A 115343-nucleotide genomic window follows, 5' to 3' on the forward strand; every position below is an offset into this window, starting at 1 on the left:
GTTTATTAATTTATTTAATTTAATCAGTTAGGTTATATTCATTGGTTTGTTTGAGTTGGTTAGATTGAATCTAAGTTTAATTAGTTTGGGTTGATTTAATTTGTAGTTTTATATTTAAATTGATTGGTTGGGTTGTCAGCTTAGCTATGGTTGTTGATTGGCTTGGGTTGATTTAATGGTTGTTTGAGTTATTTAGTTTATATGTTTTTATATCTCAATTATTCTTTTTATTTATTGAATCTTTTGTATCAATAATTAATCTTTATGTTTACTTGTATAGGTTTATTTATTCAATCTATTTTTATGTGTCAATTGTTCTTTATATGTCTAGTTTATATTTTATTATGTAGCTTGGGTTTGTTCAATAATTGGGTTGGATTTTTAATCACTCAAGTTTATTTTATAGTGTTTATTGAGGTTTTATGGTTGGGGGTATACACTTCTTGGTTGGGTTAGGGGTTAATGTTGGGTTAGGGTGGATAGACTATGATTGTTTATTCTTGTTGGCGAGAATGAATGTTATACTTGAGATAAATTTTTATCAAGGTATGTTGTTTAATAAATGAATTTTAATTCTAAGCCGAATACGAGTCGTTTTAAATTAGTGTTTGATAAAAATTAATATGTGATGGGGGGGGGGTGAATTAAATTTTACCTACACATTCTTTAAATTTTTCTCCACGTTGAGCATAAGAGCTGAATTGATCTAAGCTTGCACAAGCAGGGCTTAATAAAGCTACTTCATTGTTTTTTAGTGTTTTGGAAATTTCTTGTACAGCATTTTCTAAAAATTCACACTTATGAGCTTTTAAATTTGCTTTTAAAGCATAATCAAGCATTTTTTGAGTGCTAAGTCCTATAGCATAGAGTTCTATGTTGAAATTTTTCATAAAATTAAATAAAGCGCTTAAATCCACACCCTTATCATCGCCGCCCACAATAAGATGAATTTTTTTATTTTTATAGCGGTTAAGAGCGGCCATTACAGCGTTTTCATTGGTCGCTTTAGTATCATTGACCCAAAGTCTACCTTGACTATCTTGTAATTCTTCGAGTTTATTTTTTTCCATGATAAATTGATTTAAAAGTTCATAGCTTAGACTATCAAGTAGAATTTTTTCTATACTTAAAGCCATGACAGCATCAAGCAAAAAAGGGCTTTTAAAAGATATTTTTTCTATATCGATACCCATTTTTTGAGCAAGATCAAATTCATCTTTGTAAGAGATAATATAAGCTTTTGTAGGTGTTTTTGCGTAAATTTCAGGCAAGATTGCAATATCACACTCATTCATTCTTTCTAAAACGCTCAATTTATCTTTTGCATAATTTTCAAAGCTTCCATGCCATGAAAGATGATCCGTACTTATAGGTAGAAGTGCATAAATTTCGGGTTTTGCAGTATGGGTATAGTGAAGTGTAAAAGATGAAGTTTCAAGTATCCAAATTTTGGCATTTAAATCAAGCTCAGCCAGAGGAAAACCGACATTTGCTCCCATTACTGCTCCAACATGTGAAAGTAGATGTGTAGCCATTTGTGTGGTTGTGGTTTTACCATTTGTACCACTGATCCAAACAGATTTTGGCATAGCATCATAAAAAAAATCATATTCGCTTTGTAAATTTTTTGCTTTTTTTATAAGGTTATGGTTAGGTGGAAAGCCAGGGCTTGGAATTTCAAGCTCGCTTACTTTTTCATCAAATTCTTTAGGATTTAAAAGATGATTACCCGATTCATCCTTGCTTTTTTCTTGAAAATGATCATCGTAGATATCAAAAGGGCCGAATTGATTGGCTAAATTTTTAGCTATTGCCTGTGTGGTTTTACCATATCCAAAAAGTGAAATTCTCATTATCTTAACTTTATCGATGCAAGCGCAAGTAAATTAGATAGCAAGGATATCATCCAAAAACGCACTATGATTTTATTTTCTACCCAGCCTATTTTTTCAAAATGATGGTGTATAGGCGCCATTTTAAATACTCTTTTATTGAAAATTTTAAAGCTTCCTACTTGTAAAATGACAGAAATGGTTTCAAGCACAAAGACAAAGCCTACAAGTAAAAGCAAGATTTCATTTTTGCTTATGATGGCTAAAAAACCTATAAATCCACCCAAGGCTAAGCTTCCACTATCTCCCATAAAAACTTGCGCAGGATAGCAGTTATACCATAAAAATCCCATAAGAGCTCCAATCAATGCAGCACAGATAATCACTACCTCGCCCAAGCCTTGAATTTTAGGTAAAAGCAAATATTCACTATAATTTAAATTTCCACTCAAATATAAAAATATACCTAAGGTAGATAAAGAAAAAATGCTAGGAACTGTTGCAAGTCCGTCAAGTCCATCGGTTAAATTGACAGCATTAGAGCTGGAGATTAAGACCAAAATCCAAAAAGCAAGAGCAAAAATTTTCATATCAAAAAGCGGATATTTGTAAAAAGGAAGATAAAATTCTGTATTAAATTCAGGGCTAAAATATAAAGGTAAAATACAGATTAATCCTACGCTTATTTGTGCTAAAAGTTTCATTTTTGGGCTAAGTCCTGAGTGGTTGTCTTTTTTTAAAATTTTACCCAAATCATCCACAAGTCCAATAAGGCAAAAAAGCACAAGACAAAGCAAGGCGGTGATTGTAAATACATTATCCAATTTAGCACAAAGAAGACTTGTAAAGACTGCACAACTTATAAAGATAAGCCCACCCATTGTAGGCGTTTGAGATTTTACCTTGTGAGTTTGGGGTGCTAGTTCATAAATGGGTTGATTTGCATTTTTGTTTTTAGCCCAAGCAATAAATTTAGGCATGATAAATAAAGACAAGCATAAAGCAATGAAAAATGCAAAGCCCGCGCGTACACTGATATAAGTAAAAAAAGCATAATCACTAAAATAAGAAAGATAATACAAAAGCTAGCCTTCTTTTTGGTTTTTAAAAGCTTAATTTTAGTAAAATCTAGCCAAAAAATTTCTTATAAAAGAGTAAAAAATGAGACAAAAATGTATTTTAGTTATTACAGATGGAATAGGTTTTAACAAAGAAAAAGATTTTAATGCTTTTGAGGCTGCTAAAAAGCCAAATTATGAGAGGCTTTTTAGAGAAGTACCAAATTCTTTAATTAAAACTAGTGGTTTAGCAGTAGGTTTGCCTGAAGGGCAAATGGGAAATAGCGAAGTGGGCCATATGTGTATAGGTAGTGGGCAAATTATCTATCAAAATTTAGTGCGTATTAATAAAGCTATAGAGAGTTGCGAACTTGAAAAAAACGCAAATTTAAAAAAACTTCTACAAAAATGCAAAAGAGTGCATGTTATTGGTTTATATAGCGATGGTGGGGTTCATTCTATGGATACACATTTTAATGCCTTGCTTGAAATTTGTGCCAAAAATGGAAATGAAGTTTTTGCACATGCAATTACTGATGGACGCGATGTAAGTCCTACAAGTGGATTAGAATTTATAAGAAAGCTAAAAAATCATTGTGAGGAAATAGGCGTGCATTTTGCTACGCTTTGCGGGCGTTTTTACGCTATGGATAGAGATAAGCGTTGGGATAGGGTGAAAGAATATTATGAGTGTTTATTGGGTAAGAGCAAGGGTGTGTCAAATTGGGTTGATTATATAGAAGAATGTTATCAAAATGAAACAACTGATGAATTTATTCAAGCGGCTAAAAACGAGAATTATAAAGGCATGCAAGAAGATGATGGATTGATTTTTGTTAATTTTAGAAATGATAGAATGAAACAACTCGTTGAAGTGTTAAATTCTAAGGATTTTAAAGAGTTTGAACGCGAAAAAATCTTTGAAAATTTACTTACTATGAGTGTTTATGATGATAAATTTAAACTCCCTGTGCTTTTTGAAAAAGAAAAAATTGAAAATACTTTAGCGCAAGTGATTTCTAAAGCAGGGCTTAGTCAGCTTCATACCGCAGAAACCGAAAAATATGCCCATGTAACTTTCTTTTTTAATGGCGGAAAAGAAGAGCTTTTAGAAAATGAAACAAGGGTTTTAATCCCAAGCCCCAAGGTAAAAACTTATGATGAAAAACCCCAAATGAGTGCTTTTGAAGTATGCGATGCGGTTAAAAAAGGGATAGAAAAGGGCGAAGATTTTATAGTGGTGAACTTTGCAAATGGTGATATGGTAGGTCATACAGGAGATTTTAATGCTGCTATAAAGGCTGTTGAGGCGGTGGATACTTGTTTGGGCGAGATTGTAGAATGTGCAAAAAAGCATGATTATGCTTTTATCATTACAAGCGATCATGGAAATTGCGAAGCTATGCAAGATGAAAAAGGAAATTTGCTTACCAATCACACTACTTTTGATGTTTTTGTTTTTGTGCAAGCAAGGGGAGTTTCAAAGATTAAAGTCAATATGGGGCTGAGTAATATAGCTGCAAGCGTGCTTAAAATTTTAGACTTAGAAATTCCAAAAGAGATGAATGAGGCTTTATTTTGATCTGTTTGCCTTTTGATATAGATTTTTGTTAAAATTTAATTTTATATTTTTTTTAAGGATAGATAATGAAATTTAGTGGAAAAAATGTTTTGATTACAGGTGCGAGTAAGGGTATTGGTGCTTCTATTGCAAAAACTTTGGCAAGTTTTGGATTAAAAGTTTGGATTAATTATCGCTCAAAACCAGAACTTGCAGATGCTTTAAAAGATGAAATTATTGCAAGTGGTGGTGTTGCTGCTGTGATTAAATTTGATGCAAGCAAAGAAGATGAGTTTGAAAACGGCGTAAAAACTATAGTTGAGAGTGATGGAGAGTTAAGTTATCTTGTAAATAACGCAGGCGTTACAAATGATAAACTTGCTTTAAGAATGAAATTAGAGGACTTTAGTGGCGTTGTGGATACGAATTTAAGTTCAGCTTTTTTAGGTTGTAGAGAAGCTTTGAAAACCATGAGTAAAAAACGCTTTGGTGCTGTTGTAAATATCGCTTCTATTGTCGGAGAAATGGGTAATGTTGGGCAAGTAAATTATTCTGCTAGTAAGGGTGGAATGATAGCTATGACTAAATCTTTTGCTAAAGAAGGAGCAAGTAGAAATTTACGCTTTAATTGCGTAACTCCAGGTTTCATAAAAAGCGATATGACTGAAGTTTTAAGCAATGAAATCAAACAAACCTATCAAGATAATATCCCTTTAAAACGCTTTGCAGAACCTGAAGAAGTAGCTAATTGTGTAGCATTTTTACTTAGTGATTATGCCTCTTATGTGACAGGCGATGTGCTTAAGATCAATGGCGGTTTATATATGTAAGGAAAAATGATGGATTTAAAAGAAATAGCGCAATTTTTAGATGATAATGCACCGGCATTTTTAGCCACTTTAGGAACTTGTGGAAATCCTAGGGTTCGTCCTATGCAGAGCCCTTTACTTGTAGGAGATAGAATTTATTTTTGTACTTCTAATAATAAAGGACTTTTTAAGCATATACAAAATTATAATGGTATTGAATTTTGTTCTTGTTCTAGAGAGGGCGTTTTTTTAAGACTTAGAGCAAATGCAGTTTTTGAACCTAACGCAAAAGTTAAAGAGCTGATGTTTGAAAAATATCCTTATCTTGTAAGCCTTTATGAGAATCCACAAAATTCTAGATTTGAAGTTTTTTATCTTGATAATTTAAGTGCTAAAATGCAGTTTCCAAACGGAGATTTTAAACTTTATAAAGCTTAAAGCAAGGATTTTCCTTGCTTTAAATATCCATTTTCATTTGTAAAGCATGTTCCCAAAAAGCATTTTCTAAACGCACTACATTATAAAAAATTTCGCTAAGATTTTCAAATTTTTCTTGAGATATTTGTTGAGTATAAGAATTTAAAAAGTCTTCAAATTCTTTAATTTCATTTTGAAATTCATCCGAGCTGTAGGTTAAAATCCACTCTTTATAAGGGTGATTTTGAAGTTTTTCCTTACCAAGTCTTTGATAAATTTCAGCTCCTATATAGCCATAACCTATAGCACAAGCACTTAAAGCTACTAGCATGTCTAAAAAATCTCCACTTTCACCTACACTTAACATATAGCGCGTATAAGCTATATTGGTTAGACTTTCATCTTTTACGCTTAATTTATCAGCATTTATACCAAGTTTTAAAATACTTTTATGAAGTTCAATCTCTCCTTCTATAATGTAGTTTTGAAATTTCATTGCAAAGCGTAATTCTTCTGCATTTTTTGCATTTAAAGCAAGTCGTGCGTAGCATTTAGCATAATGGATGAGATAGATATAATCTTGCTTGAGATAAAAAAGAAAATTCTCTTCTTTTAAACTTCCATTTTCCAATTTTTTTACAAATTCATGATGTAAATATTCATCCCAAATTTGTGAATTTGCTTCAATAAGTAGTGAAAAAAGCATTTCTTACTCCTAAAATTCAATGGTTTTTATAAAGTATAGTTAAAAACTATAAATATTTTAAGTTTTTTATTGTAAAATACGCTTTATTTTAATTTTTATCAAGGAGATATATAAATGGCAACATTTGATGATGTAAAAGCAGTGGTAGTAGAGCAATTGAGTATTGATGCAGATGCTGTTAAAATGGAATCAAAAATTATTGAAGATTTAGGTGCGGATTCTTTGGATGTTGTAGAGCTTATTATGGCATTAGAAGAAAAATTCGAAGTAGAAATCCCAGATAGTGATGCTGAAAAACTAATTAAAATTGAGGATGTTGTAAATTATATCGAAAATCTTAAAAAATAATTTAAAAAAATTCACTTTACAAGGAGCTTGTTCTTGAAAAGAGTTGTAGTAACAGGTATTGGTATGATCAATGCCTTGGGTTTAGATAAAGAAAGTTCTTTTAAGGCGATTTGTGAAGGTAAGAGTGGTGTGAAAAAAATCACTCTTTTTGATACTACAGACTTTCCGGTTCAAATTGCAGCAGAAATTGAAAATTTCGATCCTCTAGAAGTAGTTGACGGTAAAGAGGTTAAAAAAATTGATCGTTTTATTCAATTGGGCATTAAAGCTGCTCGCGAAGCAATGCAAGATGCTAATTTTGATCAAAATTTAGATAAAGAAGAATTTGGCATTGTTTCGGCTTCTGGTATTGGAGGTTTGCCTAACATAGAAAAAAATTCCATTATTTGTTCCGAGCGAGGTCCGCGTAAAATTTCCCCTTTTTTCATACCTTCAGCACTTGTAAATATGTTAGGAGGTTTGATTTCTATAGAGCATGGACTTAAAGGGCCAAATATTTCTTGTGTTACAGCTTGTGCAGCAGGAACTCATGCTATAGGAGAAGCTTATAAAAGTATAGCTTTGGGGAATGCTAAAAAGATGTTAGTCATAGGTGCAGAAGCTGCGATTTGTCCTGTGGGTATAGGTGGTTTTGCTTCAATGAAAGCTTTATCAACTAGAAATGAAGATCCACAGCATGCTTCAAGACCATTTGACAAAGAAAGAGATGGTTTTGTCATGGGAGAAGGTGCTGGAGCTTTAGTTTTTGAGGAATATGAAGAGGCTAAAAAACGCGGTGCTACGATTTATGCTGAATTAATTGGATTTGGAGAAAGTGCAGATGCGCATCATATTACTTCACCAACTTTAGATGGGCCTTTAAGAGCTATGAAAAAAGCTTTAAATATGGCAGGGAATCCAAAGGTAGATTATATCAATGCACATGGAACTTCAACCCCTGTAAATGACAAAAATGAAACAGCAGCAATTAAAGAGCTTTTTGGCAATAATATCCCGCCTATAAGTTCCACCAAAGGACAAACAGGTCATTGCTTGGGTGCTGCAGGTGCAATTGAAGCAGTTGTTAGTGTTATGGCTTTAAGAGATGGGGTAGTTCCACCTACAATCAATCAGCTTGTAAAAGATGATGAATGTGATCTTGATTATATTCCAAATATATCAAGAAAAGTAGATTTAAAAGTGGTGATGAGTAATTCTTTTGGTTTTGGTGGCACAAATGGCTGTGTTGTATTTAAAAAAGTAGATTAATATGGCTTCTTATTTAGATTTTGAAAAAAATATTCAGCAAATTGATGAGGATATCATCAATGCTCAAATTAAGGGTGATACAGAGGCTGTTGCTATACTTAAAAAAAATCTTGAAAAAGAAATTTCTAAAACCTATAAAAATTTAAGCGATTTTGGACGCTTGCAACTTGCTCGTCATCCAGATCGCCCTTATGCACTTGATTATATAGATCTAATTTTAAATGATGCCTATGAAATTCATGGAGATCGTGCTTTTAGAGATGATCCTGCTATTGTTTGTTTTATGGGATATTTAGGAGAAAAGAAACTTATAGTTATAGGAGAGCAAAAAGGGCGCGGCACAAAAGAGAAAATTGCTAGAAATTTTGGTATGCCTCATCCTGAAGGTTATAGAAAAGCTTTAAGAGTGGCAAGACTTGCAGAGAAATTTCAAATTCCTATTTTGTTTTTGATAGACACTCCAGGGGCTTATCCAGGTTTGGGTGCAGAAGAGCGCGGTCAAAGTGAGGCGATTGCTACAAATTTGTATGAACTCAGTGATTTAAAAACTCCTACTATAGCTGTAGTTATAGGAGAAGGAGGAAGTGGTGGAGCTTTGGCTATAGGCGTGGCGGATAAGCTTGCTATGATGAAAAATTCAGTTTTTTCTGTCATTTCTCCTGAAGGTTGTGCAGCTATACTTTGGAATGACCCTTCTAAAAGTGAAGCAGCAACAAAAGCCATGAAAGTGACTGCAGATGATTTAAAAAGTCAAGGCTTGATCGATGATGTGATTGAAGAGCCTATTAATGGAGCCCATCGCAATAAAGAAGCTGCTGCTGTTGCGATAGCTGATTATGTTAAAAAAGCTTTGGATGAATTAGAAAAAATAGATCCACGAGAACTGGTTTCAAATCGTATGCAAAAAATTCTTCAACTTGGAGCTTTTAGCGAAAGCTAAAAACTCTACCCCATAAAAATATTCTTTAAAATTTTCAAATTAATCCAAAAAACTCAATTTTTAATAATAAACAAAATTCATAGAAGAAAATATCAATAAAATTCCGAGTAAAGAGTGAGATATTTAATACTTGTGTATTACAAATAAAATAATACAGAAGCGCACAAAAGAAGTATTTATCTTTTTTAGTGGATAAAAATAATTTAATAAATGAGTAATATTGTAACAAAAATTTATCAATATTTAAAATATCACTTTTATATTAAAAGTATATAAAAGTGAAATACTTACTTTTTTTAAATTTGAAAAATTAAGTAACAATTTTTTAGATTATGAGAATATTAGTAACATTATTAAATAAAATTTTTATTTATCAAAGATTTATTGATAAATTTAAGTATTTTTTATTGGAAGTTAGTGGAAAATTATTTTAAAATTACTCAAAAATAAGGAGTTAACTGATGGATATTATTAATATTATTATTTTATTTTCCCTCATAATATCAATTGCTTTGGGCTATGTTTTTAAAGCGAATATTGGAGTCTTCGCAATGCTTTCAGCCTTTATTGGAGCATACCTTTATGGTATAACACCAGAAAAAGTGATTAATCTTTGGAATGGAAGTTTAAGTTTGTTTTTTATACTTCTTTCAATTACTTATTTTTATGGTTTTGCGATTGCAAATGGTACGCTAAACAATCTCGCGTTAAAAGCTGTGTATTCTGTTAGGAATAGACCTTGGAGTATTCCTATTGCACTTTATATTACAGTTATGGTATTTGTAGGAATTGGACCAGGACATTATGCAGGCTTTGCTTTTATGAGTCCTTTGGTTCTTTATATTGCTAGCAAAATCAAAATGAATAAGATTTTAGCAGCTATTATTATTTATTCTGGTTCCTGTGCAGGTGGATTTAATCCCTTTACCCTTGGTGGCAGAGTAACTTTTGATCTTATCGAAAAACTTGGTTATTCAGCAGAAGCTTCTGCAATAATGCAATTAAATTTAGGTAAAAATATGTTTATTGCACATACTTTGATTTTTATAATCGGATATTTTTTGCTAAAAGGTTATAAGGTGAAAATTACTTCGCAAATTACAAAACCAAAAAGACTCAATGCTGCACAATGGAAGACGATTTTTATTGTGTGTTTTGTTTTTGCGGTTATTATGATCCCATCTTTTTTCCTTGCTTTAAATCCTCATGATGAAACACTAAAAAAAGTAACTTCCATTTTTAACCCTGTTTTTGTTTCATTTCTTGGAATCGTTTTGGCAGTAATATTTGGAATTGGTAGTGAAAAAGAAGCATTTAAGAATGTGCCTTGGGATTTGATTTTCATGATTGGATCACTTTCTATGCTTATTGAGCTCAGTAAAACAACGGGTATAATGGAAAATATCGCAACATTTATGAGTGCGCACGGTTCAAGTAGTAGTAATTGGCTTTATTATTTGCTTGGAATTTTATCTTCTTGTATGAGTGCGTTTGCCTCAAGTATGGGGGTAGTTATGCCGACATTTTTCTCTATCGTACCATCAATCAAAGCGCTTGAGCCATCACTTGCATTTTCTATAATTGCTGTATTTGCAACATTTACTGGATATTCAAGTTTTTCAACAGGTGGAGCTTTGGTTTTGGCTGGTGCACAAGATGAAAATGAAAAACGCTATCTTTTTATAAGATTGATAATATTGCCTTTAATTTTGGTAGTATTTGGTTTTGTATTATTATTTTTAGGTATTTTAAATTAAGGAGAAAAAAATGAGTTATGAAAATTTTATTGGAAAACAAGAAAAATTTACAGAAAACATCAATGAAAAACAGGTGCAAAAAATTGTTGCAACACTACAATCTAAGCAATTAAAAAATGGTGATGCTCTTCCATATCTTTGGCAATGGTGCTTTTTTAACGAAGCACTCACTCCGGATAAATTAGGTAGAGATGGCCATCCTAAATTAGGACTAGACAAAAACAGCTTTTTGCCAAGTTTTGGTGAGGTCAATCGTATGTGGGCAGGGGGTAGATTTAACTTTATTGCTCCTTTGATTATTGGAGAAGATGCAACAAAAATCACCACAATAAAAAAGATTCAAGAAAAACAAGGAAAAAGCGGAAAGCTTACTTTTGTTACCTTAGAGCACTGCTATTATCAAAAAGAACAGTTAAAAATCGAAGAAGAACAAGATATTGTTTACAAACAACCAGCACCTCCAAAACTTACGAGTGATGTAGTTGCTATGAATGCAGATTATTCTGAAAAAATGCAACCTGATTCCACGCTTTTGTTTCGCTATTCCGCTTTAACCTTTAATGGCCATAAGATCCACTATGATTTTCCTTATGCAACGCAAGTTGAGGGTTATCATGGTTTAGTTATACATGGTCCTTTATTGGCAACTTATATGATTAATTGTTTTGTAAAAAACCATCCTGATAAACAAATTATTAATTATAGTTATAGAGGCATGCATGCGCTTTGTGTTCCTGATAGTTTTGCTGTGGAGTCAAAAATTATTGACAACAATACTGCTGAAGTATGGATGAATAAAAATGGATTTGTGGCACATTCTGGCACTATTCATTTTAAATAAAAAGGAGAAGAGATGTTACCTTTGGAAGGAAAACTAGTTTTAAGCATAGAACAAGCAATAGCAGCACCTTTTTGTACAAGGCAATTGGCAGATTTGGGAGCTAGAGTTATTAAAATCGAAAGACCTGAAGTGGGAGATTTAGCAAGAGGATATGATAAAAGAGTGGATGGCATAGCTAGTCATTTTGTATGGGTAAATCGTAGCAAAGAAAGTTTGGCTATTGATTTAAAAGATCCTGATGGGCTTGAATTTATCAAGACGATTTTACCAAAAGTAGATATTTTTGTACAAAATTTAGCATTTGGGGCATCTAAAAGATTGGGATTAGATTATGAAAATCTAAAAAAATATAACCCAAAGATTATAGTTTGCGATATTTCTGGATATGGCGAAGGTGGAAATTATGGGCATAAAAAGGCTTATGATCTTTTGATACAATCAGAAAGCGGCTTAGTTTCTATAACGGGTACGCAAGATGAATGTGTAAAAGTTCCAATTAGTATCGCAGATATTTCAGCAGGAATGTATGCTTATAGCGGTATTTTACAGGCATTATTATACTTAGAAAAAACGGGAAAGGGTTCTAGGGTAGAAATTTCCATGCTAGAATGTATGGCTGAATGGATGAATTATCCTCTTTATTACACCTATAAAAATGCGACTCCTCCAGAGAGAAAAGGTGCATTTCATGCAAGCATTACTCCATATGGGCCTTATAAGGCAAAAGATGGAGTTGTAATGTTTGGCTTGCAAAATCCAAGAGAATGGGAAAGTTTTTGTAAAATTGTATTGCAAGATGAATCATTGATCGAGCATGAAGATTTTAAAAATAATACATTAAGAACCAAAAATGCATCAAAAGTAAAAGAAATAATCGAAGATGCTTTCAAAAACCTTAGTGCAAAAGAAGTTGTAGATCGTCTTGATGAAGCAAAAATTGCAAATGGAAATGTTAACGAACTTAATCAAGTATGGGAGCATCCACAACTAAAAGCTAGAAATCGTTGGAGGGAAGTTGATAGTGAAGTTGGAAAAATTCCTGCACTTTTGCCACCTGCGACAAATAACAATTATGAAGCTAGAATGGATAAAATCCCAGCTCTTGGAGAACATACAGAATCAATTCTTAAAGAATTTGGCTTTTCTGATAAGATAAATTTATTCAAAGAAAAAAAGATTATCTAAGGATTTTATATGAAAGCCAAAAGTTTTTTATTTGTTCCATCAATTTTTCCAGAAAGATTTACAAAAGCTTTGCAAAGTGGTGCCAGTCAAATTATTATTGATTTAGAGGATTCTGTTGAAGTGGCAAAAAAAGAAGTTGGAAGAAAAAATATTGTAGATTTTTCAAGCCAATGTGCTAAAAATAATGATAAATTTCTTATAAGAATCAATGAAACAAAAAGCAAGGAATTTCAAAAAGATTTGTCTTTAATTTCAACTATTAAAGAATCTAACGGCATTATTGGCGTTGTATTGCCAAAAGCGCAAAGTTATGAGGATATAGATATACTTAGCAAATTTGAACTTCCTATAATACCTATTATTGAAAGTGCGTTAGGAGTGGAAAATTTAGATGATATTGCTAGGCATCCGAGTGTTTTAGCATTAAGTTTTGGAAGTTTAGATATGACTTTGGATTTAAATTTGCAAGAGGGTGAGGGTAAGAATTTTATTTTAAATAGCATTAGAACACAGATTGTTCTAAAAAGCACAAAATACAATCTTTTATCGCCAATAAATGGAGTTTATCCTGATATAAAAAATATTGATGGATTAAAAGAGGATTTAATATTTGCAAAATCAATGGGGTTTGGGGGGTCTTTGTGCATTCATCCAAACCAAGTTACACCAATTAATGAAGTTTTTAGCCCATCGGCCAAGCAAATTGCATGGGCAAAAGAAATTTTATCACTTAGGCAAAATAGCAATGATATTATTTTTAACTACAATGGAATGATGGTGGATCTACCCGTTATCAAAAAAGCAGAACAAATTCTGTTGGATAGCAATTCAAATCTCTCATAAGGAGATTTGAATAAATTATTTGTGGATAAATATAATACTTTTTTTAAGATATTTTTATCCTCTTACTTGTCTTTTAAAATAACTTATAATATTTCTAAAAAGCTATGTTTTGTGCAAATTTTAAGCTTTAAAATTGTTTTTATAATTATTATCAAAGTTAAGTAAGTTTAAAGTCGTTTTTATTTATACTTCAAAATTGATTTTAACTATCATAATAGCCTAATACAAGAAAGGAAAAAGGATAATGAATGCTAAAAAGCTTAAATTAAGCATTTTATGTTTTTGTTTGATGGGATTAGGTGAAATCAAAGCAGAAGAACAATACCAACTTGATGATGTGGTAGTGAGTGCAAGTGGTTTTGAGCAAGACTTAGTGGATGCGCCTGCTAGTATTTCTGTTATTACCAAGGAAGAACTTAGTAAAAACCCATTAAGGATATAGGAGAGGCAATTTCAGATATTCCAGGTGTTGATGTTACTATGAATAAAACCGGTACTTATGATTTTAGCATACGAGGTTTTGGGAGTTCTTATACTTTGGTTTTGATTGACGGAAAGCGTCAAAGTGTTGCTAATGGTTTTTATGATAATGGTTTTAGTGGCAGTGAGTCGGGATATCTGTCACCTTTGTCTATGATAGAGCGTATTGAGGTTATACGTGGTCCAGCTTCTACACTTTATGGCAGTGATGCTGTAGGCGGTGTGATAAATATTATCACTAAGAAAAATCCTGATAAAATCGAAGCAAATATAGAATTTAATACTCTTTTACAAGCACTCTAATCACTATGGTAATGCTGGAGGATTTAATGCTTATGTAGCAACTCCTTTGATTGAAGATATATTATCAATTTCTGCAAGGTTGAAGCATTATGATAAGGCAGCTTCTGATTTAAAATGGCCTACACCGGTTTGGAATAATAACAATCAAAGACCTGATAATTACCAAATTGCTAGTCATAGTCCAGGTGCTTTTACTAGTTTAGGTTTTGGTTCTAGGCTTAATTGGACAGTAGATGATAAAAATAATATATATTTTGATATAGAGCGATATATTAATGAAATTTCAGTGAATTCTACAAGTAGTAGGGCTATTAAAAGTGAAAGACAACTTTTTAAGGATAATATTGTTTTAAATCATGATGGTAACTATGATTTTGGTTCAACTAACTCATATTTACAATATGGTAGCACTAAGGATAAGGAGTTGCATAGCCAAATTTGGGTAGGAGAAGGCAAGGTTGTTTTACCTTGGAATTTAGGTCAATACGGTAATTTAGTAAATATCTTTGGTGCAAGGATTGATTATGAGATGTTAAAAAATGATCAAGCAAGCGCAGGTAGTCAAATAAGAGGTAAAAATCTTGATCAAACCACGGTTGCGCTTTATGGGGAAAATGAGTATTTTATAACAGATGATTTGATTTTTACTACAGGTTTGCGTTATATTTATAGCGATTTGTTTGATTCTGAATTTACGCCTAGGGTTTATTTGGTTTATCACTTAAATGATAATATAGCCTTGAAAGGAGGTGTTTCAAAAGGCTATAAAACTCCTGTTGCTAAGGAGTTGACAAATGGATATTATAATTATGCCAATGGTAATGCTTATTTTGGAAACCCTGACTTAAAACCAGAGGAAAGTATAAATTATGAATTGGGCGTTGATTTTAGGATATTTGATTTTGCACATTATTCTATCACAGGATTTATTACTGATTTTACAAATCAAATCAGTAGTGAAGATTTAACAGGTACGCAAAATGGTATTAGTTGTAGCAATGGCACTGTTTGTACGCGTCCTATTAATCTTGGAAAAACACAGACTAAAGGTATAGAATTTGCATTAATACCAAAACTTACAATGGTTTTAGTCTAAATTCAAGTTATACTTTTATGGATAATCGCTACAAAGATGGTCAAAAAAATTGGTTTGGTGGAGATAGAATAGAAAATTTACCAAGACATATAGCAATGTTAAAATTAAACTATGAGCGAGGTAAATTTAGTTCCTATATAAAAACACGAGCAAGACTTGATACTATAGCTAAAGCAAAAGGTGGCGGTAATGGTAGTCTGCCATGGCAAAAATATAAGCCTTTTTATATAGTAGATTTAGGGATAAATTATAAAATCAATAAGCAATCTAGCTTAAGTTTTGCAGTGCAAAATCTTTTTGATAAAAATTTCTTCGATCCGCAAGTTACTAAATGGGATGGGGCTAATCCTGCTGGATATGCAAATCGTTATTAAGACTATACAGAAGGAAGGAGTTTTTGGTTGAGTTATAAATATGATTTTTAAATTAAAAAAAAGAGTGTCTTAACTTAAAACAAGTAAAAACAAAGTATAATGAAGAAAAAATAAAGGCTTTGTTTTATGATATTTAAAAATTTAAAAGAGCTTCCTTTTTGTGAGTCTAATTATATCAAACCCAAAAGATTTAGTTATGAGAGCAATGGAAAGCTTTGTACTTGGGATTTTATAGAATCCAAAGATAGCGTTTCAATTCTTTTATATCATAAAGAATTGAAAAGCTTTATTTTTGTTCGTCAATTTCGCATACCGCTTTGGTATCATCAAAAGCAAGATAAAAACTATCATAAAGATGAAAATATGGGCTATACCATAGAACTTTGTTCAGGGCTTGTAGATAAAGATTTACCCTTAGAGCAAATAGCCAAAGAAGAATGCATCGAAGAATTAGGCTATGCCCCTAAAGAATTTGAAAAAGTAGGCGACTTTTATACAGGTTTTGGTTCGGGGGTTAGTAAGCAAAGTTTTTATTTTGCAATTGTAGATGAGAATGACAAAATTTGTGATGGTGGCGGGGTTGATGACGAGCAAATAGAGGCTGTTTTTGTAAAGATCAATGAATATGAAGAATTTTCTAAAAAGATAATCCATACACCTTTGCTTGATTTTGCTTATTTGTGGTTTTTAAAAGAAAAGAAAGAACTTTGCCTTAAATAAATAAGGCAAAGAATTTTGGATTAATTTGCTTCATTAAGCATTTCTTTAAATACATCAAATAAATGCAAAGACGCATTTTCAGCATTCTCACATTTTTTGATAATTGCATCTTGAGTATTGCTTAAGCTTACATCTTCTGTGTTTGCAATGCGGATAGCGCTATTCATATTTTCATGTACTTTTTGATGTGGCTCATTGATTTTTATAAAGCTTTTGCTATCGCCAAATCTTTCTTTTCCGGTACTTGCTACCCATTTACCTAAACGACAACTTGTATGATCGGCTAATTCTTGTCCAGATTTTGCAAAAATTTCTTTATATCCATTAAGTTTAAATGCTATATGATCAAGTTTTGCCAAAGATACAAATGCTTCTGAGGCAATACCTACAGCATTCGAATTTGTAGAGTGTGCTTCGTTGACTAAGTGGGTAAATTTTTCTGAAAAACTCATAATGTGTGCGTTAGAATTAATAGAAATTTTTTCCACTTGCTCACTTTGAGTATACATTTCATTTGCATTTTGTTTTAGAAGATTAATATTCATTTCTACTTCTGTTGTAGCTTTTTGAGTTTTTTCAGCTAACTTTCTAACTTCATCCGCAACAACAGCAAAACCCCTACCATGTTCTCCTGCTCTAGCAGCCTCTATAGCAGCATTTAATGCTAAAAGATTGGTTTGATCGGATACATCTTTAATAAGGTTAATTACATTTGTAATCTCATCAACACTACGATGTAAAGTTCCTGCAACATCGCGTGTTTTATTAGCTGATTCTGTGATATCACCCAAAGAAGCGTTTATAGAATTGGCTATATGGTTTAATTCATCCATTTCAGCTAGTGAAGTTTTGGAATAATTAGAAATAATTTCAGCTTTATTAACATTTTCAAGCATATCGCTTTGGACTATGGTAATATTTTTTAAGACACCGCCTAATAATACATTTAAAAGATCGGTTTTTAACTTTGACTCTAAAGCTTCTTGCTCTAAGAGTGAAATTTTATCTTTTAACTCTAAATTTTCAGCCTTGATTTTCTCAAGCTGCTGGGTAAGATTTTGGTTTTCATTCTTGATATCTTGAAGCTCTGTATGATTTATTTTACTTCCAAACATATTTTTTTACCCTATTTTTTATAGTTTGCTAGATATTGGTTTAACTGATCTTTAATATGTAATTTTTCTTTTTTAAGATTTGAAATTTCAATATCACTTAATAAATTTCTTCCTTCTTCTGCATCTTTAATTTGATCGTCAAGTTCATTATGGCGCTCAAATAATTTATCAAAATGCGCATCTTTTCCTTTTAACTCTGACATAAGTTCACGATATTCATGTAACATAAAATTCTCCTTAAAAATTGATACAATTTAAAAAATATTAAACGATATGTTACATTGTAACTAATTAAATGATATTTTTGGCTTAAAAAATGCTAAATAATTCAATAAATCTTAAATATGTTACAAATTAGCGATTTGTTAAATTAAATAATTATAATGAAGATTTCTAAGTCATTGAGGACGAATCCTCAAGAGTTTATTTAGAGTTTTGTTTTTTTAAAGTTCTTAAAGTAGAGGCAGCAATTCTCATTTTTCTTGTAGTGCCATCTTCTAGGGTTACACGAACTGTTCTAAGATTAGGTAAAAAGCGTCTTTTTGTTTTATTGTTAGCATGGCTGACATTATTACCCACCATTGGTCCCTTACCTGTGATTTGACATATTCTTGCCATATTTGCATCCTTTGGAAATTTTAAATCAAGATTTTATCAAATTTAAGCTTAAAATATTCAAATATTTATACTATTTTTAATTTATAAATAGATAAAATGTTTTTCTTTAAAATTTTTTACTTTACGAGGCTAAGCTTATGTATGTAGCTCCGAGTTTATTATCGGCCAATTTTTTAAAACTAGAAGAAGAGATTAAGGCAATTGATGAAGCAGGAGCTGATCTTTTGCACATTGATGTTATGGACGGGCATTTTGTTCCAAATTTAACCTTTGGACCCTGTGTAATAGAAAAAATTTCAACCATTACCGAAATACCTTTAGATGTCCATTTAATGGTAAAAGATGTGGGTAAATTTGTAGATCTTTTTATCCCTATCAAGCCTAAATTTATTTCTTTTCATATAGAAAGTGAAGCCCACCCTATACGACTTTGCGAGTATATAAGAAGTCAAGGAATCCATCCTGCTATTGTTTTAAATCCACATACTCCTATAAATTCCATAAAACATATGATAGACTTTGTAGATATGGTGCTTTTAATGAGTGTTAATCCTGGCTTTGGTGGACAAAAATTTTTACCTTTAGTATATGAAAAAATCAAAGAATTAAGAAGACTGATCGATGAAAAAAATGCTAAGCTTTTTATAGAGGTCGATGGCGGGGTTAATGGTTTAAATGCAAGTGATTTAGAAGCTGCGGGAGCAGATATTTTAGTCGCTGGAAGTTATATTTTTTCTTCAAATGATTATAAAACTTCAATTTCATCTTTAAAGCTTGAATTTTGAGTTTGCAGCAAGTTGATCAGATTATTTCTATCTTAAGTAAGCAAAGTAAGCCCTATGAGTGGGTAATTAAAGAATTTAAAAAGATTGAAGAATTAAAAGATTATGAACTTGATTTAGAAACTTTTGAGCTTTTGGGTTTGGGTTTGACTTTGGATAAAAATAATATTTTTACCTTGCAAACGCGTACAAAAAAGATCAAAGAAGAAATTTTTTGCATTGTAGATATAGAAAGTACAGGCGGGATTAAAAACGGACAAATTTTAGAAATAGGTGCAGTTAAGATAAAAAATTTGCAAGAAATTGATCGTTTTAGCTCCTTAATACAGGTAAAAGAAATTCCTGAAAATATTACAGAACTTACAGGAATTGATTTAGACATGGTAAAAGATGCACCGAGTTTGACTAAGGTTTTAAATGATTTTAGACTTTTTTTAAAAGACAGTATTTTTGTCGCACATAATGTGCGTTTTGATTATGGTTTTATTTCCAAGGCTTTAAATGAGTGTGGTTTTGGAATTTTGCTTAATCGTCGTATTTGCACCATAGAATTTGCGCAATGCTGTATAGAAAGTCCAAGATATAAATTAGATGTTTTAAAAGAGCTTTTAGGGATAAAAAATGCCCACCATAGAGCTTTAAACGACGCTTTGGCTGCGGCTGAAATTTTTAAACATTGTTTTGGCAAACTCCCTTATCATATCAAAACCACTGAAGAACTTATAAATTTTACCAAGACTTCTCGCATAAAGCAAAAATAAAATATTTAAAGAGTATAATTAAAACATAAATGACGGGAGCTTGTGATACAGGCTGAGAGTAAGCTAAAAGCTTAGACCGAACCGGAACTAGATAATGCTAGCGTCGGAAAGATTTATACTTTCTACAATTTACTTGTACCCTCATTTATCCAAATTTTTCAAAGGATAAATATGAAAACTCAAATGCTTTATGCTAAAGAAGGTATTTTTACCAAAGAAATGGAGATTGTTGCTCAAAAAGAAGAGGTAAGCAAAGATTTTTTGCTTGAAAATATAGCTTGTGGCAAGATTATTATCCCAGCTAATATCAATCACAAAAGCCTTGATCCAAATGGTATAGGACTTGGACTGCGTACTAAGGTTAATGTAAATTTAGGAGTTTCAAATGATTGCGTTGATTATAGCGAGGAAATGAAAAAAGTAGAGCTTGCTCATAAATTTGGAATCGAAGCCATTATGGATTTAAGCAATTATGGCAAAACAAGTCGTTTTAGAGATGAACTTATCGCGGTTTCAAAAGCTATGATAGGAACAGTTCCAGTTTATGATGCGGTAGGATTTTTAGAAAAAGATCTAAAACAAATCAGTGCTAAAGATTTTTTAGATGTGGTTTATCACCATGCAAAAAGTGGAGTTGATTTTATGACTATACATGCGGGTATAAATTCGCGTGCAGCTAGAGTTTTTAAGGAAAGCAAAAGACTTACCAATATAGTTTCTAGGGGAGGATCGGTGCTTTATGCTTGGATGGCTATGAAAGAAGCTGAAAATCCTTTTTTTGAATATTATGATGATTTGCTTGAAATTTGTTTAAAATATGATGTAACCCTATCTTTAGGCGATGCTTTGCGTCCAGGATCTACACATGATGCAAGTGATGCAGCACAAATTGCCGAGCTTATCGAATTATCTTTGCTCACTCAAAGAGCATGGGAAGCAGGAGTTCAAGTGATGATAGAAGGACCTGGACATATGGCAATTAATGAGATAGAAGCTAATATGCAAATTGAAAAACGCATTTGCAAGGGCGCTCCTTTTTATGTTTTAGGGCCTTTAGTTACGGATATTGGTGCTGGATATGATCATATAAGTGGAGCTATTGGTGGTGCTGTGGCTGCTGCTGCGGGCGCTGATATACTTTGTTATGTAACTCCTGCAGAGCATTTAAGATTGCCTGATTTAAATGATGTTAGAGATGGTATAGTGGCCACTAAGATTGCAGCTCATGCAGGGGATTTAGCCAAACTTCCAAAAGAAAGAAAAAGAGATGATGAAATGAGTAAGGCAAGACAGGATATTGACTGGGAGAAAATGTTTAAGCTTGCTATTGACGGTGAAAAAGCTAAAAAAATGTTTAACGAAAGGCGCCCTGATGATTTAAATTCTTGCTCTATGTGTGGAAAAATGTGCGCTATGAATACTATGAATCAGGTTTTAAAAGGTGAAAATGTAAGTTTAGTTTGAGTAAATTTGCACATTAAGATTTACCATTATCCCGTGATCACTAGCCTTTAAAGTCATGGGATAATCAATCTTTATAAGATTGTTATATTGAGCTAAGGCATCTATGAAATCATATAAGCGTCTAGGATTATTAATCAATGCTCGGATGTTGATTCTATGGGTAAGATATTTTTCTTTTTTATCTAGTTTAAGTTCTGTTATTTGGATATTTTCAAAGTATTTTTCTAAAAAATTTTGAAAGTGCGTGAGATTGAATTGTTGTTCAAATTGCTCTAGACTTTTATTATTTTCTGTTCTTAAGGCGCTTATTTTATTTTCACTAGCATCTAGCTTAGCTTTTGCTGCATTAAATATAGCTGCTTGCGAATTTTTTCTTAAATGGGTTTGTTTGTAATCTTTCAGCGCAGGCAATAATAAAAATAAAATCAAAGCAGTACATACAGTAATAAAGCTTAAAACATAAATAACAATCTTTAAAATATTTAATTCTTCAAGACTTTTATCTTTCATTGTAAAACTCCTGAATTTTGTTTACTTATGCTAATAAAGCGATACCAGCCATTGTTTAAACGATAATAAGTTGTAAAGCTTTGATCAAAAATACTTTTTAGCGGTGTTTCTAAAAGTAGGGCAAACATTTCTTTTGTTGGCGTAATTCCTATAAGTTTTAGAGAATTTTCTTCTTGTTCTACACTTTCAAGAGTGATTCCATCGGTTTTAACTATTATATCAAAAAGATTTTTTAAGCTATTTTTGAAAGCTTGATTTTGAGTGTGAAAGGTATTTGCAATTTTACTTTGTTCTAGAAGAATATCATATAATTTTCCGTTTTCTTGTGTTTTATTTTGAAATTGCAAAACTTGTTCTTTTTGTTCTTCTATAAAATTATGCGTTAATGCGATTTGAGTAAGATATAGAAAATATACCGCAAAAATAAAAACTATACCAAAACTAAAAAGCCCAAACCATATTTTGTCAAAGAGTGTAAAGATAGGTTTTTTTCTAGGTTGTATGAAGCTATAGCTTTTCACTGAAGCTCCTTTTGCATAAGTTCTATGATTGAATCTAAGGTATTGATTGGCTTAGATTCAATTTCCAGTAAAGTTTCTTCTTCTAAAAATTCAATAGCACTTTGATCAAGCTCTTTGGTGCTAAGGATTAAAGCCTTATCGATAAACACACTTGGATATTTGTCATCTTTATAAAATTTTTCAATACTTGTAACAATATGACGACAAAGTTCTATGTCATTTCCAAATTGATCCATTTCTTCAAGATCAAATTTATCTTTGCCATCCAAAAACTCTGAATCATTCTCATTATTTCCTAAAATATTATCAAATTGATCAAGAGCATTAAGCTTATCTTCTAGGGTTTCATTAAAATTATCAAGCGTTACTTCGGTATCATTTAATGTATCTTCGCCTAAGTTGTCTAAATTCTCTTCTTGATGTCCAAATTCTAGATCCAATTCTTCTTCAAAGAAAATGATATCTCCATATAAAATTTCAATACCTCGGCAAATTATAAGAGTTAGAATATGCTCATGCTTATAGGCGTAAAGAGTTGTTTTATCGCTGTTTGGTTTTTCTTTTAAAATATTATGATAAAGTATAGCAAAAGGAGAGTATAAAAAATCTAAACCACCATAATCTTCAAACCATTCATTAAAGTATTCTATGTGTTCTGTTGCTGTGTATATCAAAGCATTATTTAAAGCGATGGATTTTAAACTCATTTTACCTACATTAAAACGCTCAAAATCCTCGTCGTTTTTACTAGGAATCAAACCTTGCTCTTTGACATTTAAAAATAATGCTGTGTGATAAAATAAAAATTTGCTATTGAGTGTTTTTACATATTCTAATAATTTTTCACTCTTATCAAAGGTTTTTTCATTACTACTTATAAGTTTGTGATTTTTATATATAGAAGTTTTAAGGATGTTTTTTTTATCTTCTAAAATAATACTTGTGAAAAGTTGTGGTAATATTTTTTTAAGTAAAAATAACATTTTATTCCTTAAAATTTATCCATTTGTTCAATTTTTTTAAAATGTTCAAGTAAAAAAAATTTAGCTTGATCTTTATCTAAACTTGAAATATCCAAGGGTTCGCTAAGCCTATAGACTAAATGAGTAAAAGGCTTAGGTAAAATCATTTTATCCCAACTTTTAAATTCCCAAAAATTTCTTGCCTCATAGTTTAAAATTCTTATTTTAACATTTTTTTTCTGTGCAAGCAATACCGCTCCATCTGAAATGCTATGATAAGGTCCGCGTGGCCCATCAGGAGTAATGACTACATCATGATTTTCATCTAAAATTTTAAAAGCACTTCGAAGAGCTGTACTAGCTCCTTTTGAAGTGCTTCCACGCACGGTATCTAATCCAAACAATTTGATAATTCTAGCAATTTGCTCCCCATCTCTATGATGAGAGATCATAACATAAGCTTTTTTTCCTTTTTTGCCAAAATGCCTAAATGCGAAAGGCATAAGGGCAAGACGCCCATGCCAAAAAAGTATCACATTAGAAATTTGATCAACTTTATCACCTTTGTAGGTTTTTTTACAAGTAAGAAAAATCAACCATTGTAGAATGAAAACTAAGCGTGCTATAAAAGCTATTTTAAATGATTTCCCCATATAAAACCATACGCTTTGCATTAGTAATTTTTACTTCTTTAAAAGTTCCTAAGAGCTCTTCGCTGCCTTCAACTTGCACTAGAAAATTATTATCTGTTCTACCCGCGATAGCATTGCCTGCTCTTAATTCTTCAAAAAGAACTTTAAAAGTTTTATTTTCTTGTTTTTTAACAATATCGTCTAAAATTTCATTATGACGAGCCTGTAGAGTACTAAGTCGATTTGAGGCTATCTCTTCATCGATTTGATTTGGCATGGTAGCAGCTTTGGTTAAAGGGCGTTTAGAGTATTTAAAAGAAAACATTTGTTCAAAGCGTACTTTTTCTAAAACTTCCATGGTTTCTTCAAAGTCTTTATCGCTTTCTCCTGGAAATGCAACAATAATATCTGTGGATATGCTAACATTTGGGCAAAGTTCTCTTAATTTTAATGCTCTATCTAGATACCATTCTTTGGTGTAACCACGCTTCATAGCTTTTAAAATTTGACTTGAGCCACTTTGCAAAGGCATATGCATTGATTTACAAACTTTTGGATTTTTGGCAAATACTTCTAAAAATTTATCGTCCATATGTAGAGGATGAGGACTTGTAAAACGGATGCGCTCTAATCCTTCTATGGTGCTAAGTTCTTCTAAAAGATCTGAAAAATCCATTTTTTTGTGTTCATTTCTAAATCTTTTACCATAATTATTGACATTTTGTCCTAATAGGAAAATTTCCTTAGCTCCTTTATCTACTGCTTTTTGTGCTTCTTTATAGATGATATTTAAAGGAATGGAAATTTCATCTCCCCTTGTATGGGGAACTATACAATAAGTACAATGCTTATCACAACCTATAGAGATATTAATATATGATTTATAAATGCTATTTCTAAAATCCCCAAAAGCGAATTCACTCTCATCATAATCTATATCAACGCTCATAAATTTAGGAGTGTTAACAGCTTGGGTAATTTTAGAAATATTCCTAGCTCCTAGTACAAAATCCACATAAGGAGCACGACGAAAGATTTCACTCCCTAAATGAGAAGCTGTACATCCACAAACTCCTATTTTTGCGCCTGATTTTTTAACCTTTTCAAAGCCACCCACTTCTGAAAAAAGCTTATGCACAGGCTTTTCACGCACAGAGCAGGTATTGATAAGTATCAAATCTGCTTCTTTAATATCTTCTGTTAAAGTATAATTATCTTTTTGCGTCAGTTCTGCTATCATATGTTCAGAATCTCTGACATTCATTGCACAGCCTAAGGTTTGAATAAAAAGTTTTTTCGAGCTCAAAGAATATGAACCTCATACATAAAATCATTACTATCTAAACCATATCTGATAGTTCTATGATAAACACTTAAGCCTTTTTTTTCAAAGTGTTCAACCAAGGCAATAAGATCTTTGTGTGAATTTTCTTTATCAAAATAAAAAAACTTTTGTCCTTCTTGATTTACAGCCTCTTCAATTTTAGCTAGACTAATATTTTTAGGCTCTTCATTGATTAAATTTCTTGCCAATTTTAAATCCATATTATATCCTTAGCGTCTTTTAAATCTATAATTTTATCAAATTTTACTTTTAATTAAACTTATTAAAGATATACTTTTAATCTACTTTCTTAAAAAAATCCCAAAAGAAAAGGTATCGATAATTATGGAAAGAATCGCAGACATTATAGAAAGCATTGCGAATGAGAAAAATTTAGATATAGAAAGCGTGAAAGAAAAAGTTATTATAGCTTTGATAAATACAGCAAAAAGAATTTATGGGCAAGAATATGACTTTTTTGTAGATAGAAAAAATTTAAATCTTTATCAAAAAATTACAGTTGTGGCTGATAATGACGAAAGATTGAATGAAAATAAAGAAAGTTATATTGAATTTAGCAAGGCTAAAAAAGAAGCGCCTGATGTTGAAATTGGTGATGAGCTTACCTATGAATGTTCTTTAGAAAATTTAGGAAGAACAGCTGTAAATATTTTACACAAAGAATTAGAATACCATATACAAAAACTACTTGAGCAAACCATTTTTGAAAAATATAAAAATAAAGTTGGTCAAATGGTTTTTGGAAATGTTGTGCGAATTGATAATGAGGAAAATACCTATATAGAAATCGATGAGCTAAGAGCTTTTTTACCTAGAAAAAATCGCATCAAGGGTGAAAAATTTAAAGTGGGCGATGTTGTTAAAGCTGTGATACGCTGTGTTTATACGGATAAGGGTATTAAAATGGAGCTAAGTCGCACAAGCCCTAAATTTTTAGAATGTTTACTTGAAGCAGAGGTGCCTGAAATTAAAGATGGATATGTAAGCGTAGTTAAATGCGCCAGAATTCCTGGAGAAAGAGCGAAAATTATACTTCAAGCAAATGGGGCAAATATTGATCCTGTGGGAGCTACTGTAGGTGTAAAAGGGGTTAGAATCAACGCTGTGAGTAAAGAATTGCATAATGAAAATATAGATTGTATTGAATTTAGCAATGAACCTGAAATTTTAATCGCAAGAGCTTTAGCACCTGCTATAGTGAGTTCTGTAAAAATTGAAAATGAAAAAGCAATTGTAACTTTAAACAGCGAGCAAAAGAGTAAGGCCATTGGAAAAAGCGGTATTAATATTCGTCTTGCGGGTATGCTTAGTGGATATGAAATCGAACTTAATGAAGTGAATGCTCGCACCACAAGCAATACTTTAAGTAATGAAGAAGCCTTGAAAAACTTGCAAGATTTATTTAAAATTTAATCTTTTAATTTGTGAATTTGTAAAATTCACAAATATTTCTTATCAAACCATCTCCAATAAAAAGCCACAAATATAAACACCATTCCAAGTAAAGCCGTGATTGTAGCAAGCTTAAAACCTTGTTCAAACAATAAGCCCATGAGTTGAGAAATAAGAGCGCTAAAGCTAAGATAAACCATATCTGTATAAGCAATCACTCTGCCATAGTAAGTTTTATCACAATTTTTCTGAATCATAGTATAAGTATAAGCCCAAAGGGATGAGGTACAAAATCCCGCAGCAATAAGGCCTATAAATGAAATATAAAAATTAAACTGGGTTAAAGCCCAAAGTATAATTCCTAAACCTTGACCTAAGTATAGAAAAAATACATTTTTATTGTTTGTGATTTTACTTAGAAAAATAGGACCAAAAGCTAAAGCTAAAGCCCTTATTGCATTTAAAAACCCTATAACCAAAGCAGCGGATAAAACTTCTTTGTATTCGTGTTGGGCTAATAAAGTTACTAATGTTTCATAAGCGGTAAGTCCTATAAAAGCGTGCAATATAATAAGATGAAGGATAATTTTATTTTGTAAAACATATAAAAAACCTTCTTTAATCAGAATAAAAAATTTATTTTGAATTTTTTGTTTAAAATGAGGAATATGAAGTTTGGTTAAAAATAAAATTCCAATAATTATCAGACAACAATCAAACAAAAAGGCCGCTTTAATGCCAAAGAAATTGATAAAAATTCCCGCACTTGCCATACTTGCTGTATAAGAAACCGCCCAAATTACACTATGCATCTCATTAGCAAGCTTGAGTTCTTTTGGATTTAAAATTTTAGCTAGCAAGCTCATTTCAGCTTGAAAATAAATCGAAGCCACGCAAAGTCTAACAAAAATTAAAATAAATAAAAGCCAAAGCATGCTAAGACTGGTTACAAAGATAAGGCAGAAAATAGAAACAAGTTCTATGCTAATCATACTTAACAAAAGCTTTTTGGGTTTGTTTTTTTCTACTATAACTCCATTAATAGGAGCAAGCAAAACTCCTGGTAAAAAAGCAAGCATAGCGCTTGTAGCCGTTGCCCAAGTAGGAGCGTTAAGGCTTACTAAAAGAGTAAAAACACCTGTTTGGGAAAACCAAGCGCCAAAATACACGATAAATTGTACTAAGGTTAGTATTCTAATATTTTTATTATTTTTCAATAAGTCAATATAATTCATAAGCGAAACTATAGCATAATTTATGTTTTTAAATGCTATAATAAAGCTAAAAATGGATTTAAGGAAATAACTTGAAAAGATTAGATAAAGAAGAAGCTCTTTATTTGTTAAGGAATGCAAATTTAGTAGAACTTGGAGAAATGGCTTATCAAAGAAAATTAGAACTTCATCCTGAAAAAATCACTACTTTTGTTATAGATAGAAATATTAATTATACCAATGTTTGTTGTATTGATTGTTCTTTTTGTGCTTTTTATCGCCATCATAAAGAAGATGATGCTTATATTTTAAGCTTTGAGGAGATAGGCAAGAAGATAGAGGAGCTTGAAGCTATTGGGGGTACGCAAATTCTTTTTCAAGGCGGGGTGCACCCAAAATTAAAAATAGAATGGTATGAAGAATTAGTTTCTTGGATAAAAGAACATTATCCAAATATCACTGTACATGGTTTTTCAGCGGTTGAGATCGCTTATATCGCAAAGGCATCTAAAATTTCAATTTCTGAAGTTTTACAAAGACTTCAAGCTAAGGGCTTATTTTCTATACCTGGAGCAGGTGCTGAGGTGCTAAGCGATAGGGTGCGTGATATTATCGCACCTAATAAATGCGATACTGCTACTTGGCTAGAAGTACATAGAAGAGCGCATGAAATCGGCATGAAAAGCACTGCTACTATGATGTTTGGAACGGTTGAAAGTGATGAGGAGATTATAGATCACTTCGAGCATTTGAGAAAATTGCAAGATGAAACAGGAGGATTTAGGGCCTTTATTTTATGGAGTTTTCAAAGTGAAAATACAGCATTAATCCAAAAACATCCTGAAATCATGAAGCAAAGTTCAAACAAATATTTAAGACTTTTAGCTTTGGCTAGACTTTATTTGGATAATTTTAAAAATTTACAAAGTTCTTGGGTAACACAAGGTTCATTGATCGGGCAACTTGCTTTAAAATTTGGGGCCAATGATTTAGGCTCAACCATGATGGAAGAAAATGTTGTAAGCGCTGCAGGAGCAAGTTATAGAATGAATCAAGATGAGATGATAAGACTGATTAAAAGTTTAGGCGAAAATCCAGCTAAGCGTAATACAGCTTATGAAATTTTAGAAAGGTTTTAATGCAGAATTTAGAAGTTAGTGGAGTAAAAATTCCTTTTATTTTTGAAGAAAATAACGATTTTCCTATTGTTATCTTAAAGCTTGTTTTTAGAAACTGTGGAAGAAGTTATGATGAAATAGCAGGACTTGCAAAGATGTTTGCAAGAATTTTAAATGAGGGTGTAGATGATAGCTTTTTTAAAGAATTGGAATTTAAAGCTGTAAATTTGGAAGCAAGTAGTGGTTTTGAAAGTTTGGAAATCAATCTTTCTTGCTTAGAAGAAAATTTTGAATTCGCTTTAAAACACTTAGAAAATTTACTTTTAAATCCTAGATTTGAAGAAAAAATTTTAGAAAAACTAAAAATTAATGCCCTAGGTGAGCTTGCTAGTAAAAATAGTGATTTTGATTATTTAGCAAAAAATTTGCTCAATAGCGAAATTTTTGGATGCAAAGAATTTCAAAGTCCAAATGATGGCGATGAGAAAAGTATTAAACAAGTTTCTTTAAGTGACTTGGAGAGTTTTTATAAGAAAAATATTAATTTAAGCAATCTTGTAGTGATTTTAGGCGGGAATTTAAGTCAAGAAAAGGCTAAAGGCTTATTAAATAAATTAATAGCAAAACTTCAAAAAGGCAGTCAAAATTCACAAAAAACTTATGAAATCAACTCAAAAAATAAAGACATAATCCAAATCAGAAAAGAAAGCGAACAAGCCTATATTTACTTTGCTGCACCCTTTTTTACAAAATTTAATGATAAGGATTTTTATCTTGCAAAAATCGCACTATTTATTTTAGGTCAAGGCGGTTTTGGATCAAGGATAATGGAAGAAATTCGTGTTAAAAGAGGGCTTGCGTATTCTGCTTATGCTATGCTTGATATGAATGCATCTTTTACTAGAGTTTTTGGTTATTTGCAAACTAAAAATGAAAGTGCTAAAGAAGCTAAAAAGATAGTTAAAGAAGTATTTAGAGATTTTGTAAAAGAAGGAGTGAGTCAAAATGAGCTTGTGCAGGCTAAAAATTTTCTCATAGGTTCAACTCCTTTGCGTTATGAAAGTCTTAGTAGGCGTTTGTCGATAAGTTTTAATGAGTATTATCAGGGATTGCCAAAAGGATATTATAAAGAAGAATTAAAGCTCATAGAAAAAGTAGAACTTCAAGAGCTAAATGCTTATATTCAAAAACATAATGAAATTTTAGATTTAAATTTTGCAAGTATTGCAAATGAAAATTAAAGAAAATGATTTTGATTTTTTTAAAAAATTAAAAATTAAAAGCGCGATTGATTTAGCGCTTATCTTACCTAAAAAAATCGAAAATTTAAGTCCAAGCAAAACACCTAAAGAAAATGAGCTATGCACTCAAAAAATAATCATTAAAAGCATTCATTCAAAAAAAGGTCAGCTCTTTGGTTTGGGATTTTGTAAAGAATGGAGTCAAGACATTTCCTTTGTATTTTTTCATCCTAGGGCCTGGCACTTTGGAATTTGTAAAATAGGCAAAGAACTTATTTTAAATGCAAAACTTACGCGTTTTGGCCATGTTTGGCAATTTAACAATCCTAAAATTTTAACTTCTTTTGCAGGTTTTGCTCCAAAATATCAAATTCAAGGTTTACAAGATAAAAAAATTTCTGAATTTATACACAAATATCTTAATTATGAAAATTTAAAAGAAAGTGGGATTGAGGATAAATATATCCATTTTCTTTTAAATTTACACACTTATGATGAAAAAAGTTTTTTGATGTTTGAGAATTTGGAGCGCTTTGAGAAAGATTTAAAATATATTGAAATTTACAATTTTTTAAAACGCTTGAAGGCTAAAAAAAGTCACTTTAAAGCTTATGAAATTGAAATTTTCAATATAGCCAATTGGCTAAAAAATTTACCCTTTTCACCCACTCGTGATCAATTAAATGCTTTAAAGGATATAGAGCAAGATTTGGGCTCTAAAGAAGCTAAAAGACGGGTGATTATGGGGGATGTAGGCTGTGGCAAGACTTTGGTTTTGTTGGGTGCTGCTTTGATGGTATATCCAAAACAAGCTATCTTAATGGCTCCTACTAGCATACTTGCCAATCAACTCTATGAAGAGGCAAAAAAGCTTTTGCCTGAATTTGTGGATATTTTATTTATTAAAGGGGGTAAAAAAGAAAAAGATTTGGAAGAAAAAATTAAAAAAGCCAATTTGATTATAGGAACCCATGCACTCATTCACCTTCAAAGTCATAATGCTGTGCTTGTAATGATAGATGAGCAGCATCGCTTTGGCTCTGCGCAGCGTCAGCAAATTTATTCTTTAAATGAAAATGAATTAGCCCCACATTTTATACAATTTTCTGCAACTCCCATTCCAAGAACTTTAAGCATGATACAATCAGAACTTTTAAATTTTAGTTTTATCAAGGAAATGCCTTTTAAAAAGGATATCACCACTCTTTGTATACAAAATGAAGGTTTTGCAAAGCTTAGTGAAAAAATCAAAGAAGAAATCGCACAAAATCATCAAATCATCATCATCTATCCCTTAGTCAATCTAAGCGATAAAATTCCTTATCTTTCTTTAGAACAAGCAAGGAGGTATTGGGAGGATAATTATGAAAAAGTTTTTGTTACGCATGGAAAAGACAAGCAAAAGGATGAAATTTTAGAGCAATTTCGCGATGAGGGAAATATTTTATTAAGCACCACAGTCGTAGAAGTAGGAATTTCATTGCCAAGGCTTAGTACTATTGTTATTGTAGGAGCGGAGCGCTTAGGCCTTGCTACCTTGCATCAACTTCGCGGACGCGTGGGTCGTGTCGGACTTAAAAGCACTTGTTATCTTTATACAAAACTCAAAGAAATTCCAAGTCGTTTAAAAGAATTTGCTAGTACTTTAGATGGTTTTAAAATCGCAGAACTTGATCTTAAAAATCGTTTGAGTGGAGATTTGCTCGATGGATTTATCCAGCATGGAAATGAATTTAAATATTTTGATTTTTCCAAAGATGAATACATTTTGGAAAAAGCAAAAAAAGATTTGATGGAAATATAATCTTAATGTCCACCAAAACGATAAAGCATATTTTGAAAATGCGAGGCTATCATTTGTGCGCGCTGTAAAATAACATTTTTCATTTCTTCATTATTGTAAATTTTATCTAAACTTTCTTCAAAAAGTCCTAACCAAATTCCAAAAAATTCTTGCGGAAAAGGAGGCAAATCAAGATGTTTTTTTAGAGGTTGTCCGATATAATCACCTTCCCCTAGCAACATTCCTACCCAAAAATTCCCTATTTTTGCTTTGTGCTCTTTCCAAACTTCATCGCTAGTTCCTATGGCATTGTTAAAAATAGGCCCTAAATCCTTATCTTTTCTTATTTTGTCATAAAAAAGTTCCATAAGTTTAGCTATACTTTCTTGATTTATAGTTTCATATTTCATTGTGTTTGCCTTTGGATAAAAATTTATCGTTAATATAGCACAAACAAAATGAGATAAAATTAACATAGGTTAAATATTATAATGCAAGAGTATTTAGATTTTTTAAAGGGTATAGGTAAAATAAGAAAATTTGAAAAAAATAATATTTTATTTTTTGAAGGCGAAAAGGCATTAAAATTTTTTATTCTTTTAAAAGGTAGAGTGCGTGTATACAAAAGCACAGCAGGCGAAAAAGAGATTACTTTGCATTATTTTACCCCGCCTAATTTTATAGCCGAAATGCCTACATTTAAGCGTTTGAGATATCCAGCAAATGCTATTTGTGAAGAATATTGTGAAATTTTAGAAATTGATTTTGAAGATTTTGAAACCCTGTGCAGCCAAAATAAAGAATTTAATTTCTTGCTTATTTCATCTCTTTTTGAAAAAATTAAAATTTTAGAAAAAAAATTATTAGAAAATTCTTTGGATTTAAAAAGTAAACTTGCAAGATATCTTTTGGAAAATGAAAAGAATTTGGCTCAAATTTCGCAAAGACAAATTGCAGTGGATTTAAGTGTTCGTGCTGAATCTTTGTCAAGAATTCTAAAAGAATTTAAAAATTCAGAGCTAATTGAGACAAAAAAGGGTAAAATTGAGATCCTAGATAAAGAGGGTTTAAAAAAAGGACTTTGGTAATAGGAATAAAATGGATTTTGATTTTATACTAGCTAATTCAAATGCTTTTATTGCAGCTGCTTGGCTTACTTTAAAACTTAGTTTTTTTGGTATTATTTTTTCTATAATTATAGGCTTTTTTTGTATTTTAATGAGTTATTTTAAAATAACGATTATGGAAGCTTTTTGTAAAGTTTATATAGAATTTTCTCGCAATACTCCTTTATTGATACAGCTTTTTTTCTTGTATTATGCTTTGCCTAAATTTGATATTCATTTAGAACAAATTCCGCCTTTGAATTTGATTTGTTTAAGTGTAGATGAGGCTTTGCGTCCAGCGTTTGCTTGTGCTATTGTGGGGCTTAGTTTTTTGGGCGGTTCTTATATGGCAGAGAGTTTTAGAGCTGGTTTTGAAGCCATTAAAAAGCAGCAATTTGAAGCAGGTCTTTCTTTGGGTTTTACTAAATTGAATAATTTGCGTTATGTTATAATGCCTCAAGCTTTAGGGGTTTGCTTACCAGGAATAAGCGCAAATATTGTTTTTCTTATTAAAGAAACCTCTGTTGTGAGCATTATAGCTTTGCCGGATTTAGTTACCGTTATGAAGGGTTTAAATTCACTTACTTATAAAACGGATGAGCTTTTATTGCTTTTGTTTTTGGGATATTTATGTATCATACTGCCTATTTCTTTGTTTTTGTTCTTTTTGGAAAAAAGGTTTTCAAATGTTTGATCTATTAAATCCAGATACTTTAAGTCGACTTTGGAAAGGCTTGTATATCACACTTGAAATTTCTATTGTAAGCATTATTATAACTTCTTTTGGCGGGCTTTTTTTAGGTATTTTGATGAGCCTTAAAAATCGTTATATTTATATTTTATGTCGTTTTGCTTTAGAATTTGTTCGTGTTATGCCGCTACTAGTATGGCTTTTTATGGTATATTTTGGACTTTCTAGATGGTTGGGTATAAATTTAAGCAGTGTAAGTTCGGCTATTATTGTTTTTAGTATTTGGGGAAGTTTTGAAATGATGGATTTGGTAAGAACTTCTTTAAAAAGCATTCCTAAACACCAATACGAAAGTGCAGCAAGTCTTGGTTTAAATAAAGCTCAAAGTTATTTTTATGTTATCATTCCTCAAGCTATACGTCGTTTAACACCTATGAGTATGAATTTATTAACGCGCATGATTAAAAGTACAACTTTTGCTTATTTAATCGGTGCGGTAGAGCTTGTAAAAGTGGGGCAGCAAATCATCGAATTTAACAACAAAAATGATTTAGCACCATTTATTATTTATGGTCTAATCTTTTTTATCTTTTTTTTAATTTGCTATCCCGTTACTTTATATTCTAAAAAATTAGAAAAAAAATGGAGTTAAAATGAGTATTTTAAAGATAAAAAATTTGCAAAAATATTATGGCTCTCATTATGCTTTAAAGAATATCAACTTAGAAGTAAAACAAAAAGAAGTGGTGGTGATTTTAGGTCCAAGTGGTTGCGGAAAATCTACTCTTTTGCGTTGTATTAATGGACTTGAGGAAATTGCAGATGGGGTTATAGAAATAGGACAAGATAAGATCGATAAAAATTTTAAAGATTGGACAAGAGTGCGTCAAAAAGTGAGTATGGTATTTCAATCATACGAGCTATTTGAACATTTAAGCGTGAAAGATAACATACTTTTAGGTCCTTTAAAAGTACAAAAAAGAGCTAAAGAAGAAGTTTTGCAAGAAGCTAAAATTTGGCTTGAAAAAGTAGGTTTAGCACATAAAATCGATGCTTATCCAAAAGAGTTAAGCGGAGGGCAAAAACAAAGAATAGCTATAGTGCGCAGTCTTTGCATGAATCCAGAGCTTATGCTTTTTGATGAGGTTACAGCAGCACTTGATCCTGAAATCGTTCGTGAAGTTTTAGAGGTAATTTTAAATTTGGCAAAAGATGGAATGACTATGCTTATAGTCACTCACGAGATGGGATTTGCAAGAGCGGTAGCCGATAGAATAATTTTTATGGATAATGGAGAAATTATCGAAGAAAATACTCCTGATGGTTTTTTTGAAAATCCTAAAAGCGAAAGAGCTAAGAAATTCCTTAATTTATTTGACTATCATAAATGATTTCAATAAAAAATCTTAGTTTTTGTATTTTTAATGGGAAATTTTTAATTATGAAATTGTTTTTTAAATAATTTATAGCGCATAATCTTGACAAACTATTTTTTTTCAGATATAATACCATCTTTAAATTATTTGCTGGTTTAGCTCAGTTGGTAGAGCAGCTGCCTTGTAAGCAGCAGGTCGGGGGTTCAAGTCCCTTAACCAGCTCCATTATTTTAGCAGTGTTTGACCAGAATATTACAATAAGCTTAGATGTAATATTTCATTTATGGTGAGTTACTCAAGTGGCCAACGAGGGCAGACTGTAAATCTGCTGGCTTTCGCCTTCCGTGGTTCGAATCCACGACTCACCACCATGCTTTGCGGGAGTAGCTCAGTTGGCTAGAGCATCAGCCTTCCAAGCTGAGGGTCGCGGGTTCGAGTCCCGTTTCCCGCTCCAAAGTTTGACTGGGAGCTGTATTTTTTTTCTAACTTACAGTAAATCCCCTAAAATTGTTTTTTTAGTTGTCTATATTTTTATATAATTTTTCTGAGCGCTCGTATGGCTCAGAGGTAGAGCACTCCCTTGGTAAGGGAGAGGTCGCGGGTTCAATTCCCGCTATGAGCTCCATAAAATTGAAAAAATTATAAATATAGACTTGCCTTGTTAAATTTTTATATGGAGGAAAAAATGGCTAAAGAAAAATTTTCACGTAATAAGCCACATGTAAACATTGGTACTATTGGTCACGTTGACCACGGTAAAACTACTTTGACAGCTGCTATTTCTGCTGTTCTTTCAAGAAGAGGTTTGGCAGAACTTAAAGATTATGATAATATTGATAACGCTCCTGAAGAAAAAGAAAGAGGTATCACTATTGCAACTTCTCATATTGAATATGAAACAGATAATCGCCACTATGCACACGTTGATTGTCCAGGTCACGCTGACTATGTTAAAAACATGATCACTGGTGCTGCTCAAATGGACGGTGCTATCCTTGTTGTTTCTGCAGCTGATGGTCCTATGCCACAAACTAGAGAGCACATCCTTCTATCACGCCAAGTAGGTGTTCCATATATCGTTGTATTTATGAATAAAGCAGATATGGTTGATGATGCTGAACTTTTAGAATTGGTTGAAATGGAAATTAGAGAATTATTAAGCTCTTATGATTTCCCAGGTGATGACACACCTATTATTTCAGGTTCTGCTTTAAAAGCTCTTGAAGAAGCAAAAGCTGGACAAGATGGCGAATGGTCAGCGAAAATTATGGATCTTATGGCTGCTGTTGATAGCTATATTCCAACTCCAACTCGTGACACTGAAAAAGATTTCTTAATGCCAATTGAAGATGTTTTCTCAATTTCAGGTCGTGGTACTGTTGTTACAGGTAGAATTGAAAAAGGTATTGTAAAAGTTGGTGATACTATAGAAATCGTTGGTATTAAAGATACTCAAACAACAACTGTAACTGGCGTTGAAATGTTTAGAAAAGAAATGGACCAAGGTGAAGCAGGGGATAATGTTGGTGTTCTTCTTCGTGGTACAAAAAAAGAAGAAGTTATCCGCGGTATGGTTCTTGCTAAACCAAAATCAATTACTCCACATACTGATTTCGAAGCTGAAGTTTATATCCTAAATAAAGATGAGGGTGGTAGACATACTCCATTCTTTAATAACTATAGACCGCAATTCTATGTAAGAACAACAGATGTAACAGGTTCTATTAAATTAGCTGATGGCGTTGAAATGGTTATGCCTGGTGAAAATGTAAGAATTACTGTAAGCTTGATTGCACCAGTAGCGCTTGAAGAAGGTACTCGTTTTGCTATCCGTGAAGGTGGTAAAACTGTTGGTTCAGGTGTTGTTTCTAAAATTATTAAGTAATTTTAAAAGCCAAGTTTAATACTTGGCTTTAAATTTTTTAAGGAAAATATAAATGAGAATTAAAGTTGGTTTGAAATGTGAAGAATGTGGTGATATTAATTATAGCACCTATAAAAATAGCAAAAATACTACAGAAAAATTGGAATTAAAAAAATATTGCCCAAGATTAAAAAAACACACACTTCACAAAGAAGTTAAGCTAAAAAGTTAAGCTTATGCCCTAGGGCAATAGCTCCAACGGTAGAGCGCCGGATTCCAAATCCGATGGTTGGGGGTTCGAATCCCTCTTGCCCTGCCATAATTAAGGTTTAAATAAATGGAAAAATTAATAACTTATTTTAAATTATCAAAAGCCGAATTAAGGAAAGTAATTTTTCCTTTAAAAGAACAGGTAAGAAATGCTTATATTACAGTTTTTGTAGTGGTTGCGGTTATTTCTTTGTTTTTGGCGTTAGTGGATTGGATTATGTCCTCTATTGTTTCTGCGATTGTATAAGGAGAACAAAATTTGAGTACTCATAAATGGTATGCAATCCAAACTTATGCTGGTAGCGAAATGGCAGTTAAAAGAGCCATTGAAAATTTAGTAAAAGATAATGGAATCGAAGAGCAACTAAAAGAAATAGTTGTTCCGACTGAAGATGTTATTGAATTTAAAAATGGAAAAGAAAAGATAAGTGAAAGAAGTTTGTATTCTGGGTATGTTTTTGCACATCTAGATTTAAATACAGAACTTTGGCATCGCATTCAATCTCTTCCAAAAGTTGGTCGTTTTATTGGAGAATCAAAAAAACCTACTCCTTTAACAGAAAAAGATATTAATTTAATTTTGGAAAAAGTGCATAATCGTGCTGCTCCAAAACCTAAAATTTCTTTTGAAGAAGGAGAAAATGTAAGAATTACTGAAGGTCCATTTGCAAACTTTACTGCTATAGTAGAAGAATACGATATGGTTCGTGGATTACTAAAACTTAATGTTTCTATTTTTGGACGTTCTACTCCAGTAGAGATCTTGTATTCTCAAGTTGAGAAAATAATTTAATTTATATCAAGTAAGGAGATTTGTTATGGCTAAAAAAGTCGTAGGCGAAATTAAATTGCAAATTGCAGCTACAAAAGCTAATCCATCGCCACCTGTAGGTCCTGCTTTGGGTCAGCAAGGTGTAAATATCATGGAATTTTGTAAAGCTTTTAATGAAAGAACAAAGGATATGGCAGGATTTAATATCCCTGTTGTTATTACTGTTTATGCTGATAAAAGCTTTACTTTTATTACAAAACAACCACCTGCTACAGATTTAATTAAAAAAGCAGCTGGAATTTCTAAAGGTACAGATAATCCACTTAAGAACAAGGTAGGTAAATTAACTCGTGCCCAAGTTTTAGAAATTGTTGATAAAAAAATTGCAGATTTAAATACTAAGGATAGAGATCAAGCTGCGAAAATTATTGCAGGTTCAGCTCGCTCTATGGGTGTTGAAATCGTAGATTAAAACCTTTTACCGCTAAGGTAAAAAGCGGTAGCACTTTAAAAATGCGGAGAAAAATATATGGCTAAAATAACTAAAAGATTAAAAGAATTATCACAAAAAATTGATGTAAGCAAAGAGTATACTTTAAATGAAGCAATTGAAACAGTAAGAAATTTAAAATCTGCAAAATTTGATGAAACTGTTGAAATCGCACTTAAATTGAATGTTGATCCAAGACATGCAGATCAAATGGTTAGAGGTTCTGTTGTACTTCCTGCTGGAACAGGTAAAAAAGTTCGTGTAGCTGTTATTGCAAAAGATGCTAAGGCAGATGAAGCAAAAAATGCTGGAGCAGATATTGTAGGAAGTGATGACTTGATAGAAGAAATTCAAAAAGGCAATATGAATTTTGATGTATTAATCGCAACTCCTAATTTAATGGGTCTTGTGGGTAAAGTAGGTAGAATCTTAGGACCTAAAGGTTTAATGCCAAATCCAAAAACCGGAACAGTTACTATGGATGTAGCTCAAGCAGTTAATAATGCTAAAAGCGGACAAGTAAATTTCCGTGTAGACAAACAAGGAAATATTCATGCAGGCCTTGGAAAAGTAAGTTTTTCTAAAGAGCAACTTTGGGATAATATTTCTACTTTTATTAAAGCGATTAATAAACATAAACCTGCAGCAGCTAAAGGTAGATATATTAAAAGCGCAGCTTTGTCTTTAACAATGAGTCCTTCTGTAAAACTTGAAACGCAAGAATTACTTGATATGAAGTAAGAGTTGCTATAATGCAACTCTTTTTAAATAAACATCTGAAAAAATTTTTATTTTTTGAGATGTTTATTTTAGATTGAAGATAGTCGAGGCGAAAGCTTAATTTGGGTAAAACCACTCTGCTTGAAATCTCAATCGGAAAGGAGAAAATGTGACTAGAAGCGAAAAAGTTGAGATTATTGCTAAACTTCAAGAAGAATTTAAAATTAGCGAAGCAATTGTAGTTTGTAATTACAAAGGCTTGAGCACTAAAAAGCTTGAAGAACTTAGAAATAATGCGAGAGAAAACAATGTAAAAGTTCAAATTATTAAAAACACTTTGGCTAACATTGCTCTTAATAATTCCGGTAAAACAGGTCTGGTTCTTAAAGATACTAATATTTATCTTTGGGGCGAGGATCAACTTAGCGTTTCAAAAGTAGCAGCTAAATTTGAAGAAAATAATGATAAATTTGAAATTAAAACTGCTCATATTGAAGGTGAAGTTGCAGATGTTGCTAAGGTTAGAGCTTTGGCAAAAATGCCTTCTCGCAATGAGTTGCTTGCTATGCTTTTGCAAGTTTGGAATGCGCCAATTACCAATTTCACTATCGGTTTAAATGCGCTTAAAAATAAAAAAGAATCTGAATAATAAATAAAGGATAAAAAATGGCAATTTCTAAAGAAGATGTATTAGAATTTATTTCAAATTTAAGTGTTCTTGAGCTTTCTGAGCTTGTAAAAGAATTTGAAGAAAAATTTGGTGTATCTGCTGCTCCTGTAATGGTAGCAGGTGGTGCAGTAGCAGGTGGTGCAGCAGCTGCAGCTGAAGAAAAAACTGAATTTGATATCGTTTTAGTTGATGGTGGTGCTAAAAAGATCGAAGTAATTAAAATCGTTCGTGCTTTAACTGGTCTTGGACTTAAAGAAGCAAAAGATGCAGTAGAGCAAACACCTTCAACCTTAAAAGAAGGCGTGGCTAAAGCTGATGCAGAAGAAACTAAAAAACAACTTGAAGAAGCTGGTGCTAAAGTAGAACTTAAGTAATTAAGCTTTAAAAGTTTAAGAAGATTTGCTTATTTAAGTAAGTCTTCTTTTTTATTTTTTACCTAGATATTAGGTCTTCTTTTTTAAATTTACAAAATTTACCACGAGGTATATGCAATATGTTAGACAATAAATTAAGAAATCGTTTAAGAGTAGATTTCTCCAATATTTCAAAGCAAATAGAAATTCCAAATCTTCTTCAACTTCAAAAAGCAAGTTTTGATTATTTTTTAAATCTTGAAAATGGTGAAAGTGGAATAGAAAAAGTATTTAAATCAATCTTTCCTATCCATGATCCACAAAATAGGTTAAGTCTTGAGTATGTTAGTAGCGAAATTGGAAAACCAAAATACACAATTCGTGAGTGCATGGAAAGAGGTTTGACTTACTCTGTAAATTTAAAAATGAAAATCCGTCTTACCTTACATGAGAAAGATGAGAAAACAGGTGAAAAAGTTGGTATAAAAGATATCAAGGAACAAGAAATTTATATAAGAGAAATTCCATTGATGACAGATAGGGTTTCTTTTATTATCAATGGGGTTGAAAGAGTTGTAGTTAATCAGCTTCATAGAAGTCCAGGCGTAATCTTCAAAGAAGAAGAAAGCTCGACTGTTGTTAATAAGCTTGTATACACTGCTCAAATTATTCCTGATCGCGGTTCTTGGCTTTATTTTGAATATGATGCTAAGGATGTATTGTATGTAAGGATTAATAAAAGAAGAAAAGTTCCAGTAACAATGCTTTTTAGAGCTTTAGGATATAAAAAACAAGATATTATTAAATTATTTTATCCTATTCAGACTATTCACGTTAAAAAAGATAAATTTTTAACAGAATTTAATCCAAGTGATTTTATGGATAGAATAGAATACGATATCAAGGATGAAAAGGGTAATATTATCCATCAAGCCGGTAAAAGATTAACCAAGAAAAAAGCAGAACAGCTTATTAAAGATGGCTTAAAATGGATAGAATATCCAGTAGAAATTTTGTTAAATCGTTATCTAGCCAATCCTATTATTGATAAAGAAAGTGGCGAAGTTTTATTTGACTCTCTAACCTTACTTGATGAAAGCAAACTTGCTAAAATTAAAGAGCAAAAAAGTTTTGAAATAGCTAATGACTTGGCTAATGGCGTTGATGCAGCTATTATTAATTCATTTGCACAAGATAATGAAACTTTAAAATTATTAAAACAAAGTGAAAATATCGATGATGAAAATGATTTAGCAGCTATTAGAATTTATAAAGTAATGCGCCCAGGTGAGCCTGTTGTAAAAGATGCAGCTAAAGCCTTTGTTAATGATTTATTTTTTAATCCTGAAAGATATGATCTTACTAAAGTAGGTCGTATGAAAATGAACCATAAACTAGGACTTGAAGTTCCAGAATATGTAACAGTTCTAACCAATGAAGACATTATCAAAACTGCAAAATATTTGATTAAAGTAAAAAATGGCAAAGGTCATATCGATGATAGAGATCATTTAGGAAATCGTCGTATTCGTTCTATTGGAGAACTTTTAGCGAATGAACTTCATTTAGGTCTTGCTAAAATGCAAAAGGCTATAAGAGATAAATTTACTTCTTTAAATGCAGATATTGACAAAGTAATGCCTTATGATTTGATTAATCCTAAAATGATTACAACAACAATCATTGAATTCTTTACAGGTGGACAGCTTTCACAATTCATGGATCAAACCAACCCTTTAAGCGAGGTTACTCATAAGCGTCGTTTGTCAGCACTTGGTGAAGGTGGACTTGTAAAAGAAAGAGCAGGTTTTGAAGTGCGTGATGTTCACGCGACACATTATGGTAGAATTTGTCCAGTTGAAACACCTGAAGGTCAAAATATTGGTTTGATTAACACTCTTTCTACTTATGCAAAAGTAAATGAACTTGGCTTTGTTGAAGCGCCATATAGAAAAGTTGTAAATGGTAAAGTGACTAATGAAGTTGTTTATCTTACAGCGACACAAGAAGAAGGCTTGTTTATCGCACCAGCTTCAACTAAGGTTGATGCTAAAGGCAATATAGTAGAAGAATTTGTTGAGGCTAGGCAAGATGGTGAAACTATACTTGCAAGACGCGAAGAAGTGCAATTAATCGATCTTTGCTCAGGTATGGTTGTTGGAGTTGCAGCTTCTTTGATTCCGTTTTTAGAGCACGATGATGCAAACAGAGCGCTAATGGGTTCAAACATGCAACGTCAAGCTGTACCACTTCTTACTGCTTCAGCTCCGATAGTAGGAACAGGTATGGAACAAATTATTGCGCGTGATGCTTGGGAAGCTGTTAAAGCAAAGCGTGGCGGTGTGGTTGAGAAAGTGGATAATAAAAGCATTTTCATTTTAGGTGAAGATGATAAAGGTCCATTTATTGACCATTACACTATGGAGAAAAATTTAAGAACCAATCAAAATACAAATTATATTCAACACCCTATTGTTAAAAAAGGTGATATAGTAAAAGCAGGACAAATTATAGCTGATGGTCCTTCTATGGATCAAGGTGAGCTTGCTATCGGAAAAAATGCTTTGATTGCCTTTATGCCTTGGAATGGATATAACTACGAAGATGCTATAGTAGTAAGTGAAAGAATTATACGCGAAGATACTTTTACTAGTGTTCATATTTACGAAAAAGAAATAGAAGCTAGAGAGCTAAAAGATGGTATAGAAGAGATTACTAAAGATATACCAAATGTCAAAGAAGAAGATGTAGCACATTTGGATGAAAGTGGTATAGCAAAAATTGGTACCCATATAAAGCCAGGTATGATTTTAGTAGGTAAGGTTTCTCCAAAAGGCGAAGTAAAGCCAACTCCTGAAGAAAGACTTTTAAGAGCAATTTTTGGTGAAAAAGCCGGCCATGTGGTTAATAAATCCCTTTATGCTACTGCTTCTTTAGAAGGTGTAGTTGTAGATGTGAAAATTTTCACCAAAAAAGGATATGAAAAAGACGATAGAGCTTTAAAATCCTATGATAAAGAAAAAATGTCTTTAGAAAAAGAACATCATGATAGACTTTTAATGATGGATAGAGAAGAGATGCTACGCGTTTGTGCATTGCTTTCTAGGTCTGCTTTAATGAGTGATCAAAAAATAGGCGATAAAAGCTATACAAAAGGACAAAAAGCAAGTTTGGAGGACTTGGAAAAAATTAATCGTTTCACTTTAACTACTTTGATTAAAGCTTATTCTAAAGAAGTTCAAAAAGAATACGAAGAATTAAAAAATCATTTCCAAAACGAGAAGAAAAAGCTTAAAGCTGAACATGATGAAAAACTTGAAATTTTAGAAAAAGATGATATCTTACCAAGTGGAGTAATTAAGCTTGTTAAGGTGTATATCGCAACAAAACGCAAGCTTAAAGTGGGCGATAAAATGGCAGGACGCCATGGAAACAAAGGTATAGTTTCTACTATAGTACCTGAAGTGGATATGCCTTATTTGCCAAATGGAAAAAGTGTGGATATTGCACTCAATCCACTTGGGGTTCCAAGCCGTATGAATATAGGGCAAATTTTAGAAAGCCACTTAGGTCTTGTGGGGCTTAGACTGGGTGATCAAATTCAAGAAATTTTTGACAGAAAACAAAAAGATTTCGTTAAAGAATTAAGAGCAAAAATGCTTGAAATATGTTCTATTCCAAGACTTGCAAATGAAAAAGAATTTATTAAAAATTTAAGCGATGAAGAGCTTTTAAATTACGCAAGAGATTGGAGCAAGGGTGTTAAATTTGCAACTCCTGTTTTCGAGGGAGTCAATATAGAAGAGTTTGCAAAACTTTTTGAAATAGCAAAGATTGACATGGATGGCAAAACAGAACTTTATGATGGGCGCACTGGAGAAAAAATCGCTGAGAGAGTTCATGTAGGATGTATGTATATGCTAAAACTTCACCATTTGGTCGATGAAAAAGTTCATGCTAGAAGTACTGGACCTTATAGTTTGGTTACCCAGCAGCCTGTGGGCGGTAAAGCACTCTTTGGTGGACAAAGATTTGGTGAAATGGAAGTTTGGGCGCTTGAAGCTTATGGAGCAGCTCATACCTTAAGAGAGATGCTTACTATAAAATCCGATGATGTTGAAGGTAGATTTAGTGCTTATAAAGCGCTTACCAAAGGAGAAAATGTCCCAGCAACAGGAATTCCGGAGACATTTTTTGTATTGACTAATGAGCTTAAGTCTCTAGCTTTAGATGTTGAGATTTTTGACAAGGATGAAGACAATGAGTAAATTTAAAGTAATAGAAATAAAAGAAGATGCAAGACCTAGGGATTTTGAAGCATTTCAACTTAGACTTGCAAGTCCTGAAAAAATTAAATCTTGGTCTTATGGTGAAGTAAAAAAGCCAGAGACTATTAATTATAGAACTTTAAAACCAGAAAGAGATGGGCTTTTTTGCGCTAAAATTTTTGGACCTATTAGAGATTATGAATGTCTTTGTGGTAAATACAAAAAAATGCGCTTTAAAGGCGTTAAGTGTGAAAAATGTGGAGTTGAAGTTGCAAATTCAAAAGTTCGTCGCTCTAGAATGGGGCATATTGAACTTGTAACCCCAGTAGCTCATATTTGGTATGTTAATTCTCTTCCAAGTCGTATAGGAACACTTCTAGGTGTTAAAATGAAGGATCTTGAACGCGTACTTTATTATGAGGCTTATATCGTGGAAAATGCAGGAGATGCGTATTATGATAATGAAAGTACTAAAAAAGTAGAATATTGTGATGTATTGAATGAAGAGCAATATCAAAATTTGATGCAGCGTTATGAAAATAGCGGCTTTAAAGCAAGAATGGGTGGAGAAGTTGTTCGTGATCTACTTGCAAATTTAGATCTTGTGGCGCTTTTAAATCAGCTTAAAGAAGAAATGGCTGCTACAAATTCAGAAGCTAAGAAAAAAACCATTATAAAGCGTTTAAAAGTTGTAGAAAACTTCTTAAATTCAAATTTAAATGCAAATACAAATAACGAAGATGCAGTACCAAATCGTCCTGAATGGATGATGATTACAAACTTACCTGTATTGCCACCTGATTTGCGTCCTTTGGTTGCTTTAGATGGGGGTAAATTTGCAGTTTCTGATGTAAATGATTTATACCGCCGTGTTATTAACAGAAATACACGTCTTAAAAAACTTATGGAGCTTGATGCGCCTGAAATTATTATCAGAAATGAAAAAAGAATGCTACAAGAAGCTGTAGATGCACTTTTTGATAATGGTCGTCGTGCTAATGCAGTTAAAGGAGCAAACAAACGCCCGTTAAAATCTTTGAGTGAAATTATCAAAGGTAAACAAGGTCGTTTTAGACAAAACTTGCTAGGTAAAAGGGTGGATTTTTCAGGTCGTAGCGTTATTGTTGTAGGACCAAAACTTAGAATGGATCAATGCGGCTTACCTAAAAAAATGGCTTTAGAACTTTTCAAGCCACATTTATTGGCTAAGCTTGAAGAAAAAGGTTATGCCACTACAGTAAAACAAGCTAAAAAAATGATAGAAAACAAAACTAATGAAGTTTGGGAATGTTTAGAAGAGGTAGTAAAGGGACATCCTGTTATGTTAAACCGTGCACCTACTTTGCATAAGCTTTCTATCCAAGCTTTCCATCCTGTTTTAGTTGAAGGGAAGGCAATACAACTCCATCCTTTAGTTTGTGCAGCATTTAACGCGGATTTTGATGGTGACCAAATGGCGGTGCATGTGCCACTTTCTCAAGAAGCGATCGCAGAATGTAAGGTTTTAATGCTTTCTTCTATGAATATTCTTTTGCCTGCAAGTGGAAAGTCTGTAACCGTTCCATCGCAAGATATGGTTTTAGGAATTTATTATCTTTCGTTGGAAAAAGCAGGTGCTAAAGGTTCGCATAAAATTTGTACAGGCATTGATGAAGTGATGATGGCACTTGAAAGCAAGTGTTTGGATATTCATGCTAGCATACAAACTATGGTAGATGGTAGAAAGATTACCACTACAGCAGGAAGATTGATTGTTAAATCCATCTTGCCTGATTTTGTGCCTGAAAATAGTTGGAATAAAGTCTTAAAGAAAAAAGACATTGCTGCGCTTGTGGATCATGTATATAAACAAGGTGGTTTAGAGATTACAGCAAGTTTTTTAGATAGACTTAAAAATTTAGGTTTTGAATATGCAACTAAAGCAGGTATTTCAATTTCGATTGCAGATATTATTGTTCCTAATGATAAACAAAAAGCTATCGATGAAGCAAAAAAACAAGTAAGAGAAATTCAAAATTCTTATAATCTTGGTTTGATCACTTCAGGGGAAAGATACAATAAAATCATTGATATTTGGAAAAGTACAAACAATGTTCTTTCAAAAGAAATGATGAAGCTTGTAGAAAAAGATAAAGGAGGTTTTAACTCTATTTATATGATGGCAGATTCTGGTGCTAGGGGTAGCGCAGCTCAAATTTCTCAGCTTGCTGCGATGAGAGGACTTATGACCAAGCCTGATGGATCGATTATTGAAACGCCTATTATTTCAAATTTCCGTGAAGGTTTGAATGTTCTTGAGTATTTTATTTCAACTCACGGAGCTAGAAAAGGTTTAGCAGATACTGCTCTTAAAACAGCAAATGCGGGTTATTTGACAAGAAAACTTATTGATGTGGCGCAAAATGTAAAAATTACCATTGAAGATTGTGGAACACATGAGGGTGTTGAAATCAATGAAATTACCGCAGATAGTTCTATTATAGAAACTTTAGAAGAAAGAATTTTAGGCAGGGTTTTAGCTGAGGATGTGATTGATCCTATTACAAATTCTGTACTTTTTACAGAAGGTACCTTAATAGATGAAGAAAAAGCTAGAATATTAGGAGAAAGCGGTGTAAAAAGTGTAAATATTCGCACTCCAATCACTTGTAAAGCTAAAAAAGGAATTTGTGCAAAATGTTATGGAATCAATCTTGGCGAAGGCAAGCTTGTTAAGCCAGGTGAGGCAGTGGGTATTATCTCTGCTCAATCTATCGGTGAGCCAGGAACTCAACTTACGCTTAGAACCTTCCACAGCGGGGGAACTGCAAGCACAGATTTACAAGATAGACAAGTAAGCGCTCAAAAAGAAGGTTTTATAAGATTTTATAATCTTAAAACTTATAAAAACAAAGAGGGCAAAGATATAGTAGCTAATCGTAGAAATGCAGCGATTTTGCTTGTGGAGCCAAAAATTAAAGCACCATTTAAAGGTATTGTTAATATAGAAAACATTCATGAAGATGTAATTATTTCTATTAAAGATAAAAAACAAGAAGCAAAATATATTCTTAGAAAATACGATCTTGCTAAACCAAATGAATTAGCGGGTGTTAGCGGAAGTATTGATGGAAAGCTTTATTTACCGTATCAAAGCGGTGCTGAAGTTGAAGAAAATGAAAGTATTGTTGAGATGATTAAAGAGGGTTGGAATGTGCCAAACCGTATTCCATTTGCAAGTGAAATTCTTGTAAAAGATGGAGATCCTGTTGTGCAAAATATCAAAGCAGGGGAAAAAGGAATTTTAAAATTCTATATTCTTAAGGGCGATGGACTTGATAGGGTTAGAAATATTAAAAAAGGCGATATAGTAAAAGAAAAAGGATTTTTTGTTGTAGTTGCTGATGAAAATGATAGAGAGGCAAAAAGACATTACATCCCAAGAGAGTCAAGAATAGAATTTAATGATAGCGAAGAGGTTAATTTTGATTCTATAATCGCTAGTGCGCCAAAACAAGAAAAGTCAGTTATTGCAGAATGGGATGCTTATAATAATACTATCATTGCAGAAATTGATGGTGTTGTAAGCTTTGAGGATATTGAAGCAGGTTATAGTGCTGATGAGCAAATTGATGAAGCTACAGGTAAGCGTTCTTTAGTAATTAATGAGTATTTACCTAGCGGAGTTAGACCAACTTTGATAATTGCAGGAAAAGGTGATAAAGCTGTGCGTTATCACCTTGAACCAAAAACCGTTATTTTTGTTCATGATGGCGATAAAATTGCTCAAGCAGATATTTTAGCAAAAACTCCAAAAGCAGCAGCTAAATCAAAGGATATTACAGGAGGTCTTCCAAGAGTTTCTGAACTTTTTGAAGCAAGAAAACCAAAAAATGCGGCTGTGATTGCAGAAATTGATGGTGTTGTTCGTTTTGATAAGCCTTTGCGTTCTAAAGAAAGAATTATTATCCAAGCAGAAGATGGAACAAGTGCTGAGTATTTAATCGACAAATCAAAACATATTCAAGTAAGAGATGGAGAGTTTATTCATGCAGGTGAAAAACTTACAGATGGAGTTGTTTCGAGTCATGATGTGCTTAAAATTTTAGGTGAAAAAGCCTTGCATTATTATTTGATTTCTGAAATTCAGCAAGTTTATCGCGGACAAGGTGTTGTGATTTCTGATAAACATATAGAAGTTATCGTTTCTCAAATGCTAAGACAAGTAAAAGTTGTAGATAGTGGACATACGAAATTTATTGAAGGTGATTTGGTTTCAAGACGTAAATTCCGTGAAGAAAATGAAAGAATCATTAGAATGGGTGGAGAACCAGCTATTGCCGAACCTGTGCTTTTAGGTGTAACAAGAGCAGCGATTGGAAGTGATAGTGTGATTTCTGCGGCTTCATTCCAAGAAACTACCAAAGTTTTAACTGAAGCAAGTATAGCAGGTAAATTTGACTACTTAGAAGATTTAAAAGAAAATGTTATTCTAGGTAGAATGATTCCTGTTGGAACAGGGCTTTATGGCGAACAAAATTTAAAACTTAAAGAACAAGAATAAAACTCTATTTTATAGCCCTTCTGGGCTATATTAATACAGTGTATCTAAATCATTAAAATAAATTTTTAAAACTTTTTCTATTTTATTTTTTTCTTCTAGAAGTATTTTTTTATTTTTTTCTCTAAAAGCTTTATTGGAGCAATAAATTAGATAAGATATACTAATGGCAGCAATTATTTTATTTTTATGTTCTATGCCTATAGCCATACATTCAATTTGAGGATTCATTTCTCCAATTTCTATGGCAATTTTTTCTTTTCTAATTTGTTTGATTTGTTGATAGAGTTCATTTATATTATTTAAGGTGTTTTCTGTAATTTTATCAAAATTTTTAGGATAAAGTTTTTCTAATTCCTTTTTATTTTTATTTGATAGTAAGGCTTTGCCTAAAGATGTTGCATAAGCAGGATACGAAGTGCCTATAAAAGATTTTAATTGCACTGTATTATTGGCATCAATTTTTTCTAAATAAAGCACATTTCCATCTTTTAAAATTCCCATTTGACAAGTTTGATTGGTTAAATTTCTTATATTTTTCATATGCTTTTTGATTATTTCAAAAATATTATTTTCATTTTTTATATTACATCCTAATTCTATAATCTTAAAATCCAAATAATAACTTTTATTTTTTAAATCACATTTGATATATTTTTTTTCTTGAAGAGTTTGTAAAATAGGCCAAAGAGTTCCAGCAGGAATGTTTAATTTTTTAGCTATAGCACTTAAGGTAAGCTTTTCTTTTGCAAGTAATTCTAGAATATTTAACACTCTAAGAGTGGGCTGATGCATATTGTCTTTATCCTTGTTTTATTTTTATAAATTTTAGCATATTTTTTACTTTTAGTAACATAAAATCATAATTTTTATTATTTATTAATTTTAATATTTTTTTGTAAAAATTGGCAGTTAATAAGAATAAAATACGAATTTTTACCAAGTTAACAGCTTGATTTTTTTACAAATATTTTGTTATATTTTTTGTATATAAATATATTTTTGTATATACGAAAGGAAAAAAAATGGGAATTTTAAAAGGAACTTTACCGGCTTTACTTACTCCATATAAAGATGATGGAAGTATCAATGAAAAAGAATTTATTCGCTATTGTGAATTTGGTATTTCTAAAGGCTTGAACGGATTGTTTTGTAATGGAAGTGCAGGGGATTCTCAAGCTTTGAGCGTGGAAGAGCAAGTTAAGTTAATGAAACTCACCAAAAAGGCTACAAAAAATAATATACCTATCATCACGGGTATTACCTCGACAATTTATGAAAACACTTTTATTTTGGCGCAAAAAGCTTATGAATTAGGTCTTGATGCCTTATTACTTGCTATGCCTTATTATTATAAATTGAGTGAAGATGCACTTTTTGAATATGTAAAATATTTAGCTTCTGAAGTGAAACTTCCCTTATATGTTTATAATATACCTCTTTTTGCACCAGCACTAAGCTTAAAATTTATAGAAAAGGTTTCAAAGCTTGATAATGTTGTGGGTATAAAAGATAGTAGCGGAGATGCTTTGCTTTTAAATCATATTTTAGATGTAGTACCTAGTAATTTTGATGTTTTTGTAGGAAGAGAAGAATTTTATGTAGGTGCATTATTAGCAGGTGCAAAAGGTTCTATGACTAGCATAGGTGGAGTTTTTCCAGAACTTATGAGTGAAATTTACAAATCAATCAATGAAAAAAATATAGGCAGAGCTTTGCTAATACAAAAAAGTTTATCAAAGGCCATAAGATTTGGTATGAGTATAGCTTTTCCTATGGGTTTTGCTTTGCTTTTAAAGGCCAGAGGATTTGAATTTGTAAATGCTAGTATTCATCCTTTATCACCTGCTACAAAAGAAGAATTAAACACTCGCTTTGATGAAGCAAAAGAGCTTATTAAAACTATAGAAAAAGAAACAGGTATAAAACTATGAAAGGATATATTATAGTCAATGAAAAAGACAATGTTGCCACAGCTTTGCGTGACTTTAAAAAAGGCGAAAAAGTGGCAAATATTGAGCTTTTAAATGATATTGCAAGCGGACATAAATTTGCACTAAAGGATATAAAAAAAGATGAAATTATTATCAAATACGCAGAAGCTATAGCTAGTGCAAGTTGCGATATTAGTACAGGGGAATGGGTGCATATCCATAATACTGCGGGAATTAGAGGTCGTGGAGATAAGGAATGAAAATGAAAAAGATAATGGGTTATAGAAGGGAAGATGGAAAATTTGGCTTAAGAAATAAAGTCATTATCATACCAAGTGTACATTGTGCTAATAAAGTGTGTGAAAATATAGCTAGAAAATGTAATGGAGCAGTTTATATCAACCATCAGCATGGTTGCTCCCAGCTTGAATTTGATGCTTTACAAACTAGAGATGTTTTAATAGGTCATGGGAGCAATGCCAATGTTTTTGGTGTTTTAATTATAGGGCTTGGTTGTGAGGTAATACAAGCCAAAGCAGTAGCAGAAAAAATCAAAGAAGCAACGCCTTATAAAAAGGTTGAATATTTAGTGATACAAGAATGTGGTGGTAGTAAAAATACCATTGAAAATGGTATCAAAATAGTCAATGAAATGCTTGAAAGTGCTGCAAAATTACAAAAAAGTGAGGGAGATTTCAGTGATTTGATTTTAGGCACAGAATGCGGTGGAAGTGATAGCTATAGCGGACTTAGTGCTAATCCTGCTTTAGGAAGTTTGAGTGATTTTGTAATCGATGAGGGTGGTGCGGTAATTTTAGCAGAAACTACAGAGCTTATAGGTTGTGAAGCTATACTTACCAAGAGAGCAAAAAATGATGAAATAGCTAAAAGGGTATATGATAAGATTTTAGGTTATGAGAATTTAGTCAAGTCTTTTCGTGCTGATATTCGAGGGGCAAATCCTAGTCCAGGAAATATTGCAGGCGGACTTAGTACTATAGAGGAAAAATCTTTAGGCTGTGTTTATAAGGCAGGAACTAGAACCTTAATGGATGTGATTGATTATGCTAAGCCTGTGGTTTCTAAAGGTTTAACTTTTATGAATACACCAGGCAATGATATAGAGCAACTTAGTGCTATGGTGGCAGGTGGTGCAAATATTTGTGTTTTTACTACTGGTCGTGGCACTCCTACGGGTTCGGCTATAGTGCCTACTATCAAAATGAGTTCTAATACCTTTTGTTATGAAAATATGAATGATGCTATTGATATTAATGCAGGAAGCATTATAGATGGAATAAAAACAAAAGAAGAAGTGCGCGATGAGCTTATAGATCTAATCGTTCGAATTTCTAAAGGAGAATTGGTAAAAGCCGAGCTTAACGAACAAAACGACTTTTCGGTTTGGAGACTTGCTACAACTTGTTAAAGGGTAAAGTAATGAAACATGTAAATTCAATAAAGTTAGAATTAGTATGTAAAAAAATATCTTGGCGTATTTTGCCTTTGATTGTTTTGATGTTTTGTCTTTCTATGCTTGATAGGACAAATATTAGCTTTGTGAAATCTCATATAGAAATTGATGCAGGCATCGGTGAGGCTGCTTATGCTTTGGGTGCTGGAATATTTTTTATAGGTTATGCCATTTTTGAAGTGCCTTCAAATTTATTTTTGCATAAATTAGGAGCAAAAATTTGGTTGAGCCGTATAATGATCACTTGGGGTCTTGTAACTATGGCAATGATTTTTATACAAGGAGAAATAAGTTTTTATGTATTAAGATTTTTATTGGGTTTAACTGAAGCAGGTTTTAGTCCAGGCATTATTTTATACCTTAGTTATTTTTTCCCAGTTATATATCGATCTAAGGCTTATGGAATTTATCAAATGGGAGTTCCAATTGCTTTTGTTTTTGGTTCTTTAATTAGCGGTTTTATACTTGATTATACACCAAATATATATTTTAAAAATTGGCAATGGATGTTTTTAATAGAAGGAGGTATTACCGTTTTAGTAGGTATTTTTTGTTTATTTTATCTTGATTCACATCCAAAAGATGCAAAATGGTTAGATATAAAAGAAAAAGATATTTTGCTAAAACATATTGAAATTTCCAATACTAAAGCTAAGGATTATTCTATAAAAGATATTTTTAAAAGTATTTTGGTGTGGAAATTTGTATTTGTTTATTTTTGTATTCAATTAAGTGTTTATGGAGTGCTTTTTTATTTACCAAGTAAAATTGCCCAAATATTGCAAATAAATGTAGGTTTTGAAGTTGGACTTTTAAATGCCATACCTTGGATTTTTGTTTTTATCGCCTTGCCAATATTTACCTCATTGGCTGATAAAAAACATTCTTGGAATTTACATGCGATTTTATTTTTACTGCTAGCAAGTTTGAGCATGATAGCTTCAACTTTTGTTACAAATTTGGCGGCATTTTTATTTTTTATTAGCTTGGCTGCTATAGGTTTTATAGTCATTCAGCCTATATTTTGGAATTTGCCAACTCAAGTTTTAAAAGGAAAAGGAGCCGCGGCTGCTATTGCTCTTATAGGATCCTTGGGAAATTTAGGAGGTTTTCCAGCTCCTGCTCTAAAAACATATAGAAAATCATTTTGGAGTTGAGTTTGGACTTATAGTGTTAGCATTGATAGCAATTTTAGGCGTATTGGTATTAATACATTTAAAAATAACTTTAAATTTAGATAAAGGAGAATAAATGGATTTAAAAATTAAAAATAAGGTTTGTATTATTACAGGAGGGGCTAAAGGTATTGGGTATGGTATTGCTAAATTATGGGCAAGCGAAGGCGGAATTCCTGTAATTTTTTCAAGATCTATGCCTAAAGAGCACGATAAAGAATTAAAAAAATTATCCAGTGAGTATGAATTTTATGAAATTGATTTAAAAAATTATGAGCAAATTGAAAAGCTTGTAAAAAAAGTTGCTATCAAACATGGTGGAATCTATGCTCTTGTAAATAATGCAGGTGCAAATGATAATTTACATATTGAAAATACAAGTACTCAAGATTTGATAAAATCTTATGAAAATAATCTTTTTCATTATTATACTATGACAAAAGAATGTTTGCCTTACATTAAAAAAGAACAAGGCAGTATTTTAAATATAGTGAGTAAAACAGGCATCACAGGACAAGGAAGAACTTCAGCTTATGCTTCGGCCAAAGCGGCTCAAATGGGTTTTACTAGAGAATGGGCTTGTGCTTTTGCTAAGGATAATGTTAGGGTAAATGCTATAGCTCCTGCTGAAGTTATGACTCCTCTTTATGAAAAATGGCTGCAAAATTTTCCTAATCCTAAAGAGCAATATGAAAAAATCGCAAAAGCTATACCTTTAGGCCATCGTTTTACTACCATAGAGGAAATTGCAAATACAGCGGTTTTTACACTTAGTCCCCTTGCTTCACATACTACAGGGCAAATTTTAATGCCAGATGGAGGTTATGTGCATTTAGATAGAGCATTAAATTGGGATGAAAACTAAGGAGTAAAAAATGACTGATTCTAAAAATATAAAAATAGCTATTGTTTTGGTAACTTCTCTTTTCTTTTTATGGGGAGTAAGCTATGGACTTATTGATGTGATGAATAAAAATTTTCAAAATCATCTTCATATTAGCCAGCATGAAAGTGGCTTTTTACAGTTTGCTTATTTTGGTGCTTATTTTATCATAGCCTTACCCGCAGGTTATATAGCCAATAGATTTTCTTATAAAATGGGAATCATTTTTGGCTTAGCTCTTTATGCCATAGGAGCTTTGCTTATTATACCTGCTACAAATTTGGCTTCTTTTCATTTGTTTTTGTTTGCGTTTTTTATTTTAGCTTGTGGTATTGGTTCTTTAGAAACTAGTGCAAATCCCTACATGACAAAGCTTGGTGATGAAAAAAATGCGAGTTTTAGAATCAATGCTGCGCAAAGTTTTAATGGTTTGGGGCAATTTGTAGGACCTATTATAGGCGGAGCTTTATTTTTATCTATTACTAAACAAGAAGAGGGTGCGAGTAAAGAGCAAATCGAGGCTGCATTGGTAGCCAATATGGGAAATGTCCAGCTTGTTTATATAGGAATTGCTGTCATTGTTATTTTGATTTTAATTGCTTTTGTTGCAAATAAGCTTCCAGAAGGAAGTGCGGTAAGTGATGATTATAAGCAAAAAGATGATTCTAAGCCTATATATGTTTTTAAACACAGACATTTTAATTTAGGGCTTTTAGCGCAGTTTTTGTATATAGCCAATCAAGTTACAGCAGGAGCTTTTTTTATCAATTATGTTGTAGAACATAATGAAGGTTTAAAAGATGCGCAAGGTGCTTATTATTTTTCTATAGCTTTGGTTGCATTTATGTTAGGACGCATTGTTTCTACTCCTTTGATGAAGATAATCAAAGGTGAAAAAATTTTAGGATTTTATTCTCTAATCAATGTGCTTATATGTCTTAGTTTATATTTTGCTAGCGGGTTTTTTAGCATAGTGCTTTTAATAGCTTTATTTTTCTTTATGTCTATTTCTTTTCCTACTATTTTTGCGGTAGCAACAAAAAATTTACCTTTAAATCAAGTAAAACTAGGCGGATCTTTGCTTGTGATGAGTATAGTAGGTGGAGCGATTATGCCTATAATTATAGGCTTTATTAATGATCATTATGGTACAGGCACTGGGTATTTAGCAATGGCACCTTTGTTTTTATATGTGGCTTGGTATGGCTTTATAGGTTCAAAAGTGAGAAAAAATGCAAAAGATTTTTGATGCTCATCTGCACCTTTGGGATTTGGGAAAAATACCTATTTCATGGATAAAAGACGATGAAAAATTAGAGCAAAATTATGATTTTTTTAGGATGAAACAAGAATATAAAGAATTTGAATTTATAGGTGCTATGTATGTTGAGGTTAATAGTGATGATTTAGAAAAGGAAATCTTGTTTGCTTTGGAACAAAAAAAGCTTCATAATCTTTTGCTTTGCCTAGCAGATTTAAAACATAAAGAAAAACTTAATTCTTTTAGAGAAGTAATGCATGTAAGCAAAAAAGGAGCTAAAAGACTATTTGAAGCAGACTTTGAAGAAAAAATAGAAATTTTAAAAACTTTTAATATACCTTTTGAAGCTTGTATGAAAAATGAAGAACTCAGTTTTTTGGAAAATTTTTTAAATAAAAATTCAAATTTAAAAGTAGTTTTAAATCATCTAGGAAGTCCAAAAATAAATCGTTTAAATGAATACAAAAAAGATTTAAATCTTTTGAAAAAATTTCCAAATTTATATATCAAGCTTTCTACTCCTGATGATTTTTCACAAGAAACTCCCAAGGAATTTATTTTTGAACTTTTTGCTTTTTTAAAAGAAAATTTTAGCGAGGATAAGTTTATATTTGGCAGCAATTATCCAGTGTCTAATTTGTCTCCAAAGCAATGGATTGAGTTGATTATGCAAAGTAAGGTTTTTAAAGATTTGGACTTGATATTTTATAAAAATGCTTTATCAATTTATAAAGGAGAATGAATGCAAAGATACGGTCAAATCATAAAGATAAAAAAAGAGAAGATACAAAAATATAAAAATCTTCATGCAAAGCCTTATGAAGGGGTTTGTGAGATGATTAAAGAATGTAATATACAAAATTATTCCATTTATTTGTTTGGAGAATATTTATTTGCATATTTTGAATATGTGGGTGCTGATTTTGAAGCGGATATGGCTAAGATGGCAAGAGATGAAAACACGCAAAAATGGTGGAAAGTAACAGATCCTTGTCAAATATCTTTAGGTTATGCAGGACAAAAGTGGCTAAATATGGAAGAAGTGTTTCACTTAGACTAAAAAAGGAGAAAAAATGACAACTTATTTAAATTATATTGATGGAGAATTTATCCCACATAATGGGGATTTTATCGAAGTTTTAAATCCAGCTACTAAAGAAGTAATTTCAAAAGTAGCGAGTGCTTCTTTAGAAGATACTAAAAGAGCGATTGAAGCAGCCAAAAAAGCACAAAAATCTTGGGAGACTAAGCCAGCAATTGAGAGAGCAAATCATTTAAGAGAAATAGCTAGTTTAATACGCAAAAATGCTAATTTCTTAACCGAAGTTTTAATGCAAGAGCAAGGAAAAACCAGAGTTTTGGCTAGCATAGAGATTAATTTTACAGCAGATTATATGGATTATACGGCCGAATGGGCTAGAAGATATGAGGGTGAAATCATACAAAGCGATAGGGCTAATGAGCATATATATTTATATAAAAGTGCTATTGGGGTAATTGGTGGAATTTTACCTTGGAATTTTCCATTTTTCTTAATCGCAAGGAAGATGGCACCTGCTTTACTAACAGGAAATACTATTGTTATAAAGCCAAGCAGTGAAACTCCAAACAATGCTTTTGAATTTGCAAAGCTTGTTTCGCAAAGTTCTTTACCAAAAGGTGTTTTTAACTTAGTTGCAGGTAAAGGCAGTGTAGTAGGATATGAATTATCAAGCAATGAAAATATAGGTATGGTAAGTCTTACAGGAAGTGTTGAAGCAGGGACTAGAGTAATGGAAGCTGCAGCTAAAAATATTATCAAAGTTTCTTTAGAACTTGGTGGAAAGGCGCCAGCTATAGTGTGCAAAGATGCGGATATTGATTTAGCAGTAGAAGCGATTAAAGCAAGTAGAATTTGCAATAACGGACAGGTTTGTAATTGTGCTGAAAGAGCTTATGTGCATACAAGCGTTTATGATGAATTTGTAGACAAATTTGTAAAAGCCATGAGTAAAGTAAGTGTTGGAAATACTTTAAAGGGTGATTTTGATATGGGACCATTGGTCAATCAAGCAGGAGTTGATAATGCTTTGGCAATGCTTCAAAGAGCTACAGCTAAAGGAGCGATTGTAGAATGCGGTGGAAAAATCACTGATACAAGTGGGTATTATTTTCCCGCAAGCGTTCTTACTAATGTTAAACACGAAGATGAGATCATGCAAAAAGAAATTTTTGCTCCGATTTTACCTATTGCTAAATTTGATACACTTGATGAAGCTATTGATATGGCAAATGATTGTGAATATGGTCTTACAAGTTCTATTTATACACAAAATTTAGATATAGCAATGAGAGCTAGTAGAGAAATTAAATTTGGTGAAACTTATATTAATCGTGAAAATTTTGAGGCTATGCAAGGTTTTCATGCAGGCTTTAGAAAAAGTGGCATAGGCGGAGCTGATGGAAAACATGGTCTTGAAGAATATTTAGCTACCCATGTGGTATATTTGCAGTATAATACTAATAAACAATGATTTTTATCCTATCTAAATTTTTAGATAGGAGTTATTATAATCTTGGAATCAAGTATGATGCTTTATAACTATGGATTAAACACTTTTTTAGCAATTTCTTAAAATCAATTTTGGAATTTTTCATTTTGTCTAAAATGAGTAAGATTATTTTTATAAGTAAAACAATAATTAAAAATTAGTTTATGTTTTATAAATATTAATGTAAATTATGTAGGTTTATTTTATAAAAATTTTTAAAAGCATTTAAATTATTTCTAGTTTATATTTTTGTAAGTAAATTTTAGATATCATCCAAAGTTTATTACATTTTTAAAGAAAGGAATTATTGTGCCTACCATAAATCAATTGGTTAGAAAAGAGCGCAAAAAAGTTTTAGAAAAATCTAAATCTCCAGCGCTTAAAAATTGTCCACAAAGAAGGGGAGTTTGCACTAGGGTTTATACTACAACACCTAAAAAACCAAACTCAGCGTTAAGAAAAGTTGCCAAAGTAAGACTTACTAGTGGCTTTGAAGTGATCAGCTATATTGGCGGTGAAGGTCATAACTTACAAGAACACAGCATTGTTTTAGTGCGTGGCGGTAGGGTAAAAGACTTACCAGGGGTTAAATATCACATCGTTCGTGGTGCTCTTGATACAGCAGGTGTTGCAAAAAGAACAGTTTCTCGTTCTAAATATGGTGCTAAACGCCCTAAAGCAGGCGCTGCAAAATAATCATTCATACAGACAAATCCGTTAGATTTGATTTTGTTTGAGTAAAATTTAAAATTTGAAGGAAAAATAATGAGAAGAAGAAAAGCTCCGGTAAGAGAAGTCTTGCCTGATCCGATTTATGGTAATAAAGTAATCACAAAATTTATTAATTCTTTAATGTATGATGGCAAAAAAAGCACAGCTACAACAATTATGTATGGTGCTTTAGAAGCTATCGATAAAAAAGGTGGCGAGAAAAAAGGTATTGATATTTTTAATGATGCGATTGAAAATATTAAGCCTTTATTAGAAGTAAAATCTCGTCGTGTTGGTGGTGCGACCTATCAAGTTCCAGTTGAAGTTCGTCCTGCTAGACAACAAGCTTTGGCGATTCGTTGGATTATTTCTTTTGCAAGAAAAAGAAGCGAAAGAACCATGATTGATAAACTTGCAGCTGAGCTTTTGGATGCTGCTAATAGCAAAGGTGCTTCATTTAAGAAGAAAGAAGATACTTATAAAATGGCTGAAGCAAATAAAGCATTTGCTCACTATCGTTGGTAAGGAAGGAGTGTGTATGTCAAGAAATACTCCTTTAAAAAAAGTTAGAAATATCGGTATTGCTGCACATATTGATGCAGGAAAAACAACTACAAGTGAGAGAATTCTTTTCTTTACAGGTATGAGTCATAAGATAGGCGAGGTGCATGATGGTGCTGCGACTATGGACTGGATGGAGCAAGAAAAAGAAAGAGGTATTACTATTACCTCTGCTGCAACAACTTGTTTTTGGAAAGATCATCAAATTAACCTTATAGACACTCCGGGCCACGTGGACTTTACTATAGAAGTTGAAAGATCTATGCGTGTTCTTGATGGTGCTGTTGCAGTATTTTGTTCAGTAGGTGGGGTACAACCTCAAAGCGAAACTGTTTGGAGACAAGCAAATAAATATGGTGTTCCAAGAATAGTTTTTGTAAATAAAATGGATAGAATCGGCGCAAACTTCTATAATGTAGAAGATCAAATTCGTAATCGCTTAAAAGCTAATCCAGTTCCACTCCAAATTCCAATTGGCGCTGAGGATAATTTTAAAGGCGTAATCGATCTTGTAACTATGAAAGCTTTAGTTTGGGAAGATGATACTAAGCCAACGGATTATGTAGAAAAAGAAATTCCAGCTGAACTTAAAGAAAAAGCAGAAGAATATCGCACAAAAATGATAGAAGCAGTTTCAGAAACTTCAGATGAGTTAATGGAAAAATATCTAGGCGGTGAAGAATTAAGCCTCGAGGAAATTAAAACCGGTATTAAAGCAGGGTGCTTAAGTCTTTCTATTGTTCCTATGCTTTGTGGAACTGCATTTAAAAATAAGGGTGTTCAACCTTTACTTGATGCTGTTGTGGCTTATTTGCCAGCTCCAGATGAAGTTGCTAATATCAAAGGGGAATATGAAGACGGAACAGAAGTTTCTGTAAAATCAACTGATGATGGCGAATTTGCAGGACTTGCATTTAAAATCATGACTGACCCATTTGTAGGACAATTGACTTTCGTGCGTGTTTATCGTGGATGTTTAGAAAGCGGTTCTTATGCTTATAACTCAACCAAAGATAAAAAAGAAAGAATTGGTCGTTTGTTAAAAATGCACTCTAATAAAAGAGAAGAAATTAAAGTTCTTTACGCAGGAGAAATCGGTGCAGTTGTAGGACTTAAAGATACTTTAACAGGGGATACTCTTGCAAGTGAAAAAGATAAAGTAATTCTTGAAAGAATGGATTTCCCAGATCCTGTTATTTCTGTTGCAGTAGAACCAAAAACTAAAGCAGATCAAGAAAAAATGTCTATTGCACTAAATAAACTAGCTCAAGAAGATCCAAGCTTTAGAGTTTCTACGGATGAAGAAAGTGGCCAAACTATCATTTCAGGTATGGGTGAGTTACACCTTGAAATTATTGTTGATCGTATGCTTCGTGAATTTAAAGTGGAAGCTGAAGTGGGACAACCTCAAGTTGCTTACCGCGAAACCATTAGAAAAACTGTTGAGCAAGAATACAAATACGCTAAGCAATCAGGCGGTCGTGGTCAGTATGGACATGTATTCTTACGCCTTGAACCGCTTGAGCCAGGAAGTGGATATGAGTTTGTTAATGATATCAAAGGTGGGGTGATTCCAAAAGAATATATTCCTGCAGTAGATAAGGGTGTTCAAGAAGCATTGCAAAATGGTGTTTTAGCAGGTTATCCAGTAGAAGATGTTAAAGTAACTGTTTATGATGGAAGCTACCATGAGGTGGATTCATCAGAGATGGCATTTAAACTTGCTGCTTCTATGGGCTTTAAAGAGGGTGCTAGAAAAGCAGGTGCTGTAATCCTTGAGCCTATGATGAAGGTTGAAGTTGAAACTCCTGAAGATTATATGGGTGATGTAATTGGTGACCTTAATAAGCGTCGTGGTCAAGTAAATAGCATGGATGAAAGAGGCGGAAATAAAATCATCACAGCATTTTGTCCTTTGGCTGAAATGTTTGGATATTCAACTGATCTTAGAAGCCAAACTCAAGGTCGTGCGACTTATTCTATGGAATTTGATCATTATGATGAAGTTCCTAAAAATGTTGCTGAGGAAATCATTAAAAAGAGAAATGGTTAAGTATTAAAGCGGGATTTTCCCGCTTTTGTCCTCGTAGCTCAGCAGGATAGAGCGCAAAATTCCTAATTTTGAGGTCGTGAGTTCGAATCTCGCCGTGGACACCATTTAAATTTTTTAAATAAACTTAAATAGAATATAAATTTCAAGGAAAATTATGTTGAAATTTTTTTTCACAATATCATTATCTTCCTTACTTTTTGCTCAAAATTTTATAGATTTTGCAAGTCAAAATAATGTTTTAAAACAGGAACAAAACACAAGCAAAGAAAATACTCCTTTAAAAAGAATTAAAATTCCAACCCATTGAAAATGCAAGATAGTATTAAATTAGCCCAATTGAGTGACGGTTATCGTTACAACAGCGATTCTTTACTTTTAGCTGATTTTGTTTTAGAAATGGGTATTAAAAATCAAGTCTTGGAAGTAGGTTCGGGATGTGGTATTATAGGAATTTTACTTAAAAAATTTGTTTCTAATTTAGATTTATCTTTGCTTGATATACAACAAGAAAATATAGAACTCATTCATCGTAATCTAAAACAAAATAATATACAAGCTGAAGTATTGCATGAAGATTTTAGAAATTTTCAAAATGATAAAAAATTTGATTTTATAGTTTGTAATCCACCTTTTTATAGAGATGGGGCGCATGAGGGTAAAAATACGCATAAAAATATAAGTAAATTTCAAAAATATTTAACATTAGATGAATTTATTGCCAGATCTAATGCTTTATTAAAGCCTATGGGAGTGTTATATTTTTGTTATGAGGCTTTAGCTTTAGATAAAATTTGCCTTGTTTTAGAGAGTAAAAAGCTAAAATTAACTAAAATTCGTTTTATACATACTCATCAAAATATTTCAGCAAGACTTGTCTTGGTGCAAGCTAGAAAAAGTGTAAAATCGCCTTGTGAGATTTTACCCCCTTTTTTTATCTATAAAAATGAGAATTTGAGTGAGCAAATGCAAGAGATTCACTCTAGATTTAGGTTGGAAAGTTATGATATTTAATAAAGATTTTTCTTATGGATTTAATGAAAATGCTTGTCAAGAATGCGGTGGAAAATGTTGCACAGGAGAAAGTGGCAATATTTTTGCGAGCAAGGAAGAATTAGAAGCATTAAGAAAGCATTTAAATTTAGAAAGCAAAGAATTTGCTGAAAAATACTTGAGAAAAGTGGGCTTTAAAATGAGTTTTAAGGAAGTCGAGTGTGAAGATGGCTTTGCTTGCATTTTTTTTGATACTCAAAAAAGAAATTGTAGTATCTACGATTTTCGTCCAAAACAATGCAGAACTTTTCCATTTTGGGAATATTTTAAAACACATCAAGAGGAGCTAAAAAAAGAATGTATAGGAATTTGTTATTTGTCTTAATAGGCTTTTTTTTAACTGCGTGTGGGGCTTCAAAAACGATTATAGCTTACCCCGATTATAAGCAGCAAAAGAGCAATGAATTTGATTTAAGGATCATGAAAGCTTATAATTATGAATATTTTAATCAATATGAAGAAGCTAGAGATGAGTTTTTGGCACTTTTTAGGGATTATAATATTACTAATTTTTTAGAAAATGCATTTTTGCTAACTCTAGCAAACAACCTTGATAAAAAAGAAGAGATAAATAATATAGCCAAGCCTTATCTTGGTAAGAGTGATAATCTTAAGCGTCTTAGTGCACTTTATGCCTTAAATTCTTATAATCTTAAAGAAGCTCAAGAGCTTATCCAAGGGCTTTTAAAGAAAAAAAGTGATGATCCAAGAAATTTAGAGCTTTATGGAGATGTATTAATACGCCAAAATAATTTAAAAGATGCCATAAAATATTATCAACTAGCCTATAATCAAGTTCAAAACGAGGAGATTTTGTTTAAGCTCGTGGGTGTTTATGCTATATTAAATGATACTTCAAGCATTAAAAATATACTAGAAAATTCAAAAAATATTAATGGTTGCACTCTTAAAACTTGCATTTTACTAGCAAAGATTTATAATGATGAGGGCAATAGCAAAGCTTTACAAGAAATTTATATAGAGCTTTATAATATTACAAAAAACAAAAGCTTTATCCTAGCTCTTATCGAGCTTTTAAGTTCTCAAAACAAAGACAAAGAAGCATTGCATTTTGCTTTAAAATATAATGCAGATGATGATATGAAGCTTTATTTATATCAAAGGTTAAAATTATACAACAAGGCTAAAGATCTTAGTATGCAAATTTATAAACGCACTCAAGAGAAAGAATATCTTTTGCGTGCAGCAGTGTTTGAATTTGAAGAAGCAAATTTGAATAAAAAAATCACTCCGCAGGTTGTTGCTCTTGTGAGCGAAAAATTTTCTAATGCGATTGATGAAAATAGTGATGCTTTGTATTTGAATTATTATGGGTATTTATTGATAGATTATGATTTAGATCTTAAAAAAGGTATGAAATTGGTTGAACTTGCCTTAAAAAAAGAGCCTCAAAATTTATACTATTTGGATTCTTTAGCGTGGGGGTATTATAAACAAGGTGATTGTAAAAAGGCTTGGGAAATTTTGAAGCAAACTTTAGAGGATAAAGAATTTGCAAATTCTGATGAGAGCAAGGCTCATGCAAAAGCAATAAAGGCGTGTATTAAACCATGATTTTAGATAAAATTTTTGAAAAAACTAAAGAAGATTTAAAAGAGCGTAAGGCGCAACTGCCTTATGATATGTTGGGACGATCCTTAGCATCGAATCCTTTTTTTCCTAAAGATGTTAAAGCTGCTTTAAAAAGAATAGAAAATGAAGTAAGAATTATCGCAGAGGTTAAAAAAGCCAGTCCAAGCAAGGGGGTTATAAGGGAAAATTTTGATCCTTTAGATATAGCTTTAAAATACGAAAAAAATGGAGCTGCTGCTATTTCAGTTTTAACAGAACCGCATTTTTTTCAAGGAAGCTTAGAATATCTTAGCATGATACGCCGCTATACGCGCGCTCCTTTATTACGAAAGGATTTTATCTTTGATGAGTATCAAATTTTAGAAGCTTTGGTTTATGGGGCGGATTTTGTTTTGCTTATCGCTAGAATGTTAAGTATGAAAGAGCTTAAAAGATTGCTTGAATTTGCAAGACATTTGGGGCTTGAAGCTTTGATAGAAATTCACGATAAAGAAGATTTGAGTAAGGCGATTTTTTCAGGAGCTGATATTATAGGTATAAATCATCGCAATTTAGATGATTTTTCTATGGATATGAATTTATGCGAGAAGCTCATCCCGCAAATTCCAAATTCAAAAATTATTATTGCAGAAAGTGGCTTAGAGGATAAAGATTTTTTAAGGCATTTGCAAAATTTAGGTGTTGATGCTTTTTTAATCGGAGAATATTTTATGCGTCAAAACGATGAAGGAGAGGCTTTGAAAGCCTTGCTTTAAAAGGATAAAAATGCAGTATTTGTATGCACCATGGCGAAGTGAGTATTTTGAAAAAGAAAAGAGCGAGTGCCCTTTTTGTGATTGTGCTAATAAAATCAAAAGCGACGAAGAATTAGGAGTGATTTTTAGAGCTAAGTATTGTTTTGGCGTGATGAACCGCTATCCTTATTCTGCAGGGCATTTTATGATAATACCTTATTTGCATGAAGAGCATATAGAAAATTTAAGTGATGAAGCTTGGCAAGAGATAAGTCAATTTGTGCGTCTAGGGGTAAGAATTTTAAAAAGTGAACTCCATGCAGGTGGGGTAAATATCGGTATGAATTTGAGTAAAGATGCGGGTGCTGGGATAGCTCCTCATTGTCATTATCACCTAGTGCCGCGTTGGGCAGGGGATACTAATTTTATCACCACTATAGGAGAGACTAGGGTTTGTGGTACCAATATAGAACAAGTTTATCAAAAACTTGTTTTGGCGTTTAAAAATGTTAAATGAAGTAGATTTTGCAGAATTTCAAAAAGAAAATTTCTCTCTTTTAATCGATGCAAGAAGCCCTAGGGAATTTTTACATTCTCATTTGATAGGGGCGCTGAATTTTTATGCTTTAAATGATGAAGAATATCAAGAAATAGGAACAATTTATAAAAAAAATCAAGCCTTAGCTAAGGCTAGGGGTGCGAGTTATATTTGTCAAAATATGTCAAAGCATATCTTAGAGCTTACTCAAAAATTCCGCATAGGAGATAAGATTGGAATTTACTGTTCTCGTGGGGGTTTGCGTTCAAAATCTATCGCAGTGATTTTGAGCGAATTAGGCTATAGAGTGGTGCGTTTAAAGGGTGGCTTTAAAGCTTATAGAAGTTTTTTAGCACATTATTTTGATAATGAAATAAATTTAGAATTTTTTGCTCTTTGTGGTAATACAGGCTGTGGAAAAACAGAGCTTTTGGAGCTTTTACCCCATCATTTAAATTTAGAAAAAATGGCAAATCATCTAGGCTCTTCTTTTGGCGATATTTTAGGTACTCAACCTACGCAAAAAGCTTTTGAAGCAAGCCTTTTTCATACTTTAAATTCTTTAAAAGATTTTATCTTTATAGAGAGTGAAAGTCGTAAAATAGGCGAAATAGTTTTGCCTTTAAAGCTTTATGAAAAAATGCAAAAAGCATTTAAAATTCATTGTTTTTGTTCTTTAGAAAAGCGCATAGACAGGATACAAAAGATCTATCAAGAAAAAATGACTCCTTTGAAATTTAAAGAATGTCTTGCTAAGATCAGTCCTTATATCAGTGTAAATCTTCGTCAGGATTTGCTAAAAAGTTATGAGCAAAGAGAATGGCAAAGGCTTATTGCTTTGCTTTTGGCTTATTATGATAAGAGTTATAAAAAGCCACAAAAAATAGATTTTGAGCTAAACACTGATGATATCTTCAAAGCCAAAGAAGAGCTTTTAGGCTATTTTAAAACGCAATTGCTTTTTTAATACTAGATAATTTCTACTTTTAATTTAAAAAAACTTTTACTAAATCATCAAAATTTTCTTTATTATCTTGCAAGAATTCTTTTTTATTGTTTTGGTTTAGCCCCAAATTTTTATTTTAATGCTAGTAAATTTGAATTATAGAGAAGTAAAATATTTTTTAAAATACCTATTTATAGTAATTTAAGATAAAAAAATAAATTTTGATAAAAAAAATATATAAAATATTTCTTAAATTTATATTTTTTTAAACCATTTTAAATATAATTATCTCGCAATTAAATTTTGTAAGAAAGGACAGGTAAATGAATGCGATAAATTCAAGTTTTATTGTGTTGTGTACTTTGCTAGTTTTGCTTATGACTCCAGCTTTGGCAATGTTTTATTCAGGTATGGTAAGAAGTAAAAATACTCTTAATACCATAATGAATTGCTTTATTGTTTTTGGTGTTATTACTTTACAATGGGTAGTGCTTGGATTTAGTCTTTCTTTTGGTAAAGATGAAGGACTTGGGCTTGTAGGAAATTTCGAGAATTTCCTCTTAGAGGGTATTAGCGGATACAACGCTTCAGGCGTTCCAAATATTCTTTTTGTGATTTTTCAAATGATGTTTGCACTTATTGCATCTGCTATTATAACAGGCTCTTTGGTGGGAAGAATCAAACTGGGTGTTTTGGTGATATTTCTACTTTTTTGGAGTACTTTAGTTTATGATGTGTTAGCGCATATGATTTGGAGCAGTGAGGGATTTTTGCTTAAAAGAGGAAGTCTTGATTTTGCTGGGGGCGGTGTTGTGCATATCAGCTCCGGGGTTGCCGGACTTGTAGGAGCTTTGATGGTAGGCGCTAGAAAAAGTGATGATGAGGATAAAAACGCGCATTCTATTCCTTATGCTTTCTTGGGTGCGATTTTGCTTTTTATAGGATGGTTAGGTTTTAATGCTGGAAGTGCTGGCGAAATGAATGATATTGCTATCAATGCTTTTATAGTAAGTATTATATCAGCAGCTTGTGGCTTTTTATCTTGGGTGGTACTTGAGTGGCTCATCCATAAAAAACCGACTATTTTAGGTGGACTTAGTGGGCTTGTAGCAGGGCTTGTGGGAATTACTCCAGCTTGCGGTTATGTAGATATTTATGCTTCTCTTGTTATAGGGACTTTGTCTTCTGTGTTTTGTTATTTTGGTTTAAGTTTTATCAAATACAAACTCAAATGGGATGATTCTTTAGATGCCTTTTCTTTACATGGAATCGGGAGGTATTTGGGGAGGAATTGCCACAGGGCTTTTTGCAAGTGCTAAAGTAAATCCTAATGTGATTGCCCAAAATGCACTTGGCGAGGGATTTTTTATCAGCGGAAGTTTGGAACTTTTAAAAGAGCAAATTTTTGCTATTGTGATTTGTGTGGTTTTGTCAGCTCTTATAAGCTTTGTTATTTTTAAGATTATCTCTTGTTTTACAGACTTAAGAGTAAAAGAAGAAGTAGAGCAAAAAGGCTTAGATGTGAGTTTGCACGGAGAAAAAGCTTATACTTTAGCTTAGTTGGCTAAATTTTTACTAAAAAGTCCTTGTAATCATAAACAAGGACTTCAAAATCATTCTTAATTAAAATCAGACAAATACTTTAAAATAAAGTGGATAAATTCATCACTATCATTTGGGCAAGTGATTAAATCATAATCGCACTTTGCTAAATGTTTATACTCCATACCTAGCTCAAAAATCGTTTCAGAACAATCTATGCAAAAAGAAATAGGATAAATCAAAGCTTTGTTATCTAAATTTGCCAAAATATCGCTCGTATTTGGCTCAAGCCATTTTACTGGACCTAATTTTGATTGATAAGCTAAGATAATTTCATCAAAATGATCTTTTAATCTTTCTTTTAAAAGCTCTACATGATGATTGACATGTTTTTCATATAAATCGCCCTTGTCGATAATACTTTGCGGTAAAGAATGTGCTGAAAAAATTAAAGTTTTAGCATCAAACTCACTTTTTTTGGTCAAAATATGAGAAACAATCGTCTCATTATAAAGCTCATCTTCGTAAAAAATATCTACAATCTTTATTTTTGCCTTGATTTTTTGTTTTAAAATTTCATTTTGCAAAACTTCAAGCGATGAAGTAACTGTGGTGCTTGAGTGGTGTGGATAAAGTGGAAAAAGAATGATTTCATCATTTTCACTTAAAGTGTATTTTTGCAAAACTTCATTGGCAAAAGGCGGCACATAAAGATTGACAAAATCAAATTTAAAGTCTTTTGTTTTTGCATTAAGCTTTTCGCACAAACTTTGAGTAAGTTCATTGAGTGGAGATTTTCCACCCATTTGTTTATAATTTTCTCTCATAGCTTTTACGCGAGATTTCGTAATAATCCACGCCACAAATCTTCTTATAAATTTATTTTTAATACCCAAAATATAAGGATCATTAAACATATTTTTTAAAAAAGTTTCACAATCTTGTAAATTTGTGGCTCCGCCCATATTTAAAAATAAAACTAATTTCATCTAAAAACCTTTTTTTAATTTTATTTTACTTCAGTATGGATTTAAAATCAATAAATTTTTATCTAAGTGTTTTATTGAAACTCAAGTTATTTGGAGTTTATTGCATTATTTTAGAAAAATTAAAATTTTTCTAAAATTTCTTGCACAGCATAAGCATTTTGTATATTTGCTAGGTAATTTTCCTTATTTAAAAGCAAATCATATAAAGCCATATGTTCGCCAAAAAGGGGTGTTTGTGTCATCAGTTCTAAGTTTTGTCCATCTTTACTTAGGGAAAAATCTGCTAAATTTGCCTCGTAAAAATGATTTTTACTCACAAGTGTAATTTTTCTTAGTCTTTGCGTACTGTTCCAGCTTTGATGCACACAAGCGATCGTTTTTTCTAGCTTGCAGGTTATAATGCTTTCATCTTCTCTTTGTTTGTCTTTATTGAAGCTTTTTAAAATGTTAGCGTTTATAATTTTCTCTGCGCTTAAAAAATGAAGTAAGTCAAGATCATGCACAGCCAAATCTTGTAAAATTCCTACATCACTGATTCTTTGCGGATAGGTGGAAAATCTTTGTATATTGATGCTGATAATTTCTTCATTTTGAAGCTCTTTTTTTAGAGCTAAAACCGCAGGATTAAATCTTTCACAAAATCCCACACCCACTTTTACACCATAGCTTTTAGCTAAATTTGAAATTTCATCTATTTCATTTAAATTCAGCGCTAAAGGCTTTTCGATTAATACACATTTACACTTGCAAAAAACCTTTCTAGCTATTTCTAAATGTGAATTTGTCGGCGTTGCAATGATGATGATATCATTATCTTGATTTAAAAATTCATCTAAATTAGTAAAAAAGGGTGCATTTAAATTTTTATTTTCAACCATATCAAACAAAGCATTGATTTTAAAATTTTTATTTTTACCAAGCTCGTTTAAATGGTTTTGCCCCATTTTTCCAAGGCCTATAATTCCTATTTTCAAGAGAAAAATCCTTCATTTTCAAGCTCACTTAAAACTTGTTTTAAAAGTTTGATTTTTTCCCATTGAGAATGAGTGAAGATTTCATTTCCTTCTTCAGTGGAGCTAAAGCCACATTGTGTGCTGATTTCAATTTGTTTTGGATTTAAAAATTGAGCTGCTATTTTTACTCTTGCTTTTAACTCTTCTACGCTTGGACTTTCATTGGTTTTGCTAGTAAGAATTCCTAAAACCGCAATTTGATCGTTGATGTATTTTAAAGGTTCAAAATCTCCAGCCCTTTCATCATCAAATTCTAAGAAGAATTTATCGACTCTAAGCTCGCCAAAAAGCTTCTTAGCGACTTTCATATAGCTCCCACTTGCCACATAGCGACTGCGGTAGTTTCCACGACAAATATGAATTGCACTCATTATGTTTTTTGGCATAGTTTTTAAACTCTCATTTAAAAAATCTACATATTCTTCACAAATATCATCTGCGTTGATCTCATTTAAAGCGCAAAATTCATAATCACATAAAGAACCAAAGCTTGTATCATCAAGTTGCAAATATACTCCACCAAGAGCTGCAAATTCTTTGTAAAAATTTTCATAAGCATTTAAAATATCATTTTTAAGTTTTGTAAAATCTTTACCATAGTAATTAAATTCTGTGTTTTTGTCCCCACGGATAAAAAGCATATATAAAAGCATTGATGGACTTGGAATGGTAAGTTTTAAGCGATTTGTATCTATTTTTAAACCTTTTGCAATTTGCATTAATCTTTCAAAATCTTTTAAAAAAGGATGGTTATTGCACTCGATTTTACTTTCAATTTCTATGCCCTCAGCCCTTGTTTCTATCCCTTTAAAGATATAACCCTTTTCTTTTTTGATTTTTTTAATGCCGCCAAAACCCCAGTAAAAATCAAGATGCCACCAAGAACGGCGTAATTCCCCATCGCTTAAATAATAAATTCCCGCCTTATCACACTCTTCTAAAAGATCTCTTATGCAAGAATCTTCAATGCTGCGAAGTTGTTCTTCATCGATTTTTCCCAAGGCAAAATTTTCTCTAGCTTCTTTTAAAATTTTAGGTCTTAAAAAAGAGCCCACTTGATCTAATTTCATAGTCCTTCCTTAAACACTTTAATTACACTTTCTTGCTCACTTTGACTTAAAAATGCTGAAAATGGCAAGGATAAAATATGCTTACTCGCAAATTCTGATTTTTCTAATTTTAAATGCGAAAATTCACTGAAGCAAGGTTGTTTGTGAAGTGGTGTAGGATAATGGATAGCATAAGGAATGTTTGCTTTTTCAAAAGCTTTTAAAACTCTAGCTCTATCCTCTACTAAAACGCTATATTGCGCATAAGCACTGATGGCGTTTTCATCAATCTTTGGAATTTGGCAATTTGTCAAATTTTCGTTGTAGAATTTTGCTATTTCTTGTCTTTTGTTAATTTCTTCATCTAGGTGTTTTAATTTTACATTTAAAATGGCTGCTTGAAGTGTATCAAGACGAGCATTTATCCCTATAAATTCATGTTTATAACGATCAGTTTGTCCATGATTGAGTAAAATTCTTAATTTTTTAGCTATGCTCTCATCATTGCAAAAAATCGCTCCACCATCGCCATAAGCCCCCAAAGGCTTAGAAGGAAAAAAGCTAGTGCATGAAATTTTGGCAATAGAGCAAGATTTTTCACCCTTAAAGCTTGCTCCAAAACTTTGTGCGCCGTCTTCAATCAAGCTTATATTTTTACTTTCGCAAAAGGTGTTTAATTCTTGTAAGTTGCTCATTTGACCAAACATACTCGCAGCAATAATTGCTTTTGTTTTAGGGCTGATAGCATTTTTTAAGAGTTCAAAATCGATATTAAAATTATCTAAATTTATATCTACAAATACAGGCTTAGCTCCAAGTAATGCGACCATTTCAGCGGTAGCTATAAAAGTAAAGCTAGGTACTATGACTTCATCTTCTTGTTTGATATCTAAAGCCCTTAAAGCAAGATATAAAGCACTTGTGCCACTTGAGCATCCTATGGCGTGTTGTACATGAGTGTATCGGGCTAAATTCGCTTCAAATTCGTTTAATTTTGCACCTCCTATAAAAGAGGAGCTTGATAAAACACTTGCAATTTCAGAATCGATTTCTTCTTTATACTGAAGATATTGAGCTTGGAGATTGATAAAATTCATAAAAAACCTTGAAAATTAAAGAAATTAATTAAAAAGGCTTATTGTATTTTAGTTTTACTTAATTTAAAGTAATTTTGGTATGATATGCTTTTATAAAAATTTCTTAGGAAAATCTTATGGATGTTAGAAGTGAATATTTAAATTTTTTTAAGTCTAAGGGTCATGAAATCACCCCTTCAAGTCCTTTAGTTCCTGATGATGCAACCTTGCTTTTTACAAATGCGGGAATGGTGCCTTTTAAAAGTATATTTATAGGAGAAGTGCCTCGTCCAAACCCACCACGCAAAACAAGCTGCCAAACTTGTATAAGAGCAGGGGGAAAACACAATGATTTAGATAATGTAGGCTATACTGCTCGCCATCATACTTTTTTTGAAATGTTAGGAAACTTCAGCTTTGGGGATTATTTTAAAGAACAAGCTATCGCTTATGCTTGGGAATTTGTAACCGAGGTATTAAAACTTCCCAAAGATAGACTTTATGTAACCGTACATGAAAGCGATGATGAAGCGTTTAAATTGTGGCAAAAACATATCCAAAAAGAAAGAATTTATAGATTTGGCGATAAGGATAATTTTTGGCAAATGGGCGATACAGGTCCTTGTGGTCCTTGTAGTGAGATTTTTTATGATCAGGGTGAAGAGTATTTTAATGGCGAAGAAGATTATATGGGTGGAGATGGAGATAGGTTTTTAGAAATTTGGAACCTTGTTTTCATGCAGTATGAAAGAAGTGCTGATGGTAAACTTACACCTTTGCCAAAACCAAGTATTGATACAGGAATGGGGCTTGAGAGGGTTACGGCTATCAAAGAGGGTAAATTTAGCAATTTTGACAGCTCGCTTTTTATGCCTATTATCAATGAAATTGCAAAACTTTGTGGGAAAACTTATGTTTATGAAAGCGGAGCTAGCTTTAGAGTTATAGCTGATCATATAAGATCGAGTGTATTTTTGCTCGCTCAAGGAACGAGTTTTGATAAAGAGGGTAGGGGCTATGTTTTACGCCGTATTTTACGCCGTGCTTTAAGACATGGGTATTTATTGGGGCTTAAAAAACCTTTTATGTATAATTTAGTTGATGTAGTTTGCAAGCTTATGGGCGAGCATTATACCTACCTTAATGAAAAGAAAGATTTTGTAAAAGAGCAAATCCGCTTAGAAGAAGAGAGATTTTTAAGCACTATAGAAAACGGTATTGAAATTTTTAATGAAGAGCTTAAAAATACCAAAGAAGTTTTTAGCGGAGAGGTTGCATTCAAGCTTTATGATACCTATGGTTTTCCACTTGATTTAACGCAAGATATGTTAAGAGAAAAAAATCTTGTGGTAGATGAAGCTAAATTTGAAGAATTGATGAATGAACAAAAAAATCGTGCAAAAGCTTCTTGGAAAGGAAGCGGCGATAAGGTAGCAAGTGGAGATTTTAAAAATTTACTTGAAAAATTTGGAGAAAATTGCTTTGTGGGTTATGAAAAAACAGAATGTCAAGCCACCGTTTTAGCTCTTTTAGATGAAGATTTTAAAGAAGTTTCAAGTCTTAAAGGTTTAGGTTGGGTTATGCTTGATAATACTCCTTTTTATGCAACAAGTGGGGGGCAAATTGCTGATACAGGATATATAGGAACTAGCGAAGTGCTAGATACTCAAAAGTTTTTCAATCTCAATCTTAGTCTTGTAAAAGCTAATGAAGAAATCAAGCTTAATGATAAAATCATAGCAAAAATTGATACCGACAAAAGAGAACAAACTGCACGCCATCATTCAGCTACTCATCTTTTACATCACGCTTTAAGAGAAATTTTGGGTTCTCATATCAGTCAAGCAGGTTCTTTGGTTGAAAGCAATAAATTAAGATTTGATTTTACTCATCACAAAGCTTTAAGCAAGGAAGAATTAGAAAGTATTGAAAAAAGAGTTAATGAAATGATCATTAGCTCAAGCGAAACAATCTTAGAGAATATGCCTTTAGAAGATGCTAAAAAAAGTGGAGCCATTGCTTTATTTAATGAAAAATATCAAGGCAATGTACGCGTTTTAACTTTAGGTGAAAGTAAAGAGCTTTGTGGGGGAACTCATGTAAAAAATACAGCTCAAATAGGAAGTTTTTACATAGTTAAAGAAAGTGGTGTAAGTGCAGGTGTAAGGCGTATAGAAGCGGTTGTTTCAAGAGCAGCTTTAGAATTTTGCAAGACTTTTATGAATGAAAATCTAAACCTTAAAGAAGAGCTTAAAAGCAATGATTTAAGTCTTGGGGTAAAAAAACTTAAAAATGAAATTCTAAAATTAAAAAACGAGCTTAAAAATTCTAACAAATCACAACTTAACTCAAGCAATATCAATGGAGTTCAAATTTGCGTTGAATGCGTGGAAAGTGGTGATATAAAAACCATGATTGATGAATTTAAAAACAAATTTGAAAAAGCTGCTATTTTACTAATACAAACAAAAGATGATAAGATAACCCTTGCAGCAGGTGTGAAAAATTGTCCTTTAAAGGCTGGAAATTTGGTTAAAAATATAGCTCAAATTTTAGGCGGCAATGGCGGCGGAAGAGATGATTTTGCTACAGCAGGCGGTAAAGATATAAGCAAGATAGATGAAGCTTTAAAACAGGCTTTAGATTTGATCCAAAAAGGACTTTAAGCAATGTTAATTCTTGCTTCAAGTTCTGTTTCTAGATCGAATTTACTCAAAGAGACAAAGATTGAATTTCAGCAAATAAGCTTTGATTATGATGAAAATTTAGACAAAAATTTAAAGCCTAGTATTTATGTGCAAAAAATCGTCTTAGAGAAAGAAAGACAATTTTGCACGACTTATGAAGAGAAATTTAAAGATGAAACTTTACTCTTTGCAGACAGCATAGTTTGTATAGGAGATAAAATTCTTACCAAAGCAAATACAAAAGAAGAAGCTTATGAAATGCTTGGTTTACAAGATGGAAAATATGCTAGTATTTTAAGTGCTTTTTTGTTAAAGAATTTAAAAAAAAGAGTTTTCTCTCTTTCAAAAACAACGCTTTATTTTTCAAAATTTGATCCTCGTGATTTAAAAGATTATGTAGAAAATGGATTTTATAAGGGTAAAGCAGGGGCGATTATGTGTGAGGGTTTTCATAAAAACTATATCATTAAACAAGAGGGAAATTTAAACACTGCTTTAGGACTTGATACTCAAAATTTAAAGGCTTATTTATGAAAATTTTAAAATATATATTTTCATTTTTTGTTGTGTGTTTGATCGCTGTATTTATTTATGTGGCCTATCTTTTCACAAATGCAGATACTCAAGGATATACTTTTAAAGAGTATAAACCTCCACTTACAACGCAAATTTACGATAGAAATGGAAAATTAGTAGCCAATATCTTTGAACAACATCGTTTTTATGCAAGCTATGAAGAATTACCCCCGCGTCTTATAGAGGCTCTTGTAGCTATAGAAGATACTAGCTTTTTTGAACATGATGGGGTAAATATTGATGCTATTTTTAGGGCTATTGTTAAAATTATAAGAAGTGGTGGAAAAACCATGGAGGGAGCTTCAACGCTTACTCAACAATTTATCAAAAATACAGAATTAACCCCTGAAAGAACTATCACTCGTAAAATTCGTGAAGCCTTGCTCGCCTATAAAATGGAAACGATTTTAAGCAAAGAGCAAATTTTGGAAAGATATTTAAATTATATCTTTTTTGGACATGGATATTATGGGGTTAAAACAGCTGCGCAAGGATATTTTCATAAAAATCTAAACGAGTTAAGCCTTAAAGAGATTGCTATGCTTGTGGGTATGCCAAAAGCACCAAGTAGCTATGATCCTACAAAACATTTAGATCTTTCTATCGCAAGGGCAAATAATGTTATAGCAAGAATGTATACATTAGGTTGGATTTCTAAAGCAGAATATGATGAAGCTATGAAAGAAATTCCTCAAGTTTATGATGATACTTTAACGCAAAATGCAGCTCCTTATGTTGTAGATGAGGTGATTAAGCAATTAAGTCCTAGCATTAAAGATCTTAAAACAGGCGGCTATAAAATCACTTTAAATATAGATTTAGATGTGCAAGAAATGGCTCAAAATGCCTTAAAATTTGGTTATGATGAAATAGTAAAGCGTGATAAGGATGCAAATTTAAGTACGCTAAATGGAGCTATGGTGGTGGTTAATCATCAAAGTGGAGATGTTTTAGCCTTAGTGGGTGGGGTTGATTATGAAAAAAGTAATTACAACCGAGCTACTCAAAGCACACGACAACCAGGCAGCTCTTTTAAACCTTTTGTGTATCAAGCAGCAATTAATCTTGGTTATTCGCCTATGAGTGAGATTGCAGATATTTCTAGAATTTTTGAAGGTGGAGCAGGGGATAATAAAGACTGGAAACCTAAAAATGATGGAGGTAAATTCCTTGGCTTGATTACCCTAAAAGAAGCCTTAACACGTTCAAGAAACCTAGCTACTATCAATCTTGCTCTTGGTATGGGACTTGATGTGCTTCATTCAAAGCTTGTAGAATTTGGCTTTAGGGATATTCCGGCTAATTTATCGATTGTTTTAGGAAGTTTTGGAATTTCTCCTTTGGAGTATTCTAAATTTTATACTATGTTTGGAAATTATGGAGTTATAAAAGAGCCACAAATCATTAAGCAAGTGCAAGATAGAAATGATCAAATTATTATGGAATTTAACTCAAATGAATACAGAGTGAGCGATGAAGCACAAAGCTTTTTGGTTTTGGATATGATGAGAAATGTTGTGGAGCATGGTACAGGGCGTAATGCAAGGGTTGAAGGCATAGAAATAGCAGGCAAAACAGGAACTACCAATAAAAATGTCGATGCTTGGTTTTGTGGCTTAACACCTGAGATTGAAGCTTTGATTTGGTATGGAAATGACAATAATAAGCCTATGCGTTATACAGAGGGTGGAGCTAGGACTTCTGCTCCCGTGTTTAAGGAATTTTTAAATAAATACTTAGAGAAATTTCCTGATACTACAAGAAAATTCAGTATTCCAAATGGGGTATATAGAGGAAGTTATAAGGGGCAAAATGCTTATTATACTATCAAATCACCTCTGCCAAGAGCGAATATGAAATTTAATGAAAGTGAGATTTTATTTTAAAAAGTATGTGAAGAAATAGAAAAATCTATTTCTTCTAAAAGAGTTAAGCTTTTTCGATGACAATCTCATCATTTTTTGCATCGATGACAATCTCATCATTTTCATTAAGCTTGTCTGCAAGTATCATATCGCTTAGCTTGTCTTCGATTAAATCATAAATAGCCCTTCTTAAAGGTCTAGCACCAAAGTCAGGATCAAATCCGTCCTTAGCGATTAAAAGCGCAGCATTTTCACTAAGACTTGCTTTTATACCCTTATTTTCCAAACTTTTTTGCAAGTCTTTAAATAAAAGTTTAACTATCTCATATGCCTCATCTTTTCCAAGTGGATTAAAGGTGATGATATCGTCTAAGCGGTTTAAAAATTCAGGTTTAAAGAAATTTTTTAACTCATTTTTTACCGCATCTTCTTGTTCTTTTCCGCTTAAATTCATGATAGCACTTGAGGCGATATTAGAAGTTAAAATAATAATGGTATTTTTAAAATCCACAGTTACACCCTTGCTATCAGTTGCCCTACCATCGTCTAAAATTCCTAAAAGTACATTAAACACATCCTTGTGGGCTTTTTCGACTTCATCAAATAAAAGCACGCTATAAGGTTTTCTACGCACCGCTTCAGTAAGCTCTCCGCCTTCTTCATGCCCTACATAACCTGGAGGCGCTCCTAAGAGTCTTGAAACGCTATGTTTTTCCATAAATTCACTCATATCAAAGCGAATCATTGCTTTTTCATCATCAAATAAAAATTTCGCCAAAGCCTTAGCAGATTGTGTTTTTCCTACTCCTGTAGGCCCTAAAAATAAAAAGCTTCCTATAGGTTTGTTGTCTGCATTTAATCCTGCTTTATTGCGTTTGATAGCTCTTGCTAAAGCGCTTAGAGCCTTATCTTGCCCAATCACACTTTCTTTTAAGTGTTTTTCTACTTCCAAAAATTTTTGCTTCTCTGAAGTCAGCATTTTTTGCACGCTAATTCCTGTCCATTTACTTAAAATTCCAGCAACCAAATCTTCATCCACTTGATTTTTAAGCAAGACTCCATTTTCGCTCATTTTTTTCCATTTTTCTTCTAAATTTGCCACTTCTTTTTCGCATTCTGGAATTTTGCCATATTCTAATTCTGCAGCTTTTTGGAATTCACCCTTATTTTTTGCAAAAACAGCTTCGTTTTTAAGACTATCGATTTCTTTTTTCTTTGCGCTTATGCTATCAAAAACACTTTTTTCATTTTCAAATTGTGAATTTAAAGCACTTTGTTTTTCTTTTAAATTGGCCAGTTCTTTTGCGATTTCATCGAGTCTTTTTTGATTTTTTTCATCATTTTCCATTTTTAAAGCTTCATTTTCAACTTCTAAAGTTTCTATATCTTTGCGTACTTTTCTTAAAGAACTTGGTTCGCTTTCAATTTGCATTTTCAGTTCAGCTGCAGCTTCATCGATTAAATCAATAGCCTTATCAGGTAAAAAACGATCGGCAATATAACGCTTTGAAAGTTTAGCTGCGGCTACTAAAGCACTATCATTTATGGTTACATTATGATGAATTTCAAGCTTTTCTTTTATACCCCTTAACATAGCCAAAGCCTCATTAACACTTGGTTCGCCCACATTTACAGGTTGAAAACGGCGTTGCAAGGCTGCATCTTTTTCAAAATATTTACGATATTCTTTTAAAGTAGTTGCGCCTATGGTATGGAGTTCACCTCTTGCAAGAGCGGGTTTTAAAATATTTGCCGCATCCATACTGCCTTCACTCGCTCCAGCTCCTACTATAGTATGAATTTCATCAATAAAAAGAATGATATTTTCACTTTTTATTACTTCATTAACCACAGCTTTTAACCTATCTTCAAATTCTCCTCTGTATTTTGCACCTGCGATCAATGCACTCATATCAAGAGCGATGACTTTTTTATTTTGCAAAGATTTTGGAACATCTTTTTTGATAATTCTTTGTGCTAAAGCTTCCACTATAGCTGTTTTTCCTACTCCTGGTTCACCTAAAAGTATAGGGTTGTTTTTTGTTTTGCGTATTAAAATTTGCATCAAACGCTCGATTTCTTCTTCTCTGCCTATAACAGGATCAAGCTTTCCTTCGCTTGCTTTTGCGGTTAAATCTATACCAAATTTATTTAAGCTATCTAGGGTTTCATCACTTGTTTTGCTTTCGATTTTGCGTCCTGCTCTTAAATTTTGGAGCTCTTTTTGAAATTCTTTAATATCTATAAATTTGGCTAAAATTTCTCTAATAGGATTTTTTTCGCTTTCGCTTATAAGCCAAGTATCTACACTTAAGTAATTATCACCATTGGCACTCATAAGTCCTTTAGCACTTTCTAAGGAATTGATAAATTCATTAGAAAAACGCACATTTTCACGATTGACATTAGAGCTTGTTGCAAGATTTGAAATTCTGCTTTTGATTTCAAGTTCTAAAGCTTCTTTTGAAATATTAAATTTATTACAAATTTGATTTAAAATACTTGAACTGTCTACAATTAAAGCCCATAAAAGATGTAAAGGGACAACTTCATTATTTTTAGAATGAATCGCCAAAGACGCTGCACTTTCAAGGTTTGAAAGCATATTGTCGGTTAAAAATTCTTGTATATTTGCCATTGTATATCCTTTTTCAAGTTTTATATATGAAGTATTATATAACTTTAGTCAAATAATGTCAAGTTATTTTATAAAATTTTTGCAATAAAATTAAGTTTATTTTAGAAGTATTGAATTTTAAGCACTTAAATAGCTATTTTACAAACATATCAATAGCCTTGTTTAAATCCTCTATGCTTTGCGTATCTTTTTTCATGACCGCATGATACATACAATGGGCTAAATGTTCTTTAAGTATGGCTTTAGCGGTATTGTTAACTGCTGCTTTAACCGCAGCAAGCTGGATAAGAATATCACTACAATCCTCATCTCTTTCAACCATTTTTTTAATAGCTTCTAAATGTCCTATAGTGCGACTTAAACGATTACTTATGGCTTTGATATGTTTTGGAGAATGCGTATGAGTGTGTTTCATTTATATTCTTTCTTGCCTTGAAATTAAAAAATATAAAATATTTTAGCATTAATTTTTTTAAATCCATTAAACTTATAACAAATTTAGTATTATTTACGAATTTTTAAGCAAAAGTTATTAAAATTTGGGCTTAAAATATTTAATTTTGGAGTTCATTTTGAGTAGTAAAAGATTTCTAGCCGCTATTACAGGTTTTACAGGCTCTTTGGCTCTTTGTGTTTTTTTAGCAAGCAACCTACAAGCAAAACCAAAGAATCCATCTGATTTAATGCAACAACGCTTAGAGTCTTTAGATAAATTGACTAAAACTTTGGCTATAGTTGAGCAGTATTATGTAGATGATGAAAATATTACAGATTTGATTGATAAATCACTTTCTGGACTTTTGAGCAATCTTGATGCGCATTCTTCTTTTTTAAATGAAAAAGATTTTAACGATATGAAAATTCAAACCAATGGTGAATTTGGTGGACTTGGGATCACTGTAGGTATGAAAGATGGCGCCTTGACTGTTATTTCTCCTATAGAGGGAACTCCAGCAGATAAAGCTGGGATTAAATCAGGCGATATAATATTAAAAATCAACGATGAGGCTACTTTGGGAATCAATTTAAACGATGCAGTGGATAAAATGCGTGGAAAACCAAAGACGCAAATCACTCTTACTATATTTAGAAAAGGAGCAACTAAGCCTTTTGATGTTACTTTAACGCGTGATATTATCAAAGTAGAAAGTGTTTATGCAAAGCTTATCGAAGATGAAAATATACTTTATTTAAGAGTTACGAATTTTGATAAAAATGTTGTGGACATGACAAGTAAAGAGCTTAAAAAACATCCTAATGTTAGAGGGGTTATTTTAGATCTTAGAAATAATCCTGGTGGACTTTTAAATCAAGCTATAGGACTTGTAAATTTATTTGTAGATAAAGGTGTTATTGTTTCTCAAAAAGGACGCATCGCAAGTGAAAATCAAGAATATAAAGCCGATCCTAAAAACAAAATTTCTAATGCTTCTTTGGTTGTGCTTGTAAATGGTGGAAGTGCTAGTGCAAGTGAAATCGTAAGTGGAGCTTTACAAGATCTTAAACGCGGTGTTATTGTGGGTGAAAATACTTTTGGAAAAGGTAGTGTTCAACAAATCATACCTATTAATAAAACTGAAGCTTTAAGGCTTACTATCGCAAGATATTATCTTCCAAGCGGACGTACTATTCAAGCAGTGGGTGTAAAACCTGATATTGAAGTTTTTCCAGGTAAAGTAAATACTCAAGAAGATGGTTTTAATATTAAAGAAAGTGATTTAAAGCAGCATTTAGAAAGCGAATTGGAAAAACTTGATAAAAATGAGAAAAAAGAAGACAAAAAAGAGCAAAAAAATGATAAAAATATCATTACTCAAAAGCAAATTAATGATGATGCGCAGTTAAAATCTGCCATAGATACCATTAAAATATTAAATATTAAACAAGGACAATAATTATGAAAAAAAAAGAATTACTTTATGAAGGTAAGGGTAAAAAACTCTATACAACCGAAGATGAAAATTTTCTTATAAGCGAATTTAAAGACGATTTAACAGCCTTTAATGCTGAAAAAAAAGGAAGTGAAAGTGGAAAGGGTGCATTAAATTGCAAAATCAGCACAGAACTTTTTCATTTGCTTGAAAAAAATGGCATAAAAACTCATTTAGTTGAAACCATTAGTGATAATGAGCAAGTGGTAAAAAAATGCAAAATTGTGCCTATTGAGGTTATAGTGCGCAATGTTGCAACAGGATCACTTACAAAAAGATTGGGTATTAAAGACGGCACAGTTTTGCCTTTTGCTTTGGTGGAATTTTGTCTTAAGAACGATGAGTTAGGAGATCCTTTTATTAATGATGAGCATTGTTTGATTTTAAATTTAGTACAAAATGAAGCACAGATTAAAGAAATTAAAGAAATGGCTAAAAAAATCAATGCGATTTTAACTCCTTTTTTTGATGCTAAAAATTTAAGACTTATTGACTTTAAAATTGAGCTAGGTTTAACTAAAAACAATGAGCTTGTTTTAGCCGATGAAATCAGTCCTGATAGCTGTAGATTTTGGGATAAATTTAGCAATGAAAAGCTAGACAAAGATAGATTTCGTCAAGATTTAGGAAATGTTAAAATGGCCTATGAAGAAGTTTTAAAAAGAATTTTAAACTAAGGAATATCATGAAAATACTTGTCAATGTTTTTTTAAAAAATGGTGTTTTAGATCCTCAAGGAAAAGCTATAGAAAAGGCTTTACATTCTTTAAATTTTAATGAAATCAAAGAAGCAAGAGTAGCCAAACAAATCGTGCTTGATTTAGATGAGAGTGATGAACAAAAAGCAAAAGAACGCGTGAAAAGTATGTGTGAAGAACTTTTGGTAAATAGTGTAATCGAAGATTATGAGCTTATTGTAAGTGAGAAATGATGAAAGTTGCTATTATTAGATTTCCTGGAACAAACTGCGAATTTGATACCCAATATGCTTTTGAAAAACTTGGTGTAAAAGCACAAATCATTTGGCATGAAGAAAAAGAAATTGATGCAGACTTAGTGGTTTTGCCTGGAGGATTTTCGTATGGAGATTATCTAAGATGTGCAGCCATTGCTAAAATCGCTCCTGCTATGCAAGGTGTTTTTAATCATGCAAAAAAGGGAGGATATATCTTAGGAATTTGCAATGGCTTTCAAATCTTGCTTGAAAGTGGACTTTTAGAAGGTGCTATGAAGCACAATAATAATTTAAGTTTTATCTCCAAAAATCAAAATTTAAGAGTTGTTTCAAATGATAATGTTTTTTTAAAGAATTTTCAAAAAGATGAAATTATCAATCTTCCTGTTGCTCATGGTGAAGGAAATTATTATGCAGATGAAGCTACCTTGAAAAAAATGCAAGATAAAGATTTAATTCTTTTAAAATACGAACCAAATCCTAATGGCTCTGTGTTGGATATCGCAGGAATTTGTGATGAAAATAAAAAAATTTTTGGCCTTATGCCTCATCCAGAGCGCGCTTGCGATAAAATATTAGGTAATGATATAGGCTTAAGAATGCTCGAAGGTTTTATGTGAGAATAATATTTTTTTTAGTTTTTGTTTGTCTGAGTCTTTTTGCTCGAAGTGAAATTTCTGTTTTTGATGGTCAAGATGAAAATATGCAAAGAGAATTACAAAAACTTCCAAAAGAGGAACAGCAAATCTATCAAAATATCGCTCCAAGTGATGAAAATTCCGATTTTGATAGTAATATATATGATCCTTTTATACCTCAAAGTTCATTAGTTCTTACTACTGATGATTATGTTAATAAAGTATATGTTGGAGAAGTATTTCCCATAGTTCTTCATGCTAAGACTACAGAGGATACAAATTTTGATTTTAACATCACTTTGCAAAAAAGCAAGGACTTGATCTTTTTAAATCCTGATTTAAAATGGGAATATATTAAAGGCGATTATAGGGCTGTTTTGTGGTTTGAGGCTAAAACTTCAAATGCAAATTTAGAACAGATTTCAGTCAGCCTTTTAAGAAATGGAAAAATTTTTCAAAGTGCTAGTATTAGTATAGGTGCTATCCATTTTGAAAATACACCTAATAATAAAAATTTTTCACATCTTGTGGCAAGTTCCTTGGAGGTTAAAAAAATCAAAACCAGTTATTTTGATGATTCAAGCATTATTACAATGATTGAACTAAGCGCCACAAATGCAAATCTTAAGAGCTTTTTTGTAGATGGAGTTGAAAAACAAGGCATTGAGAATTTAAAAGGTGATTTTAATTCTTCCAATGCCTTTTATTATGCTATTTTTCCATCGACTAAAACAGATTTTGAATTTTCTTATTTCAATAAAGACACTAAAAAAGTTGAAAATATGAATTTTAAGCTTAAGATTAGTGATGATGAAGTAAGCACTCAAAGCGATTTAAATCCTACAAATAGGGATTTTAACATTTATAAACAATATGCTCTTTGGGTTTTAACTCTTGTTTTGGCGTTGATATTTGTTTGGAAGAAAAATTATTTTATTTTAGCGGGAGCGCTTTTGTGCTTTATACTCAGTTTTCTTGTGGATACTCATACGGAGAATGCAACCTTAAAATCTGGTTCTAGGGCGAAAATTTTACCTACCGAATCATCGACTTATTTTTATACAGCAAGTTCAAATGAAAAAGTTGAGATATTGGGCAAAAGACTTCATTATGTTAAAGTGCTTTTTCGCGATGGTAAGATAGGATGGGTTGAAAGTAGTGATTTACAAAAAAATTAAAGCTTTATATTTTTGGTTCTTTTTTATTATAAGCGTAGCTTTTGTTGTGCTATGTTTTTGTTTTATCAAATCTCAAGATACGCTTTGGAAACTTCGAAAATCTTGGGCTAGATTTCAAAAAAATATTCTTTTTTGCAAATATGAAGTCATAGGGGAATTTGATCTTAAAGTAAATATGATTTTAATGAATCATCAAAGCACCTTAGATATCATAGCTTTAGAGGATTTGTATCCTAAAAATTTATGTTGGATTGCCAAAAAAGAATTAGGCGAAATTCCTCTTTTTAAAATTACCATTAAAAAACCTAAACTTCTTTGCATAGATAGAAAAAATCCACGCGATTTGGTGCGTGTTTTAAAAGAAGCTAAACAAAGGCTTAGTGAAGATAGAGTTTTGGCGATTTTTCCTGAAGGAACGCGTTCTAGGAATGAAAAATTGCTTAAATTTCAAAGTGGTGCTAAAATTTTAAGTGAAAAGCTTGATTTAAAAGTGCAGCCTATTTTGATTGTTGATTCTGCGAAAATTTTAGACACTAAAAGTTTTAGTGCTAGTTCTGGAGTATTGAAAATCATTTGCATGGATTTAGTGGATACGAGTGATGAAAAATGGCTTGAAAACACCAGAAAAAAAATGCAAGAATTACTAGATCAAGAAAGAGCTAAGCTTTGCTAAATACTCTTCTAATAGTTGGTTTTGGGGGATTTATAGGAGCAATCTTAAGAATGCTTTCTATAAATTTAGTGAATAAATTTTTTCCTTATTCTATCAGCTTTGGAACTCTTTTTGTAAATGTTTTGGGTTCTTTTATCATAGGACTTTTGTTTTCTTATGCACAAAATAAAGGTTTATCTCCTGTGATTAAAAGCTTTATAAGTACAGGATTTTTAGGGGCTTTTACGACTTTTTCTACTTTTTCTTATGAAAATTTACTGCTTTTACAAAGTGGAAATTATTTTAATTTTTCTTTAAATATTTTATTAAATATAATCCTTTGTCTCATAGCAGTTTGGCTTGGTTTTATAATTTTTAAGTAAGCTCTTGAAATTTACCTTAGAATTTGTATTTTTTGCTAAAATATCTGTTTCAAAATTTATAAAGGAGAAAAAATGCAGTTTCAAACTGAAGTAAATCAACTTTTGCAATTAATGATTCATTCCTTATACTCAAACAAGGAAATATTTTTAAGAGAACTTGTATCAAATTCAAGTGATGCTTTAGATAAACTTAATTTTTTAAGCGTGAGTGATGATAAATATAAAAGTTTAAAATTTGAACCTAGAATAGATATTAAAATCGATAAAGATAAGAAAACCCTTACTATTAGCGATAATGGTATAGGTATGGATAAAGATGATCTTATTAACAATCTTGGAACCATAGCAAAAAGTGGTACAAAAAGTTTTTTAGAGAATTTAAGCGGTGATGCAAAAAAAGATTCTCAACTTATAGGACAATTTGGCGTAGGTTTTTATTCTGCATTTATGGTAGCTAGCAAAATCGAAGTTTTAAGCAAAAAAGCTTTAGATGATAAAGCTTATCTTTGGATTTCTGATGCAAATGGCTATGAGATTGAAGATGCGACTAAAGAAGAGCAAGGGACAAGTATTACTTTATATTTAAAAGATGATGAATTTGCAAATTCTTATAAAATCGAAAGTATTATAGAAAAATATTCAAATCATATCCAATTTCCAATTTTCATGGAAAAGGAAGAATTTATCCCTGCTAAAGAGGGTGAGGAAGAAGGAAAAACCGAGCTTAAAATTTCTCAAATTAATAAAGCTAATGCCTTGTGGAGAATGCAAAAATCAAGCCTTAAGGCAGAGGATTATGAAAGATTTTATGAGCAAAATTTTCACGATTCTAACAAGCCTTTGCTTTATCTTCATACTAAGAGTGAAGGAAAATTAGAATACAATTCTTTATTTTTTATTCCGCAAAATGCACCTTTTGATCTTTATCGTGTGGATTATCAAAGTGGATTAAAACTTTATGTAAAACGCGTATTTATCAGCGATGATGATAAGGAGCTTTTACCGACTTATTTGCGTTTTGTGCGCGGGATTATTGATGTAGAGGATTTACCACTTAATGTAAGCCGTGAAATTTTACAAGAAAATCAAATTTTAAAAGGCGTAAAAGAAGCCAGCGTTAAAAAAATATTTAGCGAGCTTGAAAAACTTAAAAATAAAGATAAAGAAAAATATTTAAGCTTTTTTAAGAATTTTGGCAAAGTGTTAAAAGAGGGACTTTATGGTTTTGGTGGCGAAAAAGACAGTCTTTTAAAACTCATGCTTTATAAAAGCACTAAGGGTGAAAGTTTGCGCTCTTTAGAAGAATATAAAAATGATATACAAGGCGAGCAAAAAGAAATTTTCTATATCACTGGAAACAATGAAAGCTTGCTTAGAAATTCACCTTTACTTGAAGAATATAAGCAAAAAAATATAGAAGTATTACTTATGGATGATGAGATTGATTCTTTGGTTACTCCTATGCTTGGAGAATATGAAGGCTTGAAATTTGTAGCCATTAATCAAGTTGAAGATAAAAATGAATTAAGCGATGAGGAAAAAAATGAATTTGCTCCATTGGTGGCTAAATTTAAAGAGCTTTTAAAGGATCAAGTTGAAGATGTGAGACTTACAAGTCGTTTAAAAGATAGTCCAAGTTGTATTGTTTATGATAAAAATAAGCCTGATTTTGCAATGCAGCAGCTTTTAAAACAAATGGGACAAGAACAAAACTTTAAACCTATTTTAGAAATCAATCCAAAGCATGCGATTTTTACAGGTCTTAAAAATAATGAAACTTTTAGTGCTGATATAGCAACCTTAGTTTTAAATATGGCAAAACTTAGCGAAGGTATGGGTGTGGATAATCCGGCTGAATTTAATGCAAGTCTTACAAAAATCATCACTAAGGCTTTCTCATGATTACAAATCTCCCAGCAAGTGTTTGGATGAAGCAGGATTTAAGCGAATATCAAATTTTTGATGTTCGCACTCCAGCTGAATGGGAGGAGGGTGTTTTATCTCATGCTGAATGTGTAGCTTTGTATGATAATCATGGGCTTTTAAATGCTAATTTTTTAGAAGAATTTCAAGCGAGAAGAAATGAAAATAAAAAACTTGCTTTTATTTGTCGTGGAGGTCATAGAAGTATGATGGCTGCAAATTTTATTAAAAATGAACTCGGTTTAGAAAGTGTAAATTTAGATGGTGGGATGTTGGCATTAAAAGGCTTGATATGATAGGACTTTATTTGTTGATAGCAGCGTTATCTTTTTTACTCCTTTATTTTGCACTTAAAAAACTTACTTTAAATATAGATGAAAAGGCCTTGCTTGAGCCTATAAAATCAGATATTTATCCCAAATTTTGTGATATTATCGATGAAAGAATTAGAGAATTTAAGGATGGGGTTCAAAATAATAGTTTTACCTTAAAAGATCAAGATAAAAAAGATGAACTATTGGAAAAATTAGGGGATTTAAGCAGAGAGCTTACCTTCATACAAACAATGAATTTAAGCAATAAAAGCGATAGTGTATGGCAAAGTGAGCTTTTTGATTTTTTAAAAGAGCTTGAAAAATTATTGCTTGAATATTTGGAAAATGGCGAAGAAGAGGCTGAAAATTTAAGAGAAAATTTGATGAATGAATTTGAAAAGCTTAGAGGCTAAGGTGCAAGAACGCAAAAACTTTTTAAAATATCTCAAGATGACTTTTTGGGGTATTTTTACTTTGGTTTTAATCTTTGCTTTAATTCGATTTAGTGAATTGGCTAATTTATTGGCTGGAGTTGCAATTTTACTTATAGGAATGACCAATTTAAGCCTAGGATTTAAATCTTTTAGTGGCGGCTTGCTTGAAAAAATTCTTACTCACTCAACAAATACAAAACTTAAAAGCATACTTTTTGGTGCTATTAGCACTCTTATCATGCAATCTTCAACTTTAGTTTCGATTATCTCTCTTTCTTTTTTGAGCGCAGGACTAATATCTTTAGTTGCTGGTGTGGGTATTATTTTTGGTGCAAATTTGGGAAATACTGCAAGTTCATGGTTGATTGTTTGGCTTACAAGAGTTAATATTTCTATCTTGGCTATACCTTTGCTCGTAATTGGAGTTTTGTTTTTCTTTCAAAAAGATAATATGATTAAAAGTTTTGGAAATATTTTTATAGGTATAGGTTTTTTCTTCTTAGGAGTGGATTATATAAAAAATGGTTTTAATGAATTTCAAGATGCTATAGATTTGTCTTATTTTGATTTTACAGGTTTTAAGGGGGTGTTGATTTTTGTAGGTCTTGGGGCTTTGCTTACGGGTATTATTCAATCAAGCACAGCAACAATAGCCATTATAGTCGCAGCCTTATTGGCAGGGCAAATCAGTTTTGAAAATTCTTTAGCAGCGACTTTGGGTACGAGTGTAGGAGGTGTGGTAACAGCTGTGCTAGCTTCTTTAAGTACTAATGTTGAGGGCAAAAAGCTTGCTTTTGCAAATTGTATTTTTAATTTTACTATTGCAATTATAATCATACTTATTTTTCCTTATTTTATTGATTTTTTAAATGGGATGGCAAAAATTTTAAATATAGAAAATTTAGCTTTAAAAATAGCCTTATTTCATACTTTGTTTAATCTTTTAGGAATATTTATCTTTGTATTGTTTATCCCACAATTGGTAAATTTTTTAAACAAAATCGTTAAAGCACCTAAAGATAAAAATAAAGATCGACCCTTATATCTTGAACCTAGTTTATTGAAATTTAGTGATACAGCTATCGAAGCTTTGCGAAAAGAAAGCGAACATCTTTATGATAATGCGTATGCGATTATCGCTCATGCTATAGGGTTGAGTCGTAAAGATATACAAAGCAATAAAAGCTTTGAAGAAATTTTGCAAAATAAAAAATGGTTTAGTAAAAATGTGGATTTGGATTATTTGTATCAAACTAGAATCAAAGTGCTTTTTGAAGCTATCATTGACTTTTCAACCAAAGCGCAAATTCACATAGATGATGAACTTAAAAATCACAGAATTTTTACTTTTAAAATCGCTGCTAAAAATCTTACAGAGGCAACTAAAAATTTAAAATTAGTTCAAGAAAATATCAAAAAATACTCTAATTGCGGTAATAAAGATTTGGCCTTAGAATACAATAAAATAAGATCTAATTTGGGAGAATTGCTAAGAAGTATTCAAGAGCTTAGAAGCGTGGACGATGAAAAAGTGTATTTGATTATTAAAAATCTTCAAAAGGGCAAGGAAATTCTAAAAGAAATTGATAGCTTAACCCTTAATAATGTCGAACATCTTATTTTAGTTAGAAAAATCACTACCGCAGAGGGTATATCTATAATTAATGATACAAGTTTTATTGCTAAGATTGCTAAAGATCTTATAGATGCCGTTGAAATCATTTTCGCAAGAGAAAAGGTGCTTTGGGATGATATTAATTAAGAGTTTGATTATTTTCTGTGATGCTAGGGGTTAGAAAATCTTCATTGATTAAAATATCTACAACATCTTTAAACATAGGCAAAGCACTTTGAGCAGCATAGTAACTATAAGGCTTGGTAGGGTTTCTTACTAAAACCCCTATGGTATAGTTATGTTTTGTATCGTTGGCAAAACCGAAAAAAGAAGCATTATAGCGATTGGAGGTATAGCCTTGTCTTTCTGCAATACGCGCAGTTCCTGTTTTACCCCCTACGATTATACCTTGAGTGATAGCTTTTTTTCCTGTACCTTTTTCTATAACATCAATAAGAATTTTTTGCATGGTTTGCGCTGCTTGCGGGGTTAAAATAACTTCTTTTTTGATATCCTCTTCAAGACTTACAAAGCGTCCATCTTGATAGAATTTTTCAGCCAAATGTGGAGTGATATAAACTCCATTGTTATTAAAAACATTATAAGCAGCAAGTAGTTGTATAAAGGTTGTTTTTAAGCCATATCCATAGCTTAATACCGACTTTTCTATATCTCTTAAGCGCTTGGAATTAGGGATTTCTCCTTTTTGCTCGTAAGGCAAGTCAATTCCGCTTTTTTCACCAAATTTAAAAATTTTAAGTCCAGCAATGATTTCAAGATTACTCAATCTTTTCGCAATTTGTATCATACCTATATTAGAAGAATATCTAATCACCTCTTCCATAGTCATTTGATCCATTTTATGATCATCTCTAATAGTGAAACGCCCCAGTTTATAAGCTCCACCATAGGTGTTAATTACTTCATCTGTCTTGAGTTTGCCAAGTCTTAGAGCAGTTGTAAAAATAAAAGGCTTAATAACCGATCCTGCTTCATATCCATACTCTATAGCACTTGCATTTAAAACAGATAAATCTTTACCGCGATTTTGGGGATCATAACGCCTAGAACTTGCCAGAGCTAGAATTTGACCTGTTTTACTATCCATAACTCCGACTATGATTTCATTAGCTTTTAAATCTTCATTTCTTCCATCAATCGCTTTTTCAATGCTTTTTTGAAGTTTTAAGGATATATTAAGATATAAAAGACAGCCATCAATCTTTTTTTGCTGCAATGAGTTTAAATTTAAGATTATATTTCCACCTATATCTTTTAGGCCTTGAATTTTTTCATTTTGGAGTGGACTTAAGCAGTCGTCATAGTATTTTTCAAGTCCTTTTACTCCAACATTTTTTAAAATTCCGCTTTGAGGATCTAAAACCATTTTAGTATAACCTATGGCTGGAGTTAAAGTATCTTTAGACATATAAATTCTATCTTCTTCATGTTCGATAATGCTTAAACCTCTTGTTTCAACCTTTCCTAGGTTATTGGTAAATGCTTTAAAAAATCCTTGTATATAAAGCTTTTTTGCAAGATCTCTAAGATAGCTTGCTTGTTTAGAATCTAAATTTTGAGAAAGGATAAAATGATAGGATCGTTTTTTCTGCTTTTGAATTCTTTTTTTAATATCTGCAATTTCATCATCGCTAATTCCACTATATATTTGAAAAAGCTTTAAAAATAAATCAAATTTATCCTTATTAATACTTCTTAAATCAATTTCTGCGCGATAAATTTGCCTTGAGCTTGTGATAGTAAAATTATCTTTAGTGATGATATTTCCGCGTAAGGCAAGAGAGTATTGATCTTTTTCAGTGTTGGGGATATGGCGTTTTGAAGTGAGAAAAAAGGTAGAGCTAAGAAAAATAATCATAAAAAAAAGTGCCATGCAGTAAGCAAAGGCGACTTTTGAAACGCGATTTTTCTTATGCTCTTGCATACAGCTTAAATTTGTGTTCTTGTGATTTCTTTATAAGCGCTGATAGCTTTATTTCGAACCTCTAGCATAAATTTCATGCTGCTTTCAGCTTTTGTGATAGCAATAGCTGCTTGGTGTAAATCTTTTACCTGTCCTGTTGCAATATCTGTCATCGCAGCTTCTGCAGTTTTTTGAGTTTTATCTAAGTCTTCGATTTCGTTTTTAAGCATTTTAGCAAATTCATCGCCGATTCTATCATTAGAAATTTGGCTTTTGTTCGCATTTGAAATGTTATTATTTAATCTTAAATCATTAATATTATTCATATTTTATTATCCTCTTAATAAATCAATCGCACTTTGAGCTATGGTTTTTGCACTTGTAAAAGCACTAACATTAGCTTGATAAGCTCTTGTTGCTTCAATCAAATCTGCCATTTCGATGACAGGATTTACATTTGGATATGCCACATAGCCTTGCGCATTAGCATCAGGATGAGAAGGATCATATTTCATACGAAAATCTTTATCATCTCTTACGACTTTATCTACAACAACGCTTTGTATAGCAGGTTTAGCTTCTTCTGGCGAACTTGGATCATTTAAAGGATTTTCATATTTTAAAAAGTTATTGTCCTTATTGATTTGCTCGTTTAAAAGCTTATCAAAATCTGTCGCTTTAAAGATCACTTCGCGTCTTCGATAAGGTCCGCCTTCAGCTGTTCTTGTTGTGTTTGCATTAGCTATATTCGAGCTAATGACATTCATTCTAAAGCGTTGCGCACTTAAACCATATCCGCTAATATCAAAATCACTTAAGTATGCCATAATTTACCTTTAACTTAATTTAGAACTTGCATCAAGTATAGAGCTGAAAATATTACTTTGTCTTCTTAAGACCCCATCAAGAGCTGTAATCATCACTGTATTTTTACTCATTTCAGTTGTCTCAACATCTAAATCCACAGTATTTGCATCATTTCTTGCCAAATGTCCATCCCTTAGATAAATAGTAGATTTACTAGGATCTGGGAATTTCCAAGGTTTTTGATGTCCTTCTTCAGTTATTGCTAATTGTAATTCTTTATTATCATTTTTTTTAAAGATTTCATTTGCACGATTTACTAAAGCAGTTTCAAATTCAATATCTCTTGCTTTATAAAAAGGAGTGTCAACATTTGCAAGGTTTGCATTGATGAGTTGATTTCTTAAATTTCTACCCGCTAAAGCACTTGTGATAAGTTCTTTTGATTTGAATGGGTTAATCATTTTTTATCCTTTTTATAATTTCAAAAATTAACAAGCAAATACTGTTCCAACTTGCATAAATTTTTGCAATTTTAGTTATTTGTTTTTTTGTGATTGAATGGCTTTATTATGATCATTGAGATTGGTGCTAAAAATATGCGCCCCTGTGGTTTTATCTCTTACAAAATATAAATAATCAGTTTTTGCAGGAAAGATAGCAGCGCGAATTGCAGATAAAGAGACATTACAAACTGCTTCTTTAGGCAAACCTTCAAATTTATAAGTATTATAAGAGCTATTATCTTCTCTTATTCTTTGAGGAGTGATTTTTGTATGAGAATAAAATCCATAGTTTAAAGTTCCATCCATTTGGAGCTTCATACCTTTTTTTATACGGTTATAAATAACGCTTGCAACTATAGGCATTTCGCTTTCATTAGCCGCTTCTTTTTGAATGACTGATGCTGTTATGATGTATTGGTGCCATTTTTTGGCATTGTATTCGCCAAAAATTTTCTCCGAAGTTTTTCTATTTGAATTTTCTGCATGTTTGAGCAAAACTTGAACCAAAAGTGCTTCTGTGATTCCTTTTGGAATTTTGTAAGTTTCAGGAAGAAAAACCCCTTCTTTATATGTAGCTTGTTTTTCAAATTCGGCTAAAAGCGTGTTTTTATCAAGTTCTAATTGTTTTGCAGCTTGCTCTAAAAAAATCACACTGGTTTCTCCAGGGATGAGAGTAAGGGTTTCTAATGCTGCTTTAGCTATGGTGAGTTTGTGTAAAAATTCTATTCTATTGAGTTCTTTTGTGCCTATATTTATCCAGCCTGATTGAGGGTGACCCAAGAAAAATAAGATATATTTATCAATCGTGCTCATTTCATATTTATTTTGTTTTAGATGTGTTATAATTTGAGCAATGGAACCTTGAGGCAAAAAAACAACAGAATTGCTTTTTAAAGGTTGCGTTAAATAATAAAAAATTCCTAAAATAAATATCAAAAAGAAGTTTCTAATGAAAAAGAAAATTGTATATGCATTACTTGTTTTAATTGTATTTATCTCAGTTGTATTTTTAGTTCTTAAGAATGGTATTCTCATATCTCATATCCAATTTAGTTTTTTAAATTTGGAGCAATTATATATTAAATTAGATAAAAAACTCATTGTGCGAGCAAAAAATATCACATTTAATGAAGATAACAATGCAAGTATTCAGGATGATAAGAATGTAAATTCTGACTTTGCTTCTAAGGAATTGTTAAATATTACTAAGAATTTAAAATATCTTTATACTTTTATTGAGGAAATAGACATACAAAATTTCAATATCAAAGATAATCATATGCGTATATTGTTTAAAAATGATGAATTTTTTGTAGATAATGATTTATTGTTTTTAAAACTTGCGCTACACAGAGAAGGAAAGGAAATTAATGCTGATATTAAAAATCTTTTGCTTAAAGATTATAATTTAAGCATAGATGGAAATTTAAGTATTAATGCAAAAAGTGAATTTTATAATTTTAAAGGCCAAGCAAATAGTGATTTGGCTGATTTTAAGATAAATATTTCTTACAAAAATCAAAACCTAGCCTATAAATTTGAAGATATCAATATTAGAGATATTGCCACTATTTTCAATCAAGCAAAAAAAAGAATAGCATTGCCCGAACCTTTAGTTCTTTGGGTTGTGCATAGGGCTAAAGGAGATTTTTATCATTTTGATTTTATTCAAGGTTTTATTGATTTTTCTAAAAATAATTATTATTTTGATGATATCAGTGCTTGGGGTTATGCAAATAATGTAAAAGTTCGTTTGGATAATCAAATGAATGCTATTAATTTTCCAAAACTTGATTTAAATTTAAGCAATCAAAAATTAAATTTTACCTTCAATAAGGCAAGTTATAATGAATCAGATTTAAGTGAAAGCAAGGTGTTTTTATATGATTTATTTGATAATAAAAAGCATGGAATTTACTTGCGCATCAAATCTAAAAATTTAAAATTTGATGAAAAACTTGCTAAGGCATTAAAAAATTATGATTTAAATTTACCTTTTTACCAAAAAAGTGGAAAACTTGGAAGTGATTTAGAGCTTATAATCGATTTTAACGAAAAGGGTGATGTAAAATATAATGGCACTTTGTCTTTAGAAAATGCGGAGCTTTCATTAGCAAATTTTAGCGTGGCTAGAGCTTTTGTTAAATTAAATCAAAATGATTTGAGTATAGAAAATGCAAGCGTAAAAAATGAGTTTTTGGAAGCAGATTTTAATGCTAAAATCGATCTAGCTACCCATAAGGGTATTTTTGATACTCAAATTTCAAGATTGTATTTTGACAATGGCGAGCTTTTTGATATGAGAAATCAAAAAACAAAGATAAATTTAGACTATACAGATGATTTACAGCTTAGTGTGCCAGAATGGGATTTGACTTTAAATTTTAAAGAAGGACTTGAGATATATGCAAATAATCCTAATATTTTAATCCCTCATTCGCCTTTATTAAAAAAATTCGGTTTTATGGGTGCAAAAAGTATTTATTATAAAAGTGTAGATTTTAATGATTTTAATGCGCAAATACAGGATGCTCATTTTAAAAATAACTTATTGGTTAATAACAAGCCTTACGAAAATGATAGCTTTGGTATTGTTCGTAAAAGTGGTGTTTTAAACATAAATACACAAAGTGGTTTAGCTAATGTTAAGGTTATTGATAATAATAAAACCATACATCTTAAAAATTTAACTTATATTTACCAAAAAGATGAAAATGCTTCTACTTCTTCATTTGATATAGCAAAAAATACTCAAAATATTATACTTAATGGAGAAAATCTCACTTTGATTTTAGCAGATTTTAACAAAACTCTAAATTTCGATAAAATGGAGGCAAATTTAAAAAGTGATATCTTAGATGCTAGGGCTACTCGCAAGAATGCAAATTTTGATCTTCATTATAGTCCTAATGATTTGAAATTATTTATTAAAAATATAAACGATGAACATCTGAATGAATTTTTGCAAAAACGGGCTGTGCAAGAGGGTGTCTTTAATTTTAGCGTGATAGGTAGTGGCCTAGATTATTTTGAGGGGGAATTTAATTTTAAAGATACCTTTATAAGGGACCTTAAAGGGGTTAATCAGTTTATATCTTTTATCGATACGGTTCCAAGTCTTTTGATGTTTAAGACTCCTACTTTTAATGAAAAAGGTTTAAGTTTGCATGATGGAAGAGTTGTTTTTAATCGTAAAAAGGATTTGTTAAGTTTTGAAGCGATTAATTTAAATGGCAACAGTATGGATTTGTATGGTTTAGGCAGTACAAATTTAAGATTAAATACCATAGATATAGATTTAGAATTAAAAACTTTAAAATCAGCTTCTGAAACTATTTCAAAGGTTCCGATTTTAAATTATGTTATTTTGGGGAAAAATCAAGAGATAAGCACCAATATAAAAGTCGATGGCGCCTTAGATGATCCAAAATTTCACACTCAAATTTTAAGCGATACTTTAAAAACCCCTTTTAATTTGATTAAAAATATCATACAACTTCCTTCTAATTTGTTTAATTAAAAGTGTTTAAAGTTTGTTTTAAAACTAAAACAAACTTTAAATTTACTCTTGCATTTTTTTTTAATTGTAATATACTTTAGATTGAAAAATAAAATTAGTGTTTAAAAGGACAGAAAATGCAAGTTACTTACACTTTGACAGATGAGTCTCCAGCACTTGCGACCTATTCGTTTTTACCTATAGTAAAAGCTTTTTTAAGCAAGGCGCATATAGGAGTAAAAACTTCTGATATTTCGCTATCTGGAAGAATTTTAGCTACTTTTAGTGAGTATCTAAAAGAAGATCAAAGATGCGAAGATGCTTTGGAGCTTTTGGGTGAGCTCGTAAAAAAATCAGATGCAAATTTAATCAAAACTCCAAATATTTCAGCTTCTATTCCACAGCTGAAAGCTGCTATTAAAGAATTGCAGGAAAAGGGTTATATGTTACCAAACTACCCAGACGAACCAAAAAACGATGAAGAATTTCAAATAAAAGCAAAATATCAAAAAGTTTTAGGTTCAGCAGTTAATCCTGTGCTTAGACAAGGCAATTCAGATCGTCGTTCTACTAAAGCGGTAAAAGATTATGCAAAGAATAATCCTTATCGTGTGGTTGAGTTTAATCCTAATTCTAAAACTCGTGTATCTTATATGAAAGAAGGTGATTTCTTTTCTAATGAAAAAGCGGTTTTAATCGATGAGGATTGTGTAGCAAGTATTGAATTTGTCTCAGATAGCGGTAAAAGTGAAATTTTAAAAGAGGGTTTAAAGCTTGAAAAAAATGAAATTTTAGATGCAACCTTTATGGATGTAGAAAAATTGCAAGATTTTTATGCTAAAGAAATCAAGGCAAGCAAAGATAATGATTTACTTTTCTCTCTTCATTTAAAAGCTACGATGATGAAAGTAAGCGATCCTATACTTTTTGGTTATGCGGTAAAAATCTTTTTTAAAGAATTATTTGATGAATTTAAAGATGAATTTGAAACACTTGGAATCAATCCAAACAATGGATTAAGCGAGCTTTTAAGCAAGGTAGAAACTTCAAGTAAAAAAGACGAAATTTTAAAAAGATATAATGAAATTTTAAACAGTCGTGCTGATATTTCTATGGTAAATTCAGATAAGGGTATCACCAATTTACATGTTCCAAGCGATGTTATTGTTGATGCTTCTATGCCTGCTATGCTTAAAAATGGTGCAAGATTATGGGATAAAGAAGGCAAAGAAAAAGACACAAATGCAGTTATCCCTGATCAAACTTATGCGACTATCTATGAAGCGGTTATCGAAGATTTGCATAAAAATGGCACTTTAAATCCTGCGAAATTAGGCAGCGTATCTAATGTAGGTTTGATGGCTAAAAAAGCTCAAGAATACGGTTCACATGATAAAACATTTGTTGCTAAAGAAGATGGAGTGTTTAAAATCATTGCTAAGGGTAAGGTTTTATTAGAGCATAAAGTTAGAAAAGGTGATATTTATAGGGCCAATCAAGCTAAATTTGACGCTGTTTTAAATTGGATCGATTTGGGTATAGAAAGAGCTGATTTGACAGGAGCTGAAGCGATTTTTTGGCTAGATAGCAAAAGAGCTAGCAATAAAATTATGATAGATTTAGTTCAAAACCGTCTTAAGGAAAAAAATAAAAATATAGCCATTCTTGCTCCTTATGAGGCTTGCTTAAAAAGCTTAGAATTGATTCGTGCTGGAAAAGATGCCATTTCTATTACAGGAAATGTCTTAAGAGATTATTTAACCGATCTTTTTCCTATTCTAGAGCTTGGAACAAGTGCTAAAATGCTTTCAGTTGTACCAATGTTAAATGGTGGAGCTATGTTTGAAACTGGAGCGGGAGGTTCAGCACCAAAGCAAGTAGAACAATTAGTCGAAGAAAATCATTTGCGTTGGGATAGCTTGGGTGAATTTTTAGCCCTACAAGCAAGCTTAGAATTTTATGCTAATAAATGCAATAATCATAAAGCTAAAGTCTTAGCAGAATGTCTTGATGAGGCTATAGGTGAATGGCTTGAAAACAATAAAGCTCCATCAAGAAAAGTAAAAGAAGATGATAATCGTACAAGCCATTTTTATTTAGCAATGTATTTTGCAAATCATTTGGCAAGACAAGCAAATGATATGGAGCTTCAAAGCTTTTTTAAAGATATTGCCTTAGAGCTTTCCTCTAATGAAGAAAAAATTAGAGCTGAATTTAATGATGCACAAGGTGTGAAAGTCGATTTGGGTGGATATTATAAATTTGATGATGAGAAAGCAAATAAAATTATGCGCCCAAGTGCAACTTTTAATGCTATCATAGAAAAAATAGGACAAAGATGAAAATCACAATCATCGGTGCAGGGAATGTAGGCTCAAGCGTAGCCTACGCTTTAATTTTGCGTGAATTGGCAAATGAGATTATTTTAGTTGATATCAATGAAGATTTATTGATTGCAAGGGAATTAGAATTATCCCAAAGCATAGCTGCTTTAAATTTAGACATAGAATTAACTTGTACTAAGGATTATGCTTATACAAAAAATTCTGATATTGTGCTTTTTAGCGCAGGATTTGCAAGAAAAGATGGCCAAAGTAGAGAAGAGCTTTTGCAGCTAAATACAAACATTATGCTTGATTGTGCTAAAAAAATTAAAGAATTTAATCCTGATCCACTTTTTATCATTTTAACAAATCCGGTGGATTTTTTGCTCAATACTCTTTATGAGAGTGGAATTTTTTCTTCTAAAAAAATTGTTGCTATGGCAGGGGTTTTAGACAATGCAAGATTTAAGTATGAAGTAGCTAAAAAGTTAAAAGCTAGAATTTCAAGTGTGGATACAAGATTAATTGGTTTTCATAATGATGATATGGTTTTAGTAAAATCTTATGCAAGTGTTAAAAATCAAAAACTCGGAGAACTTTTAAGTGAAGAAGAATTTGAGGATTTGGAAAATGAAGTTAAAACAGGTGGAGCTAAAGTAATCAAACATCTTAAAACTTCAGCATATTTGGCACCTGCAAGCGCTTGTGTAAGAATGCTCGAATCCATAAGAAGTGGAGAATTTTTACCTATGAGTGTGATTTTGCATGGAGAATTTGGAGTGCAAAATAAAGCTTTAGGTACTATGGCAAGATTAGGTTTAGAGGGCGTTGTTGAGATTATGAAGCTTGAACTTAGCGACGAAGAAAAAGACAAGGTAAAAAAATCATTAATAAAATATCAATATATAAAGGAAGATAAATGAATATACATGAATATCAAGCAAAAGCGATTTTTGCAGACAATGGTATCCCTACTTTAAAGGGAAAGGTTGCATTTAGCGTAGAAGAAGCTGTAGAAAATGCTAAAGAATTAGGCGGTAGCGTTTGGGCTGTGAAAGCTCAAATCCATGCAGGTGGTCGTGGTCTTGGCGGTGGTGTTAAAATCGCTAAAAATTTAGATGAGGTAAAGGCTTATGCAAGTCAAATTCTAGGTATGAATTTGGTTACTCATCAAACAGGACCTGAAGGTAAATTAGTGCAAAAACTTTATATAGAAAGTGGTGCAAATATAGTAAAAGAATATTATTTGGCTATTTTATTTAACAGAATGGCAGAACAAATTACAATTATTGCTTCAAGCGAAGGAGGGATGGATATAGAAAAAGTGGCTAAAGAAAGCCCTGAAAAAATCGCAAAAGTAGGCATTGATCCACAAATTGGCTTTAAAATGTTTCATGGTCTTGAAGTGGCAAAGGTTTTAGGATTAGATAAAGATGAAAGCAAAAAACTTATTTCTATGATAGCAAAACTTTATAAGCTTTATATGGATAAAGATATGAATATGCTTGAAATCAATCCTTTAATTAAAACTGCAGAAGGAGATTTTTACGCTCTTGATGCAAAATGTAGTTTTGATGATAGTGCACTTTATCGCCATCCAGAGATTGCCGAACTTAGAGATATCACAGAAGAAAATCCTGCTGAAAGAGAAGCAGCTGAATTTGGTTTAAGTTATGTAAAATTAGACGGTGATGTTGCTTGTATGGTAAATGGTGCAGGACTTGCTATGGCAACAATGGATATTATCAATTATAGTGGTGCAAAACCTGCAAACTTTTTAGATGTGGGCGGTGGCGCATCTGCTGAAACAGTTGCAAAAGCTTTTGAGATTATTTTAAGAGATAAAAATGTTAAAGTAATATTTATCAATATTTTTGGTGGTATTGTTCGTTGTGATAGAATCGCAAATGGTATTTTGGAAGCAACTAAAAATGTTGAGGTTAATATTCCTATCGTAGTGCGTCTTGATGGTACAAATGCAGCTGAAGCAAAAGCGATCTTAGATAGTTCAAATCTTAAAAATATCAAAGCAGCAACCAATCTTAAAAATGGTGCAGAATTAGTAAAAAGTTTAGTAGGATAAGGATAAAAAATGAGTATATTGGTTAATAAAAATACAAAAGTAATAGTTCAAGGTTTTACAGGTAAAGAAGCAACTTTTCATGCAGAGCAGTGTATGGCTTATGGTACAAATATAGTCGGAGGTGTAACTCCTCATAAAGGTGGTCAAACTCATCTTGGCAAGCCTGTTTTTGATACAGTTGCAGATGCAGTTAAAGCCACAGGAGCTGATGTAAGTTTGATTTTTGTTCCTGCTTTTGCAGTAGGTGATAGTGTAATCGAGGCAGCGGATGCGGGTATTAAGCTTGCTGTTGTAATTACAGAACATACTCCGGTTAAAGATATGATGTTTGCCAAGCAGTATGCAAATAAAAAAGGCATGAAAATTATAGGACCAAATTGCCCAGGAATCATTACTTCTGAAGAATGCAAATTAGGCATTATGCCAGGCTTTATCTTTAAAAAGGGTTGTGTAGGGCTTATTTCAAAAAGTGGAACTTTAACTTATGAAGCAGCTAATCAAGTAGTTCAAGGTGGGTATGGAATTTCAACAGCAGTAGGCATTGGTGGAGATCCTATCATAGGACTTGCTTATAAAGAACTTTTAAGTGAATTTGAAAAAGATAACGAAACAAAAGCTATTGTTATGATAGGAGAAATCGGCGGTAGCTTAGAGGTAGAAGCAGCTAAATTTATTAAAGAAAATATTAGCAAACCTGTGGTAGCATTCATTGCGGGAGCGACTGCGCCAAAAGGTAAAAGAATGGGACACGCAGGAGCTATAGTAGGTAGTGCTGATGAAAGTGCTGCAGCTAAAAAAGAAGCATTAAAGTCTTATGGAATTCATGTAGTGGATTCTCCAGCTTTAATCGGTGAAGAAATACAAAAAATATTAGGCTAAAAAAGGAAAAAGATATGAGTATAGCAGCTCCAAAAGATACCCCTGTTTGGGTAGATGAGCATAGATGTAAAGCTTGCAATATCTGCGTTAGCTATTGCCCTGCAGGGGTTTTAGCTATGCGCGATGATGTTCATGCGGTTTTGGGACAAATGATAGAGGTTGTACATCCTGAGTCCTGTATAGGTTGTACTGAGTGTGAAACACATTGTCCAGATTTTGCTATTATGGTGGCAAAAAGAGATGAATTTAAATTTGCCAAACTTACTGCTGAGGCTAAAGATAGAGCTGTAGCCGTAAAAAATAATAAATATAAAAAATTAGCATAGGAAAGACAATGAGAGAAGTTATAGCAACAGGTAATGTTTTGATTGCAAAAGCAGCAATTGATTGTGGATGTAAATTTTTTGGAGGTTATCCTATTACACCAAGTTCTGAAATTGCACATGAATTAAGCCATATGCTTCCTGCAAATGATGGAACTTTTATACAAATGGAAGATGAAATTTCGGGTGTAAGTGTGACTATTGGTGCTGCTATGAGTGGCGTAAAATCAATGACCGCAAGTAGTGGTCCTGGAATTTCACTAAAAGCAGAGCAAATCGGTCTTGCTTTTATCGCTGAAATTCCACTTGTTATTGTAAATGTTATGCGTGGTGGTCCTTCAACAGGTCTTCCAACAAGGGTGGCTCAAGGGGATTTATTTCAAGCAAAAGCACCTACTCATGGGGATTTTGCTAGTGTGGCTATCGCACCAGCGAGTTTAGAAGAAGCTTATACAGAAACCATAAGAGCGTTTAATTTGGCTGAAAAGTATATGACTCCTGTATTTTTACTTATGGATGAAACTGTAGGGCATATGAATGGTAAAGCGGTATTGCCTGATTTAAAAGATATAGAAATTATTAACCGTAAAAAATTCACAGGTGATAAAAAAGATTATAAACCTTATGCAGCGGGCGAAAATGAACCTGCAACACTCAATCCATTTTTTACAGGATATCGCTATCATGTAACCGGACTTCATCATGGAGATATAGGTTTTCCAACAGAAGATGGTGCTATAGTTAAGAAAAACATGGAAAGACTTATAGGTAAAATTAAAAACAACCAAGATGATATTTGTACTTATGAAGAATATATGCTTGATGATGCTGAATTTTTAATCATAGCTTACGGAAGCGTAAGTCGTTCTGCTAAAGAAGCTATCAATAGGCTCAGAGAAGAGGGTATTAAGGTAGGACTTTTCCGCCCTATCACACTTTATCCTGTAGCTGAAAAGAAAATTGCTGAAGTAGTAAGCAAATTTAAAAAGGTAATGGTAAGCGAATTAAATATGGGACAGTATCTTGAGGAGATCGAAAGAGTAAGTTCTCGTCGTGATTTTATTAGCTTACATCGTGCAAATGGTCGTCCTATAACACCTAGCGAAATCATTGCTAAAGTAAAGGAGAATATATAAAATGGCGTTTAATTATGATGAATATTTAAGAACTGATAAACTTCCTACTCAATGGTGTTGGGGTTGTGGCGATGGTGTAGTTTTAAAATGTATTATCCGCGCGATAGAAAAGCTGGGTTGGAATATGGATGATGTTTGTCTTGTTTCAGGTATAGGATGTAGCGGTAGAATGAGCTCTTATGTAAATTGCAATACCGTGCACACTACTCATGGTAGAGCTATTGCTTATGCAACAGGCATAAAACTAGCCAATCCTAGCAAACATGTTATTGTAGTAAGTGGCGATGGTGATACTTTAGCAATTGGTGGAAATCATACTATACATGGATGTCGCAGAAATATAGATTTAACTCATATTGTAATCAACAATTTTATTTATGGGCTTACTAATTCTCAAACTTCTCCAACTACTCCAAAAGGTTTTTATACAGTAACTGCGCAATTTGGAAATATCGATCCAAATTTTGATGCTTGTGAATTAACTAAAGCTGCTGGAGCTTCTTTTGTGGCAAGAGGAAATGTTATCGAGGCAAATAAATTAGAAAATTTAATTTATAAAGCTTTAGCACACAAAGGTTATAGCTTTGTTGATGTTTTCTCAAACTGCCATATTAACCTAGGTAGAAAAAATAAAATGGGTGAAGCAGTGGCTATGCTTGATTGGATTAAAAATCGTGTTGTGGATAAGTCTAAATTTGAAAGTATGGATTTTGAAGAAAGAAAAGATAAATTCCCAACAGGTGTTTTATATGAAGATAGCACGCAGCCAGAATATTGTCATGCTTATGAAGAAGTGCGTCGTGCAGCCAAAGAAAAAAGAATGGTTGATTTAGGAGCCTTAAAATGAAATATCAATTAAGATTTGGTGGTGAGGGTGGTCAAGGTGTTATCACCGCAGGAGAAATTTTAGCTGAAGCGGCGATCAAAGAAGGTCGTCAAGCCTTTAAAGCTTCAACTTATACTTCCCAAGTGCGTGGAGGTCCGACTAAGGTTGATATTATCATCGATGATAAAGAAATTCTTTTTCCTTATGCAGTAGAGGGCGAAGTAGACTTTATGCTTTCAACTGCAGATAAGGGCTATAAAGGTTTTCGTGGCGGAGTAAAAGAGGGTGGCATCATAGTTGTAGAACCAAATTTGGTTCATCCTGAAAGCGAAGATTATAAAAAATGGCAAATTTTTGAAATTCCTATCATTACTATAGCTAAAGATGAGGTAGGTAATGTAGCTACTCAATCAGTTGTTGCACTAGCCATAGCTGCTTATATGAGCAAATGTATTGATTTGGATATTCTTAAAGAAACGATGCTTCATATGGTTCCAGCTAAAACAAGAGATGCAAATTCTAAAGCTTTTGATTTGGGTGTTAAATACGCACAAGAAACCAAAGCTCATTCTTAAATAAATTTGGGTTTATTCCCAAATTTATTGCTTCTTGAAATAAATTTTTAAACTTTTTCATTTTTTAATTTAGCTACTTTTAACGATTAAAATTTTATAATCAAAAACATATTTATTAAGGAAATTCAATGGATATTTTTGACGAAATGTTTAATAAAACTCCTAAGGAAAAATTTATAGAAATTATACAAAATGGAAATTTAGGAGCCTTAGAAAAAGTATTTGAAAACTTTTTTGCTGATCATATTGCCATGATTGAGCTTTTAGAAAAACAAGGTTTTAATGAAATGGATGTGAAAAGCTTTATACTTGAAAATGGAGATTTTATTCAAGAAAGGCAAAACGATCTTTTTATAGAATTAGGTGCTAAAATTTTAGGACATGAGGGCTAATGAACGTTAGGCTTTTGGTTTTTTTTGCTTTGATGGCAAATTGCATTGTTTTAAATGCTGCTCCTGTTTTTGATTATACATATAAATTTACACTTAAAAAAGACGAGAGAGCTAGCGTGGAGATTAAAGAGCTTGGTTATGATAATGGAGTTCAAAATTTTGATTTTTATTGGACTTTGTTTGATAATACCAATATAGTCGTTCATTCTAAATTTCGTAAATATCCGCGTCAATTTGTGATGAGCTTAAGAAGAAATTTGGACTGGGTAACTCAAACTTTAATTCCTGATTATAAAAATCCACATATTGATAGGGCAAGGCTTATTTTAGAATTTAGCGAATACAAAAAAGGTGAGGCAATTTTTACTGTGTATATAGAAGATAAGGATTCTAGACTTGAAGTGAAATTTCTTGATCCAAGAAAAATGCAATTAACAAATCCACCTCAAAATAATCAAGTAGTGCCTATGATAGATTTTAATGAGCCTCAAGTAGAACCATTGATACAACGAGAAAATACCACAAACTAAATTTGAAGGATATAGGGTGCAGCCAATAGATGATTTGATAAAACAATATTTGCAAGAGCTTGATTATGAACCTATTTTAACTATGCTTGCTAATACCAAATCAGGCAAAAAATTGCGTTCAAAGCTACTTTTAGCAATCGCAGGAGAAAATGCAAATTCTTATAAAATTTGTGCCGCAATAGAACTTATACATTTAGCAAGTTTGTTGCATGATGATATCATAGATGAAAGCAAATTAAGACGCGGTGCAAAGTCTGTTAATGCCGAATTTGGTACAAAAAACGCCCTTATGCTTGGAGATATTTTATATTCAAAAGCTTTTTATGAATTGAGCCAACTAGATGCTTGTTTTGCAAGTATTATTTCAGATGCGGTTGTTAAGCTTGCTGTAGGCGAGCTTATGGATGTTGAGCTTAGCAAAAGTTTTAATGCGGATAAAGATAAATATCTAAAGATGATTTACAATAAAACCGCAGTTTTAATCGAAGCAAGTGCAAGGTGTGGGGCTATTTTGGCAAATTTAGATGAAAAAGCTTTTGGAGAATATGGCAAAAATTTAGGTCTTGCATTTCAAATGATTGATGATATTTTAGACATTAAGGGTGATGAAAAAACCCTTGGCAAACCTGCTATGAATGATTTTAAAGAGGGTAAAACCACTTTGCCTTATATTTATCTTTATGAAAATTTAAATAATGAGGATAGGGCTCAATTAAAGAATTTATTTCAAAAAGATTTAAACAATGATGAAAAAATTTGGATACAAACCAAATTTGAAGAAACAAAAGCTTTAAATAAAGCTATATTGGAGGCTAAAGAATATGCCCACCAAGCAGCACTAGCTATAAAAGATTTTTCCAATGAAAAACTTCAAGATATAATTCAAGCTATGATAGATAGGGATTTTTAATGTATTATTGCATATCTTTTACTCATAAAAATACAGATCTTTCTTTAAGGGAGAGATTGAGTTTTTCAGATGAGGCAAAAAAAAATGAGTTTTTGAGATTGCTAAGCATTCATGAAAATATTGAAGAATGTTTGGTTATAAGCACTTGTAATCGTGTAGAAATAGTAGCTTATGTAAAAGAAGCTTGTGCAGAATATATTATTAAATCCTTAGCTTTATTATGCAATGTAGATAAAGAAAGCTTAGTTCAAAAAGCTGATATTTTTGAAGATAGCGGAGCTATTCATCATCTTTTTTCGGTTGCAAGCTCGCTTGATAGTTTGGTTGTTGGAGAAACACAAATCGCAGGGCAATTAAAAGATGCTTTTGCTTTTGCTTTAAAAAATAATTTTTGCGCGGTACATCTTTCAAGGGCAATTCACAGTGCATTTAAATGCGCAGCCAAGGTTCGTAATGAAACCCAAATTTCAAAAAATCCTATTTCAGTCGCTAGTGTAGCAGTAGCTAAGGCTAAAGAACTTTTGCCTTTAGATGGAAAAAGTGCTATAGTTATAGGTGCAGGCGAGATGGGAGAGCTTGCAGCCAAGCATTTAATCGCTGCTGGAGCTAGAGTTATAGTGTTAAACAGGGATATGGAAAAGGCTCGTATCCTTTGTGAGAGATTGGGTGTTTTAAGCGAGTGCGATAGCTTAAATAATTTAAAAAAATATCTTGATGAGTATGAAATTTTTTTCTCAGCTACCAATGCCCCAAATGCTATTATTACAAATTCTTTAATCGATGAGGTCTCTCATAAGAGATATTTTTTTGATATTGCTGTGCCACGAGATATTGATATTAGTGAAAATGAAAAAATATCAGTTTTTGCAGTCGATGATCTTGAAGTTGTTGTGCGAAAAAATTTAGCCTTAAGAGAACAAGAAGCGCGTATGGCGTATGCGATAATAGGTCGTGAAACAAGTGAATTTTTTAGGTATTTAAATGATTTGGCTTTGATGCCTATTATCAAAGCTATACGCTTGCAAGCTAAAGAATATGCAGATAAACAACTTGAAATTGCGTTAAAAAAAGGATATTTGAAAAAATCTGATAAAGAAGAGGCTAGAAAGTTGATTCATCAAGTTTTTAAGGCTTTTTTACACACACCTACTGTGAATTTGAAACATTTACAAGGTAAAATGCAAAGTGATACAGTGATTAATGCTATGCGTTATATTTTTGATTTGGAAAATAATCTTGAAGGTTTAAATCAATACACATGCGAATTTAATATGGAGAATAATGATGAGATTTACTAAATTTTATGCACCAAGTTTAAAAGAAGCGCCAAAAGATGCGACTTTACCGAGCCATATTTTTTTAACACGCGCTGGCTTTGTTGAGCAAATTGGTAGCGGACTTTATAATTTCTTGCCTTTGGGAAAAAGAGTATTGGATAAAATTCGCACTATTGTTAAGGAAGAAATGGATAAAGCAGGAGCACAAGAGGTAAATTTAAGCTTTGTGACTCCAGCGACTTTATGGCAAGAAAGCGGGCGTTATAATGTTTTTGGTAAAGAGCTTTTGCGTTTTAAAGATAGAAAAGAAAATGATTTTGTTTTAGGCCCAACGCATGAAGAGGCTATGCTTTCTTTGGTAAAAAATAAAATCACATCTTATAAACAACTTCCTTTGCATTTATATCAAATAGGGCTTAAATTTCGTGATGAAGCAAGACCAAGATTTGGACTTTTAAGATGTCGTGAATTTTTAATGAAAGATGGTTATAGTTTTCATGCAAATGAAGAAGATTTAACGCGTGAATTTGATTTGATGTATAAGACTTATTCTCAAATCTTGCAAAGAATGGGCTTAGAATTTAGAGCTGTTGATGCTGATAGTGGAGCGATTGGTGGAAGTGGTTCTAAGGAATTTATGGTTTTGGCAAAAAATGGCGAGGACGATATTTTAATTTGTGAAAATTGTGATTATGCTGCAAATGTTGAAGCTGCAATTAGAGCCAATAAAACTTGCGAAGAGGAGCGTCCTGAGGCAAATTATGCAAGTAAATTTCACACTCCAGATGTTAAAACTATAGAAGCTTTAGCGCAATTTTTCAAAATCAATGCTTTTTATACTATCAAGGCTGTGGTGAAAAAAGCTATTTATGAAAATGAAAATAAATTAGTTGTGTTTTTTATACGCGGTTGCGATGATTTACAAGAAACCAAAGCGCAAAACGCTTGCAATGCTCTTGAGCTTGTAGATGCGAGCGAAGAAGAATTAGAAAAAGCGGGATTGGTTGCAGGTTTTATAGGCTTTGTGGGTTTGAAAAATGTTGATTTTTATTTGGATAAAGAGCTTGAAGGCGAAAAACAAATGATAATGGGAGCAAATGAAAAAGATTATCATTTAATAGGCATTGATGTAGTTAATTTAAGCAAAGATCGCTTTAAGGATTTAGCAGAGGTTAAAGAAAATGATTGCTGTGCTAAATGTGGTGGAAAATTAAAATTAAGCAAGGGTATAGAAGTAGGACATATTTTCAAATTAGGACAAAAATATTCTAAGGCTATGAATGCAAATTTCTTAGATGAAAATGGCAAAAGCAAGCCTTTTTATATGGGATGTTATGGTATAGGGGTTTCGCGCTTACTTGCAGTAGCAATTGAGGCAAATCATGATGAAAAAGGTTGTATTTGGAATAAAACCTTAGCTCCTTTTACGCTTGAAATTATAATTTCAAATATCAAAGATGAGAAGTCTTTGGAATTTGCTACCAAGCTTTATGAGGATTTAAGCAATGCAGGTATTGAAGTTTTACTTGATGATAGAAATGAGCGTTTTGGTGTTAAGATGAATGATTTTGAGCTTATGGGCTTTCCTTATGCTTTAGTTGTAGGCAAGGGCTTAGAAAAGGATGAGTTAGAATTTATAGATAGAAAAACACTAGAGAAAAAAATCATATCAAGTAAAGAAGCTTTTGATTTTATTAAAAAGAGTATAGAATGAATTATAAACTTAGCCTTAGTCCACTTTTTTTACTAGAACTTGTTGCAAGTATTTTATTTATTGTATTTTTTGGTTTGGGAAATTTTTTAATATTTATTTTAGCTAGTATGATTTTTGGAGTAATTTTGCTCGGAATTTTTTGGAAAAATATGCTTGAATTTCGTATAAGCGGTTTTAAAGATATGTTGACTCAATTTGCTTTTGTAATGGCGACTTTTTTGTTTATCTTTCCAGGAATAATAACGAGTATTTTTGGATTTTTTGTTTTGTGTTTTGGTTTGATTTTTAATTTTGCTAAGCCTAGATATAAAAGAAACTACAGACAAAATAACACTTCTGATGAAGAAATTATCGATGTTGAAATTATAGAGGAGAGAAAATGAAAGAGCTTGTTATAGCTACAAGAAAGAGTCAATTGGCTCTTTGGCAAAGTGAGCATGTAGTCCAAATTTTAAAAAATACACATCAAATTGAAGTGCTTTTAGAAGGTTTTAAAACAAAAGGCGATGTTTTGCTGGATTCTCCTTTGGCAAAAATTGGTGGTAAAGGACTTTTTACAAAAGAACTTGAAGAAAGTATGTTAAGAAAAGAAGCACATTTAGCAGTGCATAGTTTAAAAGATGTGCCTAGTTTTTTTCCTCAAGGTTTAGTTTTGGCAGCGGTAAGCAAAAGAGAGCAAAGTAATGATGCTATGCTAAGTCAAAATTATAAAGATTTTCTTTCTTTACCAAAAGGTGCAAAAATAGGCACTACTAGTCTTAGACGCAAGATGCAGCTTTTATTATTAAGACCTGATTTAGAGATTATTTCTTTGCGTGGTAATGTAAATTCTCGTATAGAAAAATTAAAAAATGGGGATTTTGATGCGATTATCTTAGCTATGGCAGGCATTAAGCGTTTGGATTTGGATAAGCAAGTGAATTTTGTTTATACATTTAGCAAAGATGAGTTAATCCCAGCGGCATCCCAAGGAGCTTTAGGCATAGAAAGCATAGATGATGAACAAATTTTAGAATTTTTAAAGTGTTTAAATGATGACAATGCTTTGATAGAAACTACCATAGAAAGAGAATTTATCTCTACTTTAGAAGGAGGATGTCAAGTGCCTATAGGTATCAATGCAGAACTTCTAAATGATGAGATTTGTGTGCGTGCTATACTTGGTTTGCCTGATGGTAGTGAAATTTTAAAAGAAAAAAGAATGATTAAAAAAAGCGAATTTAAAGGTTTTGGCGAAAGTTTGGCGAAAGAATTTATCGCTAAGGGGGCTAAAGAAATTCTGAAAAAAGCTGAAAGTATGATATGAAAGATTTTATTAAAATTCTAAAAAATAATGATTTGCTAAAAGTGTATGAAGAACATATAGATGTAGATCTTGAAATCGCTCATCTAGCTTATATCGAGGCTAAAAAAGGCGAAAATGGCAAGGCTTTGCTTTTTAAAAATCCCGTAGATAAACGAAACAATAAACAATACAAATTTCCTGTCTTAATGAATGCTTTTTGTAACGAAAAAGCATTAAATTTGGCCTTTGAGAGGGATTATAAAGAGGTAGCCGATGAAATTTCAAAATTGACAAAACTTCATATTCCTACTAGTTTTAAAGCAAAAATAGATTTTTTTATGAATTTATTAAGTCTTAAAAATGTCCCACCTAAAAGATTAAAAGCAGATAAAGCTTTGTATGATTATGAAATTTTAAATTCCCTTGAAGAACTTCCTATACTTAAGACTTGGGAAGAAGATGCGGGAAAATTTATTACTATGGGGCAAGTTTATACACAAAATTTGGATAAAACCCAAAATAATCTTGGCATGTATCGTTTACAAGTTAGCGATAAAAATGAGCTTTTAATGCATTGGCAAATTCATAAAGATGGGGCAAATTTTTATCATGAGTATAAAAATGCTGGCTTTAAAAAAATGCCTGTAAGTATAGCTATAGGTGGAGATCCTCTTTATATTTGGTGCTCTCAAGCACCTTTACCTAAGGGAATTTTTGAACTTTTGCTTTATGGTTTTATTAAAAAAACTCCAGCTAAGCTGACACCTTGTGAAAATGGTATTTTCGTGCCTTATGATAGCGATATAGTGATCGAAGGCTATGTGGATCTAGAAGAGTTTAAAGTCGAAGGACCTTTTGGCGATCATACGGGTTTTTATACTCCTGCAGAGCTTTTTCCTGTGATGAAGGTAGAAAAAATTTATGCTAAAAAAGAAGCCATCTATCAAGCAACTGTTGTGGGAAAACCGCCTTTAGAAGATAAGATTATGGGACTTGGGACTGAAAGAATATTTTTACCTCTTTTACAAACTTCAGTTCCTGATTTAATCGATTATAAAATGCCCGAAAATGGAGTTTTTCATAATCTTATCTTGGCAAAAATTGATGCAAAATATCCCGCTCATGCACAGCAAATTATGCATGCTTTTTGGGGAGTGGGGCAAATGAGCTTTGTTAAACATGCTATTTTTGTAGATAAAAAAGCTCCAAATTTGGATGATTATGATGCATTAATACCTTATATTTTAAATCGTTTTAATACAAATAAAATTTTAATTTCTGAAGGAATTTGTGATCAATTAGATCATGCTTCGCCTAATTCTTGCTTTGGAGGAAAAGCAGGACTTGATGCTTGCGAAGAAATACAAGTTGAAGAGCTTGAAATTTTAGAAGATGAAAAATTACTAGAACTTTTTAAAACTAAGGTAGAACTTTTAAATTTAAAGCAATTTTATAAGGAAAGTAAAAGTCCTATAGTTTGTATTTTGCTTGATAAAAAAGAAAAAATCGAACAAAGTTTTGACAAACTTTTAGAATTTAAAAAACATTTTAGGATTTTAGTATTTTTAGATGCTGAAAATAAGCTTGAAAATTCTTATATGCTTGTTTGGCGTGTGGTAAATAATATAGATGCTAAAAGAGATATTTTTATCAAAGAAGAAAGACTTGGAGTAGATGCAAGTGCTAAAGGTGAAGCTGAGGGTTATTTAAGAGTTTGGCCTAAGCAAACAGATTGCACTAAAAGCGTGATAGAAGATTTGATCTTGCGTAATATTTTAGAAAATAATCCAGATCTTTTTAATAAATTTGAAATTTTTTAAGATAATTGAGATTTATTTTAAAATTTTGGCACAGTTTTTGCTTATTATTTTTTTATTATTGAAAAATAAAATTTTCTTTATAGGTGTTCATAAATTTATAAATTTGTCGATATAAACTTTTAACTAGCAATAGGAAATTTTAAAAAGGATTTTAAAATGGAAATATCGAAGGCAAATGGGCAAATGGATACAGCTTTGGCAAACATTAGCCAAAGAACAAGTGAGACACAGGCTAGTTTAAACATTCAAACCGATAGAAGTCAAGGCCAAGAAGGCGATGATGGACAGCAACGAGGTGTGAGTGAAAAGTTGGCTGATATTACAAAAAAGTTAAATGAGCAAATGGATTCTCTAGATACCAATGTTCGTTTTGGTTATAGTGATAAAATCGGTTCTATGTATATTAGCGTGACTGAAAAAAGCACTGGAAGGGAAATCCGTCAAATTCCTAGTGAAGAAGCTATGAGATTAGCCGAGTATTTTAGGGATGTGATAGGAATGATATTTGATAAGGAGAGTTAAAAATGGCATTTGGTAGTCTATCTAGTTTAGGATTTGGTTCTGGGGTTTTAACTCAAGATACTATAGATAAATTAAAAGAAGCAGAGCAAAAAGCTCGTATTAATCCTTATACTAAAAAAATTGAAGAAAATACAACCAAACAAAAAGATTTAACAGAAATCAAAACTAAATTACTAAGTTTTCAGACGGCTGTTTCATCATTAGCCGATGCTACGGTTTTTGCGAAAAGAAAAGTTGTAGGAAGTATTAGCGATAATCCTCCAGCAAGTCTTACAGTTAATTCGGGTGTTGCTTTACAAAACATGAATATCAATGTTACTCAACTTGCACAAAAAGATGTGTATCAAAGCAAAGGATTAGCAAATGACAGTGGTTTTGTTAATGCACAATTAAATGGAACTGCCGATCTTACTTTTTTTTCAAATGGCAAAGAATATACTGTTACGGTAGATAAAAACACAACCTATAGAGATTTAGCTGATAAAATTAATGAAGCTAGTGGAGGAGAGATTGTCGCTAAGATTGTAAACACAGGAGAGAAAGGTGCTCCTTACCGCTTAACTTTAACCAGCAAAGAAACAGGCGAAGACAGTGCAATAAGTTTCTATGCTGGAAAAAAAGATGCGCAGGGTCAGTATCAAAGTGATTCAGAGGCAGAAAACATATTTTCAAATCTTGGATGGGAATTAGATAAAACGAGTTCTATTGATCCAGCTAAGGATAAAAAAGGTTATGGCATTAAGGATGCTTCTTTGCATATCCAAACTGCGCAAAATGCAGAATTTACACTTGATGGTATTAAGATGTTTAGATCAAGTAATACTGTTACCGATCTTGGTGTAGGAATGACTTTAACTTTAAATAAAACAGGTGAAATTAATTTTGATGTACAGCAAGATTTTGAAGGTGTGACAAAAGCCATGCAAGATTTGGTGGATGCTTATAATGATTTAGTAACCAATCTTAATGCTGCAACTGACTATAATAGTGAAACTGGAACAAAAGGAACTTTACAAGGCATCAGTGAAGTAAATTCAATACGCTCAAGCATTCTTGCTGATTTGTTTGATTCTCAAGTTGTTGATGGAACTACTGAAGATGTAAATGGTAATAAAGTGAACACTAAGGTTATGCTTTCTATGCAGGATTTTGGCTTAAGTTTAAATGATGCAGGCACTTTGAGTTTTGATTCTTCTAAATTTGAACAAAAAGTTAAAGAAGATCCAGACTCTACTGAAAGTTTTTTTTCAAATATTACTAAATACGAAGACATTAATCACACAGGAGAGGTAATTAATACAGGAAGTTTAAGTAAATATCTTAATTCCAATGGAGGTAATACTAATGGTTTAGAATTTAAACCAGGAGATTTTACTATAGTTTTTAATAATCAAACATATGATTTATCTAAAAATTCTGATGGTACTAATTTTAAATTAACAGGGAAAACAGAGGAAGAATTGCTTCAAAATTTAGCTAATCATATAAACAGTAAAGGCATTGAAGGCTTAAAAGTTAAGGTTGAATCCTATAATCAAAACAATGTTACAGAGTTTAGGTTGAATTTTAGTGGAGATGGTAGTTCGGATTTTTCAATCAAAGGAAATGCTAGCATTCTCAAGGAATTAGGTTTGTCTGATGTAAATATAACCTCTAAGCCTATAGAAGGTAAAGGTATTTTTTCAAAATTAAAAGCCACGTTGCAAGAGATGACTGGAAAAGATGGTTCAATTACAAAATATGATGAGAGTTTGACAAATGATATTAAATCATTAAATACCTCTAAAGACTCAACTCAGGCTATGATTGATACAAGATATGATACAATGGCGAATCAATGGTTGCAATATGAGAGTATTTTAAATAAACTCAATCAACAGCTAAATACTGTAACTAATATGATTAATGCGGCAAACAATTCTAATAATTAAGGATAAAAAAGATGCAAAATAATTTAGCCTATAATGCTTATTCTCAAAATCAAGTGGGGATAGAGTCTCCGCAAAAACTTATTGA

Annotated in this window: 109 protein-coding genes, 6 tRNA genes, 5 pseudogenes and 1 riboswitch (1 of these 121 running past the window's edge); of the genes and pseudogenes, 93 read left to right on the plus strand and 27 right to left on the minus strand. The window is 32.0% G+C overall.

All coding sequences use genetic code 11. The features are described 5' to 3' along the window. Positions 1-644: 644 nt before the first annotated feature. Together murD and mraY are read right to left on the minus strand one after the other, a co-directional pair. On the minus strand, positions 645-1853 hold the full coding sequence (gene murD, locus BGS43_RS06955) for a UDP-N-acetylmuramoyl-L-alanine--D-glutamate ligase (RefSeq protein ID WP_071305165.1): 1209 nt from the start codon (positions 1851-1853) through the stop codon (positions 645-647). Further along, the gene (gene mraY, locus BGS43_RS06960; RefSeq protein WP_002826446.1) at positions 1853-2914 is read right to left on the minus strand and encodes a phospho-N-acetylmuramoyl-pentapeptide-transferase; all 1062 of its coding nucleotides are present in this window, start codon (positions 2912-2914) and stop codon (positions 1853-1855) included. Before mraY ends, murD begins: the two co-directional genes overlap by 1 nt. A gap of 79 nt (positions 2915-2993) precedes the next feature. Between mraY and gpmI the strand changes: the two genes are divergently transcribed. The 3 genes from gpmI to BGS43_RS06975 all read left to right on the plus strand — a co-directional run bounded on the left by gpmI (position 2994) and on the right by BGS43_RS06975 (position 5698). Next, positions 2994-4472, plus strand: coding sequence for a 2,3-bisphosphoglycerate-independent phosphoglycerate mutase (gene gpmI / locus BGS43_RS06965; protein WP_002803835.1), 1479 nt, complete (start codon positions 2994-2996; stop codon positions 4470-4472). 65 nt (positions 4473-4537) lie between these two features. Next, positions 4538-5281 carry a 3-oxoacyl-ACP reductase FabG gene (gene fabG / locus BGS43_RS06970; protein ID WP_002790539.1) on the plus strand — a complete coding sequence of 248 codons (744 nt, stop codon included), beginning with the start codon at positions 4538-4540 and terminating at the stop codon, positions 5279-5281. A 6-nt stretch (positions 5282-5287) separates the two neighbouring features. Next, positions 5288-5698 carry a pyridoxamine 5'-phosphate oxidase family protein gene (locus BGS43_RS06975; protein ID WP_096569297.1) on the plus strand — a complete coding sequence of 137 codons (411 nt, stop codon included), beginning with the start codon at positions 5288-5290 and terminating at the stop codon, positions 5696-5698. Positions 5699-5717: 19 nt separating this feature from the next. On the opposite strand, the gene tenA is transcribed toward BGS43_RS06975, so the two are convergent. Then, positions 5718-6383 (minus strand): thiaminase II, encoded by a 666-nt coding sequence (gene tenA, locus BGS43_RS06980; RefSeq protein ID WP_002826444.1) that lies wholly within the window; start codon positions 6381-6383, stop codon positions 5718-5720. A 114-nt stretch (positions 6384-6497) separates the two neighbouring features. On the opposite strand from tenA, the gene acpP reads away from it, so the two are divergent. The 9 genes and pseudogenes from acpP to BGS43_RS07025 all read left to right on the plus strand — a co-directional run bounded on the left by acpP (position 6498) and on the right by BGS43_RS07025 (position 16518). Continuing rightward, positions 6498-6731, plus strand: a complete 234-nt coding sequence (gene acpP, locus BGS43_RS06985; protein WP_002778438.1) for an acyl carrier protein — start codon at positions 6498-6500, stop codon at positions 6729-6731. Positions 6732-6764: 33 nt separating this feature from the next. Next, positions 6765-7979, plus strand: coding sequence for a beta-ketoacyl-ACP synthase II (locus BGS43_RS06990; protein WP_002826443.1), 1215 nt, complete (start codon positions 6765-6767; stop codon positions 7977-7979). A 1-nt stretch (position 7980) separates the two neighbouring features. Further along, positions 7981-8919 carry an acetyl-CoA carboxylase carboxyl transferase subunit alpha gene (gene accA / locus BGS43_RS06995; RefSeq protein WP_002826442.1) on the plus strand — a complete coding sequence of 313 codons (939 nt, stop codon included), beginning with the start codon at positions 7981-7983 and terminating at the stop codon, positions 8917-8919. A gap of 461 nt (positions 8920-9380) precedes the next feature. After that, positions 9381-10676 carry an SLC13 family permease gene (locus BGS43_RS07000; RefSeq protein ID WP_057044569.1) on the plus strand — a complete coding sequence of 432 codons (1296 nt, stop codon included), beginning with the start codon at positions 9381-9383 and terminating at the stop codon, positions 10674-10676. Positions 10677-10686: 10 nt separating this feature from the next. Continuing rightward, the gene (locus BGS43_RS07005) at positions 10687-11517 is read left to right on the plus strand and encodes a hypothetical protein (protein ID WP_096569301.1); all 831 of its coding nucleotides are present in this window, start codon (positions 10687-10689) and stop codon (positions 11515-11517) included. 12 nt (positions 11518-11529) lie between these two features. Continuing rightward, a complete protein-coding gene (locus BGS43_RS07010; RefSeq protein WP_002778446.1) occupies positions 11530-12702 on the plus strand; it encodes a CaiB/BaiF CoA transferase family protein in 1173 nt (390 codons plus the stop codon). 9 nt (positions 12703-12711) lie between these two features. Further along, positions 12712-13545, plus strand: coding sequence for an HpcH/HpaI aldolase/citrate lyase family protein (locus tag BGS43_RS07015; RefSeq protein WP_044600509.1), 834 nt, complete (start codon positions 12712-12714; stop codon positions 13543-13545). 244 nt (positions 13546-13789) lie between these two features. Beyond that, a pseudogene (locus BGS43_RS07020) lies at positions 13790-15798 on the plus strand (TonB-dependent receptor domain-containing protein). Between the two features lie 126 nt (positions 15799-15924). Further along, the gene (locus BGS43_RS07025; protein ID WP_038835380.1) at positions 15925-16518 is read left to right on the plus strand and encodes an NUDIX hydrolase; all 594 of its coding nucleotides are present in this window, start codon (positions 15925-15927) and stop codon (positions 16516-16518) included. 20 nt (positions 16519-16538) lie between these two features. On the opposite strand, the gene BGS43_RS10255 is transcribed toward BGS43_RS07025, so the two are convergent. From BGS43_RS10255 to rpmB, 4 genes and pseudogenes are all read right to left on the minus strand, one after another. Then, a complete protein-coding gene (locus tag BGS43_RS10255) occupies positions 16539-16970 on the minus strand; it encodes a CZB domain-containing protein (protein WP_228762494.1) in 432 nt (143 codons plus the stop codon). Beyond that, positions 16971-17222, minus strand: a pseudogene (locus BGS43_RS10260) (methyl-accepting chemotaxis protein); the annotation flags it as partial. Between the two features lie 422 nt (positions 17223-17644). Then, entirely contained in the window at positions 17645-17860 is a 216-nt protein-coding gene (locus BGS43_RS07035; RefSeq protein ID WP_002778454.1) for a YdcH family protein, read from the minus strand. 196 nt (positions 17861-18056) lie between these two features. Further along, a complete protein-coding gene (rpmB, locus tag BGS43_RS07040; protein ID WP_002778456.1) occupies positions 18057-18251 on the minus strand; it encodes a 50S ribosomal protein L28 in 195 nt (64 codons plus the stop codon). A gap of 137 nt (positions 18252-18388) precedes the next feature. On the opposite strand from rpmB, the gene rpe reads away from it, so the two are divergent. The 3 genes from rpe to thiC all read left to right on the plus strand — a co-directional run bounded on the left by rpe (position 18389) and on the right by thiC (position 21258). Then, entirely contained in the window at positions 18389-19036 is a 648-nt protein-coding gene (gene rpe, locus BGS43_RS07045; RefSeq protein ID WP_002795284.1) for a ribulose-phosphate 3-epimerase, read from the plus strand. Then, positions 19033-19794, plus strand: coding sequence for a 3'-5' exonuclease (locus BGS43_RS07050; RefSeq protein WP_025398741.1), 762 nt, complete (start codon positions 19033-19035; stop codon positions 19792-19794). The genes rpe and BGS43_RS07050 overlap by 4 nt, the downstream gene beginning before the upstream one ends. Before the next feature lie 22 nt (positions 19795-19816). Continuing rightward, a riboswitch (TPP riboswitch) is annotated at positions 19817-19921 on the plus strand. A 44-nt stretch (positions 19922-19965) separates the two neighbouring features. Continuing rightward, a complete protein-coding gene (gene thiC, locus BGS43_RS07055) occupies positions 19966-21258 on the plus strand; it encodes a phosphomethylpyrimidine synthase ThiC (protein ID WP_025398742.1) in 1293 nt (430 codons plus the stop codon). On the opposite strand, the gene BGS43_RS07060 is transcribed toward thiC, so the two are convergent. Genes BGS43_RS07060 through BGS43_RS07085 form a run of 6 tightly spaced genes read right to left on the minus strand, consistent with a single transcriptional unit; the run spans position 21250 to position 25428 of the window. Beyond that, positions 21250-21768: a hypothetical protein gene (locus BGS43_RS07060; protein ID WP_025398743.1), complete on the minus strand. Its 519-nt coding sequence runs from the start codon at positions 21766-21768 to the stop codon at positions 21250-21252. The genes thiC and BGS43_RS07060 overlap by 9 nt on opposite strands. Next, the gene (locus BGS43_RS07065; protein WP_002778461.1) at positions 21765-22289 is read right to left on the minus strand and encodes a hypothetical protein; all 525 of its coding nucleotides are present in this window, start codon (positions 22287-22289) and stop codon (positions 21765-21767) included. The genes BGS43_RS07060 and BGS43_RS07065 overlap by 4 nt, the downstream gene beginning before the upstream one ends. Beyond that, positions 22286-23272: a hypothetical protein gene (locus BGS43_RS07070; RefSeq protein WP_025398745.1), complete on the minus strand. Its 987-nt coding sequence runs from the start codon at positions 23270-23272 to the stop codon at positions 22286-22288. The genes BGS43_RS07065 and BGS43_RS07070 overlap by 4 nt, the downstream gene beginning before the upstream one ends. Before the next feature lie 8 nt (positions 23273-23280). Continuing rightward, positions 23281-23904, minus strand: a complete 624-nt coding sequence (locus BGS43_RS07075) for a lysophospholipid acyltransferase family protein (RefSeq protein ID WP_002778463.1) — start codon at positions 23902-23904, stop codon at positions 23281-23283. Continuing rightward, positions 23888-25189, minus strand: coding sequence for a tRNA (N6-isopentenyl adenosine(37)-C2)-methylthiotransferase MiaB (gene miaB, locus BGS43_RS07080; protein WP_002798945.1), 1302 nt, complete (start codon positions 25187-25189; stop codon positions 23888-23890). Before miaB ends, BGS43_RS07075 begins: the two co-directional genes overlap by 17 nt. Beyond that, positions 25186-25428 carry an HP0268 family nuclease gene (locus BGS43_RS07085; RefSeq protein WP_002778465.1) on the minus strand — a complete coding sequence of 81 codons (243 nt, stop codon included), beginning with the start codon at positions 25426-25428 and terminating at the stop codon, positions 25186-25188. The genes miaB and BGS43_RS07085 overlap by 4 nt, the downstream gene beginning before the upstream one ends. 124 nt (positions 25429-25552) lie before the next feature. Here BGS43_RS07085 and nusA point away from each other — a divergent pair, with 124 nt between their 5' ends. Further along, positions 25553-26641 (plus strand): transcription termination factor NusA, encoded by a 1089-nt coding sequence (gene nusA / locus BGS43_RS07090; protein WP_002803864.1) that lies wholly within the window; start codon positions 25553-25555, stop codon positions 26639-26641. 26 nt (positions 26642-26667) lie between these two features. Here nusA and BGS43_RS07095 read toward each other — a convergent pair whose 3' ends face one another. Beyond that, on the minus strand, positions 26668-27855 hold the full coding sequence (locus BGS43_RS07095) for an MFS transporter (RefSeq protein ID WP_002798943.1): 1188 nt from the start codon (positions 27853-27855) through the stop codon (positions 26668-26670). 71 nt (positions 27856-27926) lie between these two features. Between BGS43_RS07095 and BGS43_RS07100 the strand changes: the two genes are divergently transcribed. Genes BGS43_RS07100 through recG form a run of 3 tightly spaced genes read left to right on the plus strand, consistent with a single transcriptional unit; the run spans position 27927 to position 31997 of the window. Beyond that, on the plus strand, positions 27927-28973 hold the full coding sequence (locus BGS43_RS07100; RefSeq protein WP_025398746.1) for a dehypoxanthine futalosine cyclase: 1047 nt from the start codon (positions 27927-27929) through the stop codon (positions 28971-28973). Beyond that, entirely contained in the window at positions 28973-30193 is a 1221-nt protein-coding gene (locus tag BGS43_RS07105) for a M16 family metallopeptidase (RefSeq protein WP_002798935.1), read from the plus strand. The genes BGS43_RS07100 and BGS43_RS07105 overlap by 1 nt, the downstream gene beginning before the upstream one ends. Further along, positions 30183-31997: an ATP-dependent DNA helicase RecG gene (gene recG, locus BGS43_RS07110; protein ID WP_096569304.1), complete on the plus strand. Its 1815-nt coding sequence runs from the start codon at positions 30183-30185 to the stop codon at positions 31995-31997. The genes BGS43_RS07105 and recG overlap by 11 nt, the downstream gene beginning before the upstream one ends. Positions 31998-31999: 2 nt before the next feature. On the opposite strand, the gene ctb is transcribed toward recG, so the two are convergent. Continuing rightward, the gene (gene ctb, locus BGS43_RS07115; RefSeq protein WP_025398749.1) at positions 32000-32386 is read right to left on the minus strand and encodes a truncated hemoglobin Ctb; all 387 of its coding nucleotides are present in this window, start codon (positions 32384-32386) and stop codon (positions 32000-32002) included. An 81-nt stretch (positions 32387-32467) separates the two neighbouring features. Here ctb and nssR point away from each other — a divergent pair, with 81 nt between their 5' ends. The 19 genes from nssR (at position 32468) to rpoC (ending at position 49099) form a co-directional block, all read left to right on the plus strand. After that, positions 32468-33064 carry a nitrosative stress-sensitive transcriptional regulator NssR gene (nssR, locus tag BGS43_RS07120; protein ID WP_002780788.1) on the plus strand — a complete coding sequence of 199 codons (597 nt, stop codon included), beginning with the start codon at positions 32468-32470 and terminating at the stop codon, positions 33062-33064. Positions 33065-33074: 10 nt separating this feature from the next. Beyond that, entirely contained in the window at positions 33075-33776 is a 702-nt protein-coding gene (locus tag BGS43_RS07125) for an amino acid ABC transporter permease (RefSeq protein WP_002778476.1), read from the plus strand. Then, positions 33769-34425 (plus strand): amino acid ABC transporter permease, encoded by a 657-nt coding sequence (locus BGS43_RS07130; RefSeq protein ID WP_042963932.1) that lies wholly within the window; start codon positions 33769-33771, stop codon positions 34423-34425. Before BGS43_RS07125 ends, BGS43_RS07130 begins: the two co-directional genes overlap by 8 nt. Position 34426: 1 nt before the next feature. Continuing rightward, entirely contained in the window at positions 34427-35164 is a 738-nt protein-coding gene (locus tag BGS43_RS07135; RefSeq protein WP_057032935.1) for an amino acid ABC transporter ATP-binding protein, read from the plus strand. A 134-nt stretch (positions 35165-35298) separates the two neighbouring features. Then, positions 35299-35374 (plus strand) — tRNA-Thr (locus BGS43_RS07140). Positions 35375-35434: 60 nt separating this feature from the next. Then, positions 35435-35520 (plus strand) — tRNA-Tyr (locus BGS43_RS07145). 6 nt (positions 35521-35526) lie between these two features. After that, positions 35527-35603: transfer RNA gene (locus BGS43_RS07150), tRNA-Gly, on the plus strand. 96 nt (positions 35604-35699) lie between these two features. After that, positions 35700-35774 (plus strand) — tRNA-Thr (locus BGS43_RS07155). A 60-nt stretch (positions 35775-35834) separates the two neighbouring features. Beyond that, positions 35835-37034 carry an elongation factor Tu gene (gene tuf, locus BGS43_RS07160; RefSeq protein ID WP_002779448.1) on the plus strand — a complete coding sequence of 400 codons (1200 nt, stop codon included), beginning with the start codon at positions 35835-35837 and terminating at the stop codon, positions 37032-37034. A gap of 52 nt (positions 37035-37086) precedes the next feature. Then, on the plus strand, positions 37087-37245 hold the full coding sequence (gene rpmG / locus BGS43_RS07165) for a 50S ribosomal protein L33 (protein WP_002793551.1): 159 nt from the start codon (positions 37087-37089) through the stop codon (positions 37243-37245). Positions 37246-37256: 11 nt separating this feature from the next. Next, positions 37257-37332, plus strand: a tRNA-Trp gene (locus tag BGS43_RS07170). Positions 37333-37350: 18 nt separating this feature from the next. Further along, entirely contained in the window at positions 37351-37530 is a 180-nt protein-coding gene (gene secE, locus BGS43_RS07175; protein ID WP_002780792.1) for a preprotein translocase subunit SecE, read from the plus strand. A gap of 12 nt (positions 37531-37542) precedes the next feature. Further along, positions 37543-38076, plus strand: coding sequence for a transcription termination/antitermination protein NusG (gene nusG, locus BGS43_RS07180; protein ID WP_002779451.1), 534 nt, complete (start codon positions 37543-37545; stop codon positions 38074-38076). Positions 38077-38101: 25 nt separating this feature from the next. Then, complete coding sequence (rplK, locus tag BGS43_RS07185) at positions 38102-38527, plus strand: 50S ribosomal protein L11 (RefSeq protein ID WP_002779452.1); 426 nt, start codon at positions 38102-38104, stop codon at positions 38525-38527. Between the two features lie 57 nt (positions 38528-38584). Then, the gene (rplA, locus tag BGS43_RS07190) at positions 38585-39286 is read left to right on the plus strand and encodes a 50S ribosomal protein L1 (RefSeq protein WP_042963934.1); all 702 of its coding nucleotides are present in this window, start codon (positions 38585-38587) and stop codon (positions 39284-39286) included. 148 nt (positions 39287-39434) lie between these two features. Continuing rightward, positions 39435-39914, plus strand: a complete 480-nt coding sequence (rplJ, locus tag BGS43_RS07195) for a 50S ribosomal protein L10 (protein WP_002806542.1) — start codon at positions 39435-39437, stop codon at positions 39912-39914. Between the two features lie 17 nt (positions 39915-39931). Continuing rightward, positions 39932-40309, plus strand: a complete 378-nt coding sequence (gene rplL / locus BGS43_RS07200; protein WP_042963935.1) for a 50S ribosomal protein L7/L12 — start codon at positions 39932-39934, stop codon at positions 40307-40309. 110 nt (positions 40310-40419) lie between these two features. Continuing rightward, positions 40420-44556, plus strand: a complete 4137-nt coding sequence (gene rpoB / locus BGS43_RS07205) for a DNA-directed RNA polymerase subunit beta (protein ID WP_096569307.1) — start codon at positions 40420-40422, stop codon at positions 44554-44556. Continuing rightward, entirely contained in the window at positions 44549-49099 is a 4551-nt protein-coding gene (rpoC, locus tag BGS43_RS07210; RefSeq protein WP_025398750.1) for a DNA-directed RNA polymerase subunit beta', read from the plus strand. Before rpoB ends, rpoC begins: the two co-directional genes overlap by 8 nt. A 30-nt stretch (positions 49100-49129) precedes the next feature. Here rpoC and BGS43_RS07215 read toward each other — a convergent pair whose 3' ends face one another. Next, complete coding sequence (locus BGS43_RS07215; RefSeq protein WP_002874336.1) at positions 49130-49891, minus strand: IclR family transcriptional regulator; 762 nt, start codon at positions 49889-49891, stop codon at positions 49130-49132. 230 nt (positions 49892-50121) lie between these two features. On the opposite strand from BGS43_RS07215, the gene BGS43_RS07220 reads away from it, so the two are divergent. The 21 genes and pseudogenes from BGS43_RS07220 (at position 50122) to BGS43_RS07315 (ending at position 68100) form a co-directional block, all read left to right on the plus strand. Next, the gene (locus BGS43_RS07220; protein ID WP_042963915.1) at positions 50122-51030 is read left to right on the plus strand and encodes a dihydrodipicolinate synthase family protein; all 909 of its coding nucleotides are present in this window, start codon (positions 50122-50124) and stop codon (positions 51028-51030) included. Then, a complete protein-coding gene (locus tag BGS43_RS07225) occupies positions 51027-51290 on the plus strand; it encodes a UxaA family hydrolase (protein ID WP_002779462.1) in 264 nt (87 codons plus the stop codon). Before BGS43_RS07220 ends, BGS43_RS07225 begins: the two co-directional genes overlap by 4 nt. A gap of 2 nt (positions 51291-51292) precedes the next feature. Further along, positions 51293-52459, plus strand: a complete 1167-nt coding sequence (locus BGS43_RS07230; protein ID WP_096569309.1) for a UxaA family hydrolase — start codon at positions 51293-51295, stop codon at positions 52457-52459. An 11-nt stretch (positions 52460-52470) separates the two neighbouring features. Beyond that, a pseudogene (locus BGS43_RS07235) lies at positions 52471-53755 on the plus strand (MFS transporter). Next, positions 53756-54544 carry an SDR family oxidoreductase gene (locus tag BGS43_RS07240; RefSeq protein WP_002874342.1) on the plus strand — a complete coding sequence of 263 codons (789 nt, stop codon included), beginning with the start codon at positions 53756-53758 and terminating at the stop codon, positions 54542-54544. It begins immediately after the preceding pseudogene. Between the two features lie 10 nt (positions 54545-54554). After that, positions 54555-55811 (plus strand): L-fucose:H+ symporter permease, encoded by a 1257-nt coding sequence (gene fucP / locus BGS43_RS07245; protein WP_057044561.1) that lies wholly within the window; start codon positions 54555-54557, stop codon positions 55809-55811. After that, positions 55795-56565 (plus strand): amidohydrolase family protein, encoded by a 771-nt coding sequence (locus tag BGS43_RS07250; RefSeq protein ID WP_096569312.1) that lies wholly within the window; start codon positions 55795-55797, stop codon positions 56563-56565. Before fucP ends, BGS43_RS07250 begins: the two co-directional genes overlap by 17 nt. Continuing rightward, positions 56566-56883 (plus strand): L-rhamnose mutarotase, encoded by a 318-nt coding sequence (locus BGS43_RS07255; RefSeq protein ID WP_002825110.1) that lies wholly within the window; start codon positions 56566-56568, stop codon positions 56881-56883. Between the two features lie 13 nt (positions 56884-56896). Then, positions 56897-58336 carry an aldehyde dehydrogenase gene (gene aldA, locus BGS43_RS07260; protein ID WP_044600753.1) on the plus strand — a complete coding sequence of 480 codons (1440 nt, stop codon included), beginning with the start codon at positions 56897-56899 and terminating at the stop codon, positions 58334-58336. A gap of 327 nt (positions 58337-58663) precedes the next feature. After that, positions 58664-59050 carry a 30S ribosomal protein S12 gene (gene rpsL / locus BGS43_RS07265; protein ID WP_002782934.1) on the plus strand — a complete coding sequence of 129 codons (387 nt, stop codon included), beginning with the start codon at positions 58664-58666 and terminating at the stop codon, positions 59048-59050. A gap of 69 nt (positions 59051-59119) precedes the next feature. Next, positions 59120-59590 (plus strand): 30S ribosomal protein S7, encoded by a 471-nt coding sequence (rpsG, locus tag BGS43_RS07270; RefSeq protein ID WP_002779471.1) that lies wholly within the window; start codon positions 59120-59122, stop codon positions 59588-59590. 13 nt (positions 59591-59603) lie between these two features. Beyond that, on the plus strand, positions 59604-61679 hold the full coding sequence (gene fusA / locus BGS43_RS07275) for an elongation factor G (RefSeq protein ID WP_002825107.1): 2076 nt from the start codon (positions 59604-59606) through the stop codon (positions 61677-61679). 27 nt (positions 61680-61706) lie between these two features. Beyond that, positions 61707-61783: transfer RNA gene (locus tag BGS43_RS07280), tRNA-Arg, on the plus strand. 50 nt (positions 61784-61833) lie between these two features. Beyond that, entirely contained in the window at positions 61834-61986 is a 153-nt protein-coding gene (locus tag BGS43_RS09885; RefSeq protein WP_023890599.1) for a hypothetical protein, read from the plus strand. Positions 61987-61988: 2 nt separating this feature from the next. After that, positions 61989-62690 (plus strand): tRNA1(Val) (adenine(37)-N6)-methyltransferase, encoded by a 702-nt coding sequence (locus tag BGS43_RS07285; RefSeq protein WP_002825104.1) that lies wholly within the window; start codon positions 61989-61991, stop codon positions 62688-62690. After that, entirely contained in the window at positions 62680-63054 is a 375-nt protein-coding gene (locus tag BGS43_RS07290; protein WP_025398757.1) for a YkgJ family cysteine cluster protein, read from the plus strand. Before BGS43_RS07285 ends, BGS43_RS07290 begins: the two co-directional genes overlap by 11 nt. Further along, on the plus strand, positions 63027-64304 hold the full coding sequence (locus BGS43_RS07295) for a tetratricopeptide repeat protein (protein WP_096569315.1): 1278 nt from the start codon (positions 63027-63029) through the stop codon (positions 64302-64304). Before BGS43_RS07290 ends, BGS43_RS07295 begins: the two co-directional genes overlap by 28 nt. After that, on the plus strand, positions 64301-65077 hold the full coding sequence (gene trpC / locus BGS43_RS07300; protein WP_025398759.1) for an indole-3-glycerol phosphate synthase TrpC: 777 nt from the start codon (positions 64301-64303) through the stop codon (positions 65075-65077). Before BGS43_RS07295 ends, trpC begins: the two co-directional genes overlap by 4 nt. A 10-nt stretch (positions 65078-65087) precedes the next feature. Beyond that, complete coding sequence (locus tag BGS43_RS07305; RefSeq protein ID WP_002779479.1) at positions 65088-65573, plus strand: HIT family protein; 486 nt, start codon at positions 65088-65090, stop codon at positions 65571-65573. Further along, positions 65563-66561, plus strand: coding sequence for a tRNA 2-selenouridine(34) synthase MnmH (mnmH, locus tag BGS43_RS07310; RefSeq protein WP_096569318.1), 999 nt, complete (start codon positions 65563-65565; stop codon positions 66559-66561). The genes BGS43_RS07305 and mnmH overlap by 11 nt, the downstream gene beginning before the upstream one ends. Positions 66562-66863: 302 nt before the next feature. After that, a pseudogene (locus BGS43_RS07315) lies at positions 66864-68100 on the plus strand (ammonium transporter). A 59-nt stretch (positions 68101-68159) separates the two neighbouring features. On the opposite strand, the gene hemH reads toward BGS43_RS07315, so the two are convergent. The 4 genes from hemH to BGS43_RS07335 all read right to left on the minus strand — a co-directional run bounded on the left by hemH (position 68160) and on the right by BGS43_RS07335 (position 72230). Continuing rightward, positions 68160-69071, minus strand: a complete 912-nt coding sequence (gene hemH / locus BGS43_RS07320; protein ID WP_002823718.1) for a ferrochelatase — start codon at positions 69069-69071, stop codon at positions 68160-68162. A 119-nt stretch (positions 69072-69190) separates the two neighbouring features. Further along, on the minus strand, positions 69191-70045 hold the full coding sequence (locus BGS43_RS07325) for a Gfo/Idh/MocA family protein (protein ID WP_096569321.1): 855 nt from the start codon (positions 70043-70045) through the stop codon (positions 69191-69193). After that, the gene (locus tag BGS43_RS07330; RefSeq protein ID WP_044600582.1) at positions 70042-71154 is read right to left on the minus strand and encodes a cobalamin-independent methionine synthase II family protein; all 1113 of its coding nucleotides are present in this window, start codon (positions 71152-71154) and stop codon (positions 70042-70044) included. Before BGS43_RS07330 ends, BGS43_RS07325 begins: the two co-directional genes overlap by 4 nt. Continuing rightward, positions 71151-72230, minus strand: coding sequence for a DegT/DnrJ/EryC1/StrS family aminotransferase (locus BGS43_RS07335; RefSeq protein ID WP_021033760.1), 1080 nt, complete (start codon positions 72228-72230; stop codon positions 71151-71153). Before BGS43_RS07335 ends, BGS43_RS07330 begins: the two co-directional genes overlap by 4 nt. Positions 72231-72346: 116 nt before the next feature. On the opposite strand from BGS43_RS07335, the gene alaS reads away from it, so the two are divergent. Genes alaS through BGS43_RS07350 form a run of 3 tightly spaced genes read left to right on the plus strand, consistent with a single transcriptional unit; the run spans position 72347 to position 77358 of the window. Then, positions 72347-74875 carry an alanine--tRNA ligase gene (alaS, locus tag BGS43_RS07340; protein WP_002795606.1) on the plus strand — a complete coding sequence of 843 codons (2529 nt, stop codon included), beginning with the start codon at positions 72347-72349 and terminating at the stop codon, positions 74873-74875. A 3-nt stretch (positions 74876-74878) separates the two neighbouring features. Then, entirely contained in the window at positions 74879-75430 is a 552-nt protein-coding gene (gene maf / locus BGS43_RS07345) for a septum formation inhibitor Maf (RefSeq protein WP_002795605.1), read from the plus strand. Further along, on the plus strand, positions 75427-77358 hold the full coding sequence (locus tag BGS43_RS07350; protein WP_002825095.1) for a penicillin-binding protein 1A: 1932 nt from the start codon (positions 75427-75429) through the stop codon (positions 77356-77358). The genes maf and BGS43_RS07350 overlap by 4 nt, the downstream gene beginning before the upstream one ends. A gap of 43 nt (positions 77359-77401) precedes the next feature. On the opposite strand, the gene BGS43_RS07355 is transcribed toward BGS43_RS07350, so the two are convergent. After that, on the minus strand, positions 77402-79975 hold the full coding sequence (locus tag BGS43_RS07355) for an ATP-dependent Clp protease ATP-binding subunit (protein ID WP_042963323.1): 2574 nt from the start codon (positions 79973-79975) through the stop codon (positions 77402-77404). A gap of 133 nt (positions 79976-80108) precedes the next feature. Then, on the minus strand, positions 80109-80390 hold the full coding sequence (locus BGS43_RS07360; protein ID WP_052774105.1) for a metal-sensing transcriptional repressor: 282 nt from the start codon (positions 80388-80390) through the stop codon (positions 80109-80111). A gap of 142 nt (positions 80391-80532) precedes the next feature. Between BGS43_RS07360 and BGS43_RS07365 the strand changes: the two genes are divergently transcribed. The 11 genes and pseudogenes from BGS43_RS07365 to BGS43_RS07415 all read left to right on the plus strand — a co-directional run bounded on the left by BGS43_RS07365 (position 80533) and on the right by BGS43_RS07415 (position 90145). Next, positions 80533-81870: a S41 family peptidase gene (locus BGS43_RS07365; RefSeq protein ID WP_025398768.1), complete on the plus strand. Its 1338-nt coding sequence runs from the start codon at positions 80533-80535 to the stop codon at positions 81868-81870. Between the two features lie 2 nt (positions 81871-81872). After that, complete coding sequence (purC, locus tag BGS43_RS07370) at positions 81873-82583, plus strand: phosphoribosylaminoimidazolesuccinocarboxamide synthase (protein WP_002825090.1); 711 nt, start codon at positions 81873-81875, stop codon at positions 82581-82583. 8 nt (positions 82584-82591) lie between these two features. Next, the gene (purS, locus tag BGS43_RS07375; protein WP_002776055.1) at positions 82592-82837 is read left to right on the plus strand and encodes a phosphoribosylformylglycinamidine synthase subunit PurS; all 246 of its coding nucleotides are present in this window, start codon (positions 82592-82594) and stop codon (positions 82835-82837) included. Then, positions 82837-83533 (plus strand): annotated as a pseudogene (gene purQ / locus BGS43_RS07380) (phosphoribosylformylglycinamidine synthase I). Before purS ends, purQ begins: the two are co-directional and overlap by 1 nt. A 31-nt stretch (positions 83534-83564) precedes the next feature. Continuing rightward, positions 83565-84677: an SH3 domain-containing protein gene (locus tag BGS43_RS07385; RefSeq protein ID WP_234891740.1), complete on the plus strand. Its 1113-nt coding sequence runs from the start codon at positions 83565-83567 to the stop codon at positions 84675-84677. Continuing rightward, positions 84658-85350: a lysophospholipid acyltransferase family protein gene (locus BGS43_RS07390; protein WP_025398771.1), complete on the plus strand. Its 693-nt coding sequence runs from the start codon at positions 84658-84660 to the stop codon at positions 85348-85350. The genes BGS43_RS07385 and BGS43_RS07390 overlap by 20 nt, the downstream gene beginning before the upstream one ends. Beyond that, on the plus strand, positions 85344-85712 hold the full coding sequence (crcB, locus tag BGS43_RS07395; protein ID WP_052779063.1) for a fluoride efflux transporter CrcB: 369 nt from the start codon (positions 85344-85346) through the stop codon (positions 85710-85712). The genes BGS43_RS07390 and crcB overlap by 7 nt, the downstream gene beginning before the upstream one ends. A 72-nt stretch (positions 85713-85784) precedes the next feature. Continuing rightward, positions 85785-87614: a molecular chaperone HtpG gene (gene htpG, locus BGS43_RS07400; protein WP_096569324.1), complete on the plus strand. Its 1830-nt coding sequence runs from the start codon at positions 85785-85787 to the stop codon at positions 87612-87614. Next, complete coding sequence (locus tag BGS43_RS07405) at positions 87611-87931, plus strand: rhodanese-like domain-containing protein (RefSeq protein ID WP_002825085.1); 321 nt, start codon at positions 87611-87613, stop codon at positions 87929-87931. Before htpG ends, BGS43_RS07405 begins: the two co-directional genes overlap by 4 nt. Next, positions 87928-88362: a hypothetical protein gene (locus tag BGS43_RS07410; RefSeq protein WP_002780864.1), complete on the plus strand. Its 435-nt coding sequence runs from the start codon at positions 87928-87930 to the stop codon at positions 88360-88362. The genes BGS43_RS07405 and BGS43_RS07410 overlap by 4 nt, the downstream gene beginning before the upstream one ends. Continuing rightward, on the plus strand, positions 88337-90145 hold the full coding sequence (locus tag BGS43_RS07415; protein WP_002825084.1) for a Na/Pi cotransporter family protein: 1809 nt from the start codon (positions 88337-88339) through the stop codon (positions 90143-90145). The genes BGS43_RS07410 and BGS43_RS07415 overlap by 26 nt, the downstream gene beginning before the upstream one ends. Here the strand turns inward: BGS43_RS07415 and BGS43_RS07420 are convergent. The 5 genes from BGS43_RS07420 to mltG all read right to left on the minus strand — a co-directional run bounded on the left by BGS43_RS07420 (position 90138) and on the right by mltG (position 94267). Next, entirely contained in the window at positions 90138-91943 is a 1806-nt protein-coding gene (locus tag BGS43_RS07420; RefSeq protein ID WP_002825083.1) for a peptidoglycan D,D-transpeptidase FtsI family protein, read from the minus strand. The genes BGS43_RS07415 and BGS43_RS07420 overlap by 8 nt on opposite strands. Positions 91944-91948: 5 nt before the next feature. Next, entirely contained in the window at positions 91949-92248 is a 300-nt protein-coding gene (gene fliE, locus BGS43_RS07425; RefSeq protein ID WP_002825082.1) for a flagellar hook-basal body complex protein FliE, read from the minus strand. A gap of 6 nt (positions 92249-92254) precedes the next feature. Beyond that, positions 92255-92749 carry a flagellar basal body rod protein FlgC gene (gene flgC / locus BGS43_RS07430; protein WP_002776072.1) on the minus strand — a complete coding sequence of 165 codons (495 nt, stop codon included), beginning with the start codon at positions 92747-92749 and terminating at the stop codon, positions 92255-92257. A 9-nt stretch (positions 92750-92758) separates the two neighbouring features. Beyond that, positions 92759-93190, minus strand: a complete 432-nt coding sequence (gene flgB / locus BGS43_RS07435; protein ID WP_002776076.1) for a flagellar basal body rod protein FlgB — start codon at positions 93188-93190, stop codon at positions 92759-92761. A 75-nt stretch (positions 93191-93265) separates the two neighbouring features. Beyond that, a complete protein-coding gene (gene mltG, locus BGS43_RS07440; RefSeq protein WP_002776077.1) occupies positions 93266-94267 on the minus strand; it encodes an endolytic transglycosylase MltG in 1002 nt (333 codons plus the stop codon). On the opposite strand from mltG, the gene BGS43_RS07445 reads away from it, so the two are divergent. The 20 genes from BGS43_RS07445 to fliS all read left to right on the plus strand — a co-directional run. Next, entirely contained in the window at positions 94182-96752 is a 2571-nt protein-coding gene (locus tag BGS43_RS07445; protein WP_096569327.1) for a YhdP family protein, read from the plus strand. The genes mltG and BGS43_RS07445 overlap by 86 nt on opposite strands. 116 nt (positions 96753-96868) lie before the next feature. Continuing rightward, positions 96869-99073 carry an NADP-dependent isocitrate dehydrogenase gene (locus BGS43_RS07450; protein WP_002825079.1) on the plus strand — a complete coding sequence of 735 codons (2205 nt, stop codon included), beginning with the start codon at positions 96869-96871 and terminating at the stop codon, positions 99071-99073. Further along, on the plus strand, positions 99070-99978 hold the full coding sequence (locus BGS43_RS07455; RefSeq protein ID WP_002825077.1) for a malate dehydrogenase: 909 nt from the start codon (positions 99070-99072) through the stop codon (positions 99976-99978). Before BGS43_RS07450 ends, BGS43_RS07455 begins: the two co-directional genes overlap by 4 nt. Then, positions 99975-101138, plus strand: a complete 1164-nt coding sequence (gene sucC / locus BGS43_RS07460; protein ID WP_002825076.1) for an ADP-forming succinate--CoA ligase subunit beta — start codon at positions 99975-99977, stop codon at positions 101136-101138. The genes BGS43_RS07455 and sucC overlap by 4 nt, the downstream gene beginning before the upstream one ends. A gap of 9 nt (positions 101139-101147) precedes the next feature. Continuing rightward, positions 101148-102017 carry a succinate--CoA ligase subunit alpha gene (gene sucD, locus BGS43_RS07465; RefSeq protein WP_002776090.1) on the plus strand — a complete coding sequence of 290 codons (870 nt, stop codon included), beginning with the start codon at positions 101148-101150 and terminating at the stop codon, positions 102015-102017. Positions 102018-102031: 14 nt separating this feature from the next. Further along, on the plus strand, positions 102032-102343 hold the full coding sequence (locus BGS43_RS07470; protein ID WP_002825075.1) for a 4Fe-4S binding protein: 312 nt from the start codon (positions 102032-102034) through the stop codon (positions 102341-102343). Between the two features lie 8 nt (positions 102344-102351). Next, positions 102352-103476, plus strand: coding sequence for a 2-oxoglutarate synthase subunit alpha (locus BGS43_RS07475; RefSeq protein WP_002822723.1), 1125 nt, complete (start codon positions 102352-102354; stop codon positions 103474-103476). Between the two features lies 1 nt (position 103477). Then, on the plus strand, positions 103478-104323 hold the full coding sequence (locus BGS43_RS07480) for a 2-oxoglutarate ferredoxin oxidoreductase subunit beta (protein WP_002776093.1): 846 nt from the start codon (positions 103478-103480) through the stop codon (positions 104321-104323). Next, entirely contained in the window at positions 104320-104877 is a 558-nt protein-coding gene (locus BGS43_RS07485; protein ID WP_002776094.1) for a 2-oxoacid:acceptor oxidoreductase family protein, read from the plus strand. The genes BGS43_RS07480 and BGS43_RS07485 overlap by 4 nt, the downstream gene beginning before the upstream one ends. Before the next feature lie 128 nt (positions 104878-105005). Beyond that, positions 105006-105269: a DUF2018 family protein gene (locus tag BGS43_RS07490; protein WP_002776096.1), complete on the plus strand. Its 264-nt coding sequence runs from the start codon at positions 105006-105008 to the stop codon at positions 105267-105269. Further along, positions 105269-105799 carry a hypothetical protein gene (locus BGS43_RS07495; protein ID WP_002776099.1) on the plus strand — a complete coding sequence of 177 codons (531 nt, stop codon included), beginning with the start codon at positions 105269-105271 and terminating at the stop codon, positions 105797-105799. The genes BGS43_RS07490 and BGS43_RS07495 overlap by 1 nt, the downstream gene beginning before the upstream one ends. A gap of 16 nt (positions 105800-105815) precedes the next feature. Continuing rightward, complete coding sequence (locus tag BGS43_RS07500; RefSeq protein WP_002780880.1) at positions 105816-106709, plus strand: polyprenyl synthetase family protein; 894 nt, start codon at positions 105816-105818, stop codon at positions 106707-106709. Further along, positions 106709-108007, plus strand: coding sequence for a glutamyl-tRNA reductase (gene hemA, locus BGS43_RS07505; RefSeq protein WP_025398777.1), 1299 nt, complete (start codon positions 106709-106711; stop codon positions 108005-108007). The genes BGS43_RS07500 and hemA overlap by 1 nt, the downstream gene beginning before the upstream one ends. Then, entirely contained in the window at positions 107991-109700 is a 1710-nt protein-coding gene (locus BGS43_RS07510; protein ID WP_072230908.1) for a proline--tRNA ligase, read from the plus strand. Before hemA ends, BGS43_RS07510 begins: the two co-directional genes overlap by 17 nt. Further along, a complete protein-coding gene (locus BGS43_RS07515; RefSeq protein WP_096569330.1) occupies positions 109697-110083 on the plus strand; it encodes an integral memnbrane protein in 387 nt (128 codons plus the stop codon). Before BGS43_RS07510 ends, BGS43_RS07515 begins: the two co-directional genes overlap by 4 nt. Continuing rightward, positions 110080-111006 (plus strand): hydroxymethylbilane synthase, encoded by a 927-nt coding sequence (gene hemC, locus BGS43_RS07520; RefSeq protein ID WP_096569332.1) that lies wholly within the window; start codon positions 110080-110082, stop codon positions 111004-111006. Before BGS43_RS07515 ends, hemC begins: the two co-directional genes overlap by 4 nt. Further along, complete coding sequence (locus BGS43_RS07525) at positions 111003-112805, plus strand: menaquinone biosynthesis decarboxylase (protein WP_002776111.1); 1803 nt, start codon at positions 111003-111005, stop codon at positions 112803-112805. The genes hemC and BGS43_RS07525 overlap by 4 nt, the downstream gene beginning before the upstream one ends. Positions 112806-112961: 156 nt before the next feature. Next, complete coding sequence (locus tag BGS43_RS07530) at positions 112962-113327, plus strand: FlaG family protein (RefSeq protein ID WP_002776146.1); 366 nt, start codon at positions 112962-112964, stop codon at positions 113325-113327. Positions 113328-113329: 2 nt separating this feature from the next. Continuing rightward, entirely contained in the window at positions 113330-115258 is a 1929-nt protein-coding gene (gene fliD / locus BGS43_RS07535) for a flagellar filament capping protein FliD (RefSeq protein WP_096569335.1), read from the plus strand. A gap of 11 nt (positions 115259-115269) precedes the next feature. Then, positions 115270-115343 carry the 5' end (the start) of a flagellar export chaperone FliS gene (gene fliS, locus BGS43_RS07540; RefSeq protein WP_002780899.1) on the plus strand. It continues 310 nt past the right edge of the window, so the window shows 74 of its 384 coding nt (coding positions 1-74); the start codon lies at positions 115270-115272; its stop codon lies off the right edge, out of view.

Origin of the sequence: Campylobacter sp. 110 (genome assembly GCF_002383965.1) — a bacterium.
GTDB classification, from domain to species: Bacteria; Campylobacterota; Campylobacteria; order Campylobacterales; family Campylobacteraceae; genus Campylobacter_D; species Campylobacter_D coli.

Coding starts and splice junctions, on each gene's coding strand:
- murD (WP_071305165.1), bottom strand. CDS start 1,853: ATGAGAATTTCACTTTTTGGATATGGTAAAACCACACAGGCAATAGCT.
- gpmI (WP_002803835.1), top strand. CDS start 2,994: ATGAGACAAAAATGTATTTTAGTTATTACAGATGGAATAGGTTTTAAC.
- fabG (WP_002790539.1), top strand. CDS start 4,538: ATGAAATTTAGTGGAAAAAATGTTTTGATTACAGGTGCGAGTAAGGGT.
- BGS43_RS06975 (WP_096569297.1), top strand. CDS start 5,288: ATGATGGATTTAAAAGAAATAGCGCAATTTTTAGATGATAATGCACCG.
- tenA (WP_002826444.1), bottom strand. CDS start 6,383: ATGCTTTTTTCACTACTTATTGAAGCAAATTCACAAATTTGGGATGAA.
- acpP (WP_002778438.1), top strand. CDS start 6,498: ATGGCAACATTTGATGATGTAAAAGCAGTGGTAGTAGAGCAATTGAGT.
- accA (WP_002826442.1), top strand. CDS start 7,981: ATGGCTTCTTATTTAGATTTTGAAAAAAATATTCAGCAAATTGATGAG.
- BGS43_RS07000 (WP_057044569.1), top strand. CDS start 9,381: ATGGATATTATTAATATTATTATTTTATTTTCCCTCATAATATCAATT.
- BGS43_RS07005 (WP_096569301.1), top strand. CDS start 10,687: ATGAGTTATGAAAATTTTATTGGAAAACAAGAAAAATTTACAGAAAAC.
- BGS43_RS07010 (WP_002778446.1), top strand. CDS start 11,530: ATGTTACCTTTGGAAGGAAAACTAGTTTTAAGCATAGAACAAGCAATA.
- BGS43_RS07015 (WP_044600509.1), top strand. CDS start 12,712: ATGAAAGCCAAAAGTTTTTTATTTGTTCCATCAATTTTTCCAGAAAGA.
- BGS43_RS07025 (WP_038835380.1), top strand. CDS start 15,925: ATGATATTTAAAAATTTAAAAGAGCTTCCTTTTTGTGAGTCTAATTAT.
- BGS43_RS10255 (WP_228762494.1), bottom strand. CDS start 16,970: ATGAGTTTTTCAGAAAAATTTACCCACTTAGTCAACGAAGCACACTCT.
- BGS43_RS07035 (WP_002778454.1), bottom strand. CDS start 17,860: ATGTTACATGAATATCGTGAACTTATGTCAGAGTTAAAAGGAAAAGAT.
- rpmB (WP_002778456.1), bottom strand. CDS start 18,251: ATGGCAAGAATATGTCAAATCACAGGTAAGGGACCAATGGTGGGTAAT.
- rpe (WP_002795284.1), top strand. CDS start 18,389: ATGTATGTAGCTCCGAGTTTATTATCGGCCAATTTTTTAAAACTAGAA.
- thiC (WP_025398742.1), top strand. CDS start 19,966: ATGAAAACTCAAATGCTTTATGCTAAAGAAGGTATTTTTACCAAAGAA.
- BGS43_RS07060 (WP_025398743.1), bottom strand. CDS start 21,768: ATGAAAGATAAAAGTCTTGAAGAATTAAATATTTTAAAGATTGTTATT.
- BGS43_RS07070 (WP_025398745.1), bottom strand. CDS start 23,272: ATGTTATTTTTACTTAAAAAAATATTACCACAACTTTTCACAAGTATT.
- BGS43_RS07075 (WP_002778463.1), bottom strand. CDS start 23,904: ATGGGGAAATCATTTAAAATAGCTTTTATAGCACGCTTAGTTTTCATT.
- BGS43_RS07085 (WP_002778465.1), bottom strand. CDS start 25,428: ATGGATTTAAAATTGGCAAGAAATTTAATCAATGAAGAGCCTAAAAAT.
- nusA (WP_002803864.1), top strand. CDS start 25,553: ATGGAAAGAATCGCAGACATTATAGAAAGCATTGCGAATGAGAAAAAT.
- BGS43_RS07095 (WP_002798943.1), bottom strand. CDS start 27,855: ATGAATTATATTGACTTATTGAAAAATAATAAAAATATTAGAATACTA.
- BGS43_RS07105 (WP_002798935.1), top strand. CDS start 28,973: ATGCAGAATTTAGAAGTTAGTGGAGTAAAAATTCCTTTTATTTTTGAA.
- recG (WP_096569304.1), top strand. CDS start 30,183: ATGAAAATTAAAGAAAATGATTTTGATTTTTTTAAAAAATTAAAAATT.
- ctb (WP_025398749.1), bottom strand. CDS start 32,386: ATGAAATATGAAACTATAAATCAAGAAAGTATAGCTAAACTTATGGAA.
- nssR (WP_002780788.1), top strand. CDS start 32,468: ATGCAAGAGTATTTAGATTTTTTAAAGGGTATAGGTAAAATAAGAAAA.
- BGS43_RS07125 (WP_002778476.1), top strand. CDS start 33,075: ATGGATTTTGATTTTATACTAGCTAATTCAAATGCTTTTATTGCAGCT.
- BGS43_RS07130 (WP_042963932.1), top strand. CDS start 33,769: ATGTTTGATCTATTAAATCCAGATACTTTAAGTCGACTTTGGAAAGGC.
- BGS43_RS07135 (WP_057032935.1), top strand. CDS start 34,427: ATGAGTATTTTAAAGATAAAAAATTTGCAAAAATATTATGGCTCTCAT.
- tuf (WP_002779448.1), top strand. CDS start 35,835: ATGGCTAAAGAAAAATTTTCACGTAATAAGCCACATGTAAACATTGGT.
- rpmG (WP_002793551.1), top strand. CDS start 37,087: ATGAGAATTAAAGTTGGTTTGAAATGTGAAGAATGTGGTGATATTAAT.
- secE (WP_002780792.1), top strand. CDS start 37,351: ATGGAAAAATTAATAACTTATTTTAAATTATCAAAAGCCGAATTAAGG.
- rplK (WP_002779452.1), top strand. CDS start 38,102: ATGGCTAAAAAAGTCGTAGGCGAAATTAAATTGCAAATTGCAGCTACA.
- rplA (WP_042963934.1), top strand. CDS start 38,585: ATGGCTAAAATAACTAAAAGATTAAAAGAATTATCACAAAAAATTGAT.
- rplL (WP_042963935.1), top strand. CDS start 39,932: ATGGCAATTTCTAAAGAAGATGTATTAGAATTTATTTCAAATTTAAGT.
- rpoC (WP_025398750.1), top strand. CDS start 44,549: ATGAGTAAATTTAAAGTAATAGAAATAAAAGAAGATGCAAGACCTAGG.
- BGS43_RS07215 (WP_002874336.1), bottom strand. CDS start 49,891: ATGCATCAGCCCACTCTTAGAGTGTTAAATATTCTAGAATTACTTGCA.
- BGS43_RS07220 (WP_042963915.1), top strand. CDS start 50,122: ATGGGAATTTTAAAAGGAACTTTACCGGCTTTACTTACTCCATATAAA.
- BGS43_RS07225 (WP_002779462.1), top strand. CDS start 51,027: ATGAAAGGATATATTATAGTCAATGAAAAAGACAATGTTGCCACAGCT.
- BGS43_RS07230 (WP_096569309.1), top strand. CDS start 51,293: ATGAAAAAGATAATGGGTTATAGAAGGGAAGATGGAAAATTTGGCTTA.
- BGS43_RS07240 (WP_002874342.1), top strand. CDS start 53,756: ATGGATTTAAAAATTAAAAATAAGGTTTGTATTATTACAGGAGGGGCT.
- fucP (WP_057044561.1), top strand. CDS start 54,555: ATGACTGATTCTAAAAATATAAAAATAGCTATTGTTTTGGTAACTTCT.
- BGS43_RS07250 (WP_096569312.1), top strand. CDS start 55,795: ATGCAAAAGATTTTTGATGCTCATCTGCACCTTTGGGATTTGGGAAAA.
- BGS43_RS07255 (WP_002825110.1), top strand. CDS start 56,566: ATGCAAAGATACGGTCAAATCATAAAGATAAAAAAAGAGAAGATACAA.
- aldA (WP_044600753.1), top strand. CDS start 56,897: ATGACAACTTATTTAAATTATATTGATGGAGAATTTATCCCACATAAT.
- rpsG (WP_002779471.1), top strand. CDS start 59,120: ATGAGAAGAAGAAAAGCTCCGGTAAGAGAAGTCTTGCCTGATCCGATT.
- fusA (WP_002825107.1), top strand. CDS start 59,604: ATGTCAAGAAATACTCCTTTAAAAAAAGTTAGAAATATCGGTATTGCT.
- BGS43_RS09885 (WP_023890599.1), top strand. CDS start 61,834: ATGTTGAAATTTTTTTTCACAATATCATTATCTTCCTTACTTTTTGCT.
- BGS43_RS07285 (WP_002825104.1), top strand. CDS start 61,989: ATGCAAGATAGTATTAAATTAGCCCAATTGAGTGACGGTTATCGTTAC.
- BGS43_RS07290 (WP_025398757.1), top strand. CDS start 62,680: ATGATATTTAATAAAGATTTTTCTTATGGATTTAATGAAAATGCTTGT.
- BGS43_RS07295 (WP_096569315.1), top strand. CDS start 63,027: ATGTATAGGAATTTGTTATTTGTCTTAATAGGCTTTTTTTTAACTGCG.
- trpC (WP_025398759.1), top strand. CDS start 64,301: ATGATTTTAGATAAAATTTTTGAAAAAACTAAAGAAGATTTAAAAGAG.
- BGS43_RS07305 (WP_002779479.1), top strand. CDS start 65,088: ATGCAGTATTTGTATGCACCATGGCGAAGTGAGTATTTTGAAAAAGAA.
- mnmH (WP_096569318.1), top strand. CDS start 65,563: ATGTTAAATGAAGTAGATTTTGCAGAATTTCAAAAAGAAAATTTCTCT.
- hemH (WP_002823718.1), bottom strand. CDS start 69,071: ATGAAATTAGTTTTATTTTTAAATATGGGCGGAGCCACAAATTTACAA.
- BGS43_RS07330 (WP_044600582.1), bottom strand. CDS start 71,154: ATGAAATTAGATCAAGTGGGCTCTTTTTTAAGACCTAAAATTTTAAAA.
- BGS43_RS07335 (WP_021033760.1), bottom strand. CDS start 72,230: ATGAATTTTATCAATCTCCAAGCTCAATATCTTCAGTATAAAGAAGAA.
- alaS (WP_002795606.1), top strand. CDS start 72,347: ATGGATGTTAGAAGTGAATATTTAAATTTTTTTAAGTCTAAGGGTCAT.
- maf (WP_002795605.1), top strand. CDS start 74,879: ATGTTAATTCTTGCTTCAAGTTCTGTTTCTAGATCGAATTTACTCAAA.
- BGS43_RS07350 (WP_002825095.1), top strand. CDS start 75,427: ATGAAAATTTTAAAATATATATTTTCATTTTTTGTTGTGTGTTTGATC.
- BGS43_RS07355 (WP_042963323.1), bottom strand. CDS start 79,975: ATGGCAAATATACAAGAATTTTTAACCGACAATATGCTTTCAAACCTT.
- BGS43_RS07360 (WP_052774105.1), bottom strand. CDS start 80,390: ATGAAACACACTCATACGCATTCTCCAAAACATATCAAAGCCATAAGT.
- purC (WP_002825090.1), top strand. CDS start 81,873: ATGAAAAAAAAAGAATTACTTTATGAAGGTAAGGGTAAAAAACTCTAT.
- purS (WP_002776055.1), top strand. CDS start 82,592: ATGAAAATACTTGTCAATGTTTTTTTAAAAAATGGTGTTTTAGATCCT.
- BGS43_RS07385 (WP_234891740.1), top strand. CDS start 83,565: ATGCAAAGAGAATTACAAAAACTTCCAAAAGAGGAACAGCAAATCTAT.
- htpG (WP_096569324.1), top strand. CDS start 85,785: ATGCAGTTTCAAACTGAAGTAAATCAACTTTTGCAATTAATGATTCAT.
- BGS43_RS07405 (WP_002825085.1), top strand. CDS start 87,611: ATGATTACAAATCTCCCAGCAAGTGTTTGGATGAAGCAGGATTTAAGC.
- BGS43_RS07410 (WP_002780864.1), top strand. CDS start 87,928: ATGATAGGACTTTATTTGTTGATAGCAGCGTTATCTTTTTTACTCCTT.
- BGS43_RS07415 (WP_002825084.1), top strand. CDS start 88,337: ATGAATTTGAAAAGCTTAGAGGCTAAGGTGCAAGAACGCAAAAACTTT.
- BGS43_RS07420 (WP_002825083.1), bottom strand. CDS start 91,943: ATGCAAGAGCATAAGAAAAATCGCGTTTCAAAAGTCGCCTTTGCTTAC.
- fliE (WP_002825082.1), bottom strand. CDS start 92,248: ATGAATAATATTAATGATTTAAGATTAAATAATAACATTTCAAATGCG.
- flgC (WP_002776072.1), bottom strand. CDS start 92,749: ATGGCATACTTAAGTGATTTTGATATTAGCGGATATGGTTTAAGTGCG.
- flgB (WP_002776076.1), bottom strand. CDS start 93,190: ATGATTAACCCATTCAAATCAAAAGAACTTATCACAAGTGCTTTAGCG.
- BGS43_RS07445 (WP_096569327.1), top strand. CDS start 94,182: ATGAAAAAGAAAATTGTATATGCATTACTTGTTTTAATTGTATTTATC.
- mltG (WP_002776077.1), bottom strand. CDS start 94,267: ATGAGAATACCATTCTTAAGAACTAAAAATACAACTGAGATAAATACA.
- BGS43_RS07450 (WP_002825079.1), top strand. CDS start 96,869: ATGCAAGTTACTTACACTTTGACAGATGAGTCTCCAGCACTTGCGACC.
- BGS43_RS07455 (WP_002825077.1), top strand. CDS start 99,070: ATGAAAATCACAATCATCGGTGCAGGGAATGTAGGCTCAAGCGTAGCC.
- sucC (WP_002825076.1), top strand. CDS start 99,975: ATGAATATACATGAATATCAAGCAAAAGCGATTTTTGCAGACAATGGT.
- sucD (WP_002776090.1), top strand. CDS start 101,148: ATGAGTATATTGGTTAATAAAAATACAAAAGTAATAGTTCAAGGTTTT.
- BGS43_RS07470 (WP_002825075.1), top strand. CDS start 102,032: ATGAGTATAGCAGCTCCAAAAGATACCCCTGTTTGGGTAGATGAGCAT.
- BGS43_RS07475 (WP_002822723.1), top strand. CDS start 102,352: ATGAGAGAAGTTATAGCAACAGGTAATGTTTTGATTGCAAAAGCAGCA.
- BGS43_RS07480 (WP_002776093.1), top strand. CDS start 103,478: ATGGCGTTTAATTATGATGAATATTTAAGAACTGATAAACTTCCTACT.
- BGS43_RS07485 (WP_002776094.1), top strand. CDS start 104,320: ATGAAATATCAATTAAGATTTGGTGGTGAGGGTGGTCAAGGTGTTATC.
- BGS43_RS07490 (WP_002776096.1), top strand. CDS start 105,006: ATGGATATTTTTGACGAAATGTTTAATAAAACTCCTAAGGAAAAATTT.
- BGS43_RS07495 (WP_002776099.1), top strand. CDS start 105,269: ATGAACGTTAGGCTTTTGGTTTTTTTTGCTTTGATGGCAAATTGCATT.
- hemA (WP_025398777.1), top strand. CDS start 106,709: ATGTATTATTGCATATCTTTTACTCATAAAAATACAGATCTTTCTTTA.
- BGS43_RS07510 (WP_072230908.1), top strand. CDS start 107,991: ATGATGAGATTTACTAAATTTTATGCACCAAGTTTAAAAGAAGCGCCA.
- BGS43_RS07515 (WP_096569330.1), top strand. CDS start 109,697: ATGAATTATAAACTTAGCCTTAGTCCACTTTTTTTACTAGAACTTGTT.
- hemC (WP_096569332.1), top strand. CDS start 110,080: ATGAAAGAGCTTGTTATAGCTACAAGAAAGAGTCAATTGGCTCTTTGG.
- BGS43_RS07525 (WP_002776111.1), top strand. CDS start 111,003: ATGAAAGATTTTATTAAAATTCTAAAAAATAATGATTTGCTAAAAGTG.
- BGS43_RS07530 (WP_002776146.1), top strand. CDS start 112,962: ATGGAAATATCGAAGGCAAATGGGCAAATGGATACAGCTTTGGCAAAC.
- fliD (WP_096569335.1), top strand. CDS start 113,330: ATGGCATTTGGTAGTCTATCTAGTTTAGGATTTGGTTCTGGGGTTTTA.